At 70.7% G+C, this 114,659-nt stretch carries 98 protein-coding genes, 1 tRNA gene and 1 pseudogene (1 of these 100 running past the window's edge); 53 read left to right on the forward strand and 47 right to left on the reverse strand.

All coding sequences use genetic code 11. The features are described from left to right. Positions 1-238: 238 nt before the first annotated feature. Positions 239-883, reverse strand: coding sequence for a 2-polyprenyl-3-methyl-6-methoxy-1,4-benzoquinone monooxygenase (gene coq7, locus M503_RS0113455; RefSeq protein WP_028918813.1), 645 nt, complete (start codon positions 881-883; stop codon positions 239-241). Between the two features lie 258 nt (positions 884-1,141). Here coq7 and rplM point away from each other — a divergent pair, with 258 nt between their 5' ends. From rplM to M503_RS16555, 4 genes are all read left to right on the forward strand, one after another. Further along, on the forward strand, positions 1,142-1,570 hold the full coding sequence (rplM, locus tag M503_RS0113460) for a 50S ribosomal protein L13 (RefSeq protein ID WP_024867474.1): 429 nt from the start codon (positions 1,142-1,144) through the stop codon (positions 1,568-1,570). Between the two features lie 9 nt (positions 1,571-1,579). Next, positions 1,580-1,972: a 30S ribosomal protein S9 gene (rpsI, locus tag M503_RS0113465; protein ID WP_024867475.1), complete on the forward strand. Its 393-nt coding sequence runs from the start codon at positions 1,580-1,582 to the stop codon at positions 1,970-1,972. Positions 1,973-2,088: 116 nt separating this feature from the next. Further along, a tRNA-Gln gene (locus M503_RS0113470) sits at positions 2,089-2,163 on the forward strand. Between the two features lie 133 nt (positions 2,164-2,296). After that, entirely contained in the window at positions 2,297-3,367 is a 1,071-nt protein-coding gene (locus M503_RS16555) for a sensor domain-containing diguanylate cyclase (RefSeq protein WP_155952075.1), read from the forward strand. A gap of 17 nt (positions 3,368-3,384) precedes the next feature. On the opposite strand, the gene M503_RS0113480 is transcribed toward M503_RS16555, so the two are convergent. The 10 genes from M503_RS0113480 to ccoN all read right to left on the reverse strand — a co-directional run bounded on the left by M503_RS0113480 (position 3,385) and on the right by ccoN (position 12,482). After that, entirely contained in the window at positions 3,385-4,110 is a 726-nt protein-coding gene (locus M503_RS0113480; RefSeq protein WP_024867477.1) for a sulfite exporter TauE/SafE family protein, read from the reverse strand. Position 4,111: 1 nt separating this feature from the next. Continuing rightward, entirely contained in the window at positions 4,112-4,306 is a 195-nt protein-coding gene (gene ccoS / locus M503_RS0113485) for a cbb3-type cytochrome oxidase assembly protein CcoS (protein ID WP_028918811.1), read from the reverse strand. Next, positions 4,303-6,729 (reverse strand): heavy metal translocating P-type ATPase, encoded by a 2,427-nt coding sequence (locus M503_RS0113490; RefSeq protein ID WP_231472378.1) that lies wholly within the window; start codon positions 6,727-6,729, stop codon positions 4,303-4,305. The genes ccoS and M503_RS0113490 overlap by 4 nt, the downstream gene beginning before the upstream one ends. A gap of 23 nt (positions 6,730-6,752) precedes the next feature. Next, positions 6,753-7,280: a FixH family protein gene (locus tag M503_RS0113495; protein ID WP_028918809.1), complete on the reverse strand. Its 528-nt coding sequence runs from the start codon at positions 7,278-7,280 to the stop codon at positions 6,753-6,755. Further along, positions 7,277-8,824, reverse strand: coding sequence for a 4Fe-4S dicluster domain-containing protein (locus M503_RS0113500; protein ID WP_028918808.1), 1,548 nt, complete (start codon positions 8,822-8,824; stop codon positions 7,277-7,279). Before M503_RS0113500 ends, M503_RS0113495 begins: the two co-directional genes overlap by 4 nt. Before the next feature lie 199 nt (positions 8,825-9,023). After that, positions 9,024-9,320, reverse strand: coding sequence for a hypothetical protein (locus M503_RS0113505; RefSeq protein WP_024867482.1), 297 nt, complete (start codon positions 9,318-9,320; stop codon positions 9,024-9,026). After that, a complete protein-coding gene (gene ccoP, locus M503_RS0113510) occupies positions 9,317-10,252 on the reverse strand; it encodes a cytochrome-c oxidase, cbb3-type subunit III (protein ID WP_028918807.1) in 936 nt (311 codons plus the stop codon). Before ccoP ends, M503_RS0113505 begins: the two co-directional genes overlap by 4 nt. Continuing rightward, positions 10,249-10,404, reverse strand: a complete 156-nt coding sequence (locus M503_RS17210; protein WP_081721055.1) for a cbb3-type cytochrome oxidase subunit 3 — start codon at positions 10,402-10,404, stop codon at positions 10,249-10,251. The genes ccoP and M503_RS17210 overlap by 4 nt, the downstream gene beginning before the upstream one ends. Next, positions 10,401-11,033, reverse strand: coding sequence for a cytochrome-c oxidase, cbb3-type subunit II (gene ccoO / locus M503_RS0113520; protein ID WP_028918806.1), 633 nt, complete (start codon positions 11,031-11,033; stop codon positions 10,401-10,403). The genes M503_RS17210 and ccoO overlap by 4 nt, the downstream gene beginning before the upstream one ends. A gap of 9 nt (positions 11,034-11,042) precedes the next feature. Beyond that, on the reverse strand, positions 11,043-12,482 hold the full coding sequence (ccoN, locus tag M503_RS0113525) for a cytochrome-c oxidase, cbb3-type subunit I (RefSeq protein ID WP_028918805.1): 1,440 nt from the start codon (positions 12,480-12,482) through the stop codon (positions 11,043-11,045). A gap of 289 nt (positions 12,483-12,771) precedes the next feature. Between ccoN and M503_RS0113530 the strand changes: the two genes are divergently transcribed. Beyond that, a complete protein-coding gene (locus tag M503_RS0113530) occupies positions 12,772-15,501 on the forward strand; it encodes a bifunctional acetate--CoA ligase family protein/GNAT family N-acetyltransferase (RefSeq protein ID WP_028918804.1) in 2,730 nt (909 codons plus the stop codon). Between the two features lie 55 nt (positions 15,502-15,556). Beyond that, the gene (locus M503_RS0113535; protein ID WP_037061492.1) at positions 15,557-16,453 is read left to right on the forward strand and encodes an NAD(P)/FAD-dependent oxidoreductase; all 897 of its coding nucleotides are present in this window, start codon (positions 15,557-15,559) and stop codon (positions 16,451-16,453) included. A gap of 3 nt (positions 16,454-16,456) precedes the next feature. On the opposite strand, the gene prpF is transcribed toward M503_RS0113535, so the two are convergent. From prpF to acnD, 3 genes are read right to left on the reverse strand one after another with little or no spacing between them, the layout of a single operon-like run. Further along, on the reverse strand, positions 16,457-17,650 hold the full coding sequence (gene prpF / locus M503_RS0113540) for a 2-methylaconitate cis-trans isomerase PrpF (protein ID WP_028918803.1): 1,194 nt from the start codon (positions 17,648-17,650) through the stop codon (positions 16,457-16,459). Between the two features lie 18 nt (positions 17,651-17,668). Continuing rightward, positions 17,669-18,241: a 2'-5' RNA ligase family protein gene (locus M503_RS16920; RefSeq protein WP_051414632.1), complete on the reverse strand. Its 573-nt coding sequence runs from the start codon at positions 18,239-18,241 to the stop codon at positions 17,669-17,671. Further along, positions 18,242-20,860 carry a Fe/S-dependent 2-methylisocitrate dehydratase AcnD gene (gene acnD, locus M503_RS0113550; RefSeq protein ID WP_028918802.1) on the reverse strand — a complete coding sequence of 873 codons (2,619 nt, stop codon included), beginning with the start codon at positions 20,858-20,860 and terminating at the stop codon, positions 18,242-18,244. A gap of 468 nt (positions 20,861-21,328) precedes the next feature. Between acnD and xylB the strand changes: the two genes are divergently transcribed. Both xylB and xylA read left to right on the forward strand, forming a co-directional pair. Continuing rightward, positions 21,329-22,840, forward strand: a complete 1,512-nt coding sequence (gene xylB, locus M503_RS0113555) for a xylulokinase (protein WP_028918801.1) — start codon at positions 21,329-21,331, stop codon at positions 22,838-22,840. 40 nt (positions 22,841-22,880) lie between these two features. After that, entirely contained in the window at positions 22,881-24,218 is a 1,338-nt protein-coding gene (gene xylA, locus M503_RS0113560) for a xylose isomerase (protein WP_028918800.1), read from the forward strand. Between the two features lie 151 nt (positions 24,219-24,369). Here the strand turns inward: xylA and M503_RS0113565 are convergent, their stop codons facing one another. Further along, positions 24,370-25,431, reverse strand: a complete 1,062-nt coding sequence (locus M503_RS0113565; RefSeq protein WP_028918799.1) for a LacI family DNA-binding transcriptional regulator — start codon at positions 25,429-25,431, stop codon at positions 24,370-24,372. Between the two features lie 171 nt (positions 25,432-25,602). On the opposite strand from M503_RS0113565, the gene M503_RS17840 reads away from it, so the two are divergent. From M503_RS17840 to ligD, 11 genes are all read left to right on the forward strand, one after another. After that, on the forward strand, positions 25,603-27,753 hold the full coding sequence (locus tag M503_RS17840) for an alpha-glucuronidase family glycosyl hydrolase (RefSeq protein WP_037061494.1): 2,151 nt from the start codon (positions 25,603-25,605) through the stop codon (positions 27,751-27,753). Positions 27,754-27,791: 38 nt separating this feature from the next. Further along, on the forward strand, positions 27,792-29,765 hold the full coding sequence (locus M503_RS17845; protein ID WP_028918797.1) for a sialate O-acetylesterase: 1,974 nt from the start codon (positions 27,792-27,794) through the stop codon (positions 29,763-29,765). Beyond that, positions 29,762-31,012 (forward strand): D-mannonate dehydratase ManD, encoded by a 1,251-nt coding sequence (gene manD / locus M503_RS0113580; RefSeq protein WP_028918796.1) that lies wholly within the window; start codon positions 29,762-29,764, stop codon positions 31,010-31,012. The genes M503_RS17845 and manD overlap by 4 nt, the downstream gene beginning before the upstream one ends. 26 nt (positions 31,013-31,038) lie before the next feature. Further along, positions 31,039-32,784 (forward strand): glycoside hydrolase family 43 protein, encoded by a 1,746-nt coding sequence (locus tag M503_RS0113585; protein WP_051414634.1) that lies wholly within the window; start codon positions 31,039-31,041, stop codon positions 32,782-32,784. Positions 32,785-32,830: 46 nt separating this feature from the next. Continuing rightward, positions 32,831-35,578, forward strand: coding sequence for a glycoside hydrolase family 3 protein (locus tag M503_RS0113590; protein WP_081721057.1), 2,748 nt, complete (start codon positions 32,831-32,833; stop codon positions 35,576-35,578). A gap of 114 nt (positions 35,579-35,692) precedes the next feature. Continuing rightward, complete coding sequence (locus tag M503_RS0113595) at positions 35,693-37,183, forward strand: mannitol dehydrogenase family protein (RefSeq protein ID WP_028918793.1); 1,491 nt, start codon at positions 35,693-35,695, stop codon at positions 37,181-37,183. A gap of 78 nt (positions 37,184-37,261) precedes the next feature. Beyond that, positions 37,262-38,080 carry a fumarylacetoacetate hydrolase family protein gene (locus M503_RS0113600; RefSeq protein WP_028918792.1) on the forward strand — a complete coding sequence of 273 codons (819 nt, stop codon included), beginning with the start codon at positions 37,262-37,264 and terminating at the stop codon, positions 38,078-38,080. After that, positions 38,077-40,092, forward strand: a complete 2,016-nt coding sequence (locus tag M503_RS0113605) for a YjhG/YagF family D-xylonate dehydratase (protein ID WP_028918791.1) — start codon at positions 38,077-38,079, stop codon at positions 40,090-40,092. The genes M503_RS0113600 and M503_RS0113605 overlap by 4 nt, the downstream gene beginning before the upstream one ends. Before the next feature lie 87 nt (positions 40,093-40,179). After that, positions 40,180-41,490 carry a gluconate:H+ symporter gene (locus tag M503_RS0113610; protein WP_028918790.1) on the forward strand — a complete coding sequence of 437 codons (1,311 nt, stop codon included), beginning with the start codon at positions 40,180-40,182 and terminating at the stop codon, positions 41,488-41,490. A 70-nt stretch (positions 41,491-41,560) separates the two neighbouring features. Next, positions 41,561-41,737, forward strand: coding sequence for a DUF3606 domain-containing protein (locus M503_RS17215; RefSeq protein WP_081721058.1), 177 nt, complete (start codon positions 41,561-41,563; stop codon positions 41,735-41,737). Between the two features lie 5 nt (positions 41,738-41,742). Next, positions 41,743-44,298 carry a DNA ligase D gene (ligD, locus tag M503_RS0113620; protein WP_028918789.1) on the forward strand — a complete coding sequence of 852 codons (2,556 nt, stop codon included), beginning with the start codon at positions 41,743-41,745 and terminating at the stop codon, positions 44,296-44,298. An 833-nt stretch (positions 44,299-45,131) separates the two neighbouring features. Here the strand turns inward: ligD and M503_RS0113625 are convergent. From M503_RS0113625 to creB, 4 genes are all read right to left on the reverse strand, one after another. After that, complete coding sequence (locus M503_RS0113625) at positions 45,132-45,326, reverse strand: hypothetical protein (protein ID WP_024867504.1); 195 nt, start codon at positions 45,324-45,326, stop codon at positions 45,132-45,134. Next, positions 45,323-45,967, reverse strand: a complete 645-nt coding sequence (locus tag M503_RS0113630; protein WP_051414636.1) for a DNA-3-methyladenine glycosylase — start codon at positions 45,965-45,967, stop codon at positions 45,323-45,325. Before M503_RS0113630 ends, M503_RS0113625 begins: the two co-directional genes overlap by 4 nt. Before the next feature lie 91 nt (positions 45,968-46,058). Continuing rightward, positions 46,059-47,486, reverse strand: coding sequence for a two-component system sensor histidine kinase CreC (gene creC, locus M503_RS0113635; protein ID WP_028918787.1), 1,428 nt, complete (start codon positions 47,484-47,486; stop codon positions 46,059-46,061). A 1-nt stretch (position 47,487) separates the two neighbouring features. Then, a complete protein-coding gene (gene creB / locus M503_RS0113640) occupies positions 47,488-48,156 on the reverse strand; it encodes a two-component system response regulator CreB (RefSeq protein WP_037061497.1) in 669 nt (222 codons plus the stop codon). 220 nt (positions 48,157-48,376) lie between these two features. Between creB and M503_RS0113645 the strand changes: the two genes are divergently transcribed. Then, positions 48,377-48,874, forward strand: coding sequence for a hypothetical protein (locus M503_RS0113645; RefSeq protein WP_197017236.1), 498 nt, complete (start codon positions 48,377-48,379; stop codon positions 48,872-48,874). 121 nt (positions 48,875-48,995) lie between these two features. On the opposite strand, the gene M503_RS0113650 is transcribed toward M503_RS0113645, so the two are convergent. The 5 genes from M503_RS0113650 to M503_RS0113670 all read right to left on the reverse strand — a co-directional run bounded on the left by M503_RS0113650 (position 48,996) and on the right by M503_RS0113670 (position 58,661). After that, positions 48,996-50,147, reverse strand: coding sequence for an endo-1,4-beta-xylanase (locus M503_RS0113650; RefSeq protein WP_028916820.1), 1,152 nt, complete (start codon positions 50,145-50,147; stop codon positions 48,996-48,998). 10 nt (positions 50,148-50,157) lie between these two features. Beyond that, the gene (gene galB, locus M503_RS0113655; protein ID WP_081721060.1) at positions 50,158-52,926 is read right to left on the reverse strand and encodes a beta-galactosidase GalB; all 2,769 of its coding nucleotides are present in this window, start codon (positions 52,924-52,926) and stop codon (positions 50,158-50,160) included. 43 nt (positions 52,927-52,969) lie between these two features. After that, complete coding sequence (gene uxaC, locus M503_RS0113660; RefSeq protein ID WP_028916822.1) at positions 52,970-54,394, reverse strand: glucuronate isomerase; 1,425 nt, start codon at positions 54,392-54,394, stop codon at positions 52,970-52,972. 33 nt (positions 54,395-54,427) lie between these two features. Continuing rightward, a complete protein-coding gene (locus M503_RS0113665) occupies positions 54,428-57,298 on the reverse strand; it encodes a glycosyl hydrolase 115 family protein (RefSeq protein WP_028918785.1) in 2,871 nt (956 codons plus the stop codon). A gap of 64 nt (positions 57,299-57,362) precedes the next feature. Continuing rightward, positions 57,363-58,661, reverse strand: coding sequence for an MFS transporter (locus M503_RS0113670; RefSeq protein WP_028918784.1), 1,299 nt, complete (start codon positions 58,659-58,661; stop codon positions 57,363-57,365). A 407-nt stretch (positions 58,662-59,068) separates the two neighbouring features. On the opposite strand from M503_RS0113670, the gene M503_RS0113675 reads away from it, so the two are divergent. The 4 genes from M503_RS0113675 (at position 59,069) to M503_RS0113690 (ending at position 65,454) form a co-directional block, all read left to right on the forward strand. After that, complete coding sequence (locus M503_RS0113675; protein WP_028918783.1) at positions 59,069-61,963, forward strand: TonB-dependent receptor; 2,895 nt, start codon at positions 59,069-59,071, stop codon at positions 61,961-61,963. A 123-nt stretch (positions 61,964-62,086) separates the two neighbouring features. After that, positions 62,087-63,571, forward strand: a complete 1,485-nt coding sequence (locus tag M503_RS0113680; RefSeq protein ID WP_028918782.1) for an MFS transporter — start codon at positions 62,087-62,089, stop codon at positions 63,569-63,571. A 22-nt stretch (positions 63,572-63,593) separates the two neighbouring features. Beyond that, on the forward strand, positions 63,594-64,628 hold the full coding sequence (locus M503_RS0113685) for a glycoside hydrolase family 43 protein (protein WP_051412500.1): 1,035 nt from the start codon (positions 63,594-63,596) through the stop codon (positions 64,626-64,628). Positions 64,629-64,662: 34 nt separating this feature from the next. Next, on the forward strand, positions 64,663-65,454 hold the full coding sequence (locus M503_RS0113690) for an aldose 1-epimerase (protein ID WP_331280012.1): 792 nt from the start codon (positions 64,663-64,665) through the stop codon (positions 65,452-65,454). A 20-nt stretch (positions 65,455-65,474) separates the two neighbouring features. On the opposite strand, the gene M503_RS0113695 is transcribed toward M503_RS0113690, so the two are convergent. The 5 genes from M503_RS0113695 to nirK form a co-directional block, all read right to left on the reverse strand. Beyond that, positions 65,475-65,711: a hypothetical protein gene (locus M503_RS0113695; protein ID WP_028918780.1), complete on the reverse strand. Its 237-nt coding sequence runs from the start codon at positions 65,709-65,711 to the stop codon at positions 65,475-65,477. Between the two features lie 89 nt (positions 65,712-65,800). Then, on the reverse strand, positions 65,801-66,256 hold the full coding sequence (gene azu, locus M503_RS0113700; RefSeq protein WP_028916830.1) for an azurin: 456 nt from the start codon (positions 66,254-66,256) through the stop codon (positions 65,801-65,803). A 45-nt stretch (positions 66,257-66,301) separates the two neighbouring features. Continuing rightward, positions 66,302-66,928 carry an SCO family protein gene (locus M503_RS0113705; RefSeq protein ID WP_028918779.1) on the reverse strand — a complete coding sequence of 209 codons (627 nt, stop codon included), beginning with the start codon at positions 66,926-66,928 and terminating at the stop codon, positions 66,302-66,304. Then, on the reverse strand, positions 66,925-67,737 hold the full coding sequence (locus M503_RS0113710; protein ID WP_028918778.1) for a formylglycine-generating enzyme family protein: 813 nt from the start codon (positions 67,735-67,737) through the stop codon (positions 66,925-66,927). Before M503_RS0113710 ends, M503_RS0113705 begins: the two co-directional genes overlap by 4 nt. Positions 67,738-67,756: 19 nt before the next feature. Continuing rightward, positions 67,757-68,830, reverse strand: a complete 1,074-nt coding sequence (nirK, locus tag M503_RS16565) for a copper-containing nitrite reductase (protein WP_037061499.1) — start codon at positions 68,828-68,830, stop codon at positions 67,757-67,759. 316 nt (positions 68,831-69,146) lie between these two features. On the opposite strand from nirK, the gene M503_RS0113720 reads away from it, so the two are divergent. From M503_RS0113720 to M503_RS0113735, 4 genes are all read left to right on the forward strand, one after another. Then, on the forward strand, positions 69,147-71,132 hold the full coding sequence (locus tag M503_RS0113720; RefSeq protein ID WP_428992207.1) for a TonB-dependent copper receptor: 1,986 nt from the start codon (positions 69,147-69,149) through the stop codon (positions 71,130-71,132). A 189-nt stretch (positions 71,133-71,321) separates the two neighbouring features. After that, complete coding sequence (locus M503_RS0113725) at positions 71,322-72,806, forward strand: UbiD family decarboxylase (RefSeq protein WP_028918776.1); 1,485 nt, start codon at positions 71,322-71,324, stop codon at positions 72,804-72,806. Positions 72,807-72,860: 54 nt separating this feature from the next. Next, positions 72,861-73,859, forward strand: a complete 999-nt coding sequence (gene ubiU / locus M503_RS0113730) for a ubiquinone anaerobic biosynthesis protein UbiU (protein WP_028918775.1) — start codon at positions 72,861-72,863, stop codon at positions 73,857-73,859. 20 nt (positions 73,860-73,879) lie between these two features. Beyond that, entirely contained in the window at positions 73,880-74,767 is an 888-nt protein-coding gene (locus M503_RS0113735; protein ID WP_028918774.1) for a U32 family peptidase, read from the forward strand. A gap of 16 nt (positions 74,768-74,783) precedes the next feature. Here the strand turns inward: M503_RS0113735 and ubiT are convergent, their stop codons facing one another. The 4 genes from ubiT to M503_RS16575 all read right to left on the reverse strand — a co-directional run bounded on the left by ubiT (position 74,784) and on the right by M503_RS16575 (position 77,678). After that, positions 74,784-75,632: a ubiquinone anaerobic biosynthesis accessory factor UbiT gene (gene ubiT / locus M503_RS16925; RefSeq protein ID WP_081721062.1), complete on the reverse strand. Its 849-nt coding sequence runs from the start codon at positions 75,630-75,632 to the stop codon at positions 74,784-74,786. Positions 75,633-75,721: 89 nt separating this feature from the next. Further along, complete coding sequence (locus M503_RS17655; protein WP_051414637.1) at positions 75,722-76,138, reverse strand: putative zinc-binding protein; 417 nt, start codon at positions 76,136-76,138, stop codon at positions 75,722-75,724. Continuing rightward, a complete protein-coding gene (locus M503_RS17660; protein WP_028918772.1) occupies positions 76,135-77,403 on the reverse strand; it encodes a hypothetical protein in 1,269 nt (422 codons plus the stop codon). The genes M503_RS17655 and M503_RS17660 overlap by 4 nt, the downstream gene beginning before the upstream one ends. Then, complete coding sequence (locus M503_RS16575) at positions 77,400-77,678, reverse strand: DUF2249 domain-containing protein (protein ID WP_051414638.1); 279 nt, start codon at positions 77,676-77,678, stop codon at positions 77,400-77,402. Before M503_RS16575 ends, M503_RS17660 begins: the two co-directional genes overlap by 4 nt. 173 nt (positions 77,679-77,851) lie before the next feature. Between M503_RS16575 and M503_RS0113760 the strand changes: the two genes are divergently transcribed. The 5 genes from M503_RS0113760 (at position 77,852) to M503_RS0113780 (ending at position 83,467) form a co-directional block, all read left to right on the forward strand. After that, positions 77,852-79,093 carry an alginate export family protein gene (locus M503_RS0113760; RefSeq protein ID WP_028918771.1) on the forward strand — a complete coding sequence of 414 codons (1,242 nt, stop codon included), beginning with the start codon at positions 77,852-77,854 and terminating at the stop codon, positions 79,091-79,093. 94 nt (positions 79,094-79,187) lie between these two features. Continuing rightward, positions 79,188-79,865 carry a DUF3348 domain-containing protein gene (locus tag M503_RS0113765; RefSeq protein ID WP_028918770.1) on the forward strand — a complete coding sequence of 226 codons (678 nt, stop codon included), beginning with the start codon at positions 79,188-79,190 and terminating at the stop codon, positions 79,863-79,865. Further along, on the forward strand, positions 79,862-82,195 hold the full coding sequence (locus M503_RS0113770; protein WP_028918769.1) for a DUF802 domain-containing protein: 2,334 nt from the start codon (positions 79,862-79,864) through the stop codon (positions 82,193-82,195). Before M503_RS0113765 ends, M503_RS0113770 begins: the two co-directional genes overlap by 4 nt. Next, positions 82,192-82,857 (forward strand): OmpA family protein, encoded by a 666-nt coding sequence (locus M503_RS0113775; RefSeq protein WP_028918768.1) that lies wholly within the window; start codon positions 82,192-82,194, stop codon positions 82,855-82,857. The genes M503_RS0113770 and M503_RS0113775 overlap by 4 nt, the downstream gene beginning before the upstream one ends. Then, the gene (locus tag M503_RS0113780; RefSeq protein WP_028918767.1) at positions 82,847-83,467 is read left to right on the forward strand and encodes a DUF2894 domain-containing protein; all 621 of its coding nucleotides are present in this window, start codon (positions 82,847-82,849) and stop codon (positions 83,465-83,467) included. The genes M503_RS0113775 and M503_RS0113780 overlap by 11 nt, the downstream gene beginning before the upstream one ends. A gap of 15 nt (positions 83,468-83,482) precedes the next feature. Here M503_RS0113780 and M503_RS17915 read toward each other — a convergent pair whose 3' ends face one another. From M503_RS17915 to M503_RS0113795, 3 genes are all read right to left on the reverse strand, one after another. Then, entirely contained in the window at positions 83,483-83,614 is a 132-nt protein-coding gene (locus M503_RS17915; RefSeq protein WP_269319382.1) for a hypothetical protein, read from the reverse strand. 95 nt (positions 83,615-83,709) lie between these two features. Then, a complete protein-coding gene (locus tag M503_RS0113790; RefSeq protein ID WP_028918766.1) occupies positions 83,710-84,111 on the reverse strand; it encodes a SirB2 family protein in 402 nt (133 codons plus the stop codon). Positions 84,112-84,114: 3 nt separating this feature from the next. Next, positions 84,115-85,374, reverse strand: coding sequence for an NnrS family protein (locus tag M503_RS0113795; protein WP_037061545.1), 1,260 nt, complete (start codon positions 85,372-85,374; stop codon positions 84,115-84,117). A 181-nt stretch (positions 85,375-85,555) separates the two neighbouring features. Here M503_RS0113795 and M503_RS0113800 point away from each other — a divergent pair, with 181 nt between their 5' ends. Further along, positions 85,556-85,819, forward strand: a complete 264-nt coding sequence (locus M503_RS0113800) for a hypothetical protein (RefSeq protein ID WP_028918764.1) — start codon at positions 85,556-85,558, stop codon at positions 85,817-85,819. An 18-nt stretch (positions 85,820-85,837) separates the two neighbouring features. Here the strand turns inward: M503_RS0113800 and M503_RS17525 are convergent, their stop codons facing one another. Next, the gene (locus M503_RS17525) at positions 85,838-86,011 is read right to left on the reverse strand and encodes a hypothetical protein (protein ID WP_155952077.1); all 174 of its coding nucleotides are present in this window, start codon (positions 86,009-86,011) and stop codon (positions 85,838-85,840) included. A gap of 268 nt (positions 86,012-86,279) precedes the next feature. Between M503_RS17525 and M503_RS0113810 the strand changes: the two genes are divergently transcribed. Beyond that, entirely contained in the window at positions 86,280-86,597 is a 318-nt protein-coding gene (locus M503_RS0113810; RefSeq protein WP_028916841.1) for a YkgJ family cysteine cluster protein, read from the forward strand. A 1-nt stretch (position 86,598) separates the two neighbouring features. Here M503_RS0113810 and M503_RS0113815 read toward each other — a convergent pair whose 3' ends face one another. From M503_RS0113815 to M503_RS16580, 3 genes are all read right to left on the reverse strand, one after another. Further along, positions 86,599-87,021: a GFA family protein gene (locus M503_RS0113815; protein WP_028916842.1), complete on the reverse strand. Its 423-nt coding sequence runs from the start codon at positions 87,019-87,021 to the stop codon at positions 86,599-86,601. A 124-nt stretch (positions 87,022-87,145) separates the two neighbouring features. Next, complete coding sequence (locus tag M503_RS0113820) at positions 87,146-89,449, reverse strand: nitric-oxide reductase large subunit (RefSeq protein ID WP_028916843.1); 2,304 nt, start codon at positions 89,447-89,449, stop codon at positions 87,146-87,148. Between the two features lie 142 nt (positions 89,450-89,591). After that, complete coding sequence (locus tag M503_RS16580) at positions 89,592-89,750, reverse strand: XapX domain-containing protein (protein WP_037061501.1); 159 nt, start codon at positions 89,748-89,750, stop codon at positions 89,592-89,594. A gap of 45 nt (positions 89,751-89,795) precedes the next feature. Between M503_RS16580 and M503_RS0113830 the strand changes: the two genes are divergently transcribed. Further along, positions 89,796-91,199 carry an esterase/lipase family protein gene (locus M503_RS0113830; protein ID WP_028918763.1) on the forward strand — a complete coding sequence of 468 codons (1,404 nt, stop codon included), beginning with the start codon at positions 89,796-89,798 and terminating at the stop codon, positions 91,197-91,199. Here M503_RS0113830 and M503_RS0113835 read toward each other — a convergent pair. Further along, positions 91,126-91,884 (reverse strand): helix-turn-helix domain-containing protein, encoded by a 759-nt coding sequence (locus M503_RS0113835; RefSeq protein ID WP_028916844.1) that lies wholly within the window; start codon positions 91,882-91,884, stop codon positions 91,126-91,128. The two genes, M503_RS0113830 and M503_RS0113835, sit on opposite strands and share 74 nt — an antisense overlap. 19 nt (positions 91,885-91,903) lie before the next feature. After that, the gene (hemN, locus tag M503_RS0113840; protein ID WP_028918762.1) at positions 91,904-93,304 is read right to left on the reverse strand and encodes an oxygen-independent coproporphyrinogen III oxidase; all 1,401 of its coding nucleotides are present in this window, start codon (positions 93,302-93,304) and stop codon (positions 91,904-91,906) included. A 243-nt stretch (positions 93,305-93,547) separates the two neighbouring features. Here hemN and M503_RS0113845 point away from each other — a divergent pair, with 243 nt between their 5' ends. From M503_RS0113845 to M503_RS0113905, 13 genes are all read left to right on the forward strand, one after another. Next, positions 93,548-94,123, forward strand: a complete 576-nt coding sequence (locus tag M503_RS0113845; protein WP_028918761.1) for an ANTAR domain-containing response regulator — start codon at positions 93,548-93,550, stop codon at positions 94,121-94,123. Positions 94,124-94,127: 4 nt separating this feature from the next. Further along, entirely contained in the window at positions 94,128-95,210 is a 1,083-nt protein-coding gene (locus M503_RS0113850) for a CmpA/NrtA family ABC transporter substrate-binding protein (protein ID WP_028918760.1), read from the forward strand. Positions 95,211-95,602: 392 nt separating this feature from the next. Continuing rightward, entirely contained in the window at positions 95,603-96,772 is a 1,170-nt protein-coding gene (locus M503_RS0113855; protein WP_028918759.1) for a nitrate/nitrite transporter, read from the forward strand. A 44-nt stretch (positions 96,773-96,816) separates the two neighbouring features. Beyond that, positions 96,817-99,273: a nitrite reductase large subunit NirB gene (gene nirB / locus M503_RS0113860; protein ID WP_037061507.1), complete on the forward strand. Its 2,457-nt coding sequence runs from the start codon at positions 96,817-96,819 to the stop codon at positions 99,271-99,273. Between the two features lie 2 nt (positions 99,274-99,275). Next, a complete protein-coding gene (gene nirD / locus M503_RS0113865; protein WP_037061509.1) occupies positions 99,276-99,632 on the forward strand; it encodes a nitrite reductase small subunit NirD in 357 nt (118 codons plus the stop codon). Beyond that, positions 99,632-102,400, forward strand: coding sequence for a nitrate reductase (locus M503_RS0113870; RefSeq protein WP_037061514.1), 2,769 nt, complete (start codon positions 99,632-99,634; stop codon positions 102,398-102,400). Before nirD ends, M503_RS0113870 begins: the two co-directional genes overlap by 1 nt. A 65-nt stretch (positions 102,401-102,465) precedes the next feature. Continuing rightward, a complete protein-coding gene (gene cobA / locus M503_RS16585) occupies positions 102,466-103,212 on the forward strand; it encodes a uroporphyrinogen-III C-methyltransferase (protein WP_028918755.1) in 747 nt (248 codons plus the stop codon). Between the two features lie 137 nt (positions 103,213-103,349). Next, positions 103,350-103,514 carry a periplasmic nitrate reductase, NapE protein gene (locus M503_RS0113880; RefSeq protein ID WP_028918754.1) on the forward strand — a complete coding sequence of 55 codons (165 nt, stop codon included), beginning with the start codon at positions 103,350-103,352 and terminating at the stop codon, positions 103,512-103,514. A gap of 5 nt (positions 103,515-103,519) precedes the next feature. Next, the gene (locus tag M503_RS0113885) at positions 103,520-104,020 is read left to right on the forward strand and encodes a ferredoxin-type protein NapF (RefSeq protein ID WP_051414658.1); all 501 of its coding nucleotides are present in this window, start codon (positions 103,520-103,522) and stop codon (positions 104,018-104,020) included. Beyond that, entirely contained in the window at positions 104,017-104,325 is a 309-nt protein-coding gene (locus M503_RS0113890) for a chaperone NapD (RefSeq protein ID WP_028918752.1), read from the forward strand. Before M503_RS0113885 ends, M503_RS0113890 begins: the two co-directional genes overlap by 4 nt. Further along, positions 104,322-106,817 carry a periplasmic nitrate reductase subunit alpha gene (gene napA / locus M503_RS0113895; protein WP_028918751.1) on the forward strand — a complete coding sequence of 832 codons (2,496 nt, stop codon included), beginning with the start codon at positions 104,322-104,324 and terminating at the stop codon, positions 106,815-106,817. The genes M503_RS0113890 and napA overlap by 4 nt, the downstream gene beginning before the upstream one ends. A gap of 10 nt (positions 106,818-106,827) precedes the next feature. Next, a complete protein-coding gene (locus tag M503_RS0113900; RefSeq protein ID WP_028928311.1) occupies positions 106,828-107,388 on the forward strand; it encodes a nitrate reductase cytochrome c-type subunit in 561 nt (186 codons plus the stop codon). A 3-nt stretch (positions 107,389-107,391) separates the two neighbouring features. Continuing rightward, positions 107,392-107,991, forward strand: coding sequence for a NapC/NirT family cytochrome c (locus M503_RS0113905; protein WP_028918750.1), 600 nt, complete (start codon positions 107,392-107,394; stop codon positions 107,989-107,991). Between the two features lie 326 nt (positions 107,992-108,317). Here the strand turns inward: M503_RS0113905 and M503_RS17850 are convergent. Together M503_RS17850 and M503_RS0113915 are read right to left on the reverse strand one after the other, a co-directional pair. Next, a pseudogene (locus M503_RS17850) lies at positions 108,318-108,437 on the reverse strand (Arm DNA-binding domain-containing protein); the annotation flags it as partial. Next, entirely contained in the window at positions 108,430-108,687 is a 258-nt protein-coding gene (locus tag M503_RS0113915) for a hypothetical protein (protein WP_037061517.1), read from the reverse strand. The gene M503_RS0113915 and the pseudogene M503_RS17850, both read right to left, overlap by 8 nt. Before the next feature lie 93 nt (positions 108,688-108,780). On the opposite strand from M503_RS0113915, the gene M503_RS0113920 reads away from it, so the two are divergent. The 4 genes from M503_RS0113920 to M503_RS17530 all read left to right on the forward strand — a co-directional run bounded on the left by M503_RS0113920 (position 108,781) and on the right by M503_RS17530 (position 112,906). Next, a complete protein-coding gene (locus M503_RS0113920; protein WP_231472379.1) occupies positions 108,781-109,053 on the forward strand; it encodes a helix-turn-helix domain-containing protein in 273 nt (90 codons plus the stop codon). Between the two features lie 64 nt (positions 109,054-109,117). Then, the gene (locus M503_RS0113925; RefSeq protein ID WP_028918746.1) at positions 109,118-110,719 is read left to right on the forward strand and encodes a type I restriction-modification system subunit M; all 1,602 of its coding nucleotides are present in this window, start codon (positions 109,118-109,120) and stop codon (positions 110,717-110,719) included. Positions 110,720-110,762: 43 nt separating this feature from the next. Further along, positions 110,763-112,040 carry a restriction endonuclease subunit S gene (locus M503_RS17220; RefSeq protein WP_231472380.1) on the forward strand — a complete coding sequence of 426 codons (1,278 nt, stop codon included), beginning with the start codon at positions 110,763-110,765 and terminating at the stop codon, positions 112,038-112,040. Between the two features lie 80 nt (positions 112,041-112,120). Then, positions 112,121-112,906 carry a DUF2971 domain-containing protein gene (locus M503_RS17530; RefSeq protein ID WP_155952078.1) on the forward strand — a complete coding sequence of 262 codons (786 nt, stop codon included), beginning with the start codon at positions 112,121-112,123 and terminating at the stop codon, positions 112,904-112,906. A 97-nt stretch (positions 112,907-113,003) separates the two neighbouring features. Here the strand turns inward: M503_RS17530 and M503_RS17535 are convergent, their stop codons facing one another. From M503_RS17535 to M503_RS0113935, 3 genes are all read right to left on the reverse strand, one after another. Continuing rightward, positions 113,004-113,417: a hypothetical protein gene (locus tag M503_RS17535; protein WP_037061871.1), complete on the reverse strand. Its 414-nt coding sequence runs from the start codon at positions 113,415-113,417 to the stop codon at positions 113,004-113,006. Beyond that, complete coding sequence (locus tag M503_RS17540) at positions 113,414-114,124, reverse strand: hypothetical protein (protein ID WP_028918745.1); 711 nt, start codon at positions 114,122-114,124, stop codon at positions 113,414-113,416. Before M503_RS17540 ends, M503_RS17535 begins: the two co-directional genes overlap by 4 nt. A 136-nt stretch (positions 114,125-114,260) precedes the next feature. Continuing rightward, positions 114,261-114,659, reverse strand: partial view of a type I restriction endonuclease subunit R gene (locus M503_RS0113935; RefSeq protein WP_028918744.1) — the final stretch only. The gene runs 2,730 nt beyond the window's last position; the window shows 399 of its 3,129 coding nt (coding positions 2,731-3,129); its start codon lies off the right edge, out of view — the gene reads right to left on this strand; it ends in the stop codon at positions 114,261-114,263.

Here is a 114,659-nt window from a genome sequence, read left to right on the forward strand (position 1 = left end):
GCAAGCAGCACATGGATGTGCTGCGCTCGCGCGTTGGAGCAGGACGCGGAACCGCGCGATGCGCCATACCCCCTTGGGGCGGCGGCCCCGTCCGGAGGCAGCGCGCTCGATGCTTTGCCTTTGCCTTTGCCTTTGGCCTTGCCTTTGCTTCTGCTGTGGGCAGGCTGGGCTGGATCGAGCTGGCTGGTCTGGGATTCGGCAAAGCCTGCCCCGAAGAGCCAGCCGCGATGCCCCCGCCTCAGATCCGGTACGCCACCAGCTTCATGAACTTCGAGGCCAGCGCCATCGCCTGCGGGATCGGCGGCGGCAGGACGCGGGCGCCGGCGTGTTCGGCGTTGTCGGCGTGGCGGGCCTCGTCCTCCTTCATCACCCGGATGATCTGGCGGCTGCGCTGGTCGGCGGCCGGCAGGGATTCCAGGTGCTCGTCGAGGTGGGCCTCGACCTGGCGCTCGGTCTCGACCACGAAGCCCAGGTTCCAGCCGTCGCCGCGCAGGCCGGCCAGCGAGCCGATCGCGTAGCTGCCCGCGTACCACAGTGGGTTGAACAGGCTCGGCCGGCTGTCCAGCTCGCGCAGGCGCTGCGCGCACCAGGCCAGGTGGTCGGTCTCCTCCTGCGCCGCCTCGAGCAGGTGCTCGCGCGTGGCCGGATCGCGGGCGACCGCGGCCTGGCCGAAGTACAGGCCCTGCGCGCAGACCTCGCCGACGTGGTTGATCCGCATCAGCCCGGCCGCATGGCGGCGGGCCGGGGCCGGAAGCACCGGATCGGCGGCGTCGGCCGGGCAGGGGCGGCTCGCCGACGGGTCGCCCAGGGTGGTTTCCAGGGCGCGTTGCGCCTCGACCAGGACGTGGTCCAGCGCGGACAGGTGGCGGACGGCGGCAGGCATGGCAGGGCTCCAAGGGCCGCCCGGGAAGTCGCCGGCGGCCTATGGATTGTCGGCCGCGCTGGTCCGGACTGCCAACCCGGGAGTGCCCGGGGCCCTCCTGCCGTGGGATACTCCCGGCCTGCCTCAGGCGTGGACTTGCACGCGAACCGCCCGCGGGCTATCATTCCGCTTCTTTGCGGCACCCTTCACAACGCGAGGCAAAGTTCCCGTCCGGGCAATCCGGGTCTGGAATCCGCCCGACCAACGACCCGAGTTCCCATGAAGACTTTCATCGCCAAGTCCGAGACCGTCCAGCGCGACTGGTATCTCGTCGACGCCTCCGGCAAGACCCTCGGCCGCCTGGCCGCCGAGCTTGCCCACCGCCTCCGCGGCAAGCACAAGCCGACCTACACCCCTCACGTTGACACCGGCGACTACCTCGTCGTGATCAATGCCGAGAAGATCGCGGTCACCGGCAAGAAGCTGCAGGACAAGATGTACCATCGCTTCACCGGCTACATCGGCAACCTGAAGAGCGAGACCCTGGCCCAGGCGCTGGAGCGCCACCCGGAGCGCGTGATCGAGATCGCGGTCAAGGGCATGCTGCCGAAGGGTCCGCTGGGCCGTGCGATGTACCGCAAGCTCAAGGTCTACTCCGGTTCCGAACACCCGCACGCGGCCCAGCAGCCGCAGCCGCTGGACATCTAAGGCACAACGATGGCTACCACTCAGAACTACGGCACCGGCCGTCGCAAGTCTTCCACCGCCCGCGTGTTCCTGCGCAAGGGTTCGGGCAACATCACCGTCAACGGCCGTCCGCTGGACGAGTTCTTCGGCCGTGAGACCGCGCGCATGATCGTGCGCCAGCCGCTCGAGCTGACCCAGTCGACCGACAAGTTCGACGTCGTCGTCACCGCCACCGGCGGCGGCACCACCGGCCAGGCCGGTGCGATCCGCCTGGGCATCGCCCGCGCGCTGGTCGAGTATGACGAGTCGCTGAAGTCCGACCTGCGCAAGGCCGGCTTCATGACCCGCGACGCCCGCGAGGTCGAGCGCAAGAAGGTCGGCCTGCACAAGGCCCGCCGCGCCACCCAGTTCTCCAAGCGCTGATGCGCCTGGTGGGTCGCCTCTGCGGAGGCGGCCCGGGGGAAACGGATATCCGTATCCGTTTCCTTCAGCGGATGGCGTGCAAACGTCTTCCGGTGGTTTTATAATCTGCAGCCTACAGCCCCGTCGCCAAGCGGTAAGGCACCTGACTCTGACTCAGGCATTCGGTGGTTCGAATCCATCCGGGGCTGCCATATTCGAAAAGCCCGGCCGAAAGGCCGGGCTTTTTCTTTGCCCCGGTTCTTGCGGCGGTGAAGGCGTGGCAAGCGTGACGTGCTTGGCATGTCTCTTGCGGCGCCTGTTCATATTCCGTCGCAAGCTGCCCAGATGTTCTTCTCCACCTCGCCCGGTGACTCCGGGGGCAACCGTTTCGTCCGCTTCACCTGCGCCATGCGCGTGCTGGGCACCTGGACCAGCCTGATGGGAGTGATGGCGTCGCTGCATGCGCAGGGCGCGAACGCGCTGTGGTGGCCGCTGGCGGCGCTGACGGGCATCGGCTGGCCGCTGGTGGCCTGGCGCATCTCGTCCAACAGCTCGCGGCCGGTGGAGGCGGAGTTCGGCAACCTGGTGATGGACTCGGTGGTCGCCGGGTTCTGGATCGCCATCATCCGCTTCGACCTGCTGCCGACGGTGCTGCTGGTGTCGGTGATGAGCATGGACCGCACCGTCGCCGGCGGCTGGCCGCTGGCGGGCCGTTCGCTGGCGGCGATGGTCGCGACCAGCCTGGTCACCGCGGCGCTGAACGGCTTCGCCTTCGAGCCGCGCACCCAGTTCAGCACCATGCTCTGGTGCATGCCGTTCCTGGTCCTGTACCTGCTGGCGATCGGCATCACCGCGCGCTCCTTCGCCGACAAGGTGCGGGCGCAGAAGCGCATGCTCGAGCAGGTGGTGCGGGTCGACGCCGAGACCGGCCTGGCCAGCCGCCAGCAGTGGCTGGCGCTGGTCGCCGAGCAGATGCGTCGCTTCCACCGCTACGGGGCGGTGTCCTCGCTGCTGATGATCGACGTCGACGAGTTCAAGCGGATCAACGACAGCCAGGGCCACCTGGCCGGCGACCAGGTCCTGCGCCGCGTCTCGGCCCTGCTGCACGAAGGCCTGCGCAGCACCGACGTGGCCGGCCGCTACGGCGGCGACGAGTTCGGCGTGCTGCTGCCGGGCACCCACCGCGAGGCCGCGCTGGAAGTGGCCGAGCGCCTGCGCCAGCGGGTGGCCGGGCAGGTCATGGCCGCAGGCGTGCCGGTGACGCTGAGCATCGGCGTGGCCGAACTGCGCGCCGGGATGAAGGACATCGAGGACTGGACCGGCGCGGCCGACGAGGCGCTGTACCGGGCCAAGGCCGCCGGCCGCAACCAGGTGTGCTTCGGCGAGGACGTGGTGCCCGCCCCCGTCGCAGGCTGACGCGCTGCGTCAGTCGCTCAGGCCCCGCGCGGGACGCAGCCCAGCGCCGCAAGCGCCCCGTGCAGGGCCGGTACCTGCATCAGCCATGGCGCCGCCAGGGTCAGCAGGCCGGCGCCGAGGACCACGCCGCCGAGCGCGAGCCGCCAGCGCGGTCGCTGCAGCCAGCCGTGCATGCGCGCGCCCGACCAGGTCAGCGGCACCATCATCGGCAGGGTGCCCAGGCCGAACGCCGCCATCACCGCGGCACCGCCGCCGGCGCTGGCCTGCAGCCAGGCCACGGTGAGCAGGCCCAGGCTCAGCCCGCACGGCATCCAGCCCCACAGCGCGCCCAGCGCGATCCGCCGCCATGGCGTGGTCGCCGGCAGCAGGTGCCGGTGCAGCGGCTGCAGCCAGCGCCAGGCGCGCACGCCGGGTTTCGCCAGCAGGTCCAGGCGGCCGCCGCGGTCGAGCAGGCGCAGGGCGACCAGCACCAGGGCCAGGCCGGCGGCCATGCGCAGGCCGGTGGCCAGTCCGTCGATGCGCAGCACGCGCAGCAGGCCGCCGCCGAAGCCGCCGGCGACGGCACCGGCGAGCACGTAGCCGCCGACGCGGCCGAGGTTGGCCTGCCAGGCCACGCGCAGCGGGCGGCCCGGGGCCATCGCCGGGAAGCTGGCGGCGATGCCGCCGCACATCACCGCGCAGTGCACCCCGCCGAGCAGGCCGGCGAGGGCGGCAGCCAGCAGCGTGGGCAGGTCGACCGGCATGTCAGGCGTCGGGCTCCGGTGGCGCGGGCGGCGCCGGCTTCGCCGGCGGGGCGGGGCGGTCGTCGTCCTCGAGGATGTCGAGCGCCGGGGTGTCGAGGTCGTCGAACTGGCCGCGCTTGACCGCCCAGACGAAGGCGGCCACGGCCACCCCGAGCAGCACCAGGCTCAGCGGGACCAGCATCAGCAGGATGTTCATGGCGTTGCCTCCGCCGTCGAGGGCGCGCCGGCGCGCGCGGCCGGCGCCGCGCTCCGCGCCAGGCGCAGCGCGTTGAGGGTGACCAGCAGCGAGGACGCGGCCATGCCCAGCGCGGCCAGCCACGGCGTCACCAGGCCGGCGGCGGCCAGCGGCAGGGCCAGCAGGTTGTAGGCGGTGGCCCAGGCCAGGTTCTGCCGGATCACGCGATGGGTGCGGCGGGCCAGCGACACGGCGGCGGGGATGCGCTCCAGGCCGCTGCCGGTGGTGACCAGGTCGGCGGCGCGGTGCGCCAGCGAGGCGCCTTCGCCGAGGGCGACGGAAACGTCGGCGCCGGCCAGCACCGGAGCGTCGTTGAGGCCGTCGCCGACCATCGCCACGATCCGGCCTTCGCCCTGCAGGCGCTTGACCAGGGCGAGCTTGTCCTCGGGCGACTGGCGGGCGTGGGCGTCGCCGATGCCGAGGGTCGCGGCCATGCGCCGCACCGCGGCCTCGCCGTCGCCGCTGGCCAGGTGCGGGCGCAGGCCGAGCGCGCGCAGCGAGTGCAGCGCGGCGGCCGCGTCGGCGCGCGGGCGCTCCTCGAGGGTGAAGCGGGCCATGGCTTGCTGGCCGTCGCCCAGCCACAGCGCGCCATCGTCCTCGCGGCCGGCGGCGAAGTCGGCGCGGCCGAGCCGCCAGCGGCGGCCTTCGACCTCGCCTTCGATGCCGCGGCCCGGTACCGCGGCGACCTGTGTCGCCGCCAGCGGCTGCGGGTCGCCGTCACGGGCGAAGGCGGCGGCCAGCGGATGCCCGCTGTCGCGCTCCAGCGCCGCAGCAATACGCAGGGCCTGCTCGCGATCGATGCCGAAGCTTTCCACCGCGGCCAGCGCGGGCCGGTGGTCGCTGAGCGTGCCGGTCTTGTCGAAGACGATGTCGGTGGCGCGCGCCAGCGTGTCCAGCGCGTCCGGTCGCAGCGCCAGCAGGCCGGTCTTCGCCAGCGCGCCATGCGCGGCCGCCAGCGCGGCCGGCACCGACAGCGACAGCGCGCAGGGGCAGCTGATCACCAGCAGGGCCAGGGTCACTTCCAGCGCGCGCGAGGGCTCGTGCTGCCACCACCAGGCGAACACCGCGATGGTCACCGGCAGCAGGCCGAGGACGAAGCGGCTGCCGATGCGGTCGGCGGTGCGCGCCAGCGCCGGGCGGTGTTCCTGCGCCTCTTCCACCAGCCGCGCCAGCTGCGAGATGCGGGTGGCAGGGCCGGTGCAGGACACCTGCAGCCGCGCCGGGCGTTCGCGGCAGACGGTGCCGGCATAGACCGGGTCGCCGGCGCGCTTGTGCACCGGCTTCGACTCGCCGGTCAGCAGCGCTTCCTCGAACCAGGCCTCGTCGTCGAGCAGGACGCCGTCGGCCGGCACCGCGTCGCCGGCGGAAACGCGGGCCACGTCGCCGGCCTGCAGCGAGGCCAGCGGCACGGTTTCGCGGCTGCCGTCGGCCAGCTCGCGGGTGGCGAACGCCGGCCGCGCGCGCGCCAGCGCGTCGACCTGGGCGCTGGCCACGGCGCGCGCGCGCTGCTCGAGCATGCGCGCGGCCAGCAGCAGGAACACGAACATCACCGCCGCGTCGTACCAGACGTGGACGCCGCCGCGGATGGTCTCGAACAGGCTGGCGAAATACGCCAGCAGGGTGGAGCCGGCGATCAGCACGTCCATGCCGAGGCGGCGGCCGCGCAGTTCGCGCCACGCGCCGGCCAGGAACGGCCAGCCGGAATAGAACACCACCGGCGTGCACAGCAGGAAGGTCAGCCAGCGGAAGAAGTCGCGGGTGGCCGCCGGCATGGTGCTGTTGAAGTCCAGGTACAGCGCCTCGGCGAACATCATCGCCTGCAGCGTGCCCAGCCCGGCGATGCCCAGGCGCAGCAGCCAACGCCGGCGTTCGCGGGTGCGCTCGCGTTCCATCGCCTCGCTGCCGGCCAGGTAGGGCCGGTAACCGAGCATGGCCAGGCGCCGCAACGGCGCCGACAGCGCGGTGCGCGCCGGATCCCAGGCGATGCGGATGCGGCCGGTGACGGCGTTGGCGCCGCAGTCGAGCACGCCCGGCTCGCGGCGCAGGGCGCGGTCGATCAGCCACGCACATGCGGCGCAGCGCATGCCGTCGGTGAGCAGGGTGATCTCGCGGCCACCCTCGACCGGGCGGCTGTGTTCGGCCTGGACGTCGGCGCGGTCCCACACCGCCAGGTCGGGCAGGTCGTCGCCGACCCGGGTGCCGCCGGCGCTGCGCAGGCGGTAGTAGCCGTCGAGGTCGGCGCCGGCGATCCATTCGGCGGCGGCGGCGCAGCCGTCGCAGCAGAACGGGCGCGGCTGGCCCTCGAATTCGCGCACCACCGGGCGGGCGGACAGCACCTCGCCGCAGTGGTGGCAGGTGCCGCTGGCCACCGGCGCGTCGTGCATGGCCAGTTCCGCCGGCATCGCGGTCAGCCGCCTCCGCCGATCAGCGGCGCCAGGCGCGCGGCGTGCTGCTGGCGGATGAGCCGCCCGTGCAGGCGCCAGCTGCCGTCGGCGGCGTGCAGCTGCACTACCCAGTCGTGGCCGGGATCCACCGGCTGCTCCAGGCGCCAGCCCGGGCCTTCCGGCGCCAGTTCCAGCTGGATGTCCTCGGCCTTGCGGGTCGGGTGCTGCAGGAACAGCTGCAGCGGCTGGTCGCGCGGGAACTCGCCGGTCGCCGGCAGCACCTCGACGATGCCGTCCTCGACGCGCAGCACCGCGCTGAGGCCGAGCTTCTTCGCCTTGGCGTCGGGGCTGAGGTCGGTGGTCTGGATCTGCGCCACGCGACGCACCGGGTCGTTGACCGTATCGGCGCCGCCGGAACGGGTGGCGATCACCACCAGGCCGACGCCGGCGACGATCGACAGCAGCGGCAGCCCGATCACCAGCCACAGGGCCGCGTTGCGCCAGCCGGGTTGCCCGGCTTCGGGAGGAGGGGTCTGTTCGGGACGGTTCATGGGCTGGGTCCGAAGAAGCTGCTGTTGACGACGCGGCGATCGCGGCCGTCCTCGCTCTCGACGACGAAACGGATCTCGCGGCGGCCGCCGGTGCCTTCCTCGGCGGTGACGGTCAGCGCGACCGGCAGCACCTGCTCGGGACCGGCCTCGACCACCACCGGGCCGGGCAGGGACAGGCCGGCGTCCGCCGGTTCGAGGGTGATGCGGAAGCTGCGGGTTTCCTGGCTCTTGTTGATCAGCTTGAGGGTGTAGTCGTTGGCCACGCCGGCGGCGGTCTCGCGGTACAGCGCGTTGCGGTCGCGCAGGACCTCGGCGATCAGCTCGCTGCGGTGGGCCACGCCCCACGCCCAGGCGCCGCACAGCGCCAGCAGCAGGAAGCCGTAGACGAAGATGCGCGGGCGCAGGACGCGGGTCGGCTTGCCGTCGATCGCGTTCTGCGTCGCGTAGCGGATCAGGCCGCGCGGATAACCCATCTTGCCCATGACCTCGTCGCAGGCGTCGATGCAGGCGCCGCAGGCGATGCACTCGTACTGCAGGCCGTTGCGGATGTCGATGCCGGTCGGGCAGACCTGCACGCAGATCGTGCAGTCGATGCAGTCGCCCAGCTCCTCGTAGGAGAACTTCGGCAGCGGCTCGGGCTTGTCGCCGACGCCGCCGAGGGTGATGGTGCCGTGCGCCTGCAGCCGGTTGTCGGCGGCGGTCGGGTGCGCGCTGGCGCGGAACACGTAGTCGTACGCGGTCTTCGGGTCGAGCAGGCCGCGGGCGCGCTCGAGCACGCTGCCGAGGCCGCGCTTGCGCGGGCCGCGCGGCTCGCCGCGCATCGGGTCGTAGGCGATCAGCAGGGTGTTGCGGTCGAACATCGCGCTCTGGAAGCGCGCGTACGGGCACATGTACTTGCACACCTGCTCGCGCAGGAAGCCGGCGTTGCCCCAGGTGGCGAAGGCGTAGAAGAACACCCAGAAGGTCTCCCACCCGCCCCATTCGAACGGCACGATGCGCGAGGCCAGGTCGGTGATCGGGGTGAAGAAGCCGACGAAGGTGAAGCCGGTCCACAGCGCGAACACCGCCCACAGGAAGTGCTTGGCGCCCTTGCGCAGGATCTTCTCCCGGCCCCAGGGCGCGGCGTCCAGCTTCATCCGCCTGGAGCGGTCGCCCTCGGTCCAGCGCTCCATCCACAGGAACACTTCGGTCCACACCGTCTGCGGGCAGGCGTAGCCGCACCACAGGCGTCCGGCCAAGGCGGTGAAGAAGAACAGCGACAGCGCGGCGATGATCAGCAGCAGCGCCAGGAACAGGAAGTCCTGCGGCCAGAAGGCCAGGCCGAACACGTAGAACTTGCGCGCCGGCAGGTCGAACAGCACCGCCTGGCGGCCGTCCCAGCGCAGCCACGGGAACACGTAGAACATGCCCAGCAGCCAGACCACCGCGGCCACGCGCAGGCGGTTGAAGCGGCCGGACACGTCGCGCGGATAGATCTTGCGCTCGCTGACGTAGAAGGAGTTGCCCTGGTCGTCGACCACGTCCAGGGGAATGCGTTTGCTCATGGCTGCCGTCCTGGCGTCGGCGCGCCGGCGCGAGGCGTCGACGGACCGGTAGGGATGGGGTGGCTTGCGTTCATGTCTGGGGATTGGCCGCGCGCGCGACCTGGAAGCCGGATTCCGGCTTCCATACCCGACCAGTATCCGCAAACCGGGGGGGTGCGCCAGACGACAAATTGTCGCAGTCCGGCGTCCGCCCGGGCGGTCAGTCCGGCGGCAGGGCGCGATTGAAGCGGCTGGAGGGTCTCAGCAGGATCCAGGTGAACAGGCTCGACGAGGCGGTCGCGACCCAGAAAACGAAGAAGCCCAGCGTGTAGCCGAGCTCCCGGGTCAACTTCAGGTCTGGAAACGTCAGGTCCCGCAGCGCCAGCGGGTCGACGAAGGCGAAGAACACCATCGTCGCCACGCCGGCGGCGAAGAAGCTCGGCCAGGCTATGGCCCCCACGCGCTGCGCGAGCGGACGTGGGGGGTGGTCAAAGCGCGGCTCGCTGAAGTCGGTCACTGAGTTCCCTGCTGGCTCCCTTTCCCGGCTCCATTTGACAGCGACCAGACGTAGGCTGCAACCAGGCGGGCACGGGTCTCGCCGAGGAGCTCGCGGTGGGCAGGCATGCTGCCGTGGCGGCCCTGGGTGATCGTGCGGTGCAGGCTCTCGCGGCTGTTGCCGTACAGCCAGTAGTCGTCGGTCAGGTCGGGCGCACCGAGGTCCTGGTTGCCCTTGCCGTCGACGCCGTGGCAGGCGGCGCACACGCCCTCGTACAGCTTCCTGCCCTGGGCGGCCATGAAGTTGTTCTGCATGGCCGCCGGATCGGACAGGGTGCGGACGTAGGCGATGGTGTAGTCCACCGCTTCCGGGCCGCCCATGCCGGTCAGGACCGTGCCCCACTCGGGCATGATGCCTTCACGGCCGTCCAGCACGGTCTCGAGGATGCGGTCCGGGGAACCGCCCCAGTGCCAGATGTCGTCGGTCAGGTTCGGGTAGCCGACGGCGCCCTGGCCGGCCGAGCCGTGGCAGGTGGCGCAGGTGTTGCTGAAGATCGAGCGGCCCAGGGCCAGCGCCTTCGGGTCGCGGGCCAGCGCGTCGATCGCCTGGCCGGCGAACGGCGCGAAGGTCTTCTCCAGCTTGGCGTCTTCCACCGCCTTCTCGGCCGCGTACTCCTGCTTCGAGCTCCAGCCGCTGTAGCCGCCGATGCCGCCCAGGCCGCCGAACCAGAAGAAGTAGCCGACGCCGAAGACGATGGTCAGGTAGAACAGGTTGATCCACCACTTCGGCAGCGGCTTGTTGTACTCGGTGATGTCGCCGTCCCACACGTGGGAGGTGTCTTCCGGCTTCGGGTCGCCGGGACGACGGCGCGAGGTCCACCACAGCAGCCACACGTAGCCGACGATGTTGATGGCCACCAGGGCGATGACGTACCAGGTCCAACCACTTTTCATGCCACGTTCCCCCTGTCCTCAACGGCTTCGCCATCGTCGAGCGGCAGCAGTGCCGCTTCGTCGAACGCCTTCCTGCGCTTCGGGCTCCAGGCCCAGATCCAGCTGCCGATGAACAGCACCAGCAGCGCCGCGGTCGAGATTCCACCGATCATTGCTGGCCTCCCCGCGGGGCGTGCTTGCCCAGCGCCTGCAGGTAGGCGACCACCGCGTCGAGTTCGGTCTTGCCTTCGACCTCGGCCGGGGCCTGCGCGATCTGCTCGTCGGTGTACGGGTCGCCGAGGGCCTTGAGCGCGGACATGCGCCTGGCCACGGTGGCGCCGTCGACCTGGTTCTTCTCCAGCCACGGGAAGGCCGGCATGTTCGACTCCGGCACCACGTCGCGCGGGTTGTTCAGGTGCACGCGGTGCCAGTCGTCGGAATAGCGGCCGCCGACGCGGGCCAGGTCGGGACCGGTGCGCTTGGAGCCCCACTGGAAGGGACGGTCGTAGACCGATTCGCCGGCCAGCGAGTAGTGGCCGTAGCGCTCGGTCTCGAAGCGCAGGGTGCGGACCATCTGCGAGTGGCAGTTGTAGCAGCCTTCGCGGATGTAGACGTCGCGGCCGGCCAGCTGCAGGGCGGGATACGGCTCCACGCCCTCCAGCGGCTCGATCGCCTCGGCCTGGAACATCAGCGGCACGATCTGGGCGAGGCCGCCGAAGGAGATGGCGACCGCGATCAGCACGGCCATCAGGCCGACGTTCTTCTCGACTTTCTCGTGGGGATTCTGGTTGTGTTCGCTCATGGTTATGCCTCAGGCGCGCGCTTGGGAGGCGTCGACCGGCAGCACCGGCTGCGGCGCGATCGCGGGGGCGGCGCGGTAGGTACGCACCAGGTTCCAGGCCATCACGCCCATGCCCGCCAGGACCAGGACGCCACCCAGCAGGCGGATCAGGTAGTACGGATAGGTCGCGTTGAGCGCCTCGGCGAAGCTGTAGGTCAGCGTGCCGTCGTCGTTGGTGGCGCGCCACATCAGGCCCTGCATCACGCCGGCGATCCACATCGAGGCGATGTAGAACACCACGCCCAGGGTGTGCATCCAGAAGTGCACGTCGATCGCCTTGACCGAGTACATCTGCTCGCGGCCCAGCAGCTTGGGCATCAGCGAGTAGACCGCGCCGATCGAGATCATCGCCACCCAGCCCAGCGCGCCGGCGTGGACGTGGCCCACGGTCCAGTCGGTGTAGTGGGACAGCGAGTTCACCGTCTTGATCGACATCATCGGGCCTTCGAAGGTCGCGATCATGTAGAAGGAGACGGCCACGATCAGGAACTTCAGGATCGGGTCGGTGCGCAGCTTGTACCAGACGCCCGACAGGGTCATCACGCCGTTGATGGCGCCGCCCCAGGACGGGGCCAGCAGGATCAGCGAGAAGACCATGCCCAGCGACTGCGCCCAGTCGGGCAGCGCGGTGTACAGCAGGTGGTGCGGGCCGGCCCACATGTACACGGCGATCAGCGCCCAGAAGTGCACGATCGACAGGCGGTAGGAGTAGATCGGGCGGCCGGCCTGCTTCGGCACGAAGTAGTACATCATGCCGAGGAAGCCCGCGGTCAGGAAGAAGCCCACCGCGTTGTGGCCGTACCACCACTGCACCATCGCGTCGACGGCGCCGCTGTAGACCGGGTAGGAATGCAGCAGGTCGGACGGGATGGCGATGTTGTTGACGATGTGCAGCAGCGCCACCGCCAGGATGAACGCGGCGTAGAACCAGTTCGCCACGTAGATGTGCTTGACCCGGCGCTTGGCGATCGTGCCGATGAAGAGGACCGCGTAGGCGACCCAGACCACGGCGATCAGGATGTCGATCGGCCAGATCAGCTCGGCGTACTCCTTGCCCTGGGTCAGGCCGAGCGGCAGGGTGATGGCCGCCAGCACGATGATCAGCTGCCAGCCCCAGAACACGAAGGCCGCCAGGCCGTCCGAGATCAGCCGCACGTGGCAGGTTCGCTGCACCACGTGGAGGCTGGTCGCGAACAGCGCGCTGCCGCCGAACGCGAAGATCACCGCGTTGGTATGCAGCGGCCGCAGCCGGCCGTAGCTGAGCCAGGGCAGATCGAAATTCAGCGCCGGCCAGTAAAGCTGGGCGGCGATGATCACGCCCACCAGCATGCCCACGATGCCCCAGACCACGGTCATGACCGCGAACTGGCGCACCACCTTGTCGTTGTAAGTCCCCTGCACGCTTTGCATGCGGTCCGTCCCTCAGTATGAACGGGGGCGATGATCCCCCTGTGCGGAAGCCCGGGCATTGATCGGGATCAATGCCTGGAAGAGCTCGTGGGGGTACCCATGTAGGGGCCAATGCATTCAGGGCCGGCGGAAACCTCCGCCAGCCCCTCCAGCCCCGCCACCGGGTATTCCCGGCCGGGAGCATAGGCCTTCGCGGGCTGCCTGTGACCTTGTCAGATTGTCCCGGGGTACGGCTCCGGCGGGCCACCCTGTATCGTTCAGAGGCAATGACAGCAAGGATTTGCGCCGGATGAGCATCTACGCCCTGGAGTCGGTCTTCCGCCCCAAGTCGGTGGCGGTGGTCGGGGCCAGCCCCCGCGACCGCTCGGTCGGCCGGGCCGTGGTCAGGAACCTGCGCGAAGCCGGTTTCGCCGGCCAGGTCGGGCTGGTCAACCCCAAGTACCGGCAGATCGACGGCATGCCTGCGGTGGCGCGGCTGTCCGACCTGCCGTTCAAGCCCGAACTGGTGGTGGTCTCGACCCCGGCCCTGACCGTGCCCGGGGTGATCGCCGAGGCGGTGCGGGTCGGGGCGAAGGCCGCGGTGGTGGTCAGCGCCGGCCTGGGCCAGGGCCCCGGCTCGCTGCTGGAACGCCTGCGCGACGAGGCCCGCCCGCACGGCCTGCGCATCGTCGGGCCCAACTGCCTGGGGGTGATGTCGCCGCATGCCGGACTCAACGTCAGTTTCGGCGCGCGCAGTCCACTGCCCGGCGACCTGGCCCTGGTCTCGCAGTCCGGTGCGATCGCCGCCGGCCTGGTGGAGTGGGGCGCGGCCCGTTCGATCGGCTTCTCCGCCGTGGTCTCGCTGGGCGATGCCCTCGACGTGGACTTCGGCGACCTGCTCGACTGGTTCGCCCAGGACGTGAAGACCCGGGCGATCCTGCTCTACATCGAATCGGTGCGCGACGCGCGCAAGTTCATGTCCGCCGCGCGCGCCGCGGCCCGCGCCAAGCCCGTGGTGGTGGTCAAGTCCGGCCGCCACGAACAGGGCGCGAAGGCCGCGGCCACCCATACCGGCGCCCTGGCCGGTTCGGACGCGGTCTACGACGCCGCCTTCCGCCGCGCCGGCCTGTTGCGGGTGCATGCGCTGGACGAGCTGTTCGCCGCCGCCGAGACCCTCGGCCACCTGCGCAGCGCGCCCGGCCGCCGGCTGGGCATCCTCACCAACGGCGGCGGCATCGGCGTGCTCGCCGTGGACCGCCTGGTCGACCTGGGCGGCACCCTGGCCGCGCTGGACCCGGCCACGGTGGAGCGGCTCGACAGGGTGCTGCCGCCGACCTGGTCGCATGCCAACCCGGTGGACATCGTCGGCGACGCCGACGCGGCCCGCTACACCGCCGCGCTGGAAGCCATGCTCGCGGACCCGGGCAACGACGCGGTGCTGGTGATGAACGTGCCCACCGCGCTGTCCTCCTCGGAGGAAGCGGCGAAGGCGGTGGCCGGGGTGCTGGGCAAGCGCCCGCATTCGTCCAAGCCGGTACTGGGCGTGTGGCTGGGCGACCAGCCGCAGGCGCTGGCCACCCTCGGCGCCGCCGGCGTGCCCATGTACGGCACCGAGGCCGACGCGGTACGCGGCTTCATGTACCTGGTCCGCCACCGCGAGGCGCAGCAGGCGCTGATGGAGACCCCGCCGAGCCTGCCGGAGGACTTCGTGGTCGATACCGCCGCCGCGCAGGCGGTGGTCGCCCGGGCGCTGGACGAAGGCCGGCGCTGGCTGGACCCGCTGGAGGTCACCGCGCTGCTGGAGGCCTACGGCATCCCGACCACCCGCGCGGTGCTGGCCGCCGACCCGGACGCGGCGGTCGCCGCGGCGGCACCGCTGCTGGCGCAGGGCCTGCCGGTGGCGCTGAAGATCCTGTCGCCGGACATCATCCACAAGTCCGACGTCGGCGGGGTGCGCCTGAACCTGGCCAGCGAGGCCGCGGTGCGCGAGGCCGCGGCCGGCATCCTCGAGCGCGCGCGCCAGGCGCGCCCGGACGCGCGCATCGACGGCGTGATCGTGCAGCCGATGATCACCAGGCCCAAGGCCCGCGAGCTCATCGTCGGTCTCGCCGACGACCCGACCTTCGGCCCGGTGGTGGTGTTCGGCCGCGGCGGCACCGCGGTGGAGGTCATCGACGACAAGGCGCTGGCGCTGCCGCCGCTGGACCTGCGCCTGGCCCATGAACTGATCGGCCGCACCCGCGTCTCGCGCATCCTCAAGGCCTACCGCGACGTGCCGGCCGCCGACGAGCGCGCGGTGGCGCTGGTGCTGGTCAAGCTGGCGCAGCTGGCCGCCGACATCCCGCAGGTGCGCGAGCTGGACATCAACCCGCTGCTGGCCGACCGCGACGGGGTGATCGCGGTGGACGCGCGCGTGGCGATCGCGCCGTGGGAGGGCCCGGTGCAGAAGGGCCCGTGGCATTCGCGCTTCGTCGTGCGCCCGTATCCGAAGGAATGGGAGCGCATGGAGCAGCTCCCGCACGGCCGGCGCATGTTCGTGCGCCCGGTGCGGCCGGAGGACGAGGAGCTGTTCCGCGAGTTCTTCTCCAGGGTCACCGAGGAGGACCTGCGCCTGCGCTTCTTCTCGGCGGTGCGCCACTTCAGCCACGAGTTCATCGCGCGCCTGACCCAGATGGACTACGCGCGCTCGATCGCGCTGGTGGCGCTGGATCCGGACAGCGGCGAGATGCTCGGCGCGGTGCGCCTGCTCGCCGACGCCAACTACGAGCGCGGCGAGTACGGGATCCTGGTGCGCTCGGACCTCAAGGGCCACGGCATCGGCTGGCGGCTGATGGAGATCATGATCGAGTGGGCCGGCAGCATCGGCCTGAAGACGGTCGAAGGCCAGGTCCTGCGCGAGAACGTGACCATGCTGGCCATGTGCCAGCACCTGGGTTTCAGGATCACCCCGGACCGCGACGACCTGACCATGACCGACGTGGTCCTGGACGTGGCCACCGCCATGGCCGCGCGCGCCGGCCGCGAGGGCAGCCCCGCGTAGCCGCGTCCTTCACGCGCGCCGCCTATCGTTGTCCGGCAACGGAAAGGAGGCGCGCGTGGAAGCCACGCTGGATGTCATCGTCATCGGCGGCGGCCCGGCCGGGCTGACCGCCGCGATCTACCTGGGGCGGCTGCACCGCGCCTGCACGGTGCTGGATGCCGGCCGCAGCCGCGCGCGCTGGATCCCGGAAAGCAACAACTGCCCGGGCTTCCCGCAGGGGATTTCCGGCGACGCGCTGCTGGCGCGCCTGCGCGAGCAGGCCGGGTCGTTCGGGGCGGAGTCCGGGGCGGCGACGGTCGCCTCGCTCGAGCGCGACGCCGACGGCCGCTTCACCGTCGCCAGCGACGACGGCCGGCGCTGGCGCGCGAGCGCGGTGATGCTGGCCACCGGCCTGGCCGACCACCTGCCGGAACTGGACGGGGTGGAGGACGCGGTCGCCTGCGGCGCGCTGCGGCTGTGCCCGGTGTGCGATGCCTACGAGGCCAGCGACAGCGCCATCGGCATCCACGGCCCGTGGGAGGCCGTGGCCTCGCACGCACGCTTCCTGCGCGGCTACACCGCGAACCTCACCCTGCTGCCGACCGACGCGGCCGGCGATGTCGCGGACCTGGAGGGCGTGGACGCGCGGATCCTGCCGGCGGGCGGCGAGCTGCGCTTCGACGGCGAACGCTGCGGCTACGCCATCGACGGCGACACCCACTGGTTCGACACCGTGTATCCGTTCCTGGGCTGCAGCACAAGCGCGGGGCTGGCGCGCCAGGCCGGCGTGGCGCTGACGGAGAGCGGCGAGATCCCGGTCGACGGCCACCAGCAGGCCGGCGGCGTGCCCGGGCTCTATGCGATCGGCGACGTGGTCAGCGGCCTCAACCAGATCTCGGTGGCGGTGGGGCAGGCCGCGATCGCGGCGCTGCACGCGCACGGCCGGCTGCCGTTCGTACCGCGCCGCGGCTGAGCCTCAGATCGTCGAGGCCGGCACCCGCACCGCGCCTTCCATCAGGATGCGCGCGCTGCGGCTCATCACCGCGCGGGTGATGGTCCACTGCCCGTCGGCCTGGGAGACGCTGGCGCCGACGCGCAGCGTGCCGGAGGGGTGGCCGAAGCGGACCACGTCGCGCTGGCCGCCGCCGGCGGCGAGGTTGACCAGGGTGCCCGGCACCGCGGCGGCGGCGGCGATGGCGACCGAGGCGGTGCCCATCATCGCGTGGTGCAGCTTGCCCATCGACATGGCGCGCACGTTGAGGTCGATGTCGCCTGCGCCGATCGCCTTGCCGCTGGAGGCGGCGTAGGCGCGCGGCGGCGCCACCCACGCCACCTTCGGCGTGTGCTGGCGGGTGAGCGCTTCCTCGGCGCTGCGGATCAGGCCCATCTTCAGCGCGCCGGCCACGCGCACCGCCTCGAGCCTGGCCAGCGCGGCGGCGTCGCCGTTGATCGCCGGTTGCAGCTCGGTGCCGTCGTAGCCGAGGTCCCCGGCGTTGACGAACACGGTGGGGATGCCGGCGGTGATCAGCGTGGCCTGCAAGGTGCCGACGCCGGGCACCTCCAGCGTGTCGATCAGCTCGCCGGTGGGGAACATCGCCCCGCCGCCTTCGCCTTCGCCCTCGTCGGCCGGGTCGAGGAACTCCAGCACGATCTCCGCGGCCGGGAAGGTCACGCCGTCCAGCTCGAAGTCGCCGTCCTCGACCACCTGGCCGTCGCGCACCGGCACGTGGGCGAGGATGGTCTTGTGGATGTTGGCCTGCCAGATCCGCACCGTGCACACGCCGTCTTCCGGCAGGCGCGACGGATCGACGTAGCCGGCGTGGATCGCGAAGGCGCCGGCGGCGGTGGAGAGGTTGCCGCAGTTGCCGGACCAGTCGACGAAGTCGGCGTCGATCGAGACCTGGCCGTAGAGGTAGTCGACGTCGTGGCCCGGGCGCGTGCCCGGGGAGACGATCACGCACTTGCTGGTGCTCGAGGTCGCGCCGCCCATGCCGTCGGTCTGCTTGCCATACGGATCGGGCGAGCCGATCACCCGCTGCAGCAGGCGGTCGCGCGCCGGGCCGGGCACCTGCGCGGCCGGCGGCAGGTCCTCGAGGCGGAAGAACACGCCCTTGGAGGTGCCGCCACGCATGTAGGTGGCGGGGATGCGGAGCTGCGGAAGTGCGGTCATTTCAGTGTCCAGTGAAGGTCAGAGGAGGCCGAGCTGGGCCGGCGGCGGCGCGGCGGGCGCGCGCAGTGGCCAGGCTTCGACCACGTCGTAGCGGTAGTCCTTGCCTGTGCCGGCAACCTCGACAAGCTCGATGCTGTCGATGCGCCAGTCGACCGGCCCGAACTGCAGCGGTTCGATCGCGCGGCTGGCGTTGTAGCTGACGGTGACGTGCGGCCGGTGGCCCTGGGTTTCGACCAGGCCCTGCGCGCGCAGCTGCGTGCGCACCGCGGCCATCAGGTCGATCAGGCCGGCGGGGCGCCCGGTGGAAGGCACGAAGCGCCAGTGGATCCGCCCCGGCTCCGGGCCGGAGCTTTCCAGCCGGTCCAGCCGCATGTCGAAGGCGGCCGCCGCCACCGCGGCGCAGGCGCGGCGCATGGCTTCGCGCGCTTCCGGCGGATGCAGGCCGGAGAGCGTCTGGTGCCAGTTGCGCGGCGGATACAGCGCGCCGCCCAGCAGCATGTCCAGCCCGGCGTCGCGCATCACGCCCAGCAGCGCGTCCCGCAATGCCTGCGGGACGCGCGCCATGACGAACAGCTCGCCGGGCCGGGCCACTCAGGCCACCTTCGCCGCCTCGAGGAAATCCTGGGCGAAGCGCTGCAGCACGCCGCCGGCCTCGTAGATCGACACTTCCTCGGCGGTGTCGAGGCGGCAGGTGACCGGCACTTCCACGCGCTCGCCGTTGCGGCGGTGGATGACCAGGGTCAGGTCCGCGCGCGGCGCACGCGTGCCGACCACGTCGAAGGTCTCGGTGCCGTCGATGCCCCAGGTGTTGCGGTTCTGCCCCGGCTTGAACTCCAGCGGCAGCACGCCCATGCCGATCAGGTTGGTGCGGTGGATGCGCTCGAAGCCCTCGGCCACGATCGCCTCGACGCCGGCCAGGCGCACGCCCTTGGCGGCCCAGTCGCGCGAGCTGCCCTGGCCGTAGTCGGCGCCGGCGACGATGATCAGCGGCTGGCGGCGCTCCATGTAGGTCTCGATCACTTCCCACATGCGCATCACCTGGCCTTCCGGCTCCAGCCGCGCCAGCGAACCCTGGCGCACGCTGCCATCCTCGTTGCGCACCATCTCGTTGAGCAGCTTCGGGTTGGCGAAGGTCGCGCGCTGCGCGGTGAGGTGGTCGCCGCGGTGGGTGGCGTAGGAATTGAAGTCCTCTTCGGGCAGGCCCATCTTCGCCAGGTATTCGCCGGCGGCGCTGGTCGGCAGGATCGCGTTGGACGGCGACAGGTGATCGGTGGTGATGTTGTCGCCGAGCACCGCCAGCGGGCGCATGCCGCGCAGCGTGCGCTCGCCGGCCAGCGCGCCCTCCCAGTACGGCGGACGACGGATGTAGGTGCTCATCGGGCGCCAGTCGTACAGCGGCTTCACCGGTTCGCCGTGCTCGACGCGCACGTCGAACATCGGCCCGTAGACCTTGCGGAACTGCTCGGGCTTGACGCTGGCGCGGACGATCGCGTCGATCTCCTCGTCCGAGGGCCAGATGTCCTTGAGCGTGACCGGGTTGCCCTGCGGGTCCAGGCCCAGCACGTCCTTCTCGATGTCGAAGCGCACGGTGCCGGCGATGGCGTAGGCGATCACCAGCGGCGGGCTGGCCAGGAAGGCCTGCTTGGCGTACGGGTGGATGCGGCCGTCGAAGTTGCGGTTGCCGCTGAGCACGGCGGTCGCGTACAGGTCGCGGTCGATGATTTCCTGCTGGATCTTCGGGTCCAGCGCGCCGGACATGCCGTTGCAGGTGGTGCAGGCGAAGGCGACGATGCCGAAGCCCAGCTTCTCCAGGTCCGGCAGCAGGCCGGATTCCTCCAGGTACAGCTGCACGGCCTTGGAGCCGGGCGCCAGCGAGGTCTTCACCCACGGCTTGCGCAGCAGGCCGCGCGCGTTGGCATTGCGCGCCAGCAGGCCGGCGGCGATCACGTTGCGCGGATTGGAGGTGTTGGTGCAGCTGGTGATGGCGGCGATGATCACCGCGCCGTCCGGCAGCAGGCCGCGGGCTTCTTCCTCCCGCGCCGCCTGCAGCTTCGCCTGGTCGGCGATGCCGCGCTCGGCCAGGGCGGTGGTCGGCAGGCGCCGGTGCGGGTTGGACGGGCCGGCCATGTTGCGCACGACCGAGGACAGGTCGAACTCCAGCACACGCTCGTACTGCGCCTGCTGCAGGTCGTCGGCCCACAGGCCGGCGGTCTTCGCGTAGGTTTCGACCAGCTGTACCTGCTTCTCTTCGCGGCCGGTCAGGCGCAGGTAGTCCAGGGTCTGCTGGTCGATGTAGAACAGCGCGGCGGTGGCGCCGTACTCCGGGCACATGTTGGAGATGGTGGCGCGGTCGCCGATGGTCAGCGCCGCGGCGCCTTCGCCGAAGAACTCCAGGTAATGGCCGACCACGCGCTCCCTGCGCAGGAACTCGGTCAGGGCCAGGACCACGTCGGTGGCGGTGATGCCCGGCTGCGGCCGGCCGGTCAGGTGCACGCCGGTGATTTCCGGCAGGCGCATCCACGAGGCGCGGCCGAGCATCACGTTCTCGGCCTCCAGGCCGCCGACGCCGACGGCGATCACGCCCAGCGCGTCCACGTGCGGGGTGTGCGAGTCGGTGCCGACGCAGGTGTCGGGGAAGGCGACGCCGTCGCGCACGTACACCACCGGCGACATCTTCTCCAGGTTGATCTGGTGCATGATCCCGTTGCCCGGCGGGATCACCTCGACGTTGCGGAACGCGTGCCGGGTCCACTCGATGAAGTCGAAGCGGTCGGCGTTGCGGCGGTCCTCGATCGCGCGGTTCTTCTCGAACGCCTGCGGGTCGTAGCCGCCGCATTCCACCGCCAGCGAGTGGTCGACGATCAGCTGCACCGGCACCACCGGGTTGACCTTGGCCGGGTCGCCGCCCTGCTCGGCGATGGCGTCGCGCAGGCCGGCCAGGTCGACCAGCGCGGTCTGGCCGAGGATGTCGTGGCAGACCACCCGCACCGGGAACCAGGGGAAGTCGAGGTCGCGGCGGCGCTCGACCAGCTGCACCAGGTAGTCGCGCAGGTGCGCCGGGTCGGCGCAGCGGACCAGGTTCTCGGCGTGCACGCGCGCGGTATAGGAAAGAGTGGCCCAGGCGCCGGGGCGGATGGCCTCGACCGCCTCGCGGGCGTCGTACCAGTCCAGGGAAGTGCCGGGGAGTTGCTTGCGGTGCTGGGTGTTCATGGCGGGCGTCGGCTGGCGGAGGGGGCGGGCCGTCGGAAGGCGCGGTGGCGGCGACGTGCCCGGAAGTCACAGGAGAATTCTAGGCCTCGCCTGCCGCAGCCCGGCCCCGGAAAGCGCCTGAACAGGCCGGTTGCGGCCGTTCGCGGGCACGAAGCGTTGATACACGCAATCAATGGATCAACGAGTCGGGCCCAGGCCTGGTCGGCGGGTGGTCGCTCCGGGTCGACGGAAGGGCCGGGGTCCTTGCTGGCCTTTGGCACCACGGCGGGGGAAGGCCGGGGCGGGGCAGCCTCGCCGGGAGGCCCGGGCCGCCTTCGACGGCCAGCGGGCCATCGGCCGGGTTGCGCACTGCAGCAAGCCATTTGCCGAGGGGCTGGTAGAGTCGCAACCTGCCATGGCCACGAACGCGCCGTGGTCGCACGGGCCGAAGGCCCGTTTTTCCCTGGTCACGATGGTAGCGCTAACACGATGGGCAACCTGGAGCGGAACAACGCGGTAGTGGTCGGCCTGGACGTGGGCACCCAGAGCGTCAAGCTGGTGGCCTACGACCCGCAGACGCGGCAGGTGGTGGCGACCATCGGCCATGCCCTCGAGCTGGCCGCCGGCGACGACGGCAGCCGCGAGCAGCGGGCCGAATGGTGGATCGAGGCGATCCGCAGCTGCTTCTCCCGCCTGGACCCGGCGCTGCGCCAGCGCACCGTCGCCATCGGCGTCTCCGGCCAGCAGCACGGCTTCGTGCCGGTGGACCGAGCCGGGAATGTCCTCGCTCCGGCCAAGCTGTGGTGCGACACCGCCACCGCGGCCGAGTGCGACCTGATCATGGATGCGGTCGGCGGCGCCGAGCGCTGCATCCAGGTCGCCGGCAACCCGATCCTGGTCGGTTACACCGCCTCCAAGCTGCCGTGGACCCGCACCCACCGCTCGCAGGCCTACGCGCAGCTGGCCACGATCCTGCTGCCGCACGACTACGTGAACTTCTGGCTCACCGGCGAGCGCTGGATGGAATGCGGCGACGCCTCCGGCACCGGCTGGCTGGACGTGCGCACCCGGCAGTGGTCGGAAACCATGATCAAGGCGACCGATCCGGACCGCGACCTGCGCGAATGCCTGCCGCCGCTGGTCGAGGCCGACGCGCTGTTCCCGATCGCCCCGGCCATCGCCGACGAGCTGGGCCTGCCGCGCGACGTGCGCGTCTCCGCCGGCGGCGGCGACAACATGATGGCCGCCATCGGCACCGGCAACGTCACCCCGGGCGTGCTGAGCATGAGCCTGGGCACCTCCGGCACCCTGTTCGCCCACGCCGACCGCCCGATCGTCGACGACGCCGGGCGCTGGGCCGCGTTCTGCGATTCCACCGGCGGCTGGCTGCCGCTGATCTGCACGATGAACTGCACCGTGGCCACCGAATCGGTGGCGAAGCTGTGCGGCTTTTCCACCAGGGACGGCGACGCACTGCTGGCCAATACCCGCCCCGGCGCCGAGGGCCTGCTGATGCTGCCGTTCCTCAACGGCGAGCGCACCCCCAACCTGCCCAACGGCCGCGGCAGCGTGTTCGGCATGACCGCCACCAACGTCACGCCCGCCAATCTGTACCGGGCGGCGATGGAAGGCGCGGTGTACAGCCTGAAGAACGGCTACGACGCCTTCGTCGACGCCGGCATGCGCTTCGAGGCGATCCGCCTCACCGGCGGCGGCAGCCAGAGCGCGGTGTGGCGGCAGATGGTCGCCGACGTGTTCGGCCTGCCGGTGGACGTGCCGGAGCAGGCCGAGGGCGCCGCCTTCGGCGCGGCGCTGCAGGCGCTGTGGGCCACGCAGCGCGCCAGCGACCCCGGCGCCGACCTGGCCGCGCTCGCCGCCGCGCACGTGCGCCTGGAGCCGCGCCTGTCCGCGCATCCGCACGCCGAGGCCACCGCCGCCTACGACGCGCAGTACCGCCGTTTCCTTTCCCACCTCGAGGCGATCCGGCCGCTGTACGCCTGAGCGCACGACCCCACCCACACAACATCACGGAAGCAGCCACATGAGCAGCAAGGCATTCATCGGCGCAAGGGAATACTTCCCCGGCATCGGCACCATCCCCTACGAGGGTCCGGGTTCGGACAACCCGCTGGCATTCAAGGTCTACGACGCGGAGAAGAAGATCGGCGGCAAGACCATGCGCGAGCACCTGCGCTTCGCGGTCTGCTACTGGCACACCTTCTGCAACGCCGGCGCCGATCCGTTCGGCCCGGGCACCCGCCGCTTCCCGTGGGAGAAGGGCGATGCGATGGCCACCGCCGAGGCCAAGGTCGACGCGGCGTTCGAGTTCTTCACCAAGCTCGGCGTGCCGTACTACTGCTTCCACGACGTCGACCTGGCGCCTGACGCCGACGACATCGGCACCTACGAGAAGAACCTCAGGCACCTGGTGGCGATGGCCAAGGAGCGCCAGCAGGCGACCGGCGTCAAGCTGCTGTGGGGCACGGCCAACCTGTTCTCGCACCCGCGCTACATGAACGGCGCGTCGACCAACCCGGACTTCGCCGTCGTCGCCCGCGCCGCGGTGCAGGTCAAGAACGTGCTGGACGCGGTGGTCGAGCTGGGCGGCGAGCACTACGTGTTCTGGGGCGGCCGCGAAGGCTACGCCTCGCTGCACAACACCGACATGAAGCGCGAGCTGGAGCACTTCGCCCGCTTCCTGACCATCGCCCGCGACTACGGCCGCAGCATCGGCTTCCAGGGCAAGTTCTTCATCGAGCCCAAGCCGATGGAGCCGATGAAGCACCAGTACGACTTCGACAGCGCCACCGTCGCCGGCTTCCTCAAGGAGCACGGGCTGGAGAAGGACTTCATGCTCAACATCGAGGCCAACCACGCCACGCTGTCGGGCCACACCTTCGAGCACGACCTGCAGGTGGCGGCCGACCACGGCCTGCTCGGCAGCATCGACGCCAACCGCGGCAACGCGCAGAACGGCTGGGATACCGACCAGTTCCCGACCGACCTGTACGACACCGTCGGCGCGATGATGGTGGTGCTGCGCCAGGGCGGCCTGGTCGGCGGCCTGAACTTCGACGCCAAGCCGCGCCGCGAGTCCACCGACATGGAGGACCTGTTCATCGCCCACATCGGCGGCATGGACGCGTTCGCCCGCGGCCTGGAAGTGGCGCACGCCCTGCTCAACGACTCGCCGTGGGAGACCTGGCGCAGGCAGCGTTACGCCAGCTTCGACGGCGGCGACGGCAAGGCCTTCGAGGACGGCAGGCTCGGCCTGGCCGACCTCGCCGGCCTGGCGGCGAAGCTGGGCGAGCCGCAGCAGGCCAGCGGCAAGCAGGAGCGCTACGAGAACCTGCTGAACCAGTACCTGCTTTCGCGTTGACGCGTACGCCGCCGTCCCTGCTGCCCGGGCTTTGAGGGAGGCCCAGAGGCGCGGGGACGGCGGGCCGTACTTTCCGAGGAGGGGAAAGATGGGCGGCGCCGTCCGCATCGACAGCAGCGAGGCCGCACCCGGGCACGCCCGGGCGTGGCGCTCAGCCGCGCTTCGGCGGCGGGGCGGCGGAGCCGCGCACGACCAGCTTGTGCGGCACGACCTGGTCGACCAGCACGCGGGTGGTGCGGTCCTTGCGCCGGATCGTGCGCAGCAGGATGTCGATCGCGGCGTTGGCCATCGAGGCCATCGGCTGGTGGATGGTGGTCAGTTCCGGCCAGACCATGGTCGCGGCCGAGGTATCGTCGAAGCCGACCACCGCCAGGTCGCGCGGCACGTCCAGGCCGCGCCGGTGCGCCACCGACACGGCCGCGGCGGCCATGTCGTCGTTCGAGGCGATGATCGCGGTGGGCGGGCGCTTCCCGGACAGGATCTTCTCGGCGGCCTTGAGGCCGGAGCGGTAGGTGTAGTCGCCCTGCTGGACCACGCTCGCGTCCACCGGCAGGCCGGCCTCGTGCATCGCCATCTGGAACCCCTCGTAGCGGTTCGAGCTGGCGCTGAGGTCGGGGCGGCCCTTGATGAAGCCGATCCGGGTGTGGCCTTGGGCGATCAGGTATTCGGCGAGTTCCTTGCCGGCGCGCAGGTCGTCGATGCGCACGCAGGAGATCTCCTCGCTGGAGCGGCCGGCGGCGATCGCCACCACCGGCACCTCGGCGCGCACGAACTCGCTGACCGCGGCGTGCGATTCGCACAGCGGCGGCGGCAGGATCACGCCGTCGACCTTGCCGGCCATGGCCCGCGCGGCCTTGCGCTCGGCGTCGGTGTCGAGGTTGTCCCAGTAGTCGATGACCAGCTGGATCGAGGTGCGCGACGCCACCCGCAGCAGGCCCACCAGCATCTCGCGCAGGTAGGCGCCGCTGGGGTTGGTGTAGATCAGCGCGATGCGGGTGTGCTGCGCCGCGGCCAGGGAACTGGCGGCGAGGTTGGGCGTGTAGTCCAGCTCGCGCACCGCCTGCATGACCCGCTCGCGGGTGCTGTCGCGGACCTTGCCGTGGTTGTTCATGACCCGCGAAACGGTCATCGGCGACACGCCGGCGAGCGCGGCGACCTCGTTGATGGTGACGCCGCGGCTCTTGCGGCGCACGGACTTCCTCGGCTTCTCCAACGTCATTCCCTTGGGCTGATCGATCAGGGCAGGGCCGGCAAGGCCTGAGCCCCGCGGGCTGGCCGGTGCGGACCGGCGCGGCTCCCCCTTGCACCGGAGCAAAAGATGGTATCGCTAACAACCCGGACAGGCGAACAGGGCGGGACCGGCGCATGGCGCCGGGCCGCGCGCATGGCGCGCACCGCTGTGGCCTGGCTGGGCCTGCTGCTGGCCGCCGGTCCAGCGCTGTCAGAGGACGGTTACGAGCTCTGGCTGCGCTACGTGCCGGTGGCGGCGGACCATGCGGCCGGATACCAGGCGCGGGCGACCGAGCTGGTGGTGCCCGCGGCCACGCCCACCGCGCAGGCCACGCGCGACGAACTGCAGCGCGGCCTCGGCGGCCTGCTCGGCAAGCCGCCGCCGCTGGCCGCGCGCGCCGGCCGCGAAGGCGCCATCCTCGTCGGTACCCCGGCTTCGCTGCCGCAGCTGGCGGCGCTGGGCCTGGACCTGTCCGGGCTGGGCGAGGAAGGCTACCTGCTGCGCAGCGTGCGCATCGACGGGCGCCCGGCCACGGTGGTCGCCGCCAACACCGACACCGGCGCGCTGTACGGCGCCTTCCACCTGCTGCGCCTGGTGCAGACCGCGCAGCCGCTGGATGGCCTGGACATCCGCGAGGCGCCGCGGCTGAAGCTGCGCCTGCTCAACCACTGGGACAACCTCGACCGCTACGTCGAACGCGGCTACGCCGGCGAGTCGATCTGGGACTGGCACAAGCTGCCCGGCTGGAAGGACCCGCGCTACACCGACTACGCCCGCGCCAACGCCTCGATCGGCATCAACGGCACGGTGCTCAACAACGTCAACACCAGCGCGCAGGCGCTGACGCCGCCGTACCTGCGCAAGGCGGCGGCGCTGGCCGAGGTGTTCCGCCCGTACGGGATCAAGGTCTACCTGAGCGCGCGCTTCAGCGCGCCGATCGAGATCGGCGGCCTGGAGACCGCCGATCCGCTGGACCCGGCGGTGCGCCAGTGGTGGAAGGACAAGGCCGCGGAGATCTACCGCATCATCCCCGGCTTCGGCGGCTTCCTGGTCAAGGCCAACTCGGAAGGGCAGCCGGGTCCGCAGGACTACGGCCGCTCCCACGCCGACGGCGCCAACATGCTGGCCGAGGCGCTGGCGCCGCACGGCGGGATCGTGATGTGGCGCGCCTTCGTCTACTCGCACGAGGAGCCGGACGACCGCCACAAGCAGGCGTACAACGAGTTCGTGCCGCACGACGACAGCTTCGCGCCGAACGTGCTGGTCCAGGTCAAGAACGGCGCGATCGACTTCCAGCCGCGCGAACCCTTCCATCCGCTGTTCGGCGCGATGCCGAAGACGCCGCTGATGATGGAGTTCCAGATCACCAAGGAGTACCTGGGCTTCGCCACGCACCTGGCGTACCTGGCGCCGCTGTACGAGGAGACGCTGCGCGCGGACACGTACGCACAGGGCCCGGGCTCGACGGTGGCCAGGGTGATCGACGGTTCGCTCGACGGGCATGTCCTGACCGGCATGGCCGGCGTGGCCAACATCGGCAGCGACCGCAACTGGAGCGGCTCGCACTTCGACCAGGCCAACTGGTTCGCCTTCGGCCGGCTGGCCTGGAACCCGTACCTGGAATCGGCGGCGATCGCCGGAGACTGGGTGCGGATGACCTTCTCCAACGATCCGGCGGTGGTCGAACCGGTGGTGGCGATGATGATGGGCTCGCGCGAGGCGGTGGTGGATTACATGACCCCGCTGGGCCTGCACCACCTGATGGGCCGCGGCCACCACTACGGGCCGGGCCCGTGGGTCAGCGGCGGCCCGCGCGCGGACTGGACCTCGGTGTACTACCACCGCGCCGACGCGCAGGGCATCGGTTTCGACCGCAGCGCCAGCGGCAGCAACGCCGTGGCCCAGTACGCGCCGCCGGTGGCCGGGCGCTTCGGCAACGTGGACACGGTGCCGGAGGAATTCCTGCTGTGGTTCCACCACGTGCCCTGGGACCACCGCATGGCCTCGGGCCGCACGCTGTGGGACGAGCTGGTGCTGCGTTACGGGCGCGGCGTCGACTACGTGCGCGGCATGCGCCGCACCTGGCACGGCCTGTCCGGGAAGATCGACGCCGAACGCCATGCGCAGGTCGCCGCGTTCCTCGCGATCCAGGAAGACGAGGCGCAGTGGTGGCGCGACGCCTCCATCGCCTACTTCCAGACCTTTTCGAAGCGACCGCTGCCGGCCGGCGCCGAACCGCCGCCGCATCCGCTGTCGTACTACCAGTCGCTGGAGTTTCCTTACGCACCGGGGGATGGAAAGTGATCCACGCACGACGTCCGCGCGCGCGCCGCGCCGCCCAGCTGCTGGCCGCCGCCAGCCTGTTGCCGCTGCCCGCCGCGCTTGCGGCCGACGCGCCGCTGCTGCATCCGCTGTTCCAGGACCACGCGGTGCTGCAGCGCGGCCAGCCGGTGCGGGTCTGGGGCCAGGCCGAGCCCGGGGCCGAAGTGAAGGTCGAACTCGCCGGCAAGCGCGCGAGGGCGCGCGCCGGCACCGACGGCGCCTGGGAAGCGCGGCTGCCGGCGCTGAAGGCCGGCGGTCCCTACACGCTGGCGGTCTCCGCCGGCGCGGCGAAACAGGCGGTGGCCGACGTGATGGTCGGCGACGTGTGGCTGTGCTCGGGCCAGTCGAACATGGAACTGCAGGTCTGGCGCTCGCTGGACGCGCGCGCCGAGATCGCCGGCGCCGGCAACGACCGCATCCGCCTGCTCACCGTGCCGCAGGTCGAAGGCATCGCGCCGCAGTCCTCGTTCGGCAACGAGGTGAAGTGGCAGCCGGTGACATCGGAGTCGGTCCGCGATTTCTCCGCCGCGTGCTACTTCCTCGCGCGCGAGCTGCAGCAGGCCGTCGACGTGCCGATGGGCCTGCTCAGCGCCTCGTGGGGCGGTTCGCGCATCGAGGCCTGGATCAGCGCCGTCGCGCTGCGCGCGCTGGGCAGCTATGACGCCGAGCTGGACGTGCTGGACCGCTACGCGGTCGATCCGGTCGGCGGCATCGGCGACTGGGGCACGTTGTGGCAGAAGTGGTGGTCCAGCCAGCCGGGCGTCGCCGCCGACGACCAGCCGTGGTCGCCGGACGCGCCGTCCACCGGCTGGCGCGCCGCGCCGGCGCAGCTGGGCGCGTGGGAACAGTGGGGCGTGCCGGAGCTGGCCGACTTCAACGGCATGGTCTGGTACCGCACCAGCGTCGAGCTCAGCGCGGCGCAGGCCGCGCAGGAAGCGGTGCTGAAGCTCGGTCCGGCCGACGAGGTCGACATGACCTGGGTGAACGGCCACGCCGTGGGCTCGACCTATGGCGCCGGCGGCGGCCGCGAATACGTGCTGCCGCCGGGCGTGCTGCGCGCCGGACGCAACACCGTGGTGGTCAACGTGCTCGATACCTGGCGCGATGGTGGCCTCGCCGGTCCGGCCTCGGCGCATGCGCTGCAGCTGGCCGACGGCAGCGAGGTGCCGCTGGATGGCGGCTGGAAGTACCGCATCGCGCCCGCCGGGATGGGCACGCCGCCGCGCGCGCCATGGCAGAGCGCGGCGGGCCTGTCCACCCTTTACGCCGGCATGATCGCACCACTGGGCCACTTCGGACTGCGCGGCGCGCTCTGGTACCAGGGCGAATCCAACACCGGCGAACCGGAGCGCTACGCCGACCTGCTGCGTGCATTGCGCAGCGACTGGCGCGAACGCTTCGGCGCGGACCTGCCGCTGCTGGTGGTGCAGCTGGCCGGCTTCGGCGCGCCGCCGCTGCAGCCCGGCGAAAGCGGCTGGGCGTCGCTGCGCGAGGCGCAGCGCCAGGTCGCCGCGGAAGATCCGCGCACCGGCCTGGTGGTGGCGGTAGACATCGGCGACCGCTACGACATCCATCCGGCCAACAAGCAGGAACTCGGCCGTCGCCTGGCCCGCGCCGCGCGCCACGTGGTCTACGGCGAGGCGCTTGCGCCGTCCGGCCCGGTGCCGGTGTCGGCCAGCCGTAATGGAGATGCGATCGTCGTGGTCTTCGGCGATGTCGAAGGACGCCTGGTCGGCTACGGCGCCGACAACCCGGTGGGCTTCGAGGTCTGCGGCGACGAGGCCGGCAGCTGCCGCTATGCCAGCGCGCAGGTCTGGAACCAGCGCGTGACCCTGCGTGCCCCCGGCGCGCACGCCGCCACGCGGGTGCGCTACTGCTGGGCCGACAACCCGGTGTGCACCCTTTACGACTACACCGGCAAGGGCACCGGCCAGCCGGCCGGACCGTTCGAGCTCCGCGTCTCCCCCATGCCCTACGACGACCACGCCCGATGAGCACCGCCACCGAAACCACCACGCACGGCTCCAGGAACGATCGCGAGATCGTCGACGCGAAGGTCATCGTCACCTGCCCGGGGCGCAACTTCGTCACCCTGAAGATCACCACCCGCTCGGGCATCTACGGCCTTGGCGACGCCACCCTCAACGGGCGCGAGCTGGCCGTGGCCTCGTACCTGCAGGACCACGTGGTGCCGAACCTGATCGGCCGCGACGCCGGCCGCATCGAGGACCTCTGGCAGTTCCTGTACCGCGGCGCGTACTGGCGGCGCGGCCCGGTGACCATGAGCGCGATCTCCGCGGTCGACGTGGCGCTGTGGGACATCCTCGGCAAGATGGCCGGCCTGCCGGTCTACCAGCTGCTCGGCGGACGCTCGCGCGAGGGCGCGCTTGTGTACGGCCATGCCAACGGCCGCGACATCGCCGAGGCCTCGGACGCGGTCGGCCGCTTCATCGAGCAGGGCTTCCTCGCCGTGCGCGCGCAGTGCGGCGTGCCCGGCATCAAGAAGGCCTACGGCGTCTCCAACGCCAAGGGCTACGAGCCGGCCGAGAGCGAACTGCCGCTGGAGACCGTGTGGAACACGCCGCGCTACCTGGACGTGGTGCCGAAGCTGTTCGAGCAGTTGCGCAAGGACCACGGTCCGGACGTCGAACTTCTGCACGACGTGCACCATCGCCTGGCCCCGATCGAGGCCGCGCGCCTGGCCAGGTCGCTGGAGCCCTACCGGCTGTTCTGGCTGGAGGACGCGACCCCGGCCGAGAACCAGAAGTCGTTCGAACTGATCCGCCAGCATTCGGTCACCGCGCTGGCGGTGGGCGAGGTATTCAACTCGATCTGGGACTGCAAGCACCTGATCGAGAACCAGCTGGTCGACTACATCCGCACCACCATCGTGCACGGCGGCGGCATCACCCACGTGCGCCGCCTCGCCGACTTCGCCGCCCTGCACCAGGTGCGCACCGGCTTCCACGGGGCCACCGACCTGTCGCCGGTGACGATGGGCGCGGCACTGCACTTCGACACCTGGGTGCCGAACTTCGGCATCCAGGAATACATGTTCCATACCGACGAGACCGACGCGGTGTTCCCGCACGACTACGTGCTGCGCGGCGGCCGCCTGCACGTGGGCGACACCCCCGGCATCGGCGTGGACATCGACGAGAAACTGGCCGCGAAGTACCCGTATTCGCCGAAGCAGCTGCCGATCGCGCGGCTGGAAGACGGCTCGATGTGGGACTGGTGAGCCTGGCCATGACGAGGAGGGGATCGATGGAAACCGGCTTCAAGCGCGCCCGCACGGGCACCACCGCACGCATCCTGGGCCTGGCCGTGGCCGCGCTGCTGCTGGCGGCATGCAACCGCGAACCGGCGACGCAGGCCGCGGCGGCCGCGGGCACGGAGGTGGCGCCCGTGTACTTCGACTGGTTCGAGTACACCGGACGCGACGCCGCCTTCGAGGCGCCGCTGCCGGAAGGGCACTTCCGCAACCCGGTGCTGGCCGGCTTCCACTCCGATCCCAGCGTCACCGCCGCCAACGGCAGGTTCTACCTGGTCGCCTCGACCTTCGCCTTCTTCCCCGGCATCCCGGTGTTCGAGAGCGAGGACCTGGTGCACTGGAAGCAGGTGGGCAACGCGATCCATCGCCCCGGCCAGCTCGACTTCGACGGCCTGGGCCTGTCGCGTGGCGTGTTCGCGCCGGCGATCGAGTACCACGACGGCACCTTCTACGTGGTCAACACCTCGGTCGACGCTGGTGGCAACTTCTTCGTCACCGCCAAGGACCCGGCCGGCCCGTGGTCGGATCCGGTATGGCTGCCGACCATCGGCGGCATCGATCCCTCGCTGTTCTTCGACGACGACGGCAAGGTCTACATCCTCAACAACGACGAGCCGGAAGTGCCGGTGCGCTACGACGGCCACCGCGCGATCTGGCTGCAGGAGATCGACATCGCCAGCGGCAAGCCGTTCGGTCCGCGCAAGGTGCTGATCGATGGCGGGGTGAAGCCGGAAGAGAACCCGATCTGGATCGAAGGCCCGCACATCTACAAGGTGGACGGCTGGTACTACCTCAGCGACGCCGAGGGCGGCACCGGCCCGCAGCATTCGCAGGTGGTCCTGCGCAGCCGCGACGTGTGGGGTCCGTACGAGCCCTATGCCGGCAACCCGATCCTGACCCAGCGCGACCTCGACCCCGGGCGTCCGCTGCCGGTGACCAACGCCGGCCACGCCGACCTGGTGCAGGGTCCGGACGGCAGCTGGTGGGCGACCTTCCTGGCCAGCCGCAACTACGGCGTGGACCACTACAACACCGGGCGCGAAGCCTTCCTGCTGCCGGTGACCTGGAAGGACGGCTGGCCGGTGATCCTGCCGCACGGCGAGAAGATCCCGTACGTGCTGCCGGGCCCGTCCTTCATGAAGAAGCCGGCCGACCAGGCGCCGATGACAGGCAACTTCACCTGGCGCGACGAGTTCGACACGGTCGAGCTCGGCAAGGGCTGGATGACCCCGCGCGTGCCGAAGACGCAGTGGTACGACGGCAGCGCCCGTCCGGGCTGGCTGGCGATCACGCCGTTGCCGGAGCGGCTGGACGCGAAGACCAACATGGCCTTCTACGCGCGTCGCCAGCAGCACCAGGTGTTCGAGGCCAGCACCGCGATGGAGCTGCCGGCGCCGGGCGTGGCCGCCGGCCTGGCCGCGTTCCAGGGCGACGACTACTGGTACTTCCTCGGCGTGCGTCGCGACGGCGGCGAGGGCGGCGAGGTGTTCCTGGAGAAGAAGGCCGGCGAGGGCGACGTCGAGACGGTCGCGCGGCAGCCGATCGCCGCGGCGGAACAGCTGGTCCTGCACGTCGAGGGCAACGAGGGCGCCTACGCCTTCGGCTTCGACGCCGGCGACGGCAAGGGCGTGCAGTGGCTGGTGCGCGACGTCGACGGAACCATCCTCAGCACCGATGTGGCCGGCGGCTTCGTCGGCACGACCCTCGGTCCGCACGCACGCCTGGAAGGCGCGCGCTGACCTCGACGAACGACAGCCCCGACCTGCACGCCAGAAGGAGCAAGCGATGAGCCCCAACCACGCACGTCCCCGCAAGCACCCCGCCGCCACGCCGGCCCGCGACGCGCTGCGCCGCCGCCTGCTCGCGCGCGGCTGCGCCGTGGCCCTGGCGGCGTTGCCGTGGATGGCGGTGCAGGCCGAGGAAGCGCGGCCCTGGCTGGACACCTCGCTGGGCTTCGAGGAACGCGCCGCCGCGCTGGTGGCGCGGATGACCCTGGAGGAGAAGGCCGCGCAGATGCAGAACGACGCGCCGGCGATCGAGCGCCTGGGCGTGCCGCAGTACGACTGGTGGAACGAGGCCCTGCACGGCGTCGCCCGCGCCGGCGGCGCGACCGTGTTCCCGCAGGCGATCGGCATGGCGGCCAGCTTCGACGTGCCGCTGATGGACCAGGTCGCCGCGGCGATCAGCGACGAGGCCCGCGCCAAGCACCACGAGTTCGCCCGCAAGGGCCAGCGCGGCCGCTACCAGGGCCTGACCTTCTGGTCGCCCAACATCAACATCTTCCGCGACCCGCGCTGGGGCCGCGGCCAGGAGACCTACGGCGAGGACCCGTACCTGACCGCGCGCATGGGCGTGTCCTTCGTGCGCGGCCTGCAGGGCATGGATCCGCGGACCGGGCAGCCGCTGGATCCGAAGTACCGCAAGCTCGACGCCACCGCCAAGCACTTCGCCGTTCACAGCGGCCCGGAGGCCGACCGTCACACCTTCGACGTGCATCCCTCGAAGCAGGACCTCTACGACACCTACCTGCCGGCATTCGAGGCGCTGGTGAAGGAGGCCGACGTGTACGCGGTGATGGGCGCCTACAACCGCGTCTACGGCGAGTCGGCCAGCGCCAGCCGCTTCCTGCTGCGCGACCTGCTGCGCACGCAGTGGGGTTTCGACGGCTACGTGATGTCCGACTGCTGGGCGATCGTGGACATCTGGAAGAACCACAGGATCGTGGCCACGCCGGAGGAAGCGGCGGCGCTGGCGGTGAAGAACGGCACCGAGCTCAACTGCGGCAGCACCTACGCCCAGCACCTGCCGGTGGCGGTGAAGAAGGGCCTGATCAGCGAGGCCGAGCTGGACGATGCGCTGACCCGGCTGTTCGTGGCGCGCATGCGCCTGGGCATGTTCGACCCGCCGGAACAGGTCAAGTGGGCGCAGGTCCCGCCCTCGGTGAACCAGTCGGCCGAACACGACGCGCTGTCGCGGAGGATGGCGCAGGAATCGCTGGTGCTGCTGAAGAACGACGGCGTGCTGCCGCTGTCGAAGGACATCCGCCGCCTGGCGGTGGTCGGCCCGACCGCCGACGACACCATGGCCCTGCTCGGCAACTACTACGGCACGCCCGCCGACCCGGTGACCATCGTGCGCGGCATCCGCGAGGCGGCGCCGGGGGTTGACGTGGTCTACGCGCGCGGCGTCGACCTGGTCGAAGGCCGCGACGATCCGGCGGCCACGCCGCTGGTCGAGCCGCAGTACCTGCGTCCGGAACCGGGCTCCAGCGAGCGCGGCCTGCGCGGCGAGTACTTCCGCAACAAGGACCTGTCCGGCGAGCCGGTGCTGGTGCGGGTGGATCCGCAGATCGCGTTCCGCTGGGACCGCGGTTCGCCCACCGACAACCTGATGGCGCGCGGCGAGGCCGGCCCGGACAACGCCGTGCCCAACGACGGCTTCAGCATCCGCTGGAGCGGCCAGCTGCTGTCGCCGGTGAGCGGCCAGTACCGGCTGGAGGCCGCGGCCAACGACGGCATGCGCCTGTACCTGGACGGCAAGCTGCTGATCGACCACTGGGAAGACGCCGAGCGCCTGCGCGCGGACAGCGTCACCGTCGAGCTGGAGGCCGGCCGCGCCTACGACATCCGCCTGGAGTACTACGAGAACGAGCGCGATTCGGCGGTGCGCCTGGCCTGGGCGCAGCCGGGCGCGCAGCCGCCGTTCGAGCAGGCGCTGGAAGCGGCGCGCAGCGCCGACGCGGTGGTGTTCGTCGGCGGCCTGACCGGCGATGTCGAAGGCGAGGAGATGCGCGTCGACTACCCGGGCTTCGCCGGCGGCGACCGCACCGACATCCGCCTGCCCGCCACCCAGCAGAAGCTGCTGGAGGCCGTGCACGCGACCGGCAAGCCGGTGGTGCTGGTGCTGACCACCGGCTCGGCGCTGGGCGTGGACTGGGCGAAGCGGAACCTGCCGGCGATCCTGGTCGCCTGGTATCCGGGCCAGCGTGGCGGCAACGCCGTGGCCGACGTGCTGTTCGGCGACTACAACCCGGCCGGCCGCCTGCCGGTGACCTTCTACAGCGCCGACGAGAAGCTGCCGCCGTTCGACGACTACGCGATGAAGGGTCGCACCTACCGCTACTTTGGCGGCGAGCCGCTGTACCCGTTCGGCCATGGCCTGTCGTACACGCGCTTCGGCTACTCGGGGCTGGCGCTGGATCGCAGGCGCACCGCCGCGGACGAGCCGGTACGGGTCGAAGTCACGGTGAAGAACGAGGGCCAGCGCGCCGGCGACGAGGTCGTGCAGCTGTACGTGCGCGGGCCGCAGCGCGAGGGCGCGCCGCTGAAGGAGCTGCGCGGCTTCCAGCGCGTGCACCTGCAGCCGGGCGAGTCGCGCAAGGTCGGGTTCGTGCTCGATCCGGCCCGCGACCTGCGCCATTACGACACCGCCGCGTCCGCCTACGTGGTCGCACCCGGCGAGTACGAGATCCAGGCCGGCGCCTCCAGCGCCGACATCCGCGCGCGCACCACCCTGGCGGTCACGCGCGACTGAGGCGTTCCACCCGTCCGTTTCTCTCTCCGGGGCGGACGGTATTGGCGAGGCGGGGTCGACGGCAACTCCCAGGGTCGCCGGCCCCGCCGAGCCTTCTTCCACCACAGGACACGCATGGCATCCCCCGTTCCCGCCATCCGCCGGTTGTCCGATGGAACCCTGGCCGCACTGCCGGCCGGGGTGGCCGTGCCCGCCTACGATCGCGCCAGCACCTCGATCGGCATCGTCCACTTCGGCCCCGGTGCGTTCCATCGCGCGCACCAGGCGGTGTACATCGACGACCTGCTGGCGGGCGATCCTGATTGGGCGATCTGCGCGGTTTCGCTGCACAGCGCCGGCGTACGCGACGCACTGCGCCCGCAGGACGGGCTGTACACGCTGGCCCTGCTCGGCGAACGCGAGCGGCTGCGCGTGGTCGGCTCGATCCGCGAGGTGCTGTGCGCGCCGCAGGAGCGCGAGGCGGTGCTGGCCCGGCTGGCCGACCCCGGGGTACGGCTGGTGACCCTGACCATCACCGAGAAGGGCTACTGCCTGTCGGCGGACGGCGTCGACCTGGCGCATCCGGACATCGCCGCCGACCTCGCCAGCCCGCGCACGCCCGGCAGCGCGATCGGCTGGCTGGTCGAAGGCCTGCGCCTGCGCCGCGGGCGCGGCGTGGCGCCGTACACCGTGCTCAGCTGCGACAACCTCGCCGACAACGGCGGCCGCCTGCGCCGCGCGGTGCTGCAGTACGCGCGGCAGCTCGACGCAGGGCTTGCCGGCTGGATCGAGGCCGAGGTCGCGTTCCCGCGCTCGATGGTCGACAGCATCACCCCGGCCAGCGACGACGCCCTGCGCGAACGCGTCTCCGCGCGCCTGGGCGTGGACGATGCCTGGCCGGTGCAGCGCGAGCCGTACACGCAATGGGTGGTGGAGGACGATTTCCGCAACGGGCGCCCGCCGCTGGAACGCGCCGGCGTGGTGCTCAGCGCCGACATCGCCGGCTACGACCGCGCCAAGCTGCGCCTGCTCAACGCACCGCATTCGACGCTGGCCTACCTCGGCTCGCTGCTGGAGCTGGACACCGTGGCCGAGGCGATGCGCGAGCCGTGCCTGGCGGCCTTCGTCGAGCGGCTGATGCGCGAGGACATCGTGCCCAGCCTGCCGACGCTGGACGGCTTCGATCCGGAGGCCTACGTCGAAGCGATCCTCGAGCGCTTCCGCAATCCCGCCATCCGCCACCTGCTGGCGCAGATCGCCTGGGACGGTTCGCAGAAGCTGCCGGTGCGCCTGCTCGGCACGATTGCCGAGGCGCTGGACGCGGGACGGCCGATCGCACGGCTGTGCGTGCCGGTGGCCGGCTGGATGTGCTTCGTCCGCCGCCAGGCCACGCGCGGCATCGCCCTCGTCGATCCGCTGGCCGACGCGCTGGCGCGACTCGGGCGCGCCTGTAGCGGCGATCCGGTGCGCGACGTGGAGGCTTTCCTGCGCCTGGACAGCGTGTTCGGTGCGCTGTCGGGCGAACCGCGTTTCGTCCACGCGCTGCGCGCCGCCTACGCCCGGCTCGGCGACGCCCTGCCGGGCGCCGTGGCCGCGGCGTTGGCCGACGAGGGCGGCGTGCAATGAATCCCGTTTCCCGCCATCGCCGCCGGGAGTTCCCGCTGCGGTCCTGACCGTCCCGTCCTCTCGTTCGTGGAGCCTGCCATGCCTGCGTACCTGACCCGCCACGGCACTGCCGATGGACCACGCTGGGCACTCGACGGCTATTACCTGCCGGCGGACTTCAGCCTGGGCGCCTGGCTGGCGCGGCCGCTGGACGAGGCCTACGCCTGGCTGGCGGCGCAGCCGCTCGGCGATGCCGCCGATGCGCCGCTGCTGGCGCCGATCGAGGACGCGCAGGAAGCCTGGGCCAGCGGCGTCACCTACCTCAGCAGCCGCATGGCGCGCGAGGCCGAGTCGCAGAGCGCCGACGTGTACCAGAAAGTCTACGGCGCCGAGCGGCCCGAGCTGTTCTTCAAGGCCAACGGATGGCGCGTGCGTGGCCACGGCCAGCCGATCCGCATCCGCGGCGACAGCGGCTGGAACGTGCCGGAGCCGGAGCTGGTGCTGCTGCTGGATGCCACCGGCGCGATCCGCGGGCACGCCGTGGGCAACGACGTGTCCTCGCGCAGCATCGAGGGCGAGAACCCGCTGTACCTGCCGCAGGCCAAGGTCTACGACGGCGCCTGCGCGATCGGCCCGGGGATCGCGCTCGGCAGGGCGGACGAACTGCGCGACCTGCCGGTGACGCTGCGGATCGAGCGGGCCGGCGCCGCCGTGTTCGCCGGGGAGACCCGCACCTCGCAGATCAAGCGCGGCCTGGAGGAACTGGCCGGCTTCCTGTTCCGCGAGCTCGCGTTCCCGCAGGGCGCGTTCCTGTTCACCGGCACCGGCATCGTGCCCGGCGAGGACTTCACCCTGCAGGCCGGCGATGTGGTCCGCATCGGCATAGGCGGACTGGCGCTGGAGAACCCGGTGTCATGAGCAGCCGCGAAGCCGGCATCGAGGCGATCCTCGGCGATGGCGGCGCGCTGGCCAGCACGCGCACCTCCGGCGCGGGCCCGGTCGGCTCGCTGCCGATCGACGCGCGCATGCTGCGCGAGGCGCCCAGCGGCGACCTGTTCGGCCTGACCCAGAACGCCGGCATGGGCTGGCGCGCCAGCGAGGTCGCGCGCGATCCCTACCTGATCGTCAGCACCCAGGGCGGCCTGCGCGCCGAAGACGGCCAACTGCTGGCGCTGGGCCTGCATACCGGCCACTGGGAAATCGACCGGCTGGTGCGCGCCGCCGCCGAGACCTTCAGTGCGCACGGCGGCCTGCCGTTCTCGGTGATGTGCTCGGACCCGTGCGACGGCCGCACCCAGGGCACGACGGGCATGTTCGACAGCCTGCCGTACCGCAACGACGCGGCGTTGGCGATGCGCCGGCTGATCCGTTCGCTGCCCACGCGCCGCGGCGTGCTCGGCGTGGCCACCTGCGACAAGGGCCTGCCGGCGATGATGCTGGCACTGGCCGGTTGCGGCGACCTGCCCGGCGTGGTCGTGCCCGGCGGTGTGACCCTGCCGGCGCGCGGCGCCGAGGATGCCGGCAAGGTCCAGACCATCGGCGCGCGCTTCGCCCATGGCCTGATCGACCTCGAACACGCCGCGGCGATGGGCTGCCGTGCCTGCGGTTCGCCCGGCGGCGGCTGCCAGTTCCTCGGCACCGCGGCGACCTCGCAGGTGGTCGCCGAAGCGCTGGGAATCGCCCTGCCGCACAGCGCGCTGGCGCCTTCGGGCGAACCGGTGTGGAGCGACATGGCGCGGCGCTCGGCGCTGGCGCTGATGCGGCTGGCGGGGCAGGGCACGCCGTTGTCGGCGATCCTCACCTCGAAGGCGGTCGAGAACGCGATGCTGGTGCATGCCGCGTTCGGCGGTTCCACCAACCTGCTGCTGCACGTGCCGGCGATCGCGCATGCCGCCGGGCTGCCGCGGCCGACCGTGCAGGACTGGATCGCCGCCAACCGCGCCACGCCGCGGCTGGTCGACGCGCTGCCCAACGGCCCCCGCCACCACCCGACCGTGCAGGTGTTCATGGCCGGCGGCGTGCCCGAGGTGATGCTGCACCTGCGCGCCATGGGCCTGCTGCACCTGGACGTACCGACGGTGAGCGGGCAGACGCTCGGCGAGAACCTGGCGTGGTGGGAGCACAGCAGCGCCCGCGCCGCGGCACGCGCGCGCCTGTGCGAACTCGATGGCGTCGATCCCGACCAGGTGATCATGGGACCGGACGCCGCGCGCGCGGCCGGGATGACCGCCGCGCTGGTGTTCCCGGTCGGCAACCTCGCCCCGGACGGCGCGGTGATCAAGGCCACCGCCATCGACCCGACCGTGGTCGACGCCGACAACGTGTACCGCCACACAGGGCCTGCGCGCGTGTCCGCCGGCGAGCACGAGGCGATCCGCGCGATCAAGAGCCAGGGCGAGGACGCGGTGCGCGCCGGCGACGTGGTCGTGCTGGCCGGCTGCGGCCCGGCCGGCACCGGCATGGAGGAAACCTACCAGCTCACCTCGGCGCTGAAGTACCTGCCCTGGGGCAAGCACGTACCGGTGCTGACCGACGCGCGCTTCTCCGGGGTGTCCACCGGCGCCTGCATCGGCCACGTCGGGCCGGAAGCGCTGGCCGGCGGTCCGATCGGCCGCCTGCGCGATGGCGATATCGTGCGCATCGAGATCGACCGCAACACCCTGGAAGGGCGCATCGACTTCATCGGCTCGGATCCCGACCGGCCGTTGCCGGTGGAGGAGGCGGCCGCGCTGCTGGCCGCGCGTGCACCGCACCCGGCGATCGCGCCGCATCCGCGCCTGCCGGCCGACACGCGGCTGTGGGCCGCGCTGCAGGACGCCAGTGGCGGCACCTGGGGCGGCTGCGTGTACGACGTCGACGCCATCGTCGAGACCCTGCGCGCCGGGCGCGAGGCGCTGGCGCGGCGCCGCACGGAGGCGGGGGACGACTGACGCCATGGCCGGCGCGCGCGCCGGAACCGCCACCGCGCGCCGGCACCGGCCGGCCGTGGACCACCGAACCTGGAGCGGAGTTGCTGGATGGTCACGTTCCTCGTCATCGCCGCCGCCATCGCGCTGCAGATCTTCCTGACTGCGCGCAAGCTCAGCCCGTTCCTGTCGCTGCTGGTGGTGGCCATCCCGATGGGACTGGCGCTGGGCATCGCCCCGCAGGACCTGCTGAAGACCATCGACGCCGGCGTGGGCAGCACGCTTTCCGGGCTGGCGCTGGTGATCGTGCTCGGCGCGATCCTCGGCAAGGTGCTGGAGGAAAGCGGCGCGGCGGAGAAGATCGCCGCGACCCTGATCGGCCGCTTCGGCGAGGGCAACATCCAGTGGGCGCTGCTGCTGACCGGCTTCCTGGTCGGCATCCCGCTGTACTTCAACGCCGGCTTCATCATCCTGGTGCCGCTGATCTTCTCGCTGGCGCGGCAGACGGGGTTGCCGGTCCTCTACCTGGCCATTCCCACGGTGGCTTCGCTCAGCACCACGCACTGCTTCCTGCCGCCGCATCCGGGGCCGGTCGTGCTGGTCAACGCCTTCGGCGCCGACATGGGCCGCACCCTGCTGTACGGCATCGTCATGGCGATGCCGGCGGTGGTCTTCGCCGGGCCGTTCCTGGGCCGGCGCATGCAGGGGATCAATCCGCCGCTGCCGGACCTGTTCACCTCGACGACGCTGCACAAGGAACTGCCCGGTGCGTGGTGCTCGTTCCTGGTCGCGCTGTCGCCGGTGCTGCTGATCAGCGTGTCGGTGGCGGCCGATGCGCTGCTGCCGGAAGGGCGGGTGCGCACGGCCCTGCTGTTCCTGGGCAATCCCACCGTGGCGCTGCTGATCTCGACCCTGGCCGCGTTCTGGTGGCTGGGCTACCGGCGCGGCGTCGGCCTGGGCGAGCAGACGCGCTGGCTCAACGCGGCGATCTCCGGCATCGCGGTGATCCTGCTGATCATCACCGCCGGCGGCGTGTTCAAGCAGGTGCTGGTGGACAGCGGCGTCGGCGCGCGGATCGCGGCGCTCAGCGCCACCTGGCAGATGCCGCCGCTGGTGTTCGCCTGGCTGGCCACCGCGGTGCTGCGGGTGATGATCGGCTCGGCGACCGTGGCGGTGATCACCGCCGCCGGCGTGGTCGGCCCGCTGGTCGGCACCTCCGGGGCTTCGCCGGAACTGATGGTGCTGGCGGTCGGCGCAGGCAGCGTGTTCGGCTCGCACGTGAACGATTCGGCGTTCTGGATGTTCAAGGAGTTCTTCAACCTGTCGATGAAGCAGACCTTCGCCTCGTGGACGGTGATGGAGTCCTCGATCTCGTTGGTCGGCCTGGCCGGCGTGCTGCTGCTGGACCTGGTGCTGCGCTGACGCGGCCGCGTTCACGGACGCACCACGGCGGCGGGGCCACCCTGCGGCTCACGCCCGCAGGAGCAGGACCATGAGCGACGACAGGAACAATCCGGGCCGGCCCGACCGCGACCGCATCAACCTCAACGAGGACTACGAGGTCCGCTACTGGACCGAAGCCCTGGGCGTGAGCGAGCAGGAACTGCGCGATGCCGTGCAGGCGGTGGGTTCGACCGCGGAGGCAGTGCGGCGCCATCTCGGCAAGTAGGCGCGATGAGCCTGGTCGACTACCGGCGCAAGCGCAGCTTCGACCGGACCCGCGAGCCCGAGCCTGGCAAGCCGCTGCCGAAGGGCAAGCGCGCGATCTTCGTCGTCCAGCTGCACCACGCCTCGCGCCGGCACTACGACTTCCGCCTCCAGGTGGGCGACGCGCTCAAGAGCTGGGCCGTGCCGAAGGGCCCGAGCTATGACCCGGATGTGAAGCGGATGGCGGTCGAGGTGGAAGACCATCCGGTCGACTACGCCGGGTTCGAGGGCGAGATCCCGAAGGGCCAGTACGGCGGCGGCCACGTCGCGCGCTTCGACCAGGGCGTGTGGTCCACCGAGGGCGATCCGGAAGCGCAGCTGGCCAAGGGCCACCTGCGCTTCGAGCTGTTCGGCGACAAGCTCAAGGGCGGCTGGCACCTGGTGCGCTCGGGCAAGCCGGCGAAGCAGCCGCAGTGGCTGCTGTTCAAGGACAAGGACGCGTACGCTGGCAAGCTCGAAGCCGACGACCTGCTCGCCGATGTCGCCGCGCCGCCGCCGGAGGACGCGAAGCGCGCCGGCAAGGGCAAGGAGCGCCGGAAGAAGCTGGCCACGGTGCCGGTGCGCAAGGGCCGTCGCAGGGACTGGGCGAAACGGGCGAAGGCGCTGGAAGGCGCGCGCGCCGCGGCGGCTCCCGATGGCCCGTTCGAACCGCAGCTGGCGCGGCTGGGCGACGCGCCGCCGCAGGGCGGGCAGTGGCTGCACGAGCTCAAATGGGACGGCTACCGGATCCTGGCCACGGTGCGCGAGGGCGAGGTGCGCCTGTGGTCGCGCAACGCGCTGGAATGGACCGCGAAGATCCCCGACATCCGTGCCGCGGTCGAGGCGCTAGGCCTGAAGTCGGCGGCGCTGGACGGCGAGCTGATCGCCGGCCGCGGCAGCCGCGAGGATTTCAACCTGCTGCAGTCCACGCTCTCGGGCGAACGCCAGGGCATGCTGTCCTACGTGCTGTTCGACCTGATCCACCTCGACGGCATCGACATTTCGCGCGCGCCGCTGGCCGGACGCAAGGCGCTGTTGCAGGAACTGCTGCAGGGCGCGCCCGCGCACATGGCCTACAGCTCGCATGTCGAAGGCGACGGCGACGAGGCCTATCGCGCGGCCGGCGAGCAGCACTTCGAAGGCATCATCTCCAAGCGCGCCGACCGCCCGTACCACTCCGGCCGCGGCGACGACTGGCGCAAGACCAAGCTGCTGGCCAGCGACGAGTTCGCGGTGGTCGGTTACACCGCACCGAAAGGCTCGCGCACCGGCTTCGGCTCGCTGCTGCTGGCCAGGCCCGATCCGGAGCACGGCTGGCGCTACGTGGGCCGCGTCGGCAGCGGCTTCAATGACGCGACGATGCGCGAGGTGACGGCGAAGCTGGCCAGGGGCGGCAGCAGGACACCGACCGCCTTCGTGGGGACCACCGACACCGACCTGCGCAGCGCCACCTGGTTCAAGCCGCGCTTCGTGGTCGAGGTGTTCTACCGCGGCATCGGCCGGCAGGAGCTGCTGCGCCAGCCCTCGCTGAAGGCGGTGCGCTCCGACAAGTCCGTGGCCGACCTGGCGGACAGCGACCGGGCGCCGGCGCCGGAGGCGGCCGGGAGGACCGCGAAGAAGGCGGCGACGAAGAAGGGCACCACGAAACGCGCGACAAAGCAGGACAACGGGCGCGACCTGCCGAAGCTTTCCAGCCCGACCAAGATCCTGTTCCCCGATATCCGCGCCACCAAGCAGGACGTGTGGGACTACTACGAGGCGGTGGCCGACCACCTGCTGCCGGAAATCGCCGGCCGTCCACTGTCGATCATCCGCTGCCCGGAAGGCACGGCGAAATCCTGCTTCTTCCAGAAGCACCACACCGCTGGCCTGGAGCGGGTGTCCTCGGTGCGGCTGAAGGAGGAGGGCGGCAACAACGCGTACTACCTGGTGGTCGAGGACCTGGTCGGGCTGATGGAGCTGGTCCAGTTCAACGCGCTGGAGTTCCATCCCTGGGGCGCGCATGCCGCCGACCCGGACCGCGCCGATCGCGTGGTGTTCGACCTGGACCCGGGGCCGGACGTGCCCTTCGCCGAGGTGAAGCGCGCGGCGTCGGACATCCGCAAGCTGCTGGCGAAGCTGGAACTCGAGAGTTTCCTGCGCGCGTCCGGCGGCAAGGGCCTGCACGTGGTGGTGCCGCTGAATCCCGGCTGCGACTGGAACCTCACCCGCCGCTTCGCCCACGGCTTCGCCGACGCGCTGGCGAGATCGGAGCCGGACCGCTTCCTCGCCACCGCGACCAAGAGCCGCCGCAACCGCCGCATCTTCGTCGACTACCTGCGCAACGGCCGCGGCGCCACCGCGGTGGCCTCGTACTCCCTGCGCGCGCGCGAAGGCGCACCCGTGGCCATGCCGCTGTCATGGAGCGAGCTGGCGAAACTTCAGCGCGCCAACGCCTTCACCATGAAGGACGTGCCGGCGAGACTGCGACGCCGGCGCAAGGATCCGTGGGAAGGGATCGACGCGATCCGGCAGAACCTTTCGCGGTGGGCGGAAGAGGACTGACGCTGCGGTGTCGTGGTGAGGGTCGCAGGGTCGCGGTTCCGCCTGGAAATCGGCGCGTGCCCGACCGCAGCGTCACCGGGACCCTGAAGCGGTCCAGGGTGATGCCTTCCATCAGCGTCGAGCTGTGGACGGAGATGGCTAGTCGCCCCGAATGCAAAGGCCCGAGCAACAGCAACAGCATTGGGGGCGCGGGCTCCGGTCGGGGCCGCCGCCCCAAGGGGGTATGGCGCATCGCGCGGTTCCGCGTCCTGCTCCAACACGCGAGCGCAGCACATCCATGTGCCGCTTGCGCCATACCCCCTTGGGACGACGTCCTCGGGGCGCGTTGAGGCCGAGCTTCTATTGGCGGCGTGAAAAGCCCCTCTCCCCCCGGGAGAGGGGTTGGGGAGAGGGTAGGTATTCCGACGCCGCTGGGTTCCGGCCCAGCACCCCCGACCCCGCTCCCGGAGGGTGCAAAGAGCGAAGCCACGACCCTGAAGCGCCGAAAGACGCGGTAGCGCGGGGATATGGCGCAAGCACGCCATGGATGGCATGCGTTCGCAGACGCTGGGGGAGCGGTGAGGTAGTTGGCGCGTGGCGACGCGCCAGTCGTCGCCAGCGCCATGGTTCATTCCCGGCGCGGACGGCGGAACCGCGCGATGCGCCATACCCCCGTNCTGCCGCGGCTCCCGCCGAAGCCGACCGCTGGAAAGGTGCGCGTTCACCACATGCCGATCTCTGGATGCGCTTCGCTTATCCGGGCTACGGGTGGCGTGGAGGTGTGGACGTGCCAGCGCCGTCGGTCGCCCGACCCTCACCCCGCCCCTCTCATGGAAGGAGAGAAGGAACGCTTGTCAGTCCTCCAGCGACGCCTGCAATGCCGTCGCCAGTGCCGCGTCGCCGCTGACCAGTTCGGTCCAGCCGAGCGTCAGGCCCTTGCGCCGGCCCTTGGGCACCAGCTTCAGGCCCTGCGGATCGATGGTGAGCGTGTAGGCCTGGCCTTCGATGTTGATTTCGCGGCGCAGCGGCCGGTCCAGCAGAACGGTCATGGCGTGCCTCCGTTGACCGGGCGGCGCGGGCGTACCGAGACATGCGGATGGTCCGGGACGTGCCAGCGCCAGGGAAAGTCCATCGCCCGGCTGATGCCGATGCGTGGACCGATGGCCGGATGACGCGGCGGCGGCGTGCCGTCGCTGACGATGCAGAGGCCCTGGTCGCCTTCGACCAGGTCCGCTCCGTCGAATTCGCGGGTGATGCCGAAAGCCTGCGACAGCTTGCCCGGGCCGCTGGCCAGGTCGCGATCCACGCGCGCACGCGGGCGTGCCGCGCGCATCGCCTCGGTGCCGGATACCGGCTCGCCCGCGCGCAGCAGCACGCCCATGCCTTCGCCGACCTCGCCGCACACCGCATTGCTGCCCCAGTGCATCCCGTAGGTGAAGTACACGTACAGGTGGCCGGCCTCGCCGAACATGGTCGCGTTGCGCGCGGTACGGCCACGGAATGAATGCGCTGCCGGATCCTCGCTGCCGGCGTAGGCCTCGACTTCGACGATGCGCGCCGCGCGCCCGTCCGCGCGCCAGAGGATCTTGTTCAGCAGTTCAGGCGCGACCTCGGCCGGGTGGCGCCGGTAGAAGTCGCGCTCCAGCACGCGCCAGCGGGCCGCGCCGGCGGGCCCGGCGAACGAGTGCATTGCGTGGGGACCGGGCCGGTGCTCGTCGCGCATGTGCACCGGATAACACCGCCGTCGCGAGTGCCGCGTCAAGCGCGGCGGTGGCGCCGGTTCAGGCTGCCGGCAGGTACAGGCTGGCGCAGGCCCCGCCGTCCGCGCGGTTGCCGAGCGTCGCGCGGCCGCCGTGGAGGTCCGCCACCTCGGCGACGAAACACAGGCCCAGCCCGCTGCTGCGGTGCGCGCCGTCCGGGCGCGGCAACGAGTAGAAGCGCTCGAACACCCGCTCCAGCGCATAGTCCGGCACGCCGGGGCCGCGGTCGAGCACGTGCAGCACGACCTCCTCCCCCTCCCTCGAGGCTTCCAGCTCCAGCTCGCTGCCCGCAGGCGCGAAACCCGAGGCGTTGTCGAGCAGGTTCTCCAGCGCCTGGCGCAGCAGGAACGCATCGCCGGCCACGATCAGGTCGCTGTCGATCCGCGTGCGCAGGCGTTGCCCGCGCGCCTCCAGCACCGGCTGCATGCCGGCGGCCGCGGCTTCCAGCAGCCCGGCCACCGGCACCGGCGCGACCGTTTCCAGCGCCTGCCGGTGCTCGACCGCGGCCAGCGCCAGCATCCGCGCGACCATGCGCGTCAGCCGTTCGCCCTGTTCGCGCACGGTGCCGGCGAAGCGCTCGCGGTCCGCCGGATCCAGCGGTCCTTCCAGCAGCTCGGCGCTGGCGTGGATCGCCGCCAGCGGGCTCTTCATCTCGTGGGTGAGCTCCTGCACGTAACGCTCGACGTACTGCTTGCCTTCCAGCTGCACGCGCATGCTTTCCATTGCCTGGCCAAGCTCGGCGAACTCGCCGCGCAGCGCCGGTAGCGGCGTGCGCTCGCCCGCGGTGGCCGCGCGTGCGTAGCCGCGCAGCGCGCCCAGCTGGCGCGACAGCCAGGCCGCGGTGACGATGCCGACCAGCAAGGCGACGCCGAGCAGGGCGATGCCCCAGTACAGGACGGTGCGTCGGCTGCGCTCGATGAACGGTGCCAGCACGCTGTTGGGCTTGGCCACGGTCAGCACGCCGACGATGGCGCCGGCCTCGTCGTGGATCGGCGCGGCCACGTGCATGACCGAGGACTCCGGATGCGCAGGGTCCTCGGCGGTGGAGCGCGCGCCGTAGCGCCCGCGCAGGGTCAGGTGGACGTCGTTCCAGCGCGAGTAGTCGCGGCCCACGTCGCGGCCGGCGCTGTCGAACACGACGGTGCCGCGCGCGTCGGTCACGTAGATGCGGTACGCGGTGGCGCGCTTGGGGAAGCCCCAGATCTCCGCGCCGGGGTCGCGGCCCTGCATCGAGCGCACGTGCGCGGCGAAACGGCCGTCGGCGATGCGTCCGGCGAGCAGGTCGTCGCTGGCCAGCGCGGCCAGCACGTTGGCCGTGTCGACCAGGGTGTCCTCCATCGCCTGGCGCACGCCCGGCTTCACCTGGGCCATGAACACCTGGCCCAGCAGCACCGCGGCCAGGCCGACGATGGCGAAGTAGCCCAGCAGGATCCGCGCGCCGGTGCGCACCTCAGCCCACCCGCAGCGAATAGCCCAGGCCGCGCCGGGTCTGGATCGGATCGGCGCCGGGCTCGATCTCGCGCAGCTTGGCGCGCAGGGTCTTGATGTGGGTGTCGATGGTGCGGTCGGAGCTGTTGCTGTCCGCGCCCCAGACCCGGTCCATCAGCTGGGCGCGGGTCAGGATCGCGCCGGGCCGCGCCAGCAGCGCGGCGAGCAGGGCGTATTCGTAGCGGGTGAGTTCCAGCGCCTGGCCGCGGTAGAACACGCGGTGGCCGGCGACGTCGTGGCGGAACGCGCCGCCGGAGGCGCCGCCGCCGCCGCCGGCGCGACGCAGCACCGCGTGCACCCGCGCCACCAGTTCGCGCGGCGAGAACGGCTTGGTCACGTAGTCGTCCGCGCCCAGCTCCAGCCCGAACACCCGCTCCGGCTCCGAGCCGCGCGCGGTCAGGAAGATCACCGGCAGGTCGTGCTGCCGCCGCAGCTGCCGGCACAGGGCGTAGCCGTCCATGTCCGGCAGGCCGACGTCGAGGATGGCCAGGTCGAAGTGCCGGGTGGCCGCCAGCGACAGCGCCTGCTGGCCGGCCAGGGCGTGCACGGTGTCCAGGCCGTCGGCGCGCAGCGCGAACTCGACCGCCTGCGCGATCGCGCCTTCGTCCTCGACCAGCAGTACCTGCGCCATCGCCACCTCCCGCGTGGCGACAGTCTAGCCGCCACCCGTGGTCCGGACGACCGCACCGGCTTCGCCTCCGCTTCATATCCAGCACACAGAACGCGGCCACGCTTGCGCGGCGGTACCGTTGGGCCCCACGGCGCGGTCCATGACACGACGAAGGAGAAGGCACATGGCGGCAGCGGCCGGCAATCGCGGGAGAGGAACGGGTTCCTGGTGGCGGTTCTTGATGTGGGGTGGTGCGGCGGGACTGCTGGCGCTGCCCTGGGTGGCGATGCGTTTCACCCGCGAGTTCGACTGGGGCGCGCTCGATTTCCTGGTGTTCGGCGCGATGCTGGCCGTGGCCTGCGGCGGCTTCGAGGTCGCGGTGCGCCTGGGACGGCACTGGGCCTACCGCGCCGGCGCGGCGGTGGCGATCCTGGCCGGGTTCCTGCTGGTGTGGGTGAACCTGGCGGTGGGCCTGATCGGCGACGAGGGCAATCCTGCGAACCTGGCGCACGCGGTGGTGCTGCTGGTGGCGGTGGGCGGGGCGCTGTTGGCCAGGTTCGGCGCCTGCGGGCTGGCGCGGGTCATGGTCGCCACGGCGGTGGCGCAGGGGCTGACCGTGCTGCTGGCATTGATGGTCGGGCGGCCGCTGGAGGCGGTGCTGACCGCGTTCTGGGTCGGGATGTGGCTGCTGTCGGCGGGACTGTTCGCCCTCGCCGCCGGGACGGAGCAACCCCTGTAGAGCGGGGCCTGCCCCGCTCCCCGGGCCGGTAGACCCGCGAACCGCAAGAGCAGCGGGGCAAGCCCCGCTCTAAAGGGGCAGCTTCGCGATCAGGGAGGCGACGCGGACGGCGACCGGAAGCTCAGTCCCTGCCGGCGGCGACGTCGAGTACGGCGCGCAGCGCCGGCTTGGGCTGGTACTGGCGGTCGAACAGCAGCGGGTAGTTGGTGCGGTTGGGGATGGGATAGCCGTTCTTCCACGACATCGCATCGTGCACGCCCCAGACGCTGACCCGGTGCAGCTTGTCGCTGCGGTCGCGGAACACGCGGAACAGCTCGGCGTAACGCGCGGCCAGCTGCTGCTGCACCTCGTCGGGCAGGCCGTCGCGGTACGGGTCGAGGAAGCGCTTGAATTCCGGCAGCTGGAACTGCGGGTGCATCATGCCCTGCCCGATGATCTGCCCCTCCTTCGTCAGCGGCAGCACGTCCACGTCCAGTTCGGTGATCATCACCTTCAGGCCCAGCGCGGCGTAGGCGTCGATCGCCGCCTCGATGTCGGCGGTGGACGGATAGTCCAGGCCCCAGTGGCCCTGGATGCCGATGCCGTCGATGCGGATGCCGTGGGCCTGCAGCATCTTCACCATGCGCACGATGCCGTCGCGCTTCTCCGGGCGCCAGGCGTTGAAGTCGTTGTAGTACAGCTCGGCATCCGGCGCGTAACGGGCGGCGAAGGTGAAAGCCAGGCGGAGCAGTTCGTCGCCGTCGCCGATGCCCTCGACCCACTTCGTCGGCCGGTACCGGCCGTCCTCGCCGATCTGCTCGTTGACCACGTCCCAGGCGTGCACGCGCCCGGCGTAGCGCCCGGCCACCTGTTCGATGTACCCGCGCATGCGCTCCACCAGCGCCTCGCGGCCGACCGGCGTGCCGTCCTCGCGCTGGAAGAACCAGTCCGGGGTCTGGTTGTGCCAGACCAGGGTGTGGCCGACGATGAACATGCCGTGTTTCCCGCCGAATTCGACGAAGGCGTCGGCGGCGGCGAAGTCGTAGACGCCCGGTTCCGGGTTGACCACCTCGGCCTTCATCACGTTCTCGGCGGTGATCGCGTTGAAGTGCAGCGGCACCAGCGCCTGCGCCCGCGCGTCGCGACCGGAGACGATGTCGTCGTTGACCGCGGTACCGAGCAGGAAGTGCTCGGCGAAGGCGGCCTTCAGCGTGGCCGGCGGAGGCGCCGCGCGCCCGGCGGGCGTGGCGGCCATGGCCAGGCCGGCGACCAGGGTCAGGATCGGGATGCGCATGGTTCGCTCCTCAGGGCACGGCCTCGGCCGGCGTGGTGGTGATGGTGACGCGGGCGCCCTGCAGCGTCCCGGACCGGGCGTGCAGGGTGACCTGCCCGGGCTGGCCGTCGATGCCGCGGACGATCGCCAGCGCCAGGCCGGAAAAGGCCTGGCGGCGCGGCGAGGGGAAGGCGACCAGGTCGCTGGGATCGCCGTTGTCGGTGGCCACCAGCACGCCCGGGCCTTCGACCTGGAACTCGATCGCGTCGTCCGCGGTTGGCACCAGGCGGCCTGCGGCGTCGAGCACGCGCACGGTGACGAAGGCCAGGTCGCGGCCGTCGCCGGCGATGCGCGCGCGGTCCGCTTGCAGCGCCAGCCGCGCGGGCGCGCCGGCGGTTTCGACGCGGGTTTCCGCCCACGGCCTGCCGTCGCGCCAGGCCTGCACGCGCAGTTCGCCGGGCTGGTAGACCACCTCGTCCCAGCGCAGCCGGTACTCGTACTGGCCCTTCTTCTTCCGCCCCTGCGAGACGCCGTTGACGAACAGCTCGGCCTCGTCGCCGGAGGTGAACACGTGTACCGGCGTGACCTGGCCTTCGCGGCCCGGCCAGGTCCAGTGCGGCAGCACGTGCACCATCGGCAGGTCGGGCCGCCAGCGCGACTGGTAGAGGAAGTAGCGGTCCTTGGGGAAGCCGGCCAGGTCGATGATGCCGGTGTAGGAGCTGCGCGCCTCGTAGTACGGCGTCGGTTCGCCCAGGTAGTCGAAGCCGTTCCAGACGAACTCGCCGGCCACGTAGGGATGCCGGTCCAGCGTGGCGAACACCTTGTCGGCGCTGGCCCCGAAGTCCACCGCGTGCAGTTCGTACGCGCTGACCTGGCGCAGGCGCGAGTCGCCGCCGCTGCCGTCGCGGATCGGCGCGCTCTGCTTCGGCGTCACCGGGAACAGGTAGATGCCGCGGCTGCTGGCGGCCGAGGCGGTTTCGCTGCCGAAGATCACCTTGTCGGGGAAGGTGGCGCGGAAGGCGGGATAGGAAGGCGGGGTACGGATGCGTTCGGTGCCCTCGAACTCCGGCTCCTGGCGGATGCCCTCGCCCTGGTAGTTGAGGTTGACCACGTCGAACGCGGTGGGGAAGGGCATGTCCGCCTTGGCCCAGTTCATCGATGCGGTGGTGGGGCGGGTGGGATCTTCCTCGCGGGCGATCCGTACCAGCCGCCGGGCGAGGGCGGCGCCGGCCTCGCCGTCGTACTGCTCGCCGACCTCGTTGCCCACGCTCCACAGGAAGATCGAGGGATGGTTGCGGTCGCGGCGCAGCATCGCGCGCAGGTCGGCCTCGTGCCACTCGGGGAAGACCAGGTGGAAGTCCAGCGGCGTCTTCTTCTTTTCCCAGGAATCGAAGATCTCGCCGATGACCAGGAAGCCCATCGCGTCGGTGAGTTCGAGCAGCCGCGGATCGGGCGGGTTGTGCGCCAGGCGGATGGCGTTGACGCCCATGCCGCGCAGGATCTCCAGCTGGCGTTGCGCCGCGCGCCGGTTGAAGGCCGCGCCCAGCGCGCCGAGGTCGTGGTGCTGGTTCACCCCGCGCAGCGGGATGTGCTCGCCGTTGACCACCACGCCCCGGTCCGGGTCGAACTCCAGGCGGCGGATGCCGAAGCGGGTTTCGTAACGGTCCAGCACGCGGCCGTCCTGGCGCACGGTGGTGGCGGCGACGTAGCGGTGCGGCTGCTGCCTGGGCGGCGGGCCCCACAGCCGCGGGCGGGCTATGCGCGCGCTGGCGCGGGTGGTGCCGGTGCCGCCGGCGTCGATCTCCAGCGACGCGGGCGCGAAGCGGGCGACCGCTTTGCCCGTCGGCCTGCCATCGGCACCCAGCGCGAACAGCTCGCTTTCCACCTGCACGCGCAGCAGTGCGTCGCTGGTGTTGTCGACTTCCACGCACAGCCGCACTTCCGCCGCTTCGGCCGACACTTCCGGCGTGGTGACGGTGGTGCCCCACTGCGCCACGTGCACCGGCGGGGTGGTCACCAGCCACACGTCGCGGTAGAGGCCGCCGCCGGGATACCAGCGGGCCGACTCCGGCGGGTTGTCCAGGCGGATCGCCAGGGTGTTGCGCCCGCCGGCTTCCACGTACGGGGTGAGGTCCACGCGCCAGCTGTTGTAGCCATAGGGCCAGCCGCCGACCAGCTGGCCGTTGAGCCAGACCGTGGCGTAGGACATGGCGCCGTCGATGTCCAGGTACACGCGGCGCCCGCGCTGGCTGGCGGGAATGTCGAGGTCGCGCCGGTACCAGCCCACGCCCCAGCTCGGCAGCCGGCCCATGCCGCCGTAAGGGCCCTCGGCGATGAAGGGGCCGGCGATGGCCCAGTCGTGCGGCAGGGTGACGGTTTCCCAGCCGCTGTCGTCGTAACCGGGCTGCAGGAACGGGATGTCGCCCACCTGCGGCGGCGTGGCGGGTCGCTCGTGGCGTGCCGCCAGATCGCGGATGAAGCGGTTGGCGGTGGGCAGGATCCACGGCTTGAGCACGGGCCGGTCGGCCTGCACCCGCACCGCTTCGTCCGGGCGTGCGTCGGCCACCCTGCCGTCGGCGCTGGCTTCGACCTGCGGGCGGACGTCGTAGTCCAGGCGTCCTTCCACGCCCGGCGGATCGCCGCGATGGAAGCGCCAGCCCTGGTCGAGGCGGATGCGTTCGCGCGGCGCCGGTTCGGTGGCCGCCACCGGCAGGCCAGCGGCCAGGACCGCCAGGCCAAGCAGGAGCGCGGCGAGGCGGCGCGGGCGATGCCGCGGGCGCGGCAGGGTCTCGGTCGTCATGCAGGCAACTCCACGGCGGCGGGCGCGGGATGCGCCCGCGGGGTTACAGCTTGTAGGCGCGCTTGGGCAGGTGGTAGGCGAGGTCGACCGCGACTTCCGCGGCTTCGTCCTCTTCCATGCGGTGTTCGGCGACGAGCTTCGCCAGCACCGCGCAGTCGATGCGCCGGGCCACGTCGTGGCGCGCGGGGATCGACAGGAAGGCGCGGGTGTCGTCGTTGAAGCCGACGGTGTTGTAGAAGCCGGCGGTGCTCAGGGTCTGCTCGCGGAAGCGCCACATGCCTTCCGGCGCGTCGTGGAACCACCAGGCCGGGCCGAGGAACAGGCACGGGTAGTGACCGGCCATCGGGCCCAGCTCGCGCGAGTAGGTGCTCTCGTCGAGGGTGAACAGTATGAAGCGGAAGCCCGGCTCGTTGCCGAAGCGGTCCAGCAGCGGCTTGAGCGCGTGCACGTACTCGGTCGGCAGCGGCAGGTCGGCGCCGACGTTGCGGCCATGGCGCGCGAACAGCCGCGGGTTGTGGTTGCGATGGCAGCCCGGGTGCAGCTGCATCACCAGGCCGTCGTCCAGGCTCATCGCCGCCATCTCGGTCAGCACCTGGCCGCGGAACAGCGCCGCTTCCTGCGCGCTGAAGCCGCCCTTGAGGATCTTCGCGAACAGGCGTTCGGCCTCGGCACGCGACAGGTCGGCGGTCAGCGCGCTTTCGTGGCCGTGGTCGGTGGAGGTGGCGCCCATCGACTTGAAGAACCCGCGGCGGTTGCGGTGCGCGCGCAGGTAGCCGTCCCAGCTGAGCACGTCCTCGCCGGCGATCTCACCGAAACGCTGCAGTGCGCCGGCGAAGGCCTCGTGTTCCGGATCGACCACCTCGTCCGGGCGGTAGGCGGTGACCACCCTGCCGCTCCAGCCGCTGTCGCGGATCGCCTGGTGGTGGGCCAGCGGGTCCAGCGGGCCTTCGGTGGTGGCGATGACCTCGATGCCGAAGCGCTCGAACAGGGCGCGCGGGCGGAAGGCATCGGTCTGCAGCGCCGCGGTGATGGTGTCGTAGTAGTGGTCGGCGGTGCCGGCGTCCAGGCGCACGCGCAGGCCGAACACCTCGTGGAACACGTGGTTGAGCCACAGCGACGAGGGCGTGCCACGGAACAGGTGGAAGTTGCGCGCGAACAGCCGCCAGGCCTCGCGCGGATCCACCGCCGCGCGGCTGCCGTCGACGCGGGGGATGCCCAGCGCGTCCAGGTCGATGCCCTGGCTGTAGAGCATGCGGAACACGTAGTGGTCCGGCACCAGCAGCAGTTCGGTGGCGTTGGCGAAGTTGGCGTTGCCGGCGAACCAGGCCGGGTCGGTGTGGCCGTGCGGGCTGACGATCGGCAGCGCGGCGACCTGCGCGTACAGGCGGCGGGCGATGCCGCGCTGCGCCGGGTCGGCCGGAAACAGGCGGTCTTCGTGCAGGTGCAGGGGGCGGACGGTGGCGCTCATGGGGGATCCGGTATCGCGTAGGCGGGAATGTCGTCAGCGGCGCGCGCTTTCCGGCGGGCCGAGGGTGGTGGGCGGCCATGGCCGGCGCAGCACTTCGACGCGCTGGAACACCAGGCCCGGATCGACCAGCCACAGCTTGAGGGTGTTGGCGCCGGCGCGGACGCGGTGGCGCGAGCTGGCCGCATGCGAGTTGTCGATGACCGCCGCTTCCCAGGCGCGGAAATCGCGGTCGCCGGGAGTGGGGTCCAGGCGCACGTTCACCAGCTGCGGGGCCTCGTCGCCGATCGAGACGGCGTAGCGCAGGCCGCCGCGGTGGCGGATGTCGAGGGTGGGCGCCATGACCATGCGCACCTCGACCTCGCCGTCGTGGTCCATGACCAGCGGATATTCCAGGCGCGCGCCATCGCCGCCGGGCGTCGCCGGTTCGCCGGTGGCCGGCCACACGGTAACGCCGGACAGGGTGCGGCCCAGGTTCGGGATCACCTGCCATTGGCCACCGGCCGGCGGTACCGCGCGGCCGTAATGCTGGGCCTCGATCGCGACCACGCCATTGCCTTCGACGAAGCCGCGCACGCCGCGGTGCGCCGGGGGCTTGTGCACCGGCACGGTGACCGTCGCCTCGGTCCAGTCCCGGCCGCGGATGTAGACCTGGCCTTCGTGCTCGCCTTCCGGCAGCGCGTCCCAGTCCACTTCCAGCGTCAGCGGCTGCGCGTCGGCGACCTCGCCGGAAGCCGGCGAGACCTTCAGCCACGGCGTGCGGCTGCTGGCGGTAAACGCGACCGGCTGGCGGCCGCCGTTGAACACCACGATCGAACGGGTCGGCGCCCCGACCGGGTCCAGCACCGGCAGACGGGCGCCGTGCAGCGGATACGGCCAGCGCCGCGGATCGCCCTCGATGGCCACGCCGGTGATGCCCTTCTCCGGCACGTCGACCGTGGCCAGGGCGGGCAGGACGTTGCGTTCCGGCGACTGCCAGTGGGTATAGCCGATGCGTGGCTGCGACATCATGTGGACCCACTTGCCGCCGGCGATCTCCTGCTCGTACACGCGCTGCAGTTCGGCATCGCGGGTGAACAGCTCGCGCGCCCGCTCCCCCCAGGCGTTGGCCGAGGCGCGGCCCTGCGCCGCGTACAGGCGGTTGCGGCCGACCGCGACGTACAGGTGGTTGAGGTTGGCGCTGGCCAGCACCGGGTATTCGACCAGCTGGTACCAGGCGTCGCGGTGGCTGGGCGGGATCTTCTTCGCCAGTTCGAGGGTGCGCGCGACCAGCGCGTCCCATCCGGCAAGCACGCGGTCGGCCTCGTTCTCGTGGACCAGGCTCCAGGTGTCCGTGTCGATCAGCTCCGGCTTGCGGCGTGCGTTGTACTGCGTGTAGCGGGTCAGGATCTGGCCGATCTCCGCGGCGTGCTCCGGGCCGAACTGCTCGGCGGCCCAGGCGGCCGGATAGCGGGCGATCCAGGCCAGGTCGGCCGCGTCCGGGTCCCAGGCCTGGTCGAGGAAGGCGCTGATCGGCAGTTCCATCGGCTTGATGTCGCCGACGTTGACGATCCACAGCCGCTCCACCCCGTGCGCCCAGGCCAGGCGCATCTGCTCCCAGGCGCGCTCGACCTGGGTGGTGTTGAGCCACTTGTAGTTGCGCGGCCCGCCGACGTAGTCGAAGTGGTAGTACACGCCGTAGCCGCCGGCGCGGCGGCTGGCCGGGTCGGGCAGGCGGCGGATGTTGCCCCAGTTGTCGTCGGCGAACAGCAGGGTGACGTCGTCCGGCACGCGCATGCCGGCGTCGTAGTAGTCCTGCACCTCCTTGTACAGCGCCCACACCTGCGGGGTTTCCGCGGCGGGCCGGCCGGTGACCTCGGCGATGATCCGCCGCTGGTCGGCGACGATGCGCTCCAGCAGCGCGGTGGCGGTGCCCTCGGTCATGGCCTCGTCGCCGTCGCCGCGCATGCCCAGGGTGACCACCGCCTCGCGGCCCTGCAGGCGCTCGATGCCGCCGCGCCAGAACGCCTGCAGCGCCTGCGCGTTGCGGGTGTAGTCCCAGGGGCCCTTGCCCTCGCGCGACCACTCGTCGTGGGCGCGCATCATCGGCTCGTGGTGGGTGGTGGCGATGACCACGCCGTACTCGTCGGCGAGCTCGGCGTTGCGCGCATCGTCGGCGTAGAACGCGCGCGGCTGCCACATCGCCGGCCACAGGTAGTTGGCCTTGTGGCGCAGGATCAGCTGGAACACGCGCTCGTAGAAGCGGTGGTTGGTGCCGCCGAAGGTGGCCTTGCTCCAGCCACCCAGCGCCGGGTCCTCGTCGTTGATGAAGATGCCGCGGTACCTCACCTTCGGCGCGTCGACGAAGCGGCCCGGCGCCACGTGCAGGCTGGCCTTGCGCGGCGGCGGCACGTCGGCCCACCAGGTCCACGGCGACACGCCGATCCGGCGCGACAGCTCGTACAGGCCGAAGGCGGTTCCGCGACGGTCGGCGCCGGCCACCAGCAGGGCGCGGTCGATGCCAGGCTCCGGATGCTCGACCACCTTCAGCAGGTAGGCCTCCCAGGTCCCGGCCACGCCGGAGGTGTCGATGCCCTTGTCGCGCACGATGCGGTCGATGCGTGCGCTGCGGCCGAGGGTGCCGGCGATGACCGCCATGCGCGGCGACGGCGCGTCCGCCGGCGGTTGCCCCGCGACCGCGGCCAGGTCGGCGCGGAAGGCCTCGGCGGCGCGATGCACCGCGGAGAAGTCGGCTTCGTCGACCAGCACCGGCAGCGGCCGGCCGCGATCGACCAGGGCGAGGCTGCCGGCGACGGGCGTTTCGCAAACCGTCGCCGGACGGGCGCAGGCGTCGTTCCCGGCGGCGGCAGGGCCGGGCAGGGACAGCGCGGTGGCGAGGAGCAGGAGGAACAGGGATGGCCGGGTCATGCGTTTCCTCGGGGCAGGCGGGCCGCGGCGGTGGCGCGCGGCCCGCGCGGGACGGGATCGCGGCTCAGGTCTGCGGCCGCGGCACGTCGAGCGGTGCCGGCTGCAGCCGCGGCGCCAGCAGGTGCACGCACAGCAGCGCGAACAGGTAGGCCGAGCCGGCGATCAGGAAGATGGTCGTGTAGCTGCCGGTGGCCTGCAGCTGGCTGCCGGTGAAGTACGACATCGCCATGCCGCCGACCGCGCCGGCGAAGCCGCCGATGCCGACCACCGAGGCCACGGTCTGCCGCGGGAACATGTCCGAAGGCAGGGTCAGCACGTTGGCCGACCAGCCCTGGTGCCCGGCCATGGCCAGGCCGATCAGACCCACCGCCGCCCACAGGTTGTCGATCCGGGTGGCGAACACCACCGGCACCACGCATAGCGCGCACACCAGCATCGCGCCCTTGCGCGCGCGGTTCATGCTCCAGCCCAGGCGCACGAAGCGCCCGGCCAGCCAGCCGCCGGCGATGCTGCCGACGTCGGCCATCAGGTAGACGACGATGATCGGCGGGCCGATGCGCGCCAGCGACAGGTCGTATTCGGAGGCCAGGAACTTGCCGAGCCAGAACAGGAACAGCCACCACACCGGGTCGGTGATGAACTTGGCGGCCACGAACGACCAGGCCTGGCGGTGGCGCAGCAGCTGCAGCCACGGCACCTTCACCGTCGATTCCGGCGGATCGGAGCGGATGTGCGCCAGCTCGGCCGGCGACAGCCGCGGCTGCTGCTCGGGCGTGCGGTAGCGCGCCAGCCACAGCGCCAGCCAGGTCGCGCTGAGCGCGCCGGTGCACAGGAACGCGGCCTGCCAGCCCCAGGCCGCGGCGACCACCGGCACGATCAGCGGCGCGGCGATCGCGCCGATGTTGGAGCCGGCGTTGAAGATGCCCACCGCGAACGCGCGCTCGCGCTTCGGGAACCATTCGGCCACGGTCTTGACCGCGGCCGGGAAGTTGCCGGCCTCGCCCAGTCCCAGGGCGAAGCGGGCGATGACGAAGCCGAGCACGCTGGCGGCCAGCGCATGGCCCATCGCCGCCAGCGACCAGATGCCGATCGCCAGGGCGTAGCCGATGCGGGTGCCGAAGCGGTCGATCACCGCGCCGGCGCAGAGCAGGCCGATCGCGTAGGCGGCCTGGAAGGCCATGACGATGTAGCCGTACTGGATCTCGTTCCAGCCGATCTCGTCCTGCAGGAACGGCGCCAGCACGCCCAGCACCTGGCGGTCGATGTAGTTGATCGTGGTCGCCGCCAGCAGCATGGCGCAGACCCGCCAGCGGAAGCGGCCCACCGGCGTCGCCGCCGCCGGAGCCGTCGCCTGCGCGCTCACGCCGCCACCCCGGCCCGCGGCCCGCGGTGTGTCCCGTTACGCATGAATACGCCCCTCCCAGGGCCCGGCCAGGGCCGGCATCTTCTGATAGCGCTATCATTATCACAGCTTCCCCGGCCGCGCCCAGCCGCGTGCCGCCTCCGCCCGGTTCGCGGAATCCCCCATAAAAACATGATGCGACGCATCATCCCCGCCGCTGCTTCCTGATGGCCGGGGGGCATGCTGCTGTGCAGCGTGCGGCTATTGGAATGGTAGCGCTACCATCGGCGCGGCGTCCGCAGGCCCCGGTTTAGGAGCCTTCCGGCCGGCCCTGCAGGGATGTGGACGACCCGGGCCCCCGCCGACCAAGCGGTGGCGAAAACCATTCAACGAAGCCAACGCAACACCAGAAACGGGAGGGGAGTACGGTGCACAGGTATCTCGCAAGGAACACGCTTTCGGTCGCGCTCGGTGCGGCCATCTTCGGCGCTGCCGCGCCGGTCGCCATCGCCCAGGACGCGGCTTCGCCGGCGCCGTCGGGGCAGGAGCCCCAGGCCGTCCAGGCCACCGACCTCGACCAGGTCACGGTCCGCGGCTTCCGCCGCAGCCTGCAGTACTCGACCGAAGCCAAGCGCGATGCCACCGGCTTCGTCGACGCGATCTTCTCCGAAGACATCGGCAAGTTCCCGGACGTCAACATCGCCGAGTCGCTGGCGCGCGTGCCGGGCATCCAGATCAGCCGCGAACTCAACGGCGAAGGCCAGCGGATCGCGATCCGCGGCCTGGGCGACAGCTTCACCAAGACCACGATCAACGGCAACAGCGTCGCCACGGCGTCGATCTCCTACGACAACGCCAACCAGAACCGGGAAACGGACCTGAGCCTGTTCCCGAGCGAATTCTTCAACAAGGTCAGCGTCTACAAGTCGCCGAAGGCCAGCCTGCCGGAAGGCGGCGCCGCCGGCCTGGTCGACATGACCAACGCGCATGCCTTCGACAACCCGGGCACGCACCTGACCTACTCGCTGCAGGGCGCGCACAACAGCACCGCGGGCAAGACCTCGCCGCAGGGCACCCTGATCGGCAGCTGGACCAACGACGAAGGCACCTTCGGCGTGCTCGCCGGCGTGACCTCCATCCGCAACAAGATGGGCGTCAAGGGCTGGGAAGACGGCGGCAGCGACAACTGGACCACCCCGGCGCTGACCGCGGCCCAGTGCGGCGGCATCTGCGGCCCGGACGTCGGCACCAACCGCTGGGGCATCTGGCCCAGCGTGCCCACCGCGGCGCAGAACGCCGGCGCTTCGGCGGCGATGGTCGCCGCCGGCCTGACCCCGGGCGAGACGATCGACTCGGCATGGCTGCTGGCCCACAACCCGGGCCTGACCATGCAGCAGATCAACAACGCGCTGATCCCGGCGCTGGGCCGCCCGGCCAACATCTCCGGTACCCGCGACCGCGACTCCTTCCTGGGTTCGGTCGAGTGGCGTCCCACCGACGACATCCACGTGTGGGTCGACGGCCTGTACACCCAGGCGCAGCGCAACACCAAGCGCATGGACATGGACCTGCTGGGCCGCAACTTCAGCTCGCCCACCGGCATGGTCCCGCTGGACATGCAGGTCGACGGCAACAACGTCGTGACCGACGCGACCTTCGCCGGCGCGCAGGCCTTCCTGCAGTACCGTCCGTACACCGAGAGCGTCGACTACTGGCAGATCAACCCGGGCGCGACCTTCTGGTTCGGCGACGACGGCAACATCAAGCTGGACGTGGTCGGCGGCATCAGCCGCAGCTGGATGCGCCGCGTGATGCCGACCGTCATGGTCAACTCGCCGTACTTCGTGGCCGACTACACCAACCACAACGGCTTCCCGACCTACACTAGCGGCGACGTCGACCTGAACGACCCGAATGCGGGCTGGACCTTCAACGACATCCGCCTGCAGAACGAAAAGCGCCTGACCAAGACCTCGAACCTGCGCGCCGACCTGCAGCTCGGCGACGACAGCAACAACGTCCGGGTCGGCGTGTCCACCGACACCAACTTCCGCCGCATCCAGGCGTTCGACAACGGCGCCGCGTGGCGCACCAACGTCTACGCGAACATCTCCAACGCAGAGCTGAGCCAGTTCCTGGTGCGCGGCCCGGGCTTCATCGGGGTCGACTGGGGTTCGTTCATGGCCGCCACCGATTTCGCCAACTTCGCCAGCACCGCGCCCGAAGTGAACACCGGCGCGATCAACCAGCAGACCGGCAGCATCGACGAAACCACCAAGGCCGCCTACGTCGAAGTCAACACCGCTTCCGATGTCTGGGGTCGCGAGCTGCGCGTCAACGCCGGCGTGCGTTACGCCACCACCGACCACACCCTGTCCGGCCCGGTCACCCTCAACGGCGTGCGCCAGTGGCAGACGATCGAAGGCTCGTACGGCGAGTGGCTGCCGTCGTTCAGCGCAGCATGGGATGTCGCCGAGGACGTGGTCCTGCGCATGTCGGCCTCGAAGACGATGACCCGCCCGGCTCCGGGCTCGATGCTGCCGGGCACCACCCTGGGCGGTTCGGGCATCGACACCGCCACCCAGGGCAACCCGGAACTGGCGCCGTACATCTCGACCAACTTCGACATCGGCGGCGAGTGGTACACCGGCGACGAAGGCTTCGTCGGCGTGACCTTCTTCAACAAGCGCGTGCAGGGCTATACCTTCCAGGGCAGCACCCGCAAGACGCTGGCCGAGCTGGGCATCCCCTACGCCTCGCTGAACGCCCAGCAGCAGTCGGTGGTCGACAACGCCATCGGCGGCTACGACGCATTCACCGTGGCCGTGACCCAGCAGGTCAACGCCGACGCGGCGCTGAACGTGCGTGGCTGGGAAACGATCTGGGTGCAGCCGCTGGACTTCGTGTTCAACGGCCTGGGCTTCATGGCCAACTACACCAAGCTCAACGTCACCACCATCGGTCGCGACTCGACCGCGCTGGCCGGCAACATCTTCGGCGTCTCGCCCAAGATGTGGAACGCCACCGCGTACTGGGAGGGCAAGGTGGCCCAGGTGCGCCTGTCGTACAACTGGGCGGAGGGCGCGCCGATCAACGTCGGCCGCAGCAGCCTGCCGTGGGTGGAGAGCTTCTTCGAGGACCGTGGCCAGCTCGACCTGTCGGCCAGCTACACCCTCGCCAACCTGCCCACCAGCCCGCAGATCACGCTGAGCGCCACCAATCTGCAGAACAAGCCGCTGGTCGCGTACTTCGGCGAGAACATGGGCCGCACCTACTACGAGCCAGGCCGTACCATCACCCTCGGTATCCGCGGTACGTTCTGAGTGCAACGCGGTAGCTAGCAAGAAACGGAACGTGGCCCGCCCGGCGTCAGCGGGGCGGGCCACGCTTCTACGGGGGGCGCTGGCACCGGCGCCGGAAAATCTGCAACAACGGCCGGAATCAGCATGACCAGACACTCGGAAATCCTCAGCGTCACCGAAAAGGTGGGCTACAGCCTGGGCGACCTGGCGGCGAACCTGATCTTCCAGACGCTGATCACCTTCCTGGCCTTCTTCTACACCGATGTGTTCGGCATCCCGGCCGGCACCGCGGCGACCATCATCTTCGTGGTCGGCCTGGTCGGCGCCTTCGTGTTCACCCCGCTGGTGGCGGTGCTCGCCGACCGCACCCATTCGCGCTGGGGCAAGTTCCGGCCATGGATCCTGTGGACCGCGGTGCCGTTCGGCGTGCTGTCGCTGCTGGCGTTCAGCACCCCCGACCTGGGCCCGCAGGGCAAGGTCATCTACGCCGCGGCAACCTACACCCTGCTGGTGCTGGTGTACGCGGCCAACAACCTGCCGTACGCGGCGCTCAGCGGCGTGCTCACCGGCAACATGGGCCAACGCAACAGCCTGTCGGCCTACCGCTTCGTGGCGGTGATGATCGCCCAGCTGATGGTGCAGTCGGTGCTGCTGCCGCTGGTGCTGATCCTCGGCGACGGCGACAAGGTGCAGGGCTTCCAGAACGCGATGCTGCTGTTCGCCGCGGTCGGCACCGTGTTCCTGCTGCTGACCTTCTTCACCACCCGCGAGCGGGTGGTGCCGGCGCCGGAGCAGAAGTCCAGCATCGGCCAGGACATCGCCGACCTGGCCCGCAACCGGCCGTGGCTGGTGATGCTGCTGCTGACCATCCTGGTGTTCACCACCCTGGCGCTGAAGGGCGGCACCTACGTCTACTACTTCGAGTACTACCTGGACGAGGCCGCGCTGGGCGCGTTCCTGGTCGACATCGGCTTCATCCGCTTCATCGACGGGCTCAACGCCATGCTGACCGGGATGGGGCTGACCTCGTTCCACTGGCCCGAGGATCCGGCGACCTCGGTCTTTAGCCTGTTCAACGCCGGCGGCATCATCTTCATGATCGTGGGCATCGGCTTCTCCAGGAAGCTGGCGGACCGCTTCGGCAAGCGCGACGTGTTCGGCGTGGCGCTGTTCGTGTCCACGCTGTTCCTGCTCGGCTTCTACGTCTACCCGCCGGATGCGATCGGGATCGTGTTCCTGTCGCAGATCCTGCACGGCTTCTTCTACGGCATCACCATCCCGCTGCTGTGGGCGATGATCGCCGACGTGGCCGACTACTCGGAGTGGAAGAACAACCGCCGGGCCACCGCGATCATCTTCTCGGCGATGCTCTGCGGCCTGAAGCTGGGCCTGAGCATCGGCGGCGCGCTGGTTGCCGGCATCCTCGCCTACTACGGCTACCAGGCCGGCGCCGAATCGCAGTCGGCCGCCGCGGTCGACGGCATCCGCATGTCGGTCAGCATCTACAGCGGCCTGCCGTTCCTGGTCTGCTGCGCGCTGCTGTTCTTCTACGAAATCAACAAGCCCATGGAGTCGCGCATCGAGCGCGACCTGCGCGAGCGCCGTGCCCCGGCCGGCGCCGCGGCCTGAACCAAGAGGAGCTGATCCAGCAATGGCAGAACATTCCCGCACCCAAGAGCCGGCCCTGGGCGACGACCTGAAGGAGCTGGCCGAGCGGGCGATCTCCCAGCCGCTCGTGACCCACATCTACACCGCCGACCCGTCGGCGCACGTGTTCGACGGCAAGCTGTACGTGTACTGCTCGCACGACATCGAAGGCGGCGTGGCCTTCAACGACAACGGCGACCACTTCTGCATGGAGGACTACCACGTCATCGCGCTGGAGTCGCCGCAGGGGCCGGCCACCGACTGCGGCCTGGCCCTGCACGTGAGCGAGGTGCCGTGGGCGGAACGGCAGATGTGGGCGCCGGACGCGGCGCAGAAGGACGGCCGCTACTACCTCTACTTCCCGGCCAAGGCGCCGGATGGCCTGTTCCGCATCGGCGTGGCGGTGGGCGACCACCCGGCCGGTCCGTTCAGGCCCGAGCCCGAACCGATCGCGGGCACCTACTCGATCGACCCGGCGGTGTTCCGCGACGACGACGGCGAGCACTACCTGCTGTTCGGCGGCATCTGGGGCGGTCAGCTGCAGAAGTACCGCGACAACGCCTACGACGACGCCAACGAGGAACCGGTCGGCGACGTGCCGGCGCTGGGTCCGCGCATCGGACGCCTGGGCGCGGACATGAAGGAACTGGCCGAGCCGACCCGCGAGGTGCTGATCCTCGACGAGCACGGCCAGCCGCTGCGCGCCAACGACCACGAGCGCCGCTACTTCGAGGGCCCGTGGCTGCACAAGTACGGCGGCCGCTACTACCTGTCGTATTCCACCGGCAATACGCACCTGCTGTGCTACGCGACCGGCGACAACCCCTACGGTCCGTTCACCTACCAGGGCCACGTGCTGCGGCCGGTGGTCGGCTGGACCACGCACCATTCGATCTGCGAGGTCGACGGACGCTGGTACCTGTTCTACCACGACTCCCTGCTGTCCGGCGGCGTCACCCACCTGCGCTCGATCAAGTGCGCCGAACTGCAGCACGATGCCCAGGGCCGGATCGTCCCGATCGATCCCTATGGCGTCTGACCCCGGCGGGCCTGGGCCCGACCCGCAGGCGCCGTTGGCGCCGGGACCGCTGCTGCGCATCGGCGAGGGCGACCTGCAGGTGGGGGTCGCCCCGCGGGCCGGCGGGCGCATCGCGCAGATCCACAAGGACGGGGTGGCGCAGCTGGTCGGTCCGGACGACGGCTGGCCCTCGGCGATCGCCTGGGGCTGCTATCCGATGCTGCCGTGGGTCGGGCGCATCCGCCACGGCCGGTTCGCATTCGGCGGACGGCAGTGGCAGGTGCCGGCGAACATGGGCGGGCACGCGATCCATGGCGTGTCGATGTGGATGCCGTGGCAGGTCGACGCGCACGACGCGCGTTCGATCGGGATGAGCCTGCAGCTGCCGCGGGACTGGCGCTGGCCGTTCGGCGGGCGCGCACAGCAGTGGGTCGAAGTCGAAGGCCCGGGCCGGCTGGCGCTGCGCCTGTCGCTGCGGGCCGTGGCCGAACCGATGCCGGTGGCGATGGGCTGGCATCCGTGGTTCCGCAAGCCGGAACGCCTGGAGTTCCATCCATCCGCGATCTATCCACGCGACGCCGAGGGCATCGCCACGTTGCCGACGTCGGCGCCGACGCCGGGGCCGTGGGACGACTGCTTCCTCAACACCCGCGAAGTGGTGCTGCACCGTGCCGGGCAGCGCCTGCGCCTGGCTTCGGTTTGCGACCACTGGGTGGTCTACGACGAACCTGCGCACACCACCTGCGTCGAGCCGCAGACCGGCCCGCCGGATGCGTTCAACCTCATGCCGCGCTTGCTCGCGCCGGGCGAGGAGCTGCAGGCGTGGTTCCGGATGGAGTGGGACTGAGGGGCGACGGTCGCGGCGGTTCAGCCGCTGCAGCCGCCGCAGCAGACCGAGGGCTGCAGTTCGATGTCGGCCGCGGTGACGTGACAGCCGGAGGCGGCGATCGCCTCGGCCAGCTCCCGCGGGTGCGCCACGGTGGAGATGCGCAGCAGGCCGGAGGCGGCGTCGTGGTCGACCAGGGCGGCCGGATCGATTCCGAACAGCTGCGATTCGATCGCGCCGAGGTCCGGCTGGCCGGCGATGCGCACGTGGAATTCCATGGGGTTTTCCTTCCCGGTCGCGATGCGGCCGGTGGAGCGTCCGGCGCGCCGCGGGCGGCGCGCCGGGACAGGTGTTGCCGAGCTGGGCCTTACTTGGTGACGACCAGCTTGCCCTTCATCATGGCCGAGTGGCCCGGGAAGCTGCAGAAGAAGGTGTAGTCGCCGCCGGCGGCGAGGGCCTTGCCGGGGAAGGTGATCCTGGTCGACTCGCCGCCACCGATGACCTTGGTGTGGGCGATCACGCGGGCGTCGCCCGCCGGGACGTAGGCACCGGCCACGCCGGCCTTCATGCCGTCGCGGGCGATGCCGGCGACGTCGGCGGTCTTGGAGATGACCACGTTGTGGCCCATCACGTTGGCGGCCATCTTGCCGGTGTGGGCCAGCTCGACGGTGATGGTGGCGCAGCTTGCCGAGACGGTGGCTTCCTTCTGGTCGAACTTCATGGCGTCGTCGCCTTTGAGCGAGACGGTGCAGTTGCCGGCGGCCTGGGCCATGCCGGCGGCGCCGAGCAGGGCGAGGGCGACGAGGGTACGGGTAGCGTTCATGGGGTACTCCTGGTGTTTCGCGTTGGGGATGGAGGGAGCTTCAGGTCAGTCGGCCGCGGCCAGCGCGGCGCGGACCTGGGCGAGGAAAGCGGGATCGGGCGCGGTGCCCTTGACTTCGGAACGGGCCAGCGGCCTGCCTTCGGCATCGAGCAGGACCAGCACGCTGGTGTGGTTGATGCTGCCGTCCTCGCGGAAGCGGTAGCGCACGTCCAGCACGCTGGCCAGCGCGCGCACGTCGTCGTTGGCAGGCACAAGATAGCGCCAGTCGGCCGGCGAGCGGTGGTTGCGCGCCACCTCGGCCAATGCCGCGGGTGTGTCGCGCGCCGGGTCGAGGGTGATCATCGCCACGCCGAGGCGACCGCGTTCGGCTTCCGGCAGCTGTTTCCGCAGCGCCTTGGCGTTCTCGAGGATCAGCGGGCACATCAGGTGGCAGTTGGCGTAGAACATCGACACCAGCTGCGGGCGGCCGCGCAGGTCGGCCCATTGCAGCGGCTGGCCGTGCTGGTCGACCAGGCCGGCCTGCAGGTGGTACACCGAGTCGCCGGCAAGTTCGTGGGCCGCGGCGGCGACGCCGTTGGCGGACGCTGGCTGTGCGGCGGCCGGTCCGGCGTGAAGCCCGAGGGCCAGGCACAGGGCCAGGCCGAGCGGCGGCAAAGCGGGGCGGATATTCATGGCTGGCTCCTTGCGCAGCGGAATCCGAGGTTGCCCAGGGTGGCCCCGGGCTGGAGGGCCGACAGCAGGACGAAGCGCTTGACCACGCCGTAGTCGGCCGCGTCGTTGAACGCCAGCGCGCTGCCGCCGCAGAACTGCAGCGCATCGCCGTCGTCCTGGCCGCGGCGGTCGCCCTGGCCGAGCAGCGAGGAGAAATCGCCGGTCCATTCCCAGTACGCGCCGTGCAGGCCGTGCACGCCGTAGAGGTTCGCGGCGGCATCGGGCGCGGCGTCGGGCGCGCTGGGCGTGCCGTCGTTGACCTGGCGCAGGCGCCAGTGGCGGTCGCCGCGTGCGTCGGCGCGCGTGGCATCCGCAGCGGCGGCGTACTCCCACTCGATGAAGTCCGGCAGGCGTGCGCCCTGTTCGCGGCAGAACGCATCGGCCGCGTACCAGTTCACGTGCACCACCGGTGCCTCCGGGTCCAGGCGCGCGCCGGGTTCTTCCGGCGTGGCCCAGTGGCCGAGGTAGCCGGGGCTGGAGAACACCGCCGGCACCCGGTCGCGCCGCCACTGCGGCTGGCGCCGGAGGAACGCGGCGAACTGCGTGTTCGTCACCGGTCGGGCCATCAACTGGAAGGAAGCCACCGGCAGCGTTGCCGTGGCCTCCTCGAAACGCACCGCCGAACGGAACTGGGCCCCGGGGATCGCCTGCCAGGCGACCGAGGGGTCGCGGGCCCCGGCCGCCGGGCCAGCGGCGCCGGCGAGGGCCGGGCCGATGGCCAGGGCCGCGGCGATTGCCGGGGCCAGCAGCGGGAGGGGTTTGCGTTCCATGGTGGGTGCCTGCGGCTCCTTACTTGTACTGGCTGCCCTGCGGCTCGCCTTCCGGGTACTCGATGTCGTGCTGCTGGTGGCTGTAGATCTCCGGGCGGTCCTCGCCATCGACCTTCAGGATGCCCAGCGCGCCCTTGTGGAACGCGCGGAAGATGCTGTGGTCGACCAGCACGAAGTTGCCGGGCACGTCCGCCGTGAACTCGACGATGGCCGAGCCGCCGGCCGGGATCAGCGTGGTCTGCACGTTCTCCTGGTACTTCGTGCCGCCCTCGACGTAGACCTTGTCGAAGATCTCGCCGATCACGTGGAAGCTCGACACCAGGTTGGGGCCGCCGTTGCCGACGAACATGCGGATCTTCTCGCCGGCCCTGGCCTCCAGCGCGTTGTCGCCGGTGAGCGCGCCGACCGAACCGTTGAACACCACGTAGGTCGGCTTCTCGTCGATGCCCTTCTCCAGGCTGAAGCCCTGCAGGCCCTTCTCGCCGTTCTCGCCTTCCGTGTAGAAGTCGCCCTGCATGACGTAGAACTCCTTGTCCACCGGCTCCAGGCCTTCCTCCGGCTCGACCAGGATCAGGCCGTACATGCCGTTGGCCACGTGCATCGCGACCGGCGGCATCGCGCAGTGGTACACGTACAGGCCCGGGTTCAGCGCCTTGAACGTGAACTGCGTTTCGCGGCCCGGCAGGGTGAACGTGGCCTCGGCGCCACCGCCCTGGCCGGTCACGGCGTGCAGGTCGATGTTGTGCGACATGTGCGAGCTGTGGTGGTTCTTCAGCTTGAACTCGACCGTGTCGCCCTCGCGCACGCGGATGAAGCTGCCCGGCACCGTGCCGCCGAAGGTCCAGAAGTTGTAGGTGACGCCGTCGTCCAGGCGCATTTCCTTCTCGACCATCTCCAGGTCGATGACGACCTTGGCCGGACTCTTGCGCGTGATCGGGGCCGGCACCAGCGGCGGCGCGGTCAGCTGCGCCTGGATCACGGGCAGCTGCGCGGCATCGGCGGCGGGCTTGGCGGCGATGGCCTGTCCGGCGAACACGGCGGCGATGGCGCCGGCCAGCGCACAGGCGAGAAGGGGGGCGTGACGGTTCTTCATGGCGCTTCTCTTTCCTTGGTCAGTGGTCTACGGGCCAAGCGTGCGCCGGCGTACTGAGGGTGCTCATTGACCTGGATCAAGAGCCCTGCGTCATTGCGCGGACCGCTTGACAAAGGTCAAGCGCGCCCCCGGTTGGGACATTTTGTCCAACGCCCGTGGTCTTGCGCGGGCGGACAATTGCTCCGTCGAGAAGAGAACAGACAGACGGAACAGAGCCGTGAGAAGAAGGAACCTGCTTGCCTGCGCCCTCGCCGGCGCCCTTGCCGCCCCGCTGCCCGCGCTGGCGGATCCACAATCCCCACCGCAACCCGGACACGTGCACGACGCCGGCGAGCTGCTCGCCGCGGTGACCGACCTCGACGGCGTGGTCGTGCTGGGCGTGGCGCCGATCGCCGCCAGCACCTTCGTCACCGATCCGAAGCTGCCGCGCCAGCCGGTACCGGCCAGCGACGGCGCCGACTACCTCAAGACCATCCCCGGTTTCTCCACCCTGCGCAGCGGCGGCACCAACGGCGATCCGGTGCTGCGCGGCATGTTCGGCTCGCGCATCGCGCTGCTGACCAACGACGGCGCGCTCAGCGGCGCCTGTCCCTCGCGCATGGACAACGCGATGTCGTACATCGCCCCCGAAACCTACGACCGGCTGACCGTGATCAAGGGCCCGCAGACCGTGCTGTGGGGCGGCGGTGCTTCCGCCGGCACGGTGCGCTTCGAGCGCGAGATCCCGTACTTCGACCGCCCCGGCGTGCGCGCGCAGGGAAGCCTGCTGGCCGGCAGCCACGACCGCAACGACCAGGTCCTCGACGCCAGCGCCGGCACGCCGCGCGGCTACGTGCGCCTGTCGGGCAACCGCTCCGAGGCCGACGACTACCGAGACGGCGACGGCCGCAGCGTGCCTTCGGCCTGGCGCAAGTGGAACACCGACGCGGCGGTCGGCTGGACGCCGGACGAGGACACGGTGCTGGAGCTTTCCGCCGGCACCGGCGACGCGCAGGCACGCTATGCCGGGCGCGGCATGGACGGCATCCGCTTCGACCGCGAAAGCCTGGGCCTGCGGTTCGAGAGGAAGCACATCGGCGGCGTGCTCGACGCGGTGGCGGCCAACGTCTACCGCAACGAGGTCGACCACCTGATGGACAACTACAGCCTGCGCGATCCCGACCCGGCCGGCAGCATGCCGATGCCGATGGCCAGCAACGTCGGCGACACCAGCCAGGGCGGGCGCCTGGCGCTGACCTGGCAGCAGGACCGCTGGGAACTGACCGCCGGCGTCGACGGCAGGCAGAGCGAACACCGCCGGCGCAGCGCTTCGGGCCGCGGCGCGTGGAAGAACCAGCCGTGGACGCATGACGCGCGCTTCCGCACGCTGGGCGTGTTCGCCGAATCGCACTGGCACATCGACGACGTGCACCACCTGATGTCGGGCCTGCGCGTGGACCGCGCGCAGGTCGACGACCGCCGCGCGACCACCACCGGCATGATGCCGGTGCCGAATCCCACCGCCGGCCAGCGCCGCAGCGAGACCCTGCCCGGCGGCTTCGTCCGCTACGAGCACGACATGGGCGGCAGCTTCGGCTGGTACGCCGGCATCGGCCACGCCGAGCGCATGCCCGACTACTGGGAGCTGTTCTCGCCCAGCCGCGGCCCGGATGGCGCGGCCAACGCCTTCGCCGGTGTGCGCCCGGAGCGCACCACGCAGCTGGATGCCGGCCTGCAGTACCGCCACGGCGGCGTCGAGGCCTGGGCTTCGGTCTACGCCGGCCGCATCGACGACTACATCGTGTTCGACTACCTGTCCGGCGGGATGATGGGCAGCACCACCCGCGCGCGGAACCTCGACGCCGACATCGCCGGCGGCGAACTGGGCGTGGACTGGAAGGCAGCCGAGGGGCTGAAGCTGTCGGGCGTGGTCGCCTACGCCTGGGGCCGCATCGGCGAAGGTGCGCTGCCGCAGATGCCGCCGCTGGAGGCGCGGCTGTCGGCCGGCGGCGGGCGCGGCGCGTGGACCTGGGGCGCACTGCTGCGCATGGCCGCGGCGCAGCACCGGGTCAGCACCGCGCAGGGCAACGTGGTCGGCCGCGACCTCGGCCCGAGCCCGGGCTTCGCGGTGTTCTCGCTCAACGGTGGCTACCGCTTCAGCGAACGCGTGCAACTCACCGCCGGCATCGACAACCTGTTCGACCGCGCCTACCGCGAGCACCTCAACGTGGCCGGCAACAGCGGCTTCGGCTATCCGGCCGAACCGGAGCGCATCGCCGAGCCGGGGCGCACAGCCTGGCTGAAGCTCAACTTCAGCTACTGAGCGATGGCCGGCGGCGGCCTGCGCCGCCGGCACCCGGTCGATCGCCGGGACTGGACCGGGCCGAGGTGCTGCCGTGCCGTGCAGCACCGGCCCGGTGCCGGCCGGCACCGCGCCTGCGCTTGACCTGCGTCATCGTCGGCCACCGCGGCCTTGCCTAGGGTCTGGAAGTCCCGCCACAGGCCGCTTCCCATGCACGACCTCCGCCAGTTCCTGCAACACCTCGCCCGCCACGGGCAGCTGCTCGAGACCGATGCCCAGGTCGATCCGGAACTGGAGAGCACGGCGCTGTGCCAGCGTGCCTTGCGCGACGGTGGCCCCGCATTGCTGATGCACAATCCGGTCGGGTCGCGCCATCCCCTGCTGGGCAACCTGTTCGGACACCGCCGCCGGATCGAGCTGGCGATCGGCGACCGGCCGGTGGCTTCGCTGCGCGAGCTCGGCCAGCTGCTGGCGTCGCTGAAGGAACCGCGCTGGCCATCCAGCCTGCGCGACGCGCTGCAGAGCTGGCCGGAACTGGCGCAGCTGGCGCACGTGGCGCCGCGGCGCGTGGAGGAGGCTGCGTTCGACGAGGAGGTGGTGGAGGGTGGCGACGTCGACCTGGCACGACTGCCGATCCAGCGCTGCTGGCCGGAGGACGCCGGCCGCCTGATCACCTTCGGCCTGGTGGTCACCCGCGGCGTGCACCAGGCCCGGCAGAACGTGGCGATCTACCGGCAGCAGCTGCTCGGCCGCAACCGCGTGATCATGCGCTGGCTGGCGCACCGCGGCGGCGCGCAGGACTACGCGTCCTGGCAGCACGCCTTCCCGGACAGGCCCTTCCCGGTGCTGGTGGCGATCGGTGCCGACCCGGCGACGATGCTGGCGGCGGTGGCGCCGGTGCCGGACACGCTGTCGGAGTACGAGTTCGCCGGCCTGCTGCGCGGTTCGCGTACCCGGCTGTGGCGCAGCGCACTCACCGGGCTGGACGCACCGGCGGGTGCGGAGATCCTGCTCGAGGGCTTCATCCATCCCGGCGACACCGCGCTGGAAGGGCCGTTCGGCGACCACACCGGCTACTACAACGCGCAGGGCACCTTCCCGGTCCTGACCGTCGAGCGGATGCGCATGCGTCGCGACGCGATCTACCACGGCAGCTACATGGGACGCTCGCCGCTGGACGAGCCCTCGGTGCTGTCGATGGCGCTCAACGAGGTCTTCGTGCCGATCCTGCGCAAGGTGTTTCCGGAGATCGTCGATTTTCACCTGCCACCGGAGGCGTGCTCGTACCGCATCGCGGTGGTGTCGATCCGCAAGCAGTATCCCGGCCATGCGCGCCGGATCATGATGGGCATCTGGTCCTACCTGCGCCAGTTCACCTACACCAAGTTCGTGATCGTCACCGACGAGGACGTGGACGTGCGCGACTGGGGCCAGGTCGTCTGGGCGATCTCCACGCGCGTCGATCCCGCGCGCGACAGCATGCTGGTGGAGAACACGCCGATCGACTACCTCGACTTCGCCACGCCGGTGTCCGGGCTGGGCTCCAAGCTCGGCCTCGACGCCACCCGCAAGTGGCCGGCCGAATCCGCGCGCGAATGGGGTCGCCCCATCGTCCAGGATCCCCGGGTCGAGCAGCGCATGGCCGACCTGTGGACGCGGCTGACGCGTGCATCGGAACCTGACATGGATCAATGAGCGCGGCGACCGGCGCGCCTAGGATGGCCGCTTCCCTGGGAGAGGAGGGGTGCGATGCAACTGGTGTGTCCGGCCGGCAACCTGCCGGCATTGCGCGCGGCGATCGACGCCGGGGCCGACGCGGTCTACGCCGGCTTCCGCGACCAGACCAACGCGCGCGCCTTCCCCGGGCTGAACTTCGACGACCGCGAGCTGCGCCAGGGCATCGCCTACGCCCATGCGCTGGACCGCCAAGTCTACCTCGCGCTCAACACCTATCCGGACAGCATCCGCCTGGTGCACTGGCAGGCTGCGGTCGACCACGCCGCCGAACTGGGCGTGGACGCGATCATCGCCGCGGAAATGGGCGTGCTCGACTACGCGTGCCGGCACTACCCGCAGCTGCCGCGGCACCTGTCGGTGCAGGGTTCGGCCACCACCGCGCCTGCACTGAAGTACGCCCATGAGCGCTTCGGCATCGCCCGCGCGGTGCTGCCACGGGTCCTGTCGGTACAACAGGTCGAGCGCCTGTGCGAGGCCTCGCCGGTGCCGCTGGAGGTGTTCGCCTTCGGCAGCCTGTGCATCATGGTCGAAGGCCGCTGCCAGCTGTCCAGCTACGTCACCGGCAAGTCGCCCAACCGCCACGGCGTGTGCTCGCCGGCCAATTTCGTGCGCTGGGACGAACACGCCGACAGGAGCCGCAGCGTGCGCCTCAACGGCGTTCTGATCGACCGCTTCGCCGAGGCCGAGCCGGCCGGCTACCCGACCGTCTGCAAGGGCCGTTACGCCGTCGCCGGCGAGGTGTTCCACGCGCTCGAGGAACCGACCAGCCTCAACACGCTGGAGCTGCTGCCGCGGCTGGCCCAGGCCGGCGTGGCGGCGCTGAAGATCGAAGGCCGCCAGCGCGGTGTGGCTTACGTGCGCGCGGTGGCCTCCACCTGGCGCAAGGCCATCGACCGCTACCGCGAGTCGCCGGAGCGCTGGACCACCGAGGATGCCTGGCAGCAGGCCCTGTCCGCGCACGCCGAAGGCCAGCAGACCACGCTCGGCCCCTACCACCGCGCCTGGCACTGAGTGCCGGAGGAACCTGACGCATGAAGCTGAGCCTGGGTCCGTTGCAGTACTTCTGGCCGCGCGAGCAGACGCTCGCCTTCTACGGCCGCGTCGCCTCCATGCCGGTGGACATCGTCTACCTGGGCGAGACCGTGTGCAGCAAGCGCCGCGAACTGCGCACGGCCGACTGGCTGGCACTGGCCGACGAGCTGGCCTCGGCCGGCAAGGAGGTGGTGCTGTCCACGCTGGCGCTGGTCGAGGCCGAGTCCGAACTGGGCGTGCTGCGCAGCCTGGTCGGCAACGGCCGCTTCCTGGTCGAGGCCAACGACCTGTCGGCGGTCCAGCTGTGCCGCGAGCAGGGCGTGCCGTTCGTGGGCGGCCCTTCGCTCAACGTGTACAACCATCGCGCGCTGGCGATGCTGCAGGAAGACGGGATGCAGCGCTGGGTTCCGGGGGTCGAACAGGGCCAGCTGCTGCTGCACGAGATCCGCGCGATGCTCGAGGCCAGCGGCGGGCGCATGCCGCCGCTGGAAATGCTCGCCTGGGGCCGGCTGCCGCTGGCGTATTCGGCGCGCTGCTTCACCGCCCGTGCGCTGGACCTGCCGAAGGACCAGTGCGGCTTCCGCTGCATCGAGCATCCCCACGGCCTGCCGCTGGCCACGCGCGAGGGCGAACCGTTCATGACCATCAACGGCATCCAGGTGCAGGGTGCGGAGATCGTCGACATGGCGCCCGAATGCGCCGAGCTGGCGGCCAGCGGCGTGGAGGTGCTGCGGCTGGCGCCGCAGGCCGGCGGCATGGACGAAGTGGTCGCGCACTTCCGCGCCGCGATCGGAGCGCAGGAACCGGTGCAGCGGCGCGGTGCCGCCAACGGCTACTGGCGCGGTGGCCCCGGCAAGGCCGCGCTGCCGGCGGTGCCCGCGGCCTGAGCGGGCACCGCCGCCTTCAGCGGCGGCGATGGGCGTCGCGGGCCGCGCGCAGCAGCAGGCTGCTGCGCTGCAGTGGTATGCGCAGCCCCAGCGGCAGTTCTTCCCATGGCAGGCGATCGAGCAGGTTGCGCACGGTCAGTCCCAGCTCGGTATCGCCGGTGAGGACCAGGCGGCGCTGGAAGAACAGCGTGTCGGCATCCTCCAGGCGGCTTGCCAGCAACAGCAGGTCGGTCGCGCTGCCGCGCACGGTGGCTTCGGCCGGCGCCGTGCAGGCAACCAGGCGCCCGCCATCCCATGACAGCACCCATTCCAGGCCGAGGTCGTCGATCGCGATGCCCAGGCGGCGGCCGCGGACCAGGTCCAGCGAAGCCGGGTCGAGGCAGCGCAGCGCCCGCGCCAGCACGCGCACCACCAGCGGCGCATGCAGTGCCCGCGGCAGTCGGCGCAGCAGCGGTTGCCAGCGGCGCGGTGGAGGCAGCAGGCCGAGCATCCGGGTACGGCCGGCTTCGATCAGGTGCGACGGCATGGCGGGAACTCCAGAGGATGGAACGGACTGCGCCTGCTGGCGGCAGGCATCGGAGATCAGGACCCGCATCAGCGCGTCGGCGGTGTCGCCCGGCACCGCCACGCGTGCGGCCACCTGGCGCGCGCGGGACAGCACGTGCGCCTCGCGCTGGCCATCGCGCAGCGGCCGGCCAGCCACGCGTTTGCCGTGCGCGACCACACCGACGAGGCGACGGCGCAGTCCGGCCATCACCACCATGGCGTCGTCCAGGTGGTCGATGGCGTGGCGGGCGCCGGCGACGCCGCGTGAGGCGAGGGCGTCCAGCGGGTCGCGTGCGGGCGGGAACACCGGTACGGACATGTCGATGAAAGCGGGGGCGGGACCGGCGATGCTAGCGACGGCGATGCCGATGGCACCTGACCCAGGTCAAGCGGCAACCACCGGCGGCGCTAGCCGTTCGCTGGATCCGGGGCAGCGTCGTCACCGGCAGTGCATGCGGCGCCGGCCAGGGAGGACGCAGCGGGCAGCACCTCGTCGCGGTAGATCCGCTCGGCCTCTACCGGATCGAAGTCGGCATGGCGGCGCTTGCGCACGCCGTAATCGGACAGGGTGAGGTGGGTGTCCGCGCGGACGCCTGCGCGGGCGAGACAGGCGGAGACGCAGTGCAGCACGCAGCCATCGAGCGCCAGGATCGGGCGGCCGGCCTGCGCGGTCTTCACCAGGCCGGGCACGCCACCACCGACGCCGGCGATGCAGGACATCTCCGCCACGCCGGCGCGGTCGAGCCACAGCGCCAGGGTGTTGGCCATCTGCGCGGCACTCGAGCAGCCGGAACAGCTGTAGACCAGGGGTGGTCGGGTTTTCACCGGTAAGCCTCCGGGTGGTGCAGGAAGTGGCGTGCGCGGCGCAGGCAGCGCAGCAGGCAGGCGAGGGTGGCCGCGTGCGCGGTGGCGAGGACCAGGCCGGCGGCGAAGGCGGCGCGCGGCCCAAGCAGTGCGGCCGGAAGCAGCAGCGCCGCAACCAGGTGCAGGACCAGCGCGCGGCGCTTGTCCTCTTCCGGTAGCAGGCGCCCCACCGGCGGGATACGCATGCCACGCGGACAGCGTCCGCGCAGGTCGACCCAGCTGATGAAGGAGACGATCTCCAGCAGCATGCCGGTGAGCAGGAGGGGTACGCCGATGCCGAGCGCGACCGTGCCGGCGAGCATGCCCGCGGTGCCTGTGTCGATCCACGGGGCCTCGACCAGCGTCGCGCAGGCGGCCAGTGCGGCCAGGACGAGGGCGACGCAGCCGGCGGTCCAGAACCGCACCAGGCTGGGGTTGCGCCGGTGTGGCGCGCGCCATTGCAGCCACAGCACCGCGCCGGCGAAGGCGCAGGCCTGCACCGCCAGCGCCAGTGCGATCACGCCCGCTGGCGCTCCGCACAACCGCGCCAGCGCAGCCGCCAGCGGCAGGACGATGGCCGCCGCCATCCACGCCTGCTGGATGCGCGCCGGGACCTGCGGCGTGCCCTGGAACATCGGCACGGTCACGCTGCCGACCGCGGCCAGCAGCCCCAGCACCCAGCCGCCGCCACCGAACATGGCATGCGCATCCACCACGCGGTCCAGCGGCAGCGTGCCGTAGCCGCGCAGCAGCGCGGCCGCCAGCACGCCGAGCAGCGCGGTCGCCGCCAGTGCCAGCAATGCCGCGCCGATACCTGCGCGCAGCAGGCGTTGCGCGCCGCGCCGGAACAGGTCCAGGAGCGGCGGAACCAGCACCAGTCCCAGCGCCGTGGCGAGCAGCAGCGCCGCGGGCAGCAGCAGCGCGTGCATGCCATGGAAGGCCAGCACGAACAGCGCCAGGCCCAGGTTCAGCGCCGCGTGCGCCAGCGGCAACCAGCGCGCGCCACGCAGCGGCGTGGCGGCCGCCACCGGCAGGAACTGCTGCAGGCTGCCGAGCATCGCGTTGCCCAGCAGGCCCAGGGTGAAGACGTGCACCAGGGCGATGGTGGATGGAGACCAGCGACCGGCAAGCGCATGCGGATCCATCGCCAGCATCACCCCGGCGACCATGCCCCAGGTCGGCGCGATGAGCAGGAAGCGCAGCGGGCGCGCGGCCGGCGGTGCCCGGGTGAAAGCGAGGCCGCTCACGCGCGTGCCGTGGCGCCATCCGTCGCGGGCATCGCCGCCGATTCCAGCAGCGCCGAATCGACGCGCCGCGCGATCGCGATGCATGCGCCGCCGCCGGCAAGGTCCTCGACGCGCCATGCCCACCCGTGGGCTTCCAGCAGTGGTAGCAGCGGACCCGGGCGGAACGGCGTCATCGCCACCAGGCAGGCGTGCGCAGGCAGCGCCTCCAGGGCATCGAGGATGCGCTGCATCGGTTCGGGTGGCGGCAGGTGGCGCAGGTCCAGCGGCGCGTTCATGGCAGTCACGTGGGGGCGTGGTCGCACGTTCGCAGCGCGCGGGCGTCCGCGCATTGACATGCATCAGGTCCGTCGCGATCGCCGCGCCAATGGGCACGCGCTTGACGCCGGTCATGGAGCCCCGTCGCCGCCGGGCCTAGCGTGCCGGTAACCCCACGCACTGCACGAGAACGATGTCCAGGAAGTCCGCACGCCGGTCCGCCCCGCTGCTCGCAGTGCTGCTCGCCCCGCTGCCGGCGCTGGCCGCCGCTGGGGATGGCGGCGGCACCTGGCTGGACCTGCGCTACCGCCACGAACGCGTCGACCAGTCCGGCTTCGAACGCGATGCCGTCGCCGACACCTTGCGGGTGCGGGTCGGCGCGCACAGCGCGGCGTGGCACGGCTGGTCGGCGCTGGCCGAAGCCGACGCGGTGCTCGCGCTGGACGGCAGCCGCCACAACGACACCCGCAACGGACGCCGCGGCTATCCGGTTATCGCCGATCCGGCCGGCGCCGGGATCAACCAGGCACTGCTGCGCCACGCCACCGCCACGACCACCGCCACGCTCGGCCGCCAGCGCATCAACCTCGACAACCAGCGGTTCGTCGGCGGCAGCGCCTGGCGCCAGAACGAGCAGACCTTCGACGGCGTGTACCTGCAGCTGGCCGCCAGCCCCCGCGTGGCACTCGACTACGCCTGGGTCGGCGGCTTCGACACCGTGTTCGGCCCCTCCGACAGCCCCACATCCACTCGCGCCAACCCGTCCGACAGCGGCGGCGACAGCCACCTGCTGCGCGCCGCGCTGGAGCTGGCGCCGCAGGCGAAGCTGGTCGCCTACCACTACCGCGTCGAGCTGGACGACATGGCGGTCACCGCGACGGCGCCACTGGGCACGCTGGACAGCCGCACCAGCGGCCTGCGCCTGGAAGGCCGGCGGGGGCCGTGGAGCTACGCCGCCGAATACGCCCGCCAACGCGAACTGGCCGGCAACCCGTGGCGGCTGCACAGCCGCTACGCGCTGGCCGAGCTGGGCTACGCCTTCGACGGCGGCCTCGTGCTCAAGGCCGGCCTGGAGTCGCTGGGTGGCGGGCAGGGCGAGGGCAACCGTGCCTTCCAGACTCCGCTGGCGACCCGCCATGCCTTCCAGGGCTGGGCGGACGTATTCCTGACCACCCCGGCGCAGGGCGTGGACGACCGCTACGCCGGCGTCGCCGCGCCGCTGGCCGGCGGCAGCCTGCAGGCCTGGTACCACGACTTCGTCCCCGAGCGCGGCGGCGGTCGCTACGGGCGCGAGCTGGACCTGTCCTGGACGCACCCGGTCCCGGGCGTGAAGGGTCTGGCCGGGCTGCTCAAGCTGGCCCGCTACCGCAGCGACGACGCAGCCCGGACCGTCGACACCGCCAAGGTCTGGCTGCAGCTGCAATACAGCTACTGAGTCCCGGGGGGCAGGAACGGCCGCCCAACGGCCCGGACCGCGGGGCCGGGGCGACCCGGCCGGTCATGTAAAATGACCGGTTTTCGAGTGGTAGTTGGCTATTTCGCAGCACAGGACGCCCACCCCGGGCCCCGCTTTCGTGCGCCTGCTGGCGCGGATCGCCGGGACCGAGCCACCGCCGATGGGCCAGCCCCTCTCGGCCTGGCTGGGCCAGCAGATCGACTGGAACCGTGCCGTGGCCCTGTCCGGCGCGCTGGACGGTCGCGTGCCCGCGCCGCCGGAGGACGCCCCGGCGTTCGACGCCGCCGAGGACGAGGCCTGCGCCCGCCTGCGCGCCAGCCTGGCCGAGTCCATCACCGGCGACGCCGGCCCGGAGGCCCCGGCCGACGAGGCCGCGCCGCTGGACTACGCCCCGTTCCGCAGCCACTACCAGGCCCGGCAGCGGGCCATGCTCGCCGCCACCGGGCGCCTGCGTGGCCAGCTGCGCGACATGCTCGCCGCCTCGCCGGCGCTGGCCCGCCTGGCCGAGGTGGACGCGGTGATGGAGCAGGTCCTCGGCCCGCGTGAGCACGCCCTGCTGGCGAAGCTGCCGGCGCTGCTGGGCGGCCACTTCGAGCGCCTGCAGCAGGGCGCCGTCGCCGCCGGCGGCGGCCGCGCCTGGCTGCAGGTGTTCCGCCGCGACATGCAGGACGTGCTCCTGGCCGAGCTCGACATCCGTTTCCAACCGATCGACGCGCTGCTCGCGGCGCTTCGCACCCCCCGGACCCCATGACCAGAAACCTGCCGTATCTCGTCCTGTTCCTTGCCGGCCTGGCGGTCCTCGCCTGGACCGGCGCCAGCCACCTGTCCACCCATCCGCTGGGCGCCGCCGTGATCCTGGTGATCGCCGCCGGCTTCCTCGCCGGCGCGCTGGAGCTGCGCCGCTACCGCCAGGCCACCGCTTCGCTGGCGACCGCGCTGGCCGACGCCGACGCCGCGCGCAGCGACCTCGGCGGCTGGCTCGGCCGCCTGCAGCCGGCGATCCGCAACGCGGTGCGCCTGCGCATCGAGGGCGAGCGGGTGGCGCTGCCGGCGCCGGCGCTGACTCCGTACCTGGTCGGCTTGCTGGTGCTGCTGGGCATGCTCGGCACCCTGCTGGGGATGATGGTCACCCTGCGCGGCACCGGCCTGGCGCTGGAGGCGGCCGCCGACCTGGACGCGATCCGTGGCTCGCTGGCCGCGCCGGTGAAGGGCCTGGGCTTCGCCTTCGGCACCTCGATCGCCGGCGTCGCCGCCTCGGCGGTGCTGGGCCTGCTGTCGGCGCTGGGCCAGCGCGAGCGCGCGCAGGTGGTGCAGCAGCTGGACGTGGAAGCGGCCACCACGCTGCGCGTGCATTCGCGCGCCTGGCAGCGCGAGGAAGCGCTGCGCCTGCAGCAGGAGCAGGGCGCGATGCTGCCGGCCCTGGTCGAACGCCTGCAGGGCCTGGCCGAAGCGATCGAACGCCAGCACGCCGCTGGCGGCGAACGTCTGCTCGCCAGCCAGGCCGAGTTCCATGCGCGTACCGAAGCGTCGCAGGCGCGCTGGGTCGAGTCGCTGCAGTCGCTGGCCGCCTCGCTGGAAAAGCAGCAGGCCGCCGCCGGCGAACAGCTGCTGGCCGCGCAGGGCGCGTTCCATGCGCGCGGCGAGGAGTCGCAGTCGCGCTGGACCGCTTCGCTGCAGGCCCTGGCCGAATCGATCGAGAAGCAGCATGCTGCCAGCGGCGAACGCCTGCTCGCCGCGCAGGCCGGCTTCCACGCCCGCAGCGAGGAAGCGCAGTCGCGCTGGGCCGCGTCGCTGCAGGAATCGCTGCAGGCCGGCGTCGCCGAAAGCGCGCGCGCGGCCGGTGCCGCGCTGCAGCCGGTGGTCGAGGCGACCCTGGCCGGACTGGCGCGCGAAGCCGCCTCCACCCAGGCGATGGTGGGCGAAGCGGTGCAGCGCCAGCTCGACGGCCTGTCCGCCGGCTTCGCCAGCGCCACCAAGGCCGCCGCCGAGAGCTGGCGCGCCGCGATCGACAGCCAGCAGCAGGCCAACGAAGCGCTGGCCGGCAATCTGCAGGCCGCGCTGGAACGCTTCAATGCCGCCTTCGAGCAGCGCTCGCTGCAGCTGCTGGGCGAGCTGGGCGAGCGCCTGGACGGCAACGCCGTGCACATGGCCGAGGCCTGGGAACAGGCGCTGCAGCGCCAGGAGCAGGCGCACGCGGCGCTGGTCGAGCGCAATGGCGAGGCCTGGGCACGGGCGACCGCCGGTTTCGGCGAGCAGGCCGGCGCGCTGGTCGAGAGCGTGGACCGTTCGCACGAGCGCCTGCAGCAGGCGCTGGCCGAGCAGGACGCGCAGCGCCTGCAGGCCTGGAACGCGCAGCTGGCCGAAACCGGCGCCGGCCTGCGCGAGGCCTGGACCGCGGCGGCCACGCATGCCTCCGAACGCCAGCAGGCGATCTGCGACGCGTTGGCTGCCACCGCCGCCGGCATCACCGCGCAGGCACAGGCACAGGCGCGCGACACCGTCGCGGAGATCGCGCAGCTGCTGCAGGCCGCCGCCGAGGCGCCGCGCGCGGCCGCCGAAGTCATCGGCGAGCTGCGCCAGCAGCTGTCCGACAGCATGGTCCGCGACACCGCCATGCTCGAGGAACGCAACCAGCTGATGGCCACGCTGCAGACCCTGCTGGACGCGGTGAACCACGCCTCCACCGAGCAGCGCGGCGCGATCGACGCACTGCTGTCGACCTCGGCCGAACTGCTCGAGCGCGTCGGCGAACGTTTCGGCGAACACGTGCAGGCCGAGGCCGGCAAGCTGGAAACCGCCGCCGCGCAGGTCGCTGCCGGCGCCGCCGACGTCGCCAGCCTCGGCGAGGCCTTCGCCACCGCGGTGCAGCTGTTCGGCCAGTCCAGCAGCGAACTGGGCGAGCGCCTGCAGCAGATCGAGGCCGCGCTGGAACGCTCGGCCGCGCGCAGCGACGAACAGCTGGCCTACTACGTGGCCCAGGCGCGCGAGGTCGTGGACCTGAGCCTGATGGCGCAGCGCCAGATCGCCGCCGACCTGCAGCGCATCGATGACACCCGCGCCGAAGGGGCCGAGGCCGCATGAGCCTGGAGAGCGAAGGCCAGGCCGAACTCGGCACGCCGGTGTGGGCGGCGTTCGGCGACCTGATGGCGGTGCTGCTGGGCGCGTTCGTGCTGGTCCTGGTCGGCGTGATCGCGGTGCAGGGCGAGCTGGCGCTGCGCCTGGACGAGGAGGTCGCGCGCCGCGAAGCCGAGGCGCAGCAGCGCCAGGCGCTGGAGCAGGCGCTGGCCGGTCCGCTGGCCAGCGGCCGGGTGACCCTGGTCGACGGCCGCATCGGGATCCGCGGCAACGTGCTGTTCGCGCTCAACTCCGACCAGCTGCAGCCGGAAGGCGAGGAACTGCTGCGCAGCCTCGCCGCGCCGCTGGCCGGCTACCTGGCCGCGCGCGACCAGATCCTGATGGTCAGCGGCTTCACCGACGATCGCCCGGTGCGCGACGGCAACCGCCGCTTCGCCGACAACTGGGAGCTGTCCGCGCAGCGCGCGCTGACCGTGACCCGCACCCTGGTCGCCGAAGGCGTGCCGGCCGATTCGGTGTTCGCCGCCGCGTTCGGCGCGCAGCAGCCGGTCAGCCCGAACGACAGCGAGGCCGGCCGCGCCAGGAACCGCCGCGTGGAGATCGCGCCGATGCCGCGTCCGGCGCGCGGCAAGGATGGCGTGGAGCGCAGGGACGGCGATGGCCGCTGATGGCGCCCGCGCCGGCGACCGGCTGGCGGCCTGGCGCGAGCAGGGCGCCGACCGCCTCGATCCGCTGCGTTTCGCGCGGATGCAGGCGCTGGCGGCGCGCGTGCAGGCCCACGAGGGCAAGGCGCGCGAACTGCTGGAGCAGCGCCTGGCCGCGCTGGTCGAGGCCTACGCCGCCGGTCTTTCCGCGCAGGCGCGCGAAGGTGGTGCCGCGGGTAACCCAGCGGCCGCAGGGCCGCTGGCCGTGCTTGCGCAGGAAATCACCCGGCGCTCGGCCGAGATGAACCCGGCCTACCCGGACGTGCCGATGCTCGATGCGCTGCGCGGCTTGTGGGGACGCCTGCGCACCGCCGGCCAGGTGCGCCATGCGCTGGCCGAGGAACCGACCGACGCCGGTCCGCTGAACTCCGGACGCCTCGCCCACCGCGCGATGGCGACCATGCGCGCGCAGTGCCCGGACTACCTGCGCCACTTCGTCGCCTACGCCGACGCACTGGCCTCGCTGGAGCGGCTGTGCGCCGCGGCGATGCCGGAGGCCTCGCCGACCCTGCGCGAGTCCGCGCGCAAGCCGGCCAGGCCCGCAAAGCCGCGCAGGCGCAAGCGCAGCGAGTAGGCCGCACTTGCCGGCTCAGTCGCCGGCGTCCTGCGGCGCGGACTGCGCCTCGACGAACAGGCCCATCCCTGCCGCATCACAGGACTCGTGCAGCAGCCACCACGCCGCCTGGCACGGATCGGGGAGTTCGGGGTCGTTGCGTTCCATGGGTTCTCCTTCCGCGGATGCGCTTCGCCTATCCGGGCTACGCGGCTGGATGGAGCCCGGACTCGGCCGAAGGCCGCCTCCGGGACGCCACGCACTCAGCCCATCAACAGGTAGAACGCCCCCAGTGGATGATGGGTGCGGGCGATGCAGTACACCTGCAGGAAGCACAGCCCCGCCGCCACGACCAGCGCCGCCCGCGTGCGCGTACGCCGCTGCGGACGGAAGGCGAGGATGCCCAGCACCACGTAGGCGACGACCAGGCACAGTTTCACCAGCAGCCAGCCGTTCGCGTACAGCTCGCGCGGCAGGATGGTCAGCAGCATGAAGGCCGCGGTCAGCAGCACCGTATCGACGGTGTAGCTGAGATAGCGGACCGGCGCGAACCGTGGCCACTGCATGCCGGCCAACAGGGCCAGCGCGCGCAGGCCGAAGAATCCGCCGCTGCCCAGCGCGGCGGCGATGTGGACAAGCTTGATCTGCGGATAGAACTCGAACATGGCTCAGCCGGGGCGCCCGTCGCGGCGCGGGGTCAGGTAGGTATGGCCGATCCGCGCCACCCATGGCGACAGCGCGACCAGCCAGCCGGTGGCGGCGATGGCCTGCCACAGGCCCGGATCGGGAAGGATGTCGGCGAGGATGCGCAGCGTGGCCACCAGCTGGATCGCGACGAAGGCGAACCACGCAGGCCCATGCATGCGCAGCGGCTGCCCGGAATGGCCCTGGGTCACGCGGGTGACCATCGCCACCAGCAGGCTGCCGAAGAAACCGATGAACAGCGCGTGCATCGGCGCGCGGCCCAGCACGAAGTCGCCGCCGGACAGGTAGACCAGGCTCTGCACCACGTACAGCGCGAAGGTCGCCGGCAGCCACGCGGTGCCGACGAACAGCACCATCAGCAGGCCCGGGCGCGGTGTGCCGCCGGCGGGCCGGCGCGGCCACCAGCGGTACACCGCATGGGCGGTGAGCAGCAGCAGCGGCAGGTCGGCCAGCCACAGCCAGGCGTAGGCATGCACCAGTTCCAGGCCCAGGTGCAGGATCGCCAGCGCCCACACCACGCCCAGCCACGGCAGCGGCCGCCATGCCTTGTAACCGGGTACCACGTTGCCGGCGAAGAACGGGAACATGCGGTGCGCGACCGTCACGTACACCGGCAGCAGCAGGCCGAAGCCGCCGAGCTTGATGCTGGCGAAGGCCCACTGCGGCGATGCGCCGAGGACGAAGGCGATGAACATCGCCACGCCCAGCCAGCCCAGCACCAGTCCCGCGAAACACGAGCGCGCATGCCAGGTGCGGCCCTTCTCGTCGGCCAGCAGCCGGCCCAGGGTGAGCAGCCCGGCGCTCCAGCCGGCCAGGGCCATCCACAGGCCCACGGTCAGGCCGACTTCCCAGCCCGCCGCGCCCAGCAGGATCGCCAGCTGCCCGCCCATCAGGCCGAGGCCGACCGGCACGTAGTGCCGGCGCTCCAGGTCGGGCAGCCCCATCCAGCGCGGGAACACGGTCAGCAGGAAGCCGAACACGAAGCTCGGCAGCACCAGGTACTGCATGACGAAGGCATGCAGCCAGCCCCCGGGAACCGGCAGCTCCGGCATGGTCCACCAGCCGGAACGCGCCGACACCAGCCACAGCGCCCACCACAGCATCGCCAGCAGCACGTTGGCCGCGCCGACGAAGAACATCAGCCGGTGCGGTGCATGCACCAGCCAGGCCGGCGAGGGCCGCGCGCGGCGCGGGCGGGGCAGGGGAGCGGTCTCGGCGTGCATGGGGCCAGTCTGCGATCCGCCGGGCGGGGACGCCTTGATCCATGTCAGCCCGGCGCGTGGAACCCGGCCTCGCGGTGGCTTGACCAGGGTCAAGGCCGGGCCGGGACGGCCTGCCTAGAGTCCCTGCATCGCCGGCTGCCGCGTGGCGCCGGCTCCCTCCAGCCCTTCACCGAGGCACCGCATGTCCAGCCTCCAGGTTTCCGCACCCGATCCCGCCACCGGCCTCTCGCGCGTGTCGGCGATCAGTGCCGCGCTGCGCCAGCACGATCCCGCCGCCCAGGTGGCGTTCGATCCGACCGATGGCCGGGTGCAGGTGCTGACCGTGCTGCCGCAGGAAGAGGTCGAACGGATCCTGCGCGCGCTGGGCGAAGCCGCGGTGGCGGACGACTCCGAGCAGGACCGCGACGGCGGCGACGGCTGCTGCGGCTGCGGCTGTCGCGGCTGAACCGCCCGCGCGCGGTACTCAGCGCGGCACGCTTTCGCGGGCGTCCGGGTAGTCCCTCTCCGGATCGGGCCGGCCGTCGCGCGGCTCGTCCGGCGGGTCGTGGTCCTTCCAGCGCGCCTTGTCGTTGCGCAGCTTGTCGGCGGTGCGGGCCTTGGCTTCGTCGCTTTCGCGGTTGGGTGCGGGCTTGGCCATCGTCGTCGCCTCCCGTTGCCGGAAGCCGCATTGCACGCCCGTCGCCGGTTCGTGACGGCGCGGCGGGCTTTCCTCCTGGAATCCGTCCAGTCATGCCGCGGTAAGGCGGGAAAGCGCTAGCATGGCCAATGAATCCCGGCACCTGCGCGCGATCCGTCCGGCATCGCCACGCCTCCCTCCCGTCATCTGATCCATCCTGCAGCTGCTGCGCGTGGGTCTTCCGCATCGCTCCCGTTCCCGACGCACCGCGCGCTCCCGGAGCAGGCGCATGAGCGCCTTCGACGAGGAAGGCGGCTGCGCCGACTGCGGGCATTGCGACGCGGTGTGCTGCCGCCTGACCGTGGTCCTGGAGCCCGAAGACCGCATTCCCTCGCACCTCACCACCTTCCTTCCCGCCGGCCCCCGGGTGATGGCGCATGACGAGGACGGCTGGTGCGTGGCCATGGACGGCGCACGCATGAATTGCGGCATCTACGAGAGCCGCCCGCAGGTCTGCCGGCGTTTCGTCATGGACGGGCCTTACTGCCGCTCGGTGCGCCGGGAATACGTCGAGGGGCCGCGCGAGATCCCGCTGCTGCTGGAGTAGCTCAGCCGCCGGCAGGCCTCGGCGGCGACAGCGTGGGGATCTTCGGCAGCCCGTCGTCCACCTGCAGCCATGGCACGTGCTCGGCATGGAACACGTGCACCGACGGCTCGCGATCCAGCGGTCCGTCGACGAGGGCGCGGGCAACATGCATCTCGCCCGGCCAGCGCGTGGATTCGAAGAACATGGGCGTGCCACAGGTCGGGCATGAAGCACGGCGCGCACCCGGACTGGATTCGTACCAGCGCGGCTGCGCGGAATCCGGCTCCAGCGTGAACTGTTCCGCCGCGAAGCCGACCCAGGTGACCAGCGGCGCGCCATGCGCGCGCCGGCAGGACGAGCAGTGGCAGTGCGCGACCCACTTGCTGGGCAGGCGCGCGCCGAAGCGCACGGCGCCGCACAGGCAGGTTCCGGACACGGTATCCATCGCGCGATCCCAGGGGTGGCCCGCGCCGAGTATGCCGGCACCCCCGGCGCCGCGCACGTGGCGCCGGCACAAAAAACCGGGGCCGCACGATGGCGGCCCCGATGGGTGTCGCAGTGGCGCGTGATCAGCGCTTCGGCACGATCGCCGCGGCGGCCACCGCGGTGGCCGAGGGCACCGGCGCCATCCGCTTCGGCGCCACCCACAGGCGGAACACGAACCAGGCCAGGGCCAGCGCGCCGACGCTGAACAGCGTGTCGGCCGGGACGCGCATCCACACCAGCAGGTCGACGATCGGCTGCTGCATGAATTCGGCCGAGCGGGCGTACCAGTAGCCGTGCTGCAGCGAGGCGTTGAGCTGGAGGATGCCCAGCGGCAGCAGGGTGAAGGCCGCCATGCCGCCCAGGCCGATGTTGAGCGACCAGAACGCGGTCTTCAGCAGCTTCTCGCTCCACGCCAGGTCCGGCTTCAGGCCGCGCAGGCAGAACAGCATCAGGCCGATGCCGAGCATGCCGTACACGCCGAACAGCGCGGTGTGGCCATGGGTCGCGGTCAGGTTCAGGCCCTGCATGTAGTACAGCGGCAGCGGCGGGTTGATCAGGAAACCGAACAGGCCGGCGCCCACCAGGTTCCAGAACGAGACCGCCAGGAAGAACATGATCGGCCACTTGTACTTCGCCATCCACGGCGTGGCCTTGCCCAGCTTGTAGTTGTGGTAGGCCTCGAAGCCGACGTAGGCCAGCGGCACCACTTCCAGCGCCGAGAAGCTCGCGCCCAGGGCGATCACCGCCGTCGGCGTGCCGGTGAAGTACAGGTGGTGCAGGGTACCCAGCACGCCGCCGGCCATGAACACGACCGTGGCGAACAGCACCGCGATGGTGGCCGAACGTACCTGCAGCAGGCCCAGGCGGGTGAACAGGAAGGCGATCACCGCCACCGCGAACACCTCGAAGAAGCCTTCGACCCACAGGTGCACGACCCACCAGCGCCAGTACTCGACCATGGCCAGGTGGGTGTGCTCGCCCCACATCAGGCCGGCCGCGTAGAAGATGCCGATCGCGACCACCGACAGGAACAGCAGGCTGACGATCGAGCGCGATTCGGCGCCCTTGCGCATCGCCGGCCACAGCGCGCGGCCGACCAGGACCAGCCACAGCAGCAGGCCGACGAACAGGAACAGCTGCCAGAAGCGGCCCAGGTCCACGTATTCCCAGCCCTGGTGGCCGAACCAGAAATTCCTGGCCAGGCCCAGCTTCTGCATCACCGCCAGCCACTGCCCGGCGAACGAGCCGACCACGATGACGAGCAGGCAGACCCACAGCACGTTCACGCCCAGGCGCTGGAACTTCGGCTCATGGCCCGAGATCGCCGGGCCGATGTACAGGCCCATGCCCAGCCAGGCGGTGGCGATCCACAGCACCGCCAGCTGCGTGTGCCAGGTGCGGGTGAGCGCGTAGGGCAGGATCTCGGCCAGGGCGAAGCCGTAGGCCTCCTGGCCCTCGACCTGGTAGTGCGCGGTGATCGCGCCCAGCAGGATCTGGGTCAGGAACAGCGCGATCACCACCCAGAAGTACTTGGCGGTGGCGCGCATCGACGGGGTGACCTTGATCGCGGCCAGCGGGTCGCTCTTCGGCAGCACCGGCTGCATCTCTTCGCCGTGGTTGGCCGCGTAGTGCCAGCCGAGCAGGCCGATGCCGGCGATCAGGAACAGCACGCTGAACACGGTCCACATGAACAGGTTGGACGGCGGCGTGTTGCCGACCAGTTCGTCATGCGGCCAGTTGGCGGTGTAGGTGATGCCGTTGTCCGCGCCCGGGCGCTCGGTCACCGACGACCACGCCGCCCACCAGTAGAAGGCGGCCAGCTGGCGGCGGTGCTCCGGGTCCGGCACGGTGTCGTTGCGCATGGCGTAGGCCTCGCGCAGTTCGGCCGTCGCCGGATCGGCGCTGAACAGCGCCTGGTAGTGGCCGGCGACCTGTTCCATCGCCGCGGCGCGGTCGGCATCGACGGTGATCGTGCCGGTGGCCTCGTCATACGTGTTCGGGCGCAGCAGGGCCTGCACGCGCTGCGTGTAGGCTGCCTGGGTGGCGGGATCGAGCTCCTTGTAGCTCGCCACGCCGTGCTCGCGGCCGGCCCACAGGTCGAGGATGGCCTCGGCCTCGCGGTGCAGCCAGTCCGCGCCCCAGTCCGGGGCGACGTAGCCGCCGTGGCCCCAGATCGAGCCCAGCTGCTGGCCGCCGATCGACTGCCAGACCTGGCGCCCGGTCTCGATGTCCTGGCGGGTGTAGACGACGGTGCCGTCGGTGGAGACCACCTGTTCGGGCATCGGTGGCGCCTGGCGGTGGATCTCGCCGCCGACCCATAGCAGGACGGCGAACGAGGCGATGAGCAGGACCGCCAGGCCTGCCCAAAGCTTGCGTGTGGAGTTCATGACGCGGGCTCTCTCGGGGGAAACGCCCGCATCTTCGGCAGCGCGCCGCTGCGCGGCCCTGACACAGGTCAAGCCCGCGCGCATTGGCCTGCGCGGGCGTGGCACCGTCGCCGGGGTGCGTGACCGGGCGCGCAGTCCGCGCTCAGCCCGCCAGGCGGCTGCCGAGCAGGAATCCGACGGTCATCGCCACCACCAGCAGCGCGCCCTGCCAGCGTGGCGGCGCCGGCAGCGGCAGGTCGAGCAGGCGGCAGCCGAGGCCGACCAGCAGGGCCGTGGCCAGGCCGGCGAGGAACAGGTTCACGGCTGGCCCTCGTGATGGGAGCGGATCGGCGGGCGCGAGGTCGAGTTGCGGATCGAAACCGTCAGCCCGATGTCGCGCGGCGCGTACACGATCACGCCGGCGCAGGACATCCCGCTGCCGCCGGGGCGGGAGTTCCGCCAGCCGGGCTTCGGCCTGCCGGTCGTGTTGCGGAGCAACCGCTGCAACGATGCGCCGGCCTGCGAGCTGTATCCGCCGGAAGGCATCTACCAGTGGGCCACGGCATGGATCGAGGCGCAGGGCGGGACGCCGCTGGTGCGCGTGGTCGATCCGGTGGCGATGCCGGTGGTGACGCTCGGCGGACGCGAACTGCGGCTTGCCTTCGATGCCTTCGCGGCCTACCGGCAGGGCTCGATGACCTCGCACCTGCCGAGCCTGGGCGTGTACGGCCTGCTCCGGGGCGACGACGTCGGCCGGCGCGCGGGCGCCTACCTGATCCGGGGCTACGATCCGCGCAAGACCCCGGTGGTGATGGTGCACGGCCTGGGCAGCCACCCGATCATCTGGGCGGAACTGTCCGGCGCGATCTGGGCCGACCCGGTGCTGCGCGAGCACTACCAGGTGGTCCATGTCGTGTTCCAGACCAACGCGCCGCTGCTGGTGAACCGGCTGCGCCTGCGCACCTTCCTCGACCGCATGTGGCAACTGCTGGATCCGGAAGGCGACGATCCGGCGCGGCGGAAGATGGTGCTGGTCGGGCACAGCCTCGGCGGCGTGGTCTCGCGCACGCTGGCGGTCGACAGCGGCCAGGTACTGTGGGATGCGGCGTTTACCGTCGCCCCCGGCGAACTCCGAGGCGAACCCGCCGACGTGAAGACCGTCCACGACCTCTTCCTGTTCGATCCCTACCCGGGCGCGTGCGCCTTGGTGATGCTGGCCGCACCGCCCCGCGGCAGCCCGACCGCTTCGCGGTTCGCCGGCCGTGTGGTCCGGGCGCTGGTCGGCCGCCGCATCCCGGAGATCGAGGCGCTCAGGCGCGTGACCCTGGCCGATCCGGATGCGGTGCGCGACGAGGTGCGCGACAGCTACCGCGCGGCGCGGCTGGACAGCATCTGGACCCTGCGCGCGCCGCAACCGGTGCGCCGCGCCGGCGAATCGCTGCTGCCGGTCGCGGGCGTGCGTTACCACACCATCGCCGGCGACCTGCACGGCAAGGGCGGCGACGGCGTGGTCCCGCTGGAAAGCGCGCTCCTGCCCGGGGCCAGGTCGACCCTGGTGGTGGACCGCGGCCATGCGCTCTATGGTGCACCGGAAGTCGTTGCGCGCATCCTCGACATCCTGCGCGAGGAACGGGAGCTGCCCTGCGCCGGTGCTGCGGTTCCGGGAAGCCCGGAGGTGGAAACGGCGCCGCCGCGGCTCAGTCGCGCAGGACCGCCAGCGCCAGCTCTTCCAGCCGCGGCAGGTCGAGGATCTCGACGTCGCGCTGCTTGATGTGCAGCAGGCCGTCCTTCTCGAAGCGGCGCAACACGCGGCTGACCGTCTCCGGGGCCTGGCGCAGGTAGTTGGCGATGTCGGTGCGCGACATGGTCAGCTGGAAGCGGCGCGGCGAGAACCCGCGCGCGGCCAGGCGCCGCGACAGGCCGATCAGGAACGCGGCCATGCGCTCGTCGGCGCTGTTGTCGCGGGCGAACAGCGAGGCCACGCCGATGTCGCGGCTCATCAGCCGGAACAGGTGCTGCTGCAGGTTGGGCAGGCGCTGGGCGAGGGTGGCGATCTTCGGGAACGAGAACCGGCACAGCATCACCGTGTCCAGCGCCACCGCATTGCACGGATAGCGGTCGCCGTGGATCGCGTTGAGCCCGATCACCTCGCCGGGCAGGTGGAAGCCCAGCACCTGCTCGTGGCCGTTGCGGTCGATCTGGTAGGTCTTGACCGTGCCCGCGCGCACCGCGGCGATCGCGGTGAACGGATCGCCCTCGCGGAAAACGTGCTCGCCCGGGTGCAGCGGGCCGACGTGCTCGACCAGCACGTGCAGGTCCATCAGCGCGCTCTTGTCCATGCCCTCGGACAGGCAGGCCTGGGAGAAGGCGCAGGTCGAGCAGAAGGTCAGCGCATCGCCGTCGTCCGACATGATGCCGGGACCGGTGCGCGGGAAGACGACGCCGGGTTGGCTCATGCGCGGGCTCCCGCCGTAATCAGACGGTGCGCGAGTACCGGGGCGCGGCCGGGTCGGCGGCAGGGGCGAGATAGCGGTCGAAGCACATGGCGATGATACGCAGCAGCAGGCGCCCGCGCGAGGTCGCGTGCAGCCCGCCGGCGTCGACCTCGACCAGGCCGTCCTGCTGCAGCGGCGCCAGCCGGGCCAGCGCGTCGCGGAAGTAGTCGCGGAAATCGATCACGTGGCGGCGGCCCACCGCGTCGAAATCCAGCTCGCCATGGCACATCAGCGACTGGATCACGTCGGCGCGGATCACGTCGTCGGCGTCCAGGTGCATGCCGCGCCATACCGGCAGGCGGCCGTCGTCGATCGCCTGTTCCCAGCTGACGATGTCGCGCGGGTTCTGGCTGAAGCTGGCGCCGATGTGGCTGATCGCGCTCACCCCCAGGCCGAGCAGGTCGCTCTCGGCGTGGGTGGTGTAGCCCATGAAGTTGCGGTGCAGGCCGCCTTCGCGCTGGGCCCTGGCCAGCTCGTCCTCGGGCAGGGCGAAGTGGTCCATGCCGATGTATTCGTAGCCGGCCTGGCCGAGCTTGTCGATCGCCAGGCGCAGCAGGTCCAGCTTCTGCTCCGGCGAGGGCAGGTCCTCGGCGTGGATGCGCTGCTGCGGGCGGAACAGTTGCGGCAGGTGCGCGTAGCCGTAGATCGCCAGGCGGTCCGGGCGCACCTGCAGGGTGGTGTCGAGGGTGCGCTCGAAGCCTTCGAGGGTCTGCTTGGGCAGGCCGTAGATCAGGTCGACGTTGACCGAGCGGAAGCCGTGCCGGCGGCAGGCATCGATGATGCCCAGGGTCTGCTCCACGCCCTGCACGCGGTTGACCGCCTGCTGCACCGCCGGGTCGAAGTCCTGCACGCCGAGGCTGGCGCGGTTGAAGCCGGCGCGGGCCAGCTCGCCGACCTCCTCCGGGGTGATGAAGCGCGGGTCCAGCTCGATCGAGCAGTCCATGCGCTCGCCCGGGGCGAAGCGGAAGTGGCTGCGCAGCACGTCGACGACCTCGGCGATCTGCGCCGGTACGAGGAAGTTCGGGGTGCCGCCGCCGAAGTGCACCTGCTCCACGTCGCGGTCGCGGTCGAACATGGTCGAGGCCATGGCGATCTCGCGGTACAGGCGGGTCAGGTAGGCGGCGCCGCGGGCCTTGTCGCGGGTGATGATCCGGTTGCAGCCGCAGTAGAAGCACGGGCTGGTGCAGAACGGGATGTGCAGGTACAGCGAGATCGGGCGCGGGATCGGGTCGCCGTTGCTGGCGGCTGCCACGCGGCGCAGGTCGGCCTCGCCGAAGCCGGCGGTGAACTGCGGCGCGGTCGGGTAGGAGGTATAGCGCGGCCCCGGCACGTCGTAGCGCTGGAGCAGCTCGGGATCGAACAGGGCGGACAGGCTGGCCATGGGTTGCAGGCTAGTCCGCGGGGGCCGGGGAGTCCTTGATGCAGGTCAATCCCCGATGCGCGGATACGTGATCTTCAGCAACGTGAAAGCCGCCATCCACCGCCCCTCCGCGGGGCCTGCACGAGACCTGCGCCGCCCCCGCGCCGCGCGGCAATCCTGGCCCCGGACGCCGGTCTTGCCACGGTGCCCATGTTGCATGGCAACATCGAGGCCAGCCCCCATCCGCCGAGCGCCCGCCGCCCGATGCTTCGCGTCCTGCTCGTCAACGACACGGACAAGCCGATCGCCGGGCTGGAGCAGGCGCTGCGCGAGGCCGGCTACGAGGTGCTGCCGCACGTGGCGGCGGCGACCGGGCTGCTCAAGGCGGTGCACGAGCGGCAGCCGGACGTGGTGATCGTCGACGTGGAATCGCCTTCGCGCGACACCCTCGAGCAGCTGGCGATGCTGCACCGGCATGCGCCGCGGCCGGTGGTGATGTTCTCCGCCGACGGCGACGAATCGCTGATCCGCGATGCGGTGGGCGCCGGCGTGGCCGCCTACGTGGTCGACGGACTGGCGCCGGCGCGGCTGGCGCCGATCCTGCGCGTGGCGATGGCGCGCTTCCAGCAGGAGGTGCAGGTGCGCCAGCGCCTGGAGGAACTCGAGCTGCGCCTGGGCGAGCGCGCGCTCATCGACCGCGCCAAGGGCCTGCTTATGGAACGGAGTGGCATGAGCGAGGCCGAGGCCTACGCCGCGCTGCGCCAGCAGGCGATGAACCATGGACTGAAGCTGGTCGACGTGGCGCGCCGCATCGTCGCCAGGTCCGAGCCGACGGGATGAGCCGATGACGACGAGCGCGACCCCACTGCCGCTGCGCGACCTGGATGTCGGCTTCATGCCGCTGCTCGATGCCGCGCCGCTGGTGGTGGCGACCAGGCTGGGCCTGGACCGCGGCCACGGCCTGCGCCTGCGCCTGCACCGCCAGGCCTCCTGGGCCACGCTGCGCGACCGCCTGCTTTCCGGCGAACTGGATGCGGCGCACGCGATGTCGGCGATGGTGCTGGCGGTGCAGACCGGCATCGGTGGACCGCGCGCGGACATGGCGGTGCTCACCGGCCTCAACCGCAACGGCCAGGCGATCGTCGTGTCCGGAGCGCTGGCGCGCGCGCTGGAAAGCGGCATCCCCCTGGCCGAAGCACTGCGCGCGCTGCCGCGGCAGCCGGTGTTCGCGCAGACCTTCCCCACCGGCACGCATGCACTGTGGCTCTACCACTGGCTGGCCACGCAGGGCGTCGATCCGCTGCACGACATCGAGGCGGTCACCCTGCCGCCGCCGCAGATGCCGCAGGCGCTGGCCGACGGCCAGCTCGACGGCTTCTGCGCCGGCGAACCCTGGGGCGCGCAGGCCGAGGCGATCGGCGCTGGCATGCGGGTGGAGCGCAGCGGCCACCTGTGGCCGGGCCATCCGGAAAAGGTGCTGGCCTGCCGCCGCGACTTCGCCGCGCTGCAGCCGGAGCTGGCCACCGCGCTGGCCGCCACCGTGCTCGAAGCCTGCCGCTGGCTGGATGCCGACCCACGGCACCGTGCGCAGGCGGCGCAGTGGCTGGCCGCGCCCGACGCGATCGGCCTGCCGGCCGAGCGCCTCACCGCCGGCCTGCTGCCGCCGCCCGACCTGCCCGCGCGCGAGGCGCTGCAGTTCCATGCCGACGGCCAGGCCAACCATCCCTGGGAATCGGACGGGCGCTGGATCCTGGGCCAGTTCCGGCGCTGGGGCTGGCTGCCGCCGGCGCCCGACGGCGACGCCTGGCTGGCCGACGTCTACCGCCTCGACACCTGGCGCGAAGCCGCCCGGCAGCTGGGCGTGCCGGTGCCCGCGCGCGACCTGCGCGGCAGCCTGGTGCCGGTGGCGGACGCGATCCCGCGCTGATGTTGCGCATCGGTGGTGCGCGATGCGCGATGCTGGTGCGTCGCGCACCGTGCCGGTGCATTCCACCCTGCGAAGCGCGGCGTGGGCGCACCCAGTGGGCACTCCGCGCGGTACCGCAACTGCCTGAAATCCGGAAGCTTTCGCCGCCGATGCTGCACCGCGCCAGAAGCTGGCACGGGCATTGCATTGCAACATCGTGCGGGCACAACGGCGTGCCTGCCCACAACCCGAACACGTAGCCCGGCAGCCGCCGGGCCACCAGACAACGGCGTCTTCCCGGATCGAACCGGGGAGGCGCCGTTTTCGTTTCCGGGTGCTGCAACCGTCCCGACCCCACATGGAGATGGCGTGGCATGAACCGATCGTTCTGGAAAGCCGGGCACGCCCCGACCCTGCTGTCGGCGTTCCTCTACTTCGACCTCAGCTTCATGGTCTGGTACCTGCTCGGCCCGATGCAGGTGCAGATCGCCGAGGTGCTGCAGCTGGACACCCAGCAGCGCGCTTTGATGGTGGCCGTGCCGATCCTGTGCGGGGCGGTGCTGCGCCTGTTCCTGGGCCTGCTGGCCGACCGCATCGGCGCGCGCCGCACCGGCATCCTCGCCCAGGTGGTGGTAATCGCCGCGCTGCTGGTGGCGTGGCGGCTGGGCGTGCACAGCCTGGCCCAGGTGCTGCTGCTGGGGCTGATGCTGGGCGTGGCCGGGGCCTCGTTCGCGGTGGCGCTGCCGCTGGCCTCGCGCTGGTATCCGCCGGAACACCAGGGCACGGCGATGGGCATCGCCGGAGCGGGCAATTCCGGCACGGTGTTCGCCGCGCTGTTCGCGCCGGCCCTGGCCGCGGCCTACGGCTTCCAGAACGTGTTCGGGATGGCGTGCATCCCGCTGCTGGTGGTGCTGGCGGTGTTCACCGCCTGCGCGAAGGACGCACCGGTGGTGGTGCCGCGCAAGACCCTGGGCGACTACGCGCGGGTGCTGGTCGGCAACCGCGACTCGTGGTGGTTCATGTTCTTCTACGCGATCACCTTCGGCGGCTTCGCCGGCTTCGCCAGCGCGCTGCCGGGCTACTTCCACGACCAGTTCGGCTTCGCCCCGAAGCTGGCCGGCTGGGCCACCGCCGCCTGCGTGCTGGCCGGCTCGCTGATGCGCCCGCTGGGCGGGGTGATCGCCGACCGCGTCGGCGGCACGCGCTCGCTGCAGATGGTCTACCTGGCGGTGACCGTGCTGGTCGGCCTGTCGGCGCTGGGCATCGGCGGGCCGGTGCTGGCGGTGGCGCTGTTCGTGGCCACGCTGCTGTGCCTGGGTGCCGGCAACGGCGCGGTGTTCCAGCTGGTGCCGCAGCGCTTCGGCGCGGAGATCGGGTTGATGACCGGGCTGATCGGCATGGCCGGCGGCGTCGGCGGCTTCCTGCTCGCCGCCGGGCTGGGCGTGGTCAAGCAGCAGGCCGGCACCTACGCGCCGGGCCTGTGGCTGTTCGCCGGCATCGCCCTGGCCGCCTCGGTATGCCTGGCCACGGTCCGGCAGCGCTGGCGCCTGCACTGGGCCGCGCTGGGCCCGGCCCGGGTCTGATCCAGCGATCGAATGCCATCGAAGAACACGCGCAAGGAACGACGATGAGGAAACCGCGACTGGTGGTGGTGGGCAACGGCATGGCCGGCATCCGCACGCTCGAGGAGCTGCTGAAGCTGGCCCCGGGGATGTACGACATCACCGTGTTCGGCGCCGAGCCGCACCCCAACTACAACCGCATCCTGCTGTCGCCGGTACTGGCCGGCGAACAGGACTTCGACGACATCGTGCTCAACCCGCTGTCCTGGTACGCGGAGCACGGCATCACCCTGCACCTGGGCAAGGAAGTCACCCGCATCGACCGGGTGCAGCGCAAGGTGGTGGCCGCCGACGGCACCGAGGCCGAGTACGACCGCCTGCTGCTGGCTACCGGCTCGCTGCCCTTCATCCTGCCGGTGCCCGGCAAGGACCTGGAGGGCGTGATCGGCTACCGCAACATGCACGACACCCGCACCATGATCGAAACGGCGCGGGTGAAGAAGCATGCAGTAGTGATCGGCGGCGGCCTGCTCGGGCTGGAAGCCGCCAACGGCCTGAAGCTGCGCGGCATGCAGGTCACCGTGGTGCACCTGGCCGGCTGGCTGCTGGAACGGCAGCTGGATCCGGTCGCCGGCGCGCTGCTGGAGAAGTCGCTGCGCGAGCGCGGCCTGGACTTCCGCCTCAACACCTCGACCACCGAGATCGTCGGCAACGACGCCGGCGAGGTCGCCGCGGTGCGCTTCTCCGACGGCTCGGAAATCCCCGCCGAGCTGGTGGTGATGGCCGCCGGCATCCGCCCCAATACCGCGCTGGCCCAAGCCGCCGGCATCCACTGCGACCGCGGCATCGTGGTCAACGACACCCTGCAGACCTACGACCCGCGCGTGTACGCGGTGGGCGAGTGCGCCAGCCACCGCGGCGTGGCCTACGGCCTGGTCGCGCCGCTGTTCGAGCAGGCCAGGATCTGCGCCGACCACCTGGCGACCTGGGGCATCGGCATCTACCGCGGCTCGGCGGTGTCGACCAAGCTCAAGGTCACCGGCATCGACCTGTTCTCCGCCGGCGACTTCATGGGCGGGGAGGGCAGCGAGGAGATCGTGCTGTCCGACCCGGCCGGCGGCGTCTACAAGAAGCTGGTGATCCGCGACGACCGCCTGGTCGGCGCCTGCCTGTACGGCGACACCGCCGACGGCGCCTGGTACTTCCGCCAGATCAAGGACGGCAGCGTGGTCGGCGACCGCCGCGACACCCTGGCCTTCGGCGAGACCGCGCTGGGCGAGTCCGGCACCGCCGGCCAGGACCGCGCCGCGACGATGGCCGACGGCGACGAGGTCTGCGGCTGCAACGGCGTGTGCAAGGGCACGATCGTCAAGGCCGTGCGCGAGCAGGGCCTGTTCACCGTCGACGAGGTCAAGAAACACACCAAGGCCGCCAGCTCCTGCGGCTCGTGCACCGGCCTGGTCGAGCAGATCCTGATGAACTGCCTGGGCTCCAACTTCCAGGAGACGCCGAAGACCAAGGCGGTCTGCGGCTGCACCACGCTCAGCCACGGTGAGGTGCGCCAGGCGATCCGCGAACACCACCTGGTCAGCCATGCCCAGGCCTACGCCTTCATGGAATGGCGCACGCCGAACGGGTGTGCCACCTGCCGCCCGGCGATCAACTACTACATGCTCTCGACCTGGCCGCGCGAGGCCGTCGACGACCCGCAGAGCCGCTTCATCAACGAGCGCGCCCACGCCAACATCCAGAAGGACGGCACCTTCTCGGTGGTGCCGCAGATGAAGGGCGGCGTGACCAATCCGTCCGAGCTGCGCCGCATCGCCGACGTCGCCGACAAGTACGCCATCCCCATGGTGAAGGTCACCGGCGGCCAGCGCATCGACCTGCTCGGGGTGCGCAAGGAAGACCTGGTCGGCGTGTGGCGCGACCTGGGAATGAAGTCCGGCCACGCCTACGGCAAGTCGATCCGTACGGTGAAGACCTGCGTGGGCGGCGAGTTCTGCCGGTTCGGCACCCAGGACAGCACGCGCATGGGCATCGAGCTGGAAACGATGCTGGCCAACATGTGGAGCCCGCACAAGGTCAAGCTGGCCGTGTCCGGCTGCCCGCGCAACTGCGCGGAAAGCGGCATCAAGGACGTGGGCATCATCGCCGTGGAATCGGGTTGGGAGATCCATGTCGGCGGCAACGGCGGCATCCGCACCGAGGTGGCGCGCTTCCTGTGCAAGGTCGCCACGTCCGACGAGGTGAAGGAATACGTCGGCGCCTTCCTGCAGCTGTACCGCGAGGAGGCCTACTACCTCGACCGCACCGTGCACTACATCGCCCGCGTCGGCCTGGACTACGTCAGGCAGAAGGTGGTGGAGGATGCGGCCAACCGCCGCGCCCTGTACGAGCGCCTGCTGTACGCGCTGGAAGGCCTGCCCGATCCGTGGGCGGCGCGCGTGGCCGGTACCCAGGCGCGCGAGTACCAGCCCCTCAAGCTCGACCGGCAGATCGCCGTGGCCCTGGAGGACTGAGCATGACCGAGACCGGAGCCTGGGTGCGCGTTTGCGCGATCGAGGACATCCCGCTGCTGGGCGCACGCGTGCTCGAACGCGCCGGCGGCGACGGCATCGCCCTGTTCCGTCCCGCACCGGCGCGCGTGTTCGCGCTGGCCGACCGCTGCCCGCATCGCGGCGGCCCGCTGTCGCAGGGGATCGTCAGCGGCGACACGGTGACCTGCCCGCTGCACGGCTGGAACATCGGCCTGGACAGCGGCCAGGCCTGCGCGCCGGACGTGGGGTGCGTGCGCCGCTACCCGGTACAGCTGCGCGACGGCGAGGTGTGGCTGTCGCTGCTGCCGCTCGGGCAGGCGGCGGAAGAGGCCGCCGCCTGATGGACGGCACCGGCGCCCCGGACGCGCGCGCCGGCCGGCGTACGACGCGTTCTACCTGCTGCTACTGCGGCGTCGGCTGCGGCGTGCTGGTGCACAGCGAACGCGATGCCGCCGGTCGCGAGCGGATCACCGGCATGGAGGGCGATCCGCAGCATCCGGCCAACCATGGCCGCCTGTGCAGCAAGGGCCGCACCCTCGCCGGGACCGCGCGCAGCCTGCACGGCCGCGTGCTGGTGCCGGAACTGCGCCATCACCGCCAGGAGGCGCGGCGTCCGGTGGACTGGGCGCTGGCCCTGGACACGGTGGCCGAGCGCCTGGCCCGGGTGGTCGAGCGCCATGGTCCGGACGCGGTGGCGTTCTATCTCTCCGGGCAGCTGCTGACCGAGGACTACTACGTCTTCAACAAGCTGGCCAAGGGCCTGCTGCGCACCAACAACATCGACACCAATTCGCGGCTGTGCATGTCCGCGGCGGTGACCGGATACAAGCTGGCCTTCGGCGCCGACGGCCCGCCGACCTGCTACGACGACCTGGAGCACGCCAAGACGGTGCTGTTCGCCGGCAGCAATGCCGCGTGGGCGCATCCGGTGCTGTTCCGGCGGCTGGAGGAGGCGCGCGCGCGCGATCCGCAGGTGCGCTGGATCGTGGTGGATCCGCGCCGCACCGACACGGCGGCCGTCGCCGACCTGCACCTGCAGCTGCAGCCGGGCACCGACGTGGCCCTGTTCAACGGCATGCTCCACCACCTGGTGTGGGAAGGCCTGCTCGACACCGCCTTCATCGAAGCCCATACCCGCGGCTTCGGCGAGCTGAAGCGGGTGCTGCGCGACTACACCCCGCGCATGGCCGCGGAGCTCTGCGGCGTGCCGGTCGAGGACCTGGTCACCGCGGCCGAATGGTTCGGGCGCAGCCCGGCGGCGCTGTCGCTGTACTGCATGGGCCTGAACCAGTCGGTGCACGGCACCGACAAGAACCTGGCGCTGATCCACCTGCACCTGGCCACGCGCCAGCTCGGCCGCCCCGGCGCCGGCCCGTTCTCGCTGACCGGCCAGCCCAATGCGATGGGCGGGCGCGAGGTCGGCGGCATGGCGACGATGCTGGCGGCGCACCGCGAGATCGGCGACGCCGCGCACCGCGGCGAAGTCGAGGCGCTGTGGCGGCTGCCGCCTGGCAGCCTGTCGCCGAAAGCGGGGCTGGCCGCAGTGGAGCTGTTCGAGGCGGTGCGCGCCGGAAAGGTCAAGGCGGTGTGGATCGCCTGCACCAACCCGGCCCATTCGATGCCCGACATCGGCCCGGTGCGCGAGGCGCTGCAGCGCGCCGAATTCGTGGTGGTGCAGGAGGCCTTCGCCGGCACCGACACCGTGCCCTTCGCCGACGTGCTGCTGCCGGCGGCCACCTGGGGCGAGAAGGAGGGCACGATGACCAATTCCGAGCGCCGCATCTCGCGGGTGCGTGCGGCGGTGGCGCCGCCCGGGCGGGCGCGGCCGGACTGGTGGATCGCGCGCGAGGTCGCGCTGCGCCTCGAAGCACGGCTGGCGGCACCGGGCGCGCCGCCGCTGTTCGAGGCCGACACCCCGGCGCGGATCTTCGACGAGCACCGCGCGCTGACCGTGGGCCGCGACCTGGACATCGGCGGCCTCGACTATGCGCGGCTGGAACAGACCGGCCCGCAGCAATGGCCATTCCCGCGCGACGCCGCGGAAGGGCAGGCGCGCCGCTACGGCGATGGCGTGTTCGCCACCGCCGACGGTCGCGCGCGCTTCCACGCCACGCCCTACCGGCCGGTCGCCGAGGAAACCTCGGCGCGCTATCCGCTGCGCCTGCTCACCGGGCGGCTGCGCGACCAGTGGCATGGCATGTCGCGCACCGGCCGGCTGCCGGAACTGTTCGCGCACAGCCCGGAGCCGGCGCTGCGCATGCATCCGGAGGACGCGGCACGGCGCGGCCTGCGGGCCGGCGAGCTGGTACGCATCGCCAGCCGCCGCGGCGAACTGGTGCTGCCGCTGGAGCTGTCCGACGAGGTCGCCTCCGGCGCCGTGTTCGCGGCGATGCACTGGAGCGGGCAGTACCTGTCCAGCGGCGGCATCAACGAGGTGAGCCAGCCGGCGGTGGATGCGCGCTCGCGCCAGCCCGAGCTCAAGCACGCGGCGGTGCGGGTGGAGAAGGCCGGCTTCGGCTGGCACCTGCTGGCCGCGCGCCGCGGCGAGGTGCTGGCCCTGCGCGAGGCGGTGCAGCCGCTGCTGAAGGACTGCGGCTACGCCGGCCTGTCGCTGCACGCGGAAGCCGGCGCGCCTGAAGGCGCCGGCTGGCTGGTGCTGCGTGCCGCCGCGCCGGAGGCGATGCCGGCGGCGTGGCTGGAGGCGCTGGACCGCGCGCTGGAGCTGGCGCCGGGCGTCGACACGCTCGAGTACCGCGACGTGCGCCGCGGCCTGCTCAAGCGCCTGGCCTGGCGCGGCGACGCCGAAGGCCAGTTCATCGACGGCCTGCTGTGGACCGATGCACAGCCCGGTGGCGAGGCGCTGCTGCGCACCGCGCTGTCCGGCGCGGCCTGGCACGGCCCGCGCCTGGCCGCGTTTGCCACCGTGGCCGGCCCGGCGCGCGATCCCACCGTGTGCGTATGCCGCCAGGTCACCGAGTCGGCGATCCGTGCCGAAGTGCGCAACGGCGCCGACGTGCCGGCACTCAAGCAACGGCTGGGCTGCGGCACGGTCTGCGGCTCCTGCATTCCCCAGCTCACCCGCCTGGCCCGCGAGGCGGCCAGCGCATGAACCCGATGGAGGCACCCATGCACACCACCACGCCCACCAGGCCGGCCCGCCAGGATCCCGCGGAAGTGGTGCTGCTCTCCGCCGGCCCCGGCGACCTGGAGCTGCTCACCCTCAAGGCCGTACGTGCGCTGGAACAGGCCGAGGTCCTGCTGCTGGACGAACTGGTGGATCCGGCCATCGTCGAGCTGGCGCCACAGGCACGGGTGCTGCGCGTGGGCAAGCGCGGCGGCTGCCGTTCCACCCCGCAGGCCTTCATCTGCCGGCTGATGCGCCGCTACGCGCTGCAGGGCCTGCGGGTGGTGCGGGTGAAGGGCGGCGACGCCCTGCTGTTCGGCCGCGCCGGCGAGGAGATCGCCTTCCTGCGCGAGGCCGGCGTGCCGGTGCGCATCGTCAACGGCGTCAGCGCCGCGTTTGCCGCGGCCGCGTCGCTGGGGGTGTCGCTGACCCATCGCGGCCACTGCCATGGCCTGACCTTCGTCACCGCGCATACCGCCGACCACGGCGAGCCGGACTGGGAAGCGCTGGCGCGCACCGGCACCACCCTGGCGATCTACATGGGCATGGGCCGGCTGGAGTCAATCTGCGCCGGACTGCGCCGGCATCTGTGCGGCGACACGCCCGCGGCGATCGTGCAGGCGGCCAGCCAGCGTGGCGAGCAGCGCGTCGTCGCCACCCTGGACGGGTTGTGCGCGGCGGCGGCAACGCTGCCGCCCGGCGCACCGGGCGTGATCCTGGTCGGCGGTTCGCTGGCGGAAGCCGTCGTCGCCGACGCCGCGACGCCGTCGTTGCCGCAGGCGGCATCCTGCGCCTGAACCGGCAAGCTTCGGCGTAGGGCCGAAGCATCCGCTCGTACACCCGATGCGATGCCGCAGTGCAGCGCACGGCAACGCCTGCTGGTGGTAGGCTCGGTGCTGCACTGCTGCGTCACCCATCCTGCGAAGGTAGGCACATGGAGCAGAACAGCCAGGAGGTGCGGACCCGCAACCAGGAGCGCATCGCGTTCCTGCTGGTGGTGGGGGTGATTTTCCCGCTGCTCGCGATCCTGGCCGTGGCCGGCTACGGCTTCCTGGTGTGGATGTGGCAGCTGCTCTTCGCCGGGCCACCGAGCGCATGAGCGCCATGGACGCGAACCGGCCGATGTCGCGACGCGCGCTGCTGACCGGCGGCGCGGCGGGTGGACCCATGCTGCGTCCGCCCTGGGCCCATGAAGCGGCGGAGTTCGCCTCCCGCTGCACGGGTTGCGATGCCTGCATCCGGGCCTGTCCCGAAGGCGTCCTGTCGCCCGATCCCGATGGCCGCCCGCGCTTCGATCCGCAGGCCGGCGAATGCACCTTCTGCGGCGACTGCGTGCGCGCGTGCCAACCGGCGGCGCTGGACTTCGCGGCGCCGACGCGCTGGCCGTGGCGTGCCCGCGTGGAACCTGGCTGCCTGCCCGCGCATGGCGTGGTCTGCGCCAGCTGCCGCGACGTCTGTCCCGAAGCGGCCATCCGCGTCCCGCCCGGTGGCCGCGGCGCCGCCAGCATCGACCCGCTCCGCTGCACGGGATGCAGCGCCTGCGTCGGCGTCTGTCCCGCCGGCGCCATTGCCCTGGAACGGGCCCCCCTGGAGGAAGCGGCATGAACGCCCGCGTGCGCGAGGACGAGGTCCATATCGCCAGCTTCGTGGTCCAGCACCGCGAGGACGCCGGCGCGGCGCTGGCCGCGATGGTCGCCGCCTGTCCCGACCTGGAACTGGCCATCCCCGGGCCGACGCGCAGCGTGGTCCTGTGCGAATCGGCGCAGCGGCACGCGGCGATGGACCGCGTCGACCAGCTGCAGGCCGTGGCCGGGGTGCTCAACGTCCTCCTCGTCTACCACCACGCCGAACCGGCCGCCGCGCTGGACGAACCCTGCCCGCAGGCACCGGACACCGGAGTCCCCGCATGAGCACGACCCGCCGCGACTTCATCCGCAACAGCGCCATCGCCACCGCGGCCGCCGCCGCCGGCCTGCCGCTGCCCGGTGGCACCAGCAACGTCATCACCGAAGGCGACATGACCGCGCTGAAGTGGTCGAAGGCGCCGTGCCGCTACTGCGGCACCGGCTGCAGCGTGAACGTCGCCGTCCGCGACGGCCGCGTGGTCGCCACCCACGGCGACGTGCATTCGGAGGTCAACCGCGGCATCAACTGCGTCAAGGGCTATTTCCTGTCCAAGGTGCTGTACGGCGAGGACCGCCTGACCACGCCGCTGCTGCGCAAGAAGAACGGCGCCTACGCGAAGGACGGCGACTTCACCCCGGTGAGCTGGGACGAGGCCTTCGACGTGATGGCCGAGCAGTTCCGCAAGGTGCTGAAGGAGAAGGGCGGCGACGCGATCGGCATGTTCGGCTCCGGGCAGTGGACGGTGTGGGAGGGCTACGCGGCCAACAAGCTGATGAAGGCCGGCTTCCGCAGCAACCACATCGACCCGAACGCGCGCCACTGCATGGCCTCGGCGGTATTCGGCTTCATCCGCAGCTTCGGCATGGACGAGCCGATGGGCTGCTACGACGACATCGAGGCCGCGGACGCGTTCGTGCTGTGGGGCTCGAACATGGCCGAGATGCACCCGATCCTGTGGACCCGGATCACCGACCGCCGGCTGTCGCACCCGCACGTCAAGGTGGCGGTGATGTCGACCTTCGAGCACCGCAGCTTCGAGCTGGCCGACATCCCGATCGTGTTCAAGCCGCAGACCGACCTGGTCATCCTCAACTACATCGCCAACCACATCATCCAGTCGGGCAGGGTCAACAGGTTCTTCGTCGAGAACCGGCTGAACTTCAAGCGCGGCAACCAGGACATCGGCTACGGCCTGCGTCCGGAGCATCCGCTGCAGCAGGCGGCCGCCAATGCCGACGATCCCAACGGCGGCGAGCCGATCAGCTTCGAGCAGTTCGCCGAGTTCGTGCGGCCGTACACGCTCGACAGGGCCGTGGAGATGAGCGGCGTCGAGCGCGGCTGGCTGCAGCAGCTGGCCGAGCTGTACGCCGACCCCGACGTGAAGGTCACCTCGTTCTGGACCATGGGTTTCAACCAGCACACCCGCGGGGTGTGGGCCAACAACATGGTCTACAACATCCACCTGCTGACCGGGAAGATCTCCACGCCCGGCAACAGCCCGTTCTCGCTGACCGGCCAGCCTTCGGCCTGCGGCACCGCGCGCGAGGTCGGCACCTTCAGCCACCGCCTGCCGGCGGACATGCTGGTGGCCAACGACGAGCATCGCAGGCACGCCGAGGAGATCTGGAAGGTGCCGCACGGCACGATCAACCCCAAGCCCGGCTACCACGCGGTGGAGCAGAACCGCGCGCTGCGCGACGGCAAGCTCAATGCCTACTGGGTGCAGGTCAACAACAACATGCAGGCGGCGGCCAACATCATGGAGGAGGCCTGGCCGGGCTACCGCAACCCGGACAACTTCATCGTCGTCTCCGATGCCTATCCGACCGTGACCTGCCAGGCCGCCGACCTGATCCTGCCGGCGGCGATGTGGGTGGAGAAGGAAGGCGCCTACGGCAATGCCGAGCGCCGCACCCAGTTCTGGCACCAGATGGTCGACGCGCCCGGCGAGGCGAAGTCGGACCTGTGGCAGCTGATGGAGTTCTCCAAACGCTTCACCACCGACGAGTGCTGGCCGGCGGAGCTGCTGGCCGCCAATCCGGAGTTCAAGGGCAAGACCCTGTTCGAGGTGCTGTTCCGCAACGGCAATGTCGACCGCTACCCGCTGTCGGACATCGAGGAAGGCTATTCCAACCACGAGTCCGAGCACTTCGGCTTCTACGTGCAGAAGGGCCTGTTCGAGGAATACGCCGCCTTCGGCCGCGGCCACGGCCACGACCTGGCGCCGTTCGAGATGTACCACCAGGCGCGCGGCCTGCGCTGGCCGGTGGTCGACGGCAAGGAGACGCGCCGTCGCTACATCGAGGGTTCCGACCCGTACGTGAAGCCGGGCGAGGGCCACAAGTTCTACGGCTTCCCCGACAACCGCGCGGTGGTGTGGGCGCTGCCGTACGAGCCGCCGGCCGAGTCGCCCGACGCCGAGTACGACCTGTGGCTGGTCACCGGGCGCGTGCTGGAACACTGGCACTCCGGCTCGATGACCATGCGCATCCCCGAGCTGTACCGCGCGTTCCCGGCGGCCTGCGTGTTCATGAACCCCGACGATGCGCGCAGGCGCGGGCTCAAGCGCGGCGACGAGGTTCGGGTGGTGTCGCGGCGCGGCGAGATGCGCTCGCGCCTGGAGACGCGCGGGCGCAACCGCATGCCACCGGGCGTGGTGTTCGTGCCCTGGTTCGACGCCGGCCAGCTGATCAACAAGGTGACGCTGGACGCGACCGATCCGATCTCGAAGCAGACCGACTACAAGAAGTGCGCCGTGAAGGTCGTGGTCGCCTAGGAGGCATCCCATGCGCAACAAGCCACTGATCGTCGCGGTCGTCCTGGTGCTGCTGGCGGTGCTGGTGTTCGCCGTCGGCTGGATGATCGGCAGCCGCCACCATGGCGAGCCGGCGCAGGCCGCCGGCGACGGACGCGTCCCGGTGGACGCGCGCGCGATCTTCATCCCCGAAGGCGGGCAGCTGGACCGGCTGCGCCGGGGCGTGCCGGTCGACCAGGAAGGACACCCGCCGCCGATGGCGCGGGTGGAGAACACCGACCTGAGCCGCCTGCGCAACTACCCGATGCAGCCGCCGACCATCCCGCACACCATCGACGGCTACCAGGTCGACCGCAACAGCAACCGCTGCATGCTCTGCCACGCGCGCGCCAACGCCGCCACCTTCCAGGCGCCGCCGGTCAGCGTCACCCACTACATGGACCGCGACGACCAGTTCCTGGCCACGATCTCGCCGCGCCGCTACTTCTGCAACCAGTGCCACGTGGTCCAGACCGACGCGCCGACCCTGGTCGCCAACGGCTTCAAGGACATCGACAGCGTGCTGGCCGCGCCGCCGCCGGGGGGGAACTGAGCCATGTGGAAGCGGAGCCGGCTGTGGGCGAGGTCGCTGTGGGACACGCTGCGCTCGCCCAGCCGCTACTACAGCCTGGGCTTCCTCACCGTGGCCGGGTTCGTCGCCGGGATCCTGTTCTGGGGCGGGTTCAACACCGCGCTGGAGGCGACCAACACCGAGAAGTTCTGCACCAGCTGCCACGAGATGCGCGACAACGTCTTCCAGGAGCTGAAGAGCACGATCCACTACACCAACCGTTCCGGCGTGCGCGCCACCTGCCCGGACTGCCACGTACCGCACAACTGGACCGACAAGATCGCGCGCAAGATGCAGGCCTCCAAGGAGGTCTGGGGCAAGATCTTCGGCACCATCAACACCCGCGAGAAGTTCCTCGACGAGCGCCTGGTGCTGGCCACCCACGAATGGTCGCGACTGAAGGCGAACGATTCGCTGGAGTGCCGCAACTGCCACGACTTCGATTCGATGGACCTGACCCGGCAGAGCCCGCGCGCCGCGCAGATCCACGGCCTGTGGCTGCGCACGGGCGAACGCACCTGCATCGACTGCCACAAGGGCATCGCCCACCAGTTGCCGAACATGGCCGGCGTGCCACAGGGATGACGCCCGCGCCGCAGGCGCGGACGCCCGGTTGAACGACCACGGGCCCGGCCCGCTGGAGGTCGTCATGTACAAGGCAAGCCCGCTGCTGCTTGCGTTGCTGCTGCCCGTGCCGGCGCTGGCCCAGGCCGGCGACGACGAGCGCGACGCGAAGATCGCCCGCCTCGAACAGACCGTTGCCGAGCTGAGCCGATCTGCAGGGTGCTGCCGATCGCCCCGTCGACGTACTACGAGCACGCCAGCCGCCAGGCCGACCCGGTGCGATTCATTGCCGCGTAGTCGAACAGGCCCTGCTTGATCTCCCTGGAGATCCGGTTCATCAGGGCCTGGACCCGCCAGCGGTTCTCCACGGTGTCGGGCAGGGCGGTCTGTTCCCGGCAGCGGACGCCGCGGAAGAAGAAGTCCAGGTACAGCAACCCGGATTCGGGGCGGGCGCGGACCTTAGCCATGGATCATGGCGCCGCTGGCCATCGGGATGCCGCCGGCCACCGCGGCCGAGCCCATGGGCGCCCGGCCGGCGGAGAACTTGCCAATGTCCCGCTGGATCGCCTCCCGGATGAAGAGGAGCTTGCGGCCACCGAAGGGACGGATGTAGTGGACGCCTTCGAGCAGCACGGCGTCCTTCAGGCGGGGGCGGATGGTCCGTGCGTCGTAGTGGATGCGGGTGGCGAGTTCATCGGTGGTGATGTAAGTTTCCATCTGGGCGCTCCTGTCGAGTGACGTCAACGGATGTCGCGTAAAGGCGACGCTTGTTGGTGATCATAGACGACGAGAGGCGCTTGTCAACGACAAATGTCGCCTCCCGGCGACGATATTCAAGAACCGTTCATGATTAGATTCCGCCTGACCGAGCTGATCGCGGACAAAGCCTTCAAGGAGCGACGCGTCGTGTCGCTGACGGAAGTGGCCGATGCGACGGGCATTCACCGGGCGACGCTGTCCAAGATGGCCAACCAGCCGGGCGCGAACATCGGCACGGAGATCATCGACAAGCTCTGCCGGTACTTCGCCTGCCAGCCAGGCGAGTTGCTGACCTATGTTGATGAAGATGCCGGGCTGGCCTGATCGGCCCGGAATCAGTACCTGAGAACGCGATCCGGGAAGATCGCCGTGATCAGCAGGGGATGAAATGACCAACGACGAATTCAAGCGCACCCTCTGGGAAGCGGCCGACAAACTGCGCGGCTCCGTCTCGGCGGCGACCTACAAGTACCCGGTCCTCGGCCTGGTGTTCCTGAAGTACGTCTCGGACATGTTCGATGCGCAGGGGCGGGTGATCGAGAAGCGGCTGGCCGAACCCAGGTCCGAGTACTACATCGAGGACCAGGAGGCCCGCGCAGCGGCGGCCGAGCAGTTCGCCACCGACAAGACGTTCTATGACGCCGACAACGTGTTCTGGGTGCCGGCATCGGCGCACTTCAACACGCTGCTGGCGCAGGCGGCCGCCCCGGACCTGGCACAGCGGCTCGACAAGGCCCTGGGCGAGATCGAAGCTGAGAACCCGAGCCTCAAGGGCGTGCTGTACCGCGAGTTCTCCCGGCTGGAGCTGGCGCCCGGCAAGCTCGGCGAGCTGATGCAGCTGCTGGCCAGGCTCAGCTTCGACCCGGACAGGCATGGCAGCCGCGACGTGTTCGGCGAGGTGTACGAATACTTCCTCGGCCAGTTCGCGCTCAAGGAAGGTGCGCGCGCCGGCGAGTTCTACACGCCCAAGAGCGTGGTCAACCTGCTGGTGGAGGTCCTCGCCCCGTTCAAGGGCACCATCTACGACCCGGCCTGCGGCTCGGGCGGGATGTTCGTGCAGTCGGCCAGGTTCAAGGACGCCCACGCCGCCAGGCTCAGGAAGAAGGGCGACCTGGCCATTTACGGCCAGGAGATGATGGCCGCCACCCGGCGCCTGGCGCTGATGAACCTGGCCGTGCACGGCCTGCACGGGGATCTCGGCACCACCTACGGCGACACCTTCAGCAACGACCAGCACAAGACCCTGCGCGCCGACTACGTGCTGGCCAACCCGCCGTTCAACATCTCCGACTGGGGCGGCGACAAGCTCACCGACGACCCGCGCTGGGTGTACGGCATCCCGCCGAAGGGCAACGCCAACTTCGCCTGGCTGCAACACATGCTGGCGCGCCTGTCATCGCGCGGCCGCGCCGGCATCGTGCTGGCCAACGGCTCCATGAGTTCGCAGCAGAGCGGCGAGGGCGAGATCCGCCGCGGCATGGTCCAGGGCGACGTGGTCGAGTGCATGGTCGCGCTGCCTGGGCAGTTGTTCTCCAACACGCAGATTCCCGCCTGCCTGTGGTTCCTGAGCAAGGACAAGAGTTCTGGCGGAAACGGCAGCATCGACCGCCGCGGCCAGATCCTCTTCATCGACGCCCGCAAGGCGGCCAGCGGCCGCATCAGCCGCACGCAGATCGAGTTCACCGACGAGGACATGCAGCGCATTGCGCAGACGTACCACCGGTGGCGCGGGACGGAATTCAGCGATGGAGGGGAGTACGCCGATGAGCCGGGGTTCTGCTTCAGCGCCACGCTGGAGGATGTAGAGAAGCATGGTTTTGTGCTCACACCCGGCCGCTACGTGGGCGCGGTGCTGGACGAGGAAGATGACGAGGCGTTCGCGGAGAAGATGGAGCGCCTGACGGCGGAACTAGCCGAGCAGATGGCGAAGGGCGCGGAGCTGGATGCGGTAATCAGGAAAAAGCTGGGGGCGCTGGGTTATGGCGTCTGATTGGCCTCTTGTACGAGTAGAGGATTTCGCTGAGAAGATCGCGATGGGACCTTTTGGCTCCAACATCAAAGTCGAAACCTTCGTTGATTCTGGAATTCCGGTAATAAGCGGTGCTCACCTGCGAGGTACGCGGGTCGAGGATGGTGACTTCAATTTCGTTACGCCAGAGCATGCGGAAAGGCTTAAGAACTCCAATGTCCTTAGAGGAGACGTAGTTTTCACACATGCAGGAAACATCGGTCAGGTTGCGTATGTTCCAGAAAGTTCGCGCTACGAGCGCTATGTCATTTCACAGCGCCAGTTTTATTTGAGGTGCGATCGCTCGAAGGCTGATCCAGCATTCATTACCTATTTCTTTCATAGCCCCGAAGGGCAGCACAAGCTGCTGGTCAATGCCTCACAGGTGGGCGTCCCTTCGATCTCTCGCCCCTCGTCAAATCTAAAAGAGATTGAAGTCGCTCTGCCGCCGCTTGCGGAACAACGGGCAATCGCCGGCTTTCTTGGCTCCATTGACGATCGAATCGACAACCTGCGCCAAACCAACGCCACCCTCGAAGCCATCGCCCAAGCCCTGTTCAAGTCCTGGTTCGTGGACTTCGACCCCGTGCGCGCCAAGTCCGAAGGCCGCGAGCCCGAAGGCATGGACGCCGCCACCGCCGCCCTGTTCCCCTGCGAGCTTGAAGATTCGGAGCTCGGCCCGATCCCGAAGGGTTGGCGCGTGGGCACCCTTGAGGATGTCAGCGACCTTAATGCCTCAAAGTGGACAGCGAGGAAGCACCCTGAAATTGTCAAGTACATCGACCTCAGCGGAGTCAATCGAAACCGGATCGAGACCTTCACTGAATTTGAGTTTGATGCCGCGCCCAGTCGCGCGCGTAATCACCTGCGGGAAGGCGATACCATCGTCGGCACCGTGCGCCCCGGAAATCGGGCCTATGCCCACATCCATGCCCCGGAAGAAAACCTGACAGGAAGCACGGGATTTGCCGTGCTCAGCCCCAAAAAGCCATACCTGTCCAGCTTCGTCTATCTGGCCGCAACCAGCGATGAGGCCATAGACCGCCTCACCAATCTCGCCGATGGCGCTGCCTATCCTGCTGTCCGCCCCGGCGTAGTCGCCAGCACACCATGCGTTCTGCCGTCGGACAGTGTGCTGGAAGCTTTCGCAGAAATTTCTGTGCCGATGCTTGAAGGGATCGCCAAGAACAACGCCAGGGCAGTAGCGTTTGCAGAACTCAGCGACACCCTTCTCCCCCGCCTGATTTCCGGAAAGCTGTGTATTGCCGAGCCAGGGGCTGCTGCCGAGGATCTGTCTTCATGAACGTCGCCAGGCGCATGAACAATTGAAGCAGCATAGATCTCCAGCGAATTACCCCAGCCTGATTGGCAGGATGCAGCCAGATGGAAAATCAACTCATACACCATTACACAAGCATCGGAGCATTGGCGGCCATTCTTCGTCACAAGACCATCCGATTCGGACGACTTGATACGTTGGATGACACACAAGAGGCTCAAAGTATCGGAGGTTTTGACTTCGGGAAAATGCTGTTCGCAAGCTGTTGGGTGGAGAAGCCGGAGGAAGATATCGCGCAATGGGCTATGTATGGTGATGCGATGAAAGGCGTTCGAATATCTCTCCCGCGCCAGCCTTTCGCCTTGGTGCCAAGGTTGGCAAGCCTTCACTCGATGCAGGATATCCGTGGTCAGGGCTATATCTTGTTACCCGACCTAATAGACAATGAAAACGACTTCCTAAGTCGCGTAAACTACGTGGATGATGTCGCTGCAGAATACGCATCACGCGTTGAAATTCTTGGTAATGGGTTTCGTATCAATGGACGCGCAACTGCAATTGCAACATTCAAGAACAAATATTGGTCGTTTCAACAAGAAGTGCGGTTTATTCTGCAAGCCTCTCCTGGGCCAGTCGGCTGGATCGATGACAGTCAATGGGCGACGAAATTTGTTGAATTGGCGGAATCCGGTGGATGGGGCGCGTTTGGCCCGGAAACCACGTTCATCGACAGAAAATTGGCAACCGATGCTCTTGATCGCGGAGAAGTCGTGTTGGGCCCGCTCGCGACCGAATCAGACCGCCTTATCGTGGAATCGCTGATCGCAACATTGGCACCTGGTTTGCAACTACGACAAAGCAAACTGACAGGCCTTATCCGGCATCGCTGATGTGGTGTTTCGCAATACGCACCTATTGACAGACACGCAACGGAACATTGCCGCGTCCGGCCTCGGCCAGTGCGTCGATGAACCAAAGTGGCCAATCTCAACTGGTGATGCGTATCTGCTGGAACTTGCCCTTGCCCACTATGCGCCACGGTACGCGGAACACGGCGGGCGGGGCCATCGACTCGGCGTGCGCGACGATTCGCGGCCACCACTGGATCAAGCGTGCTGCCTTCTCGAATGCGGGCTGCGAAGCCCACCCTTTGTCCAGCACGAATACGATCAGTCCCGCCGAAGCAATGGCATCTCGCTCAATCTGACGTCGGTTGTGATGGTCTTGTGTGATGTGGATCTGGACTTTTGCTTTCACGCAGGCTGAGAACAGATCCACGTCCGGTGTGCCGCGTGGCACTAGATCATTCACATGGATCACTTCGTGGTCATCAGCTTGAGCGAGACAATGGAGCGCACCGGCTAAGGCGCGTGACAAATTCTCGTCAAGCTGTGCCTTCAAGCGGCGAGAACCTTCGCCTCGAACTCGAGGGCCTTGCGTACAGCCGACAGCGGGATCTCGTAGAGTTTGGCAACCCGTCTTTCGTTCCCGCCTTCCGCGCTCACAGCATCCGCAATTGCGATGGTCGGAATATCGTATTCGGCTAGGATGGGCTGTCCAAACTTGCGCGCTGGATCAAACACGATTGCTTTGGACCCGCGCAGCGGGAACCAGCGCCTCGCCTCGCCTTGCATGTCGAGTTCCACGCCTTCACGCAGCGACGGACCAATGACTTTCTGGATTACGTTCTGGCGCTTCACGATGTCCACCAGCGATGCATCGCCGGTTTCCTCGACAACTTCCATGAAGATACGGCGACCGTCCGTCTTGAACTTCTTGCAGGTGAATGGGTATGGCGAAGCGAACTCGTCACGCGCTTCTTGCAGAGTCCGTCGAATCACTTGCAACGGAACACCTTCATCGCGAAACGCACGGACGAAGCGAAGCTCAATCAGGTCCTTGAACCCTAGGCCTTCAATATCTGTCTCGGATAACTGAGTAGGCCAAAGTGGCGGCGAGTGTTTGCGTTCACCGCTAGGGCTCGAATGGACATAGCCAAGAGTCCAGCGGCGAAGCTCGCTGGACTTCGCGCCAATGAAGCGTGCGGCATCGGCGAAGGAGTAGACGCCTACTCCAAAGGTTGCCGATGCTTGCATCGAGATGCCCATGTAGTCAGTTTACGGGACGCCGTTAGCGGAACGCTAGCTGGTGGCTTGCTAGCCTGCACGAGCGGTCTCGCAAGGCCTGAGACAAGCATCGCCGTAGCAGGTTTGCTTCTTCTTTCGGATGTACTCACCACTGGGACTAACCCGCCCATGCGTCCGCCAACAACTCCGCCTGCGCAATCACCTTCTCAATCGCCTCAGGCTGCTTGTCCGGCGGATATTTGTGCGTGGCCAGCAGCACCTTGACCATCGCCACCATCCGCGCGCGTGAGTCCTTCCGGTTCTGCCAGTTGATCGTCGCCGACTTGCGCAGCTTGTCGGTCAGCTCCTGCGCCAGCACGCGCAGCACGGGATGGCCAAGCTCGCGCACCGCGGATTCGTTCTCCGCCAGCGCCTGGTAGAAGGCGAACTCCTCCTCGCTCATCCCGTCCGGCGGGCGTGCCTCGTTGATCTCCCTGGCCAGCCGGATCAGTTCCTCGATCACCTCCAAGGTGGTCAGGCCACGGTTCTGGTAGCGGTTGATCGCTTCTTCCAGCCG

The sequence above is a fragment of the Pseudoxanthomonas suwonensis J47 genome (assembly GCF_000513955.1).
Lineage (GTDB): Bacteria > Pseudomonadota > Gammaproteobacteria > Xanthomonadales > Xanthomonadaceae > Pseudoxanthomonas > Pseudoxanthomonas suwonensis_C.

What these genes read in the sequence shown, in the direction of transcription:
- coq7 (WP_028918813.1), bottom strand. Translation starts at nt 883, where the DNA reads ATGCCTGCCGCCGTCCGCCACCTGTCCGCGCTGGACCACGTCCTGGTC.
- rplM (WP_024867474.1), top strand. Translation starts at nt 1,142, where the DNA reads ATGAAGACTTTCATCGCCAAGTCCGAGACCGTCCAGCGCGACTGGTAT.
- rpsI (WP_024867475.1), top strand. Translation starts at nt 1,580, where the DNA reads ATGGCTACCACTCAGAACTACGGCACCGGCCGTCGCAAGTCTTCCACC.
- M503_RS16555 (WP_155952075.1), top strand. Translation starts at nt 2,297, where the DNA reads ATGTTCTTCTCCACCTCGCCCGGTGACTCCGGGGGCAACCGTTTCGTC.
- M503_RS0113480 (WP_024867477.1), bottom strand. Translation starts at nt 4,110, where the DNA reads ATGCCGGTCGACCTGCCCACGCTGCTGGCTGCCGCCCTCGCCGGCCTG.
- ccoS (WP_028918811.1), bottom strand. Translation starts at nt 4,306, where the DNA reads ATGAACATCCTGCTGATGCTGGTCCCGCTGAGCCTGGTGCTGCTCGGG.
- M503_RS0113490 (WP_231472378.1), bottom strand. Translation starts at nt 6,729, where the DNA reads ATGCACGACGCGCCGGTGGCCAGCGGCACCTGCCACCACTGCGGCGAG.
- M503_RS0113495 (WP_028918809.1), bottom strand. Translation starts at nt 7,280, where the DNA reads ATGAACCGTCCCGAACAGACCCCTCCTCCCGAAGCCGGGCAACCCGGC.
- M503_RS0113500 (WP_028918808.1), bottom strand. Translation starts at nt 8,824, where the DNA reads ATGAGCAAACGCATTCCCCTGGACGTGGTCGACGACCAGGGCAACTCC.
- ccoP (WP_028918807.1), bottom strand. Translation starts at nt 10,252, where the DNA reads ATGAAAAGTGGTTGGACCTGGTACGTCATCGCCCTGGTGGCCATCAAC.
- M503_RS17210 (WP_081721055.1), bottom strand. Translation starts at nt 10,404, where the DNA reads ATGATCGGTGGAATCTCGACCGCGGCGCTGCTGGTGCTGTTCATCGGC.
- ccoO (WP_028918806.1), bottom strand. Translation starts at nt 11,033, where the DNA reads ATGAGCGAACACAACCAGAATCCCCACGAGAAAGTCGAGAAGAACGTC.
- ccoN (WP_028918805.1), bottom strand. Translation starts at nt 12,482, where the DNA reads ATGCAAAGCGTGCAGGGGACTTACAACGACAAGGTGGTGCGCCAGTTC.
- M503_RS0113530 (WP_028918804.1), top strand. Translation starts at nt 12,772, where the DNA reads ATGAGCATCTACGCCCTGGAGTCGGTCTTCCGCCCCAAGTCGGTGGCG.
- prpF (WP_028918803.1), bottom strand. Translation starts at nt 17,650, where the DNA reads ATGACCGCACTTCCGCAGCTCCGCATCCCCGCCACCTACATGCGTGGC.
- acnD (WP_028918802.1), bottom strand. Translation starts at nt 20,860, where the DNA reads ATGAACACCCAGCACCGCAAGCAACTCCCCGGCACTTCCCTGGACTGG.
- xylB (WP_028918801.1), top strand. Translation starts at nt 21,329, where the DNA reads ATGGGCAACCTGGAGCGGAACAACGCGGTAGTGGTCGGCCTGGACGTG.
- xylA (WP_028918800.1), top strand. Translation starts at nt 22,881, where the DNA reads ATGAGCAGCAAGGCATTCATCGGCGCAAGGGAATACTTCCCCGGCATC.
- M503_RS17840 (WP_037061494.1), top strand. Translation starts at nt 25,603, where the DNA reads ATGGCGCGCACCGCTGTGGCCTGGCTGGGCCTGCTGCTGGCCGCCGGT.
- manD (WP_028918796.1), top strand. Translation starts at nt 29,762, where the DNA reads ATGAGCACCGCCACCGAAACCACCACGCACGGCTCCAGGAACGATCGC.
- M503_RS0113585 (WP_051414634.1), top strand. Translation starts at nt 31,039, where the DNA reads ATGGAAACCGGCTTCAAGCGCGCCCGCACGGGCACCACCGCACGCATC.
- M503_RS0113590 (WP_081721057.1), top strand. Translation starts at nt 32,831, where the DNA reads ATGAGCCCCAACCACGCACGTCCCCGCAAGCACCCCGCCGCCACGCCG.
- M503_RS0113595 (WP_028918793.1), top strand. Translation starts at nt 35,693, where the DNA reads ATGGCATCCCCCGTTCCCGCCATCCGCCGGTTGTCCGATGGAACCCTG.
- M503_RS0113600 (WP_028918792.1), top strand. Translation starts at nt 37,262, where the DNA reads ATGCCTGCGTACCTGACCCGCCACGGCACTGCCGATGGACCACGCTGG.
- M503_RS0113605 (WP_028918791.1), top strand. Translation starts at nt 38,077, where the DNA reads ATGAGCAGCCGCGAAGCCGGCATCGAGGCGATCCTCGGCGATGGCGGC.
- M503_RS0113610 (WP_028918790.1), top strand. Translation starts at nt 40,180, where the DNA reads ATGGTCACGTTCCTCGTCATCGCCGCCGCCATCGCGCTGCAGATCTTC.
- M503_RS17215 (WP_081721058.1), top strand. Translation starts at nt 41,561, where the DNA reads ATGAGCGACGACAGGAACAATCCGGGCCGGCCCGACCGCGACCGCATC.
- ligD (WP_028918789.1), top strand. Translation starts at nt 41,743, where the DNA reads ATGAGCCTGGTCGACTACCGGCGCAAGCGCAGCTTCGACCGGACCCGC.
- M503_RS0113625 (WP_024867504.1), bottom strand. Translation starts at nt 45,326, where the DNA reads ATGACCGTTCTGCTGGACCGGCCGCTGCGCCGCGAAATCAACATCGAA.
- M503_RS0113630 (WP_051414636.1), bottom strand. Translation starts at nt 45,967, where the DNA reads ATGCACTCGTTCGCCGGGCCCGCCGGCGCGGCCCGCTGGCGCGTGCTG.
- creB (WP_037061497.1), bottom strand. Translation starts at nt 48,156, where the DNA reads ATGGCGCAGGTACTGCTGGTCGAGGACGAAGGCGCGATCGCGCAGGCG.
- M503_RS0113645 (WP_197017236.1), top strand. Translation starts at nt 48,377, where the DNA reads ATGTGGGGTGGTGCGGCGGGACTGCTGGCGCTGCCCTGGGTGGCGATG.
- M503_RS0113650 (WP_028916820.1), bottom strand. Translation starts at nt 50,147, where the DNA reads ATGCGCATCCCGATCCTGACCCTGGTCGCCGGCCTGGCCATGGCCGCC.
- galB (WP_081721060.1), bottom strand. Translation starts at nt 52,926, where the DNA reads ATGACGACCGAGACCCTGCCGCGCCCGCGGCATCGCCCGCGCCGCCTC.
- uxaC (WP_028916822.1), bottom strand. Translation starts at nt 54,394, where the DNA reads ATGAGCGCCACCGTCCGCCCCCTGCACCTGCACGAAGACCGCCTGTTT.
- M503_RS0113665 (WP_028918785.1), bottom strand. Translation starts at nt 57,298, where the DNA reads ATGACCCGGCCATCCCTGTTCCTCCTGCTCCTCGCCACCGCGCTGTCC.
- M503_RS0113680 (WP_028918782.1), top strand. Translation starts at nt 62,087, where the DNA reads ATGACCAGACACTCGGAAATCCTCAGCGTCACCGAAAAGGTGGGCTAC.
- M503_RS0113685 (WP_051412500.1), top strand. Translation starts at nt 63,594, where the DNA reads ATGGCAGAACATTCCCGCACCCAAGAGCCGGCCCTGGGCGACGACCTG.
- M503_RS0113695 (WP_028918780.1), bottom strand. Translation starts at nt 65,711, where the DNA reads ATGGAATTCCACGTGCGCATCGCCGGCCAGCCGGACCTCGGCGCGATC.
- azu (WP_028916830.1), bottom strand. Translation starts at nt 66,256, where the DNA reads ATGAACGCTACCCGTACCCTCGTCGCCCTCGCCCTGCTCGGCGCCGCC.
- M503_RS0113705 (WP_028918779.1), bottom strand. Translation starts at nt 66,928, where the DNA reads ATGAATATCCGCCCCGCTTTGCCGCCGCTCGGCCTGGCCCTGTGCCTG.
- M503_RS0113710 (WP_028918778.1), bottom strand. Translation starts at nt 67,737, where the DNA reads ATGGAACGCAAACCCCTCCCGCTGCTGGCCCCGGCAATCGCCGCGGCC.
- nirK (WP_037061499.1), bottom strand. Translation starts at nt 68,830, where the DNA reads ATGAAGAACCGTCACGCCCCCCTTCTCGCCTGTGCGCTGGCCGGCGCC.
- M503_RS0113725 (WP_028918776.1), top strand. Translation starts at nt 71,322, where the DNA reads ATGCACGACCTCCGCCAGTTCCTGCAACACCTCGCCCGCCACGGGCAG.
- ubiU (WP_028918775.1), top strand. Translation starts at nt 72,861, where the DNA reads ATGCAACTGGTGTGTCCGGCCGGCAACCTGCCGGCATTGCGCGCGGCG.
- M503_RS0113735 (WP_028918774.1), top strand. Translation starts at nt 73,880, where the DNA reads ATGAAGCTGAGCCTGGGTCCGTTGCAGTACTTCTGGCCGCGCGAGCAG.
- ubiT (WP_081721062.1), bottom strand. Translation starts at nt 75,632, where the DNA reads ATGTCCGTACCGGTGTTCCCGCCCGCACGCGACCCGCTGGACGCCCTC.
- M503_RS16575 (WP_051414638.1), bottom strand. Translation starts at nt 77,678, where the DNA reads ATGAACGCGCCGCTGGACCTGCGCCACCTGCCGCCACCCGAACCGATG.
- M503_RS0113760 (WP_028918771.1), top strand. Translation starts at nt 77,852, where the DNA reads ATGTCCAGGAAGTCCGCACGCCGGTCCGCCCCGCTGCTCGCAGTGCTG.
- M503_RS0113770 (WP_028918769.1), top strand. Translation starts at nt 79,862, where the DNA reads ATGACCAGAAACCTGCCGTATCTCGTCCTGTTCCTTGCCGGCCTGGCG.
- M503_RS0113775 (WP_028918768.1), top strand. Translation starts at nt 82,192, where the DNA reads ATGAGCCTGGAGAGCGAAGGCCAGGCCGAACTCGGCACGCCGGTGTGG.
- M503_RS0113780 (WP_028918767.1), top strand. Translation starts at nt 82,847, where the DNA reads ATGGCCGCTGATGGCGCCCGCGCCGGCGACCGGCTGGCGGCCTGGCGC.
- M503_RS17915 (WP_269319382.1), bottom strand. Translation starts at nt 83,614, where the DNA reads ATGGAACGCAACGACCCCGAACTCCCCGATCCGTGCCAGGCGGCGTGG.
- M503_RS0113790 (WP_028918766.1), bottom strand. Translation starts at nt 84,111, where the DNA reads ATGTTCGAGTTCTATCCGCAGATCAAGCTTGTCCACATCGCCGCCGCG.
- M503_RS0113795 (WP_037061545.1), bottom strand. Translation starts at nt 85,374, where the DNA reads ATGCACGCCGAGACCGCTCCCCTGCCCCGCCCGCGCCGCGCGCGGCCC.
- M503_RS0113800 (WP_028918764.1), top strand. Translation starts at nt 85,556, where the DNA reads ATGTCCAGCCTCCAGGTTTCCGCACCCGATCCCGCCACCGGCCTCTCG.
- M503_RS17525 (WP_155952077.1), bottom strand. Translation starts at nt 86,011, where the DNA reads ATGGCCAAGCCCGCACCCAACCGCGAAAGCGACGAAGCCAAGGCCCGC.
- M503_RS0113810 (WP_028916841.1), top strand. Translation starts at nt 86,280, where the DNA reads ATGAGCGCCTTCGACGAGGAAGGCGGCTGCGCCGACTGCGGGCATTGC.
- M503_RS0113815 (WP_028916842.1), bottom strand. Translation starts at nt 87,021, where the DNA reads ATGGATACCGTGTCCGGAACCTGCCTGTGCGGCGCCGTGCGCTTCGGC.
- M503_RS0113820 (WP_028916843.1), bottom strand. Translation starts at nt 89,449, where the DNA reads ATGAACTCCACACGCAAGCTTTGGGCAGGCCTGGCGGTCCTGCTCATC.
- M503_RS0113835 (WP_028916844.1), bottom strand. Translation starts at nt 91,884, where the DNA reads ATGAGCCAACCCGGCGTCGTCTTCCCGCGCACCGGTCCCGGCATCATG.
- hemN (WP_028918762.1), bottom strand. Translation starts at nt 93,304, where the DNA reads ATGGCCAGCCTGTCCGCCCTGTTCGATCCCGAGCTGCTCCAGCGCTAC.
- M503_RS0113845 (WP_028918761.1), top strand. Translation starts at nt 93,548, where the DNA reads ATGCTTCGCGTCCTGCTCGTCAACGACACGGACAAGCCGATCGCCGGG.
- M503_RS0113850 (WP_028918760.1), top strand. Translation starts at nt 94,128, where the DNA reads ATGACGACGAGCGCGACCCCACTGCCGCTGCGCGACCTGGATGTCGGC.
- nirB (WP_037061507.1), top strand. Translation starts at nt 96,817, where the DNA reads ATGAGGAAACCGCGACTGGTGGTGGTGGGCAACGGCATGGCCGGCATC.
- nirD (WP_037061509.1), top strand. Translation starts at nt 99,276, where the DNA reads ATGACCGAGACCGGAGCCTGGGTGCGCGTTTGCGCGATCGAGGACATC.
- M503_RS0113870 (WP_037061514.1), top strand. Translation starts at nt 99,632, where the DNA reads ATGGACGGCACCGGCGCCCCGGACGCGCGCGCCGGCCGGCGTACGACG.
- M503_RS0113880 (WP_028918754.1), top strand. Translation starts at nt 103,350, where the DNA reads ATGGAGCAGAACAGCCAGGAGGTGCGGACCCGCAACCAGGAGCGCATC.
- M503_RS0113885 (WP_051414658.1), top strand. Translation starts at nt 103,520, where the DNA reads ATGGACGCGAACCGGCCGATGTCGCGACGCGCGCTGCTGACCGGCGGC.
- M503_RS0113890 (WP_028918752.1), top strand. Translation starts at nt 104,017, where the DNA reads ATGAACGCCCGCGTGCGCGAGGACGAGGTCCATATCGCCAGCTTCGTG.
- napA (WP_028918751.1), top strand. Translation starts at nt 104,322, where the DNA reads ATGAGCACGACCCGCCGCGACTTCATCCGCAACAGCGCCATCGCCACC.
- M503_RS0113900 (WP_028928311.1), top strand. Translation starts at nt 106,828, where the DNA reads ATGCGCAACAAGCCACTGATCGTCGCGGTCGTCCTGGTGCTGCTGGCG.
- M503_RS0113905 (WP_028918750.1), top strand. Translation starts at nt 107,392, where the DNA reads ATGTGGAAGCGGAGCCGGCTGTGGGCGAGGTCGCTGTGGGACACGCTG.
- M503_RS0113915 (WP_037061517.1), bottom strand. Translation starts at nt 108,687, where the DNA reads ATGGAAACTTACATCACCACCGATGAACTCGCCACCCGCATCCACTAC.
- M503_RS0113920 (WP_231472379.1), top strand. Translation starts at nt 108,781, where the DNA reads ATGTCGCCTCCCGGCGACGATATTCAAGAACCGTTCATGATTAGATTC.
- M503_RS0113925 (WP_028918746.1), top strand. Translation starts at nt 109,118, where the DNA reads ATGACCAACGACGAATTCAAGCGCACCCTCTGGGAAGCGGCCGACAAA.
- M503_RS17220 (WP_231472380.1), top strand. Translation starts at nt 110,763, where the DNA reads ATGGGACCTTTTGGCTCCAACATCAAAGTCGAAACCTTCGTTGATTCT.
- M503_RS17530 (WP_155952078.1), top strand. Translation starts at nt 112,121, where the DNA reads ATGGAAAATCAACTCATACACCATTACACAAGCATCGGAGCATTGGCG.
- M503_RS17540 (WP_028918745.1), bottom strand. Translation starts at nt 114,124, where the DNA reads ATGGGCATCTCGATGCAAGCATCGGCAACCTTTGGAGTAGGCGTCTAC.